Genomic DNA, 89,140 nt, shown 5'->3' with positions numbered 1-89,140 from the left:
GCGGCCCGGTAGGCGGCCACGACGGGTTCCAGTTCGTCGGGTGTGGCGCCGTGCAGGATCACCGCGTCGGCGCCGTAGTCGAACTCGCGGCGAACCCGCTCGGCACACTGCTGCGCCGACCCGGTGGCCGACGGTTCCAGCCACTCCTCAGGAATCAGCGTCGCGATGTGCTCGATCTGCTCGGGCGTGGCTTTGTGGTCGATCCCGCCCGCGATCGACGTCACCACCGGGTCTTCGCGGAACCGTTGCAGCACAGCGGGATCCCACTTGTTGGTGTTCACCAGCAGGTCGCCGTAACCCTGCAGGTAGGTGGCAAGGCGGGCAACAGTCTTCTTCAGGCGCAGCTGCTCGGGCAGGTGGTCGCCGACCGTGGCGAAGCACGACCACACCCGCACACTGTCGGGGTCGCGGCCGGCCTTTTCCGCGGCCGTCTTCACCGTGGTGACGCAGCGCTGCAACGTTTCCGGGGTGAAGTAGGTGTGCAGGATGACGTCGTCGAACACCCGACCGCCCAGCGCCAGCGTGTTGGGACCGAACGCCACCAACGCCAACCGGATGTCCTCGTCGAAGTCCGGGTCGAGAAACAGAATGGGGTACTTGCCCATCGGGCCGTCGTGATTGAAGATCAGCTCGCCGTGCCACAGCCGGCGCATGACGTTCGCCCAGTCCTCCATCTGGGCGGTGGTCACCGCCGGGATGCCGAACGCCCCGTAGATCGCGGCGATGCCCCGGCCGATGCCCAGCGTGAAACGGCCGCCCGACAACCGGTGCATGGTCGTCGCCCACGAACCGGTGATCAGCGGATGACGGGTGTTGTGATTGGTTGCGGCGGTGGCGATCTGCATGCGGCTGGTCACTGCGCACGCCGCTCCCACCAGAGACGAGGCTTCCTTGACGTTCCATCGTTCGGAGATGAACGCGGTGCCGAAGCCGAGTTCCTCGCCCCGGCGGGCCTCGTCCATCAGGGTCGCGGGACCCTCTCCCCCCGCTCCGGCCAGCAGGTAGTAGCCCAACTCGTCGAGAACGCGATCACTCATCCGAACCCCTGACTTCGCGCAGGAACCGCTCCGAGACGGTCTGAACCCGGCGGGAGAACACGTGACTGACGTGTCCGCCGGCATACCAGTACAGTTGCCCGCCCCATCTCTCCTGTAACACCAGCGCCGGTTCCAGCATCGCCATCCGGTCATGCCGGGCGGCGACGATCAGCCGCCGGTGCGGCGGCGGGGCCGGGTCGGCCCGCAGCGGGTCGATCACCGACGTCAGCTGCGACACCACGTCGGATTGCAGCAACGTGCAGTAATCCCGGCGCGACGAACCCGACCTGCTCAGGTGCCGGGCGATCATCGAGTTCAACCCCAGGATCGGGGTGTACAACGCGACCGCGTCGATGTCGCGCTCGAGATGCGACACCAGTGCGGCCACCGGGCTGCCCATCGACACTCCGGCCACCACAACGGTGGTGGCTTGTTTGCGCACCCAGCGCAGCACCGCGCGGATTTCCGACACCGACCGCATCATGCCTGCGACATTGCCCAGCGGATCGGTGTCGGGATATGCCGGCCAATACCCGCGCCGGCAGCCGTGCCCGGGTTGAACGGGCATCGCCACGTTGTAGCCCAGGCCGCGGTGCACGCGGTCGATGCGCGACATCAACATGTCCTCCGCACCACCCTGACCGGCGCCATGGATCCAGATCAGCCATGGCCGCGGACCGTCACGGTGCCGGCACAGGTGCACCGCCGCCCGCGCGGCGCCCCCGAAGCCCTCGTCCACCAGCGTCTGCGGCAGTGCGGGGTCGTGCTCGAAGGTCATGCGCTCGTACGCCAGCCCTGCGATGCGGCGGCGTCGGACGGCGCGCACGTGCAGTGGCGCGGGCTCGGCGTGGGCTCCGTCGATGCCGAGCGCTGACAGCTCCTCGGCTGCCGCGGCGCACTCCTGCGCCGTCCGCACCGTCGTGGGCCTGCCGTCATTGAGCACCGAAAAGCCGGTCAGCACAAGCTCATCCAGGAACACCTCGCCGAAGGGGCGCACCCCGAACGGCTGCCCCCTGACCCCGGACACGGTGCGCGGCAGCAGCATGCCCAGTTCCCGGCTGATGCCCAGCCCGCGGGTTGCCAACGACACGACCAATCACCTACCTCAGCTTGAATCCGGCGTACCCGGTGGTCGCGACTTCGTCGCACCGCCGGCGGTATTCGGGGATGCCACCGGTGTAGCCCATGTACATCCGTTTCTTGCCGGGAACGTTGCCCCCGTTGTACCAGGAGCTGCAGGACGGGTGTACCAGCACCGTCGGAGCGACGAGCGCGGTGGCGTGCTCGATCCACTCTTGCTGGGCGGTGTCCAGCGCCTCGATGGTACGGATCCCGTTGCCCCGCAGATACGCGATGCAGTCCCCGATCCATTCGACGTGTTGTTCGAGCGCAGCCACGAAGTTGGTCGCTGCGCTGGGGCTGCCCGGGCCCTGGACGGTGAACAGATTGGGAAATCCGGCGACCGCCAACCCGAGGTAGGACAGCGGGCCTGCCTCGGCCCAGAATTCACCCAGCGACATGCCGTCGCGGCCGCGGACGTCGATGCGGCTCAACGCCCCGGTCATCGCGTCGAACCCGGTGGCATAGACGATCACGTCCAATTCGTGCTCTGCGCGGGCGGTGCGGATGCCGGTGGGGGTCACCTGCTGGATCGGGTCGTTGCGCAGGTCGACGAGGGTGACGTTGTCCCGGTTGAACGTCTCGTAATAGCCCTGGTCGATGATCGGCCGCTTGCAGGCGAACGGGTGTCGCGGCACCAGGGCGGCCGCGGTCTCGGGGTTTCGCACAATTCGGGCAACGGCTTCACCGTACAGTTGCGCGGCCATCTGGTTGGCCTCGATATCGAAAAAGACGTCGCTCCAGTTCAGCGCGCCCAGCACGCCGTTCTCCTCGATCGCGCGCAGCTGCTGCTCGCGGGTCGCTGACTTCAGCGGCGGGCTGGCCAGCATCTCCAGCAGCACCGAGAACGCGCTCAGCCGTGCCGCCCCGATCGGATGTTCGCGCTGCGCGGCTCGGATCTCGGCGTAGCGCGCCTTCATCTCGTCCAACTCCCCGGGTTCGAACCGGTGCACCTGCCACGGCAGCGTGTACGGTGCCGAACGCTGAAACACGGTGAGCTGCTTGGCTTCCTGCGCAACGACGGGAATGAGCTGCACTCCGGTGGAGCCGGTGCCGATCACACCGACCCGCTTACCACGCAGATCGAAGCCCTCGCGCGGCCAGCGGCTGGTGTACAGCGACGTCCCGGCGAAGGACGCCATCCCGGGGATATCGGGTTCCACAGGGACCGAGAGGATTCCGGACGCAGCGACCACGAACGGGACGGTGAGCGTTTCACCCGCCTTCGTGCGCACCTCCCACGCCGCGGCGTCCTCGTCGAAACGCATCGCGACCACCTCGGTGTTGAACGCGATGTCACGGCGCAGGTCGAGCTTGTCGGCGACGAAGTTCAGGTAGGCCTCGATCTCGGGCTGGGCCGGCATGGACTCCGTCCATACCCATTCCTGCTGAATCTCCTCGGAGAAGCTGTAGGAGTATTCGATGCTCTCGATGTCGCAGCGTGCCCCGGGATACCGGTTGAGCAGCCAGGTGCCGCCGACGTTCTCGGCCATCTCCAGCACCCGTGCCCGCACACCGAGCTGGCGCAGCCGGTGCAGCATGTACAGGCCGGAGAACCCGGCGCCGATCACCAGAACGTCAAGATCCACCCGTCACCTCCGGTCTGGCACAAGTCTTGAGCTGCCGAATCACCGGCTCCCCCGCAGGTCGTGACCAGACATAGAGCTCCTTGCCCGCGCCGGACGAATGGTGTCAAGTTGCTGAAATCTATACTGTAATAGATTAAGTATCAGCCCATAGTCGAAAGGCGCCGCCGTGCAGGTCCCTTTCACCTGGAAAGTCACCGGGTGGTTCATGGTCGGGTGGTCCCCGGAATTCCCGGTCGGCGAGGCTCGGCCGTTGCAGTACTTCGGTGAGGACCTGGTCGCCTACCGCGACGACTCCGGCGAACTGCACATCCTGGAAGCGCACTGCAAACATCTCGGCGCCCACCTCGGCCATGGCGGCAAGGTGGTCGGCGACTGCCTCCAGTGCCCGTTCCACGGGTGGCGCTGGGGCCCGGACGGCACCAACCGGTACATCCCCTACCAGCCGGAGCGGCCCAACCGCGCGCTGCGGCTGCAGGTCTACCCGGTGCGGGAGCAGTACGACTGCGTGTTCATCTGGCACCACCCGGACGGCAAAGAACCCCAGTGGGAAATGCCCGATATCTTCAAAAAGTTCCCGCAGTTCGAGACCGACCCGGCGGCCTACTACCGGGCGTACCCGGAGTTCTCCCGGCGCGCCGAACGCGAACCGGTGCATCCCCAGATCGTGGCCGAAAACGCCCCGGACAGCGCGCATTTCGAGTACGTGCACCACGCCACCGTCACGCCCCGGGTGTTGGACTGGAAGATCGTCGAGCACGAATGGCAGTTCACCGCGGGATGGCCGGACGCGAGCAGCGATGACCCGGACGCCCTGGCCCTGATCTTTCACAGCCACCTGTTCGGCCTCGGCGGGGCGATCAGCGTTTTCGAGGGCGCCCAGAACCATCGGCTGATCTTCACCTGCACGCCGGTCGACGACGAGCGTTCCGACCTGTTCTACTCGATCTGGTGGCCGCGCGTCCCCGGTGACGACGCCCCGGTGCCTGCGGGCAAGCTGCGCGAGCTGATCGAAAGGCAGTTCCTGTCCACCGTCTTCGACGACCTGGAAATCTGGCGGTACCAGAAATATGTGGAACGCCCGGCGCTGTCCAAGACCGACGCGAAAGGCTATATGGCACTGCGAAAATGGGCGACACAATTCTATGACGCGGCACCGGCAGTGGGCGCCCGGGGATGACGGACAAACTTGCCGGTCTCGTCGGACCCGGGCACACCGCAATCGTCACCCAGGAGTGCCAGGGTGCGGTCATCGGCCCGCACGCCGGACTGGCGATGCTCGCCGAGGAGGCCCGTCGCGTCGCACTGCCCAATATCGCGCGCCTGCTGCCCGCGGCCCGGGCGGCCGGCGTGCACGTCGTGCACTGCTTGGTGCACAAGCGTCCGGACGGGCTGGGCTCCAACCGCAACGCCAAGATCTTCACCCTCGGGCAGGGCCGGGTCGACATCACCCCGGGCACCCCGGGTGCGGCGCTGCTCCCCGAATTAGGGCCCGCGCCAACCGATCTGGTTCTTTGCCGCTGGCACGGGGTGGGCCCGATGGGTGGTACCGACCTGGACGCGGTGCTGCGCAACCTGGGGGTCAGCACGGTCGTGGTGGTCGGCGTCTCGCTCAACATCGCGATCCCCAACTTCGTCATGGACGCCGTCAACGCCGCATACCGGGTGGTGGTGCCCCGCGACGCAGTGGCCGGCATCCCGACCGAGTACGGCGAGGCCGTCATCGCCAATACGCTCTCGCTGCTGGCCACCGTCACCACCACCGAGGACCTGGTGCAGACCTGGACGGCGCAATGACCGAGACCGCATCCCCGGCCCGCGGGGGATTCCCCGATGTCAGACCCGTCGAAGACGCACCTGAGGAACTGGGTCCTTTCGCGGCCGCCCTGCGGCGGTTGCAGGATCTGACCGTCTCCACCCGCCCGGACAGCGCACTGTGGGCTGCCGCCGCCGGTCATATCGAGCAGGCGTGCGCGCTCCTGGACGGCCACCAGGTTCCCGAAGTCGACGCGGTGGCCGGTCGGGTGCTGAGCCTGCCCGGCCTGGGCCATCCCCTGCTGCCGCCCTGGAGCGTCACCGAATCCGGCCCGGACGGGGTGGTGATGCACGGACATTTCACCCAAGCCCACGTCGGCGGTAACAACGCGGTGCACGGCGGGATGATCCCGCTGCTGTACGACTGGTTGTTCGGCATGGTGGTCACCGCCGCCGAGATCCGGCCCACCCGCACCGCCTATCTGCACGTCGACTACCGCAAGATCACGCCGATCGGCGAGCCATTGACCGCTGCGGGGCGCATCAGCGAAGTCGACGGCCGCAAGGTTTTCATTGCCGCTACCATGACGGCGACCGACGGCACGGTGCTGACCGAAGCCAACGGGCTGATGGTCCGCCTGCTACCCCACCAGCCTTGAGGCGCGAGCAGACGCAGAATCGCACTGCGGCAAGCTCATCCGTGCGATTCTGCGTCTGCTCGGCAGAAAGGACACTCGTGCCCGAGACCGAATTCACCGTCCCCGCGGTCGTGGCGGCCGTCGCGGCCGCGATCCCGGACCGCGACCTGATAATTCAGGGCGACCGGCGGTTCAGCTACGCCCAGATCTCCGATCGCGCCAACCGCCTGGCCAACTATCTGCATTCGCGCGGACTGGGTTGCCACACCGAGCGCGCAGAGTTGGCCGGCCACGAAGCCGGGCAGGATCTGCTGGGCATCTACGCCTACAACGGCAACGAGTTCGTCGAATCGCTGCTCGGATCGTTCGCCGCCCGCGTCGCGCCGTTCAACGTGAACTTCCGCTATGTCCGGCAAGAACTGCAATACCTGTTGGCCGACGCCGGCGCCACCGCCCTGATCTACCACGCCGAGTTCGCGCCGCGGGTGGCAGAGATACTGCCCGATCTGCCCGGGCTGCGAGTGCTGATCCAGATCGCCGACGACTCGGGCAACGAATTGCTGGATGGCGCAGTCGATTACGAAGAGGCGCTGGCATCTGCCAGCCCCGAAGCCCCGCCCGTACAGCACTCGCCCGACGACCTCTATGTGCTCTACACCGGTGGCACGACGGGGATGCCCAAGGGTGTGCTGTGGCGTCAGGCCGACATCTTCATGACCTCCTTCGGTGGGCGCGACCTGGTCACCGGTCAACCGGTCGGCTCCGTCGAGGACGTTGTGGCGCGGGTGACGGCCGGCCCGGGTACCAGGCTGATGGTGTTGCCGCCGCTGATGCACGGCGCCGCGCAGTGGAGTGTGATGACGGCGCTGACCACCGGGCAGTCGGTGGTGTTTCCCGCAACCGTGCACCGACTGGATGCCGACGAGGTGGTCCGCACCATCGCACGCGAAGGGGTCCTGGCGGTCACGGTGGTCGGCGACGCGATCGCCAGACCGCTGGTCGCGGCGATCGAGAATGCGAACGTCGACCTGTCGTCGCTCGCCGTCGTTGCCAACGGCGGGGCGCTGCTGACGCCGTACGTCAAGCAACGGCTGATCGAGGTGCTGCCGAACGCCATCATCATCGACGGCGTCGGATCCTCGGAGACCGGCGCGCAGATGCACCACATGTCCATGTCGGGGGCGGTGTCGACCGGTACCTTCAATGCCGGGCCGGACACCTTCGTGGCCGCTGAGGATCTCGGCTCGATCCTGCCCCCGGGCCACGACGGGCTGGGCTGGCTGGCCCAACGCGGGTACGTTCCGCTGGGGTACAAAGGCGATGCGGTCAAGACCGCCGCGACCTTCCCGGTCATCGACAACGTGCGCTACGCGATTCCCGGTGACCGTGCCCGTCACCGCGACGACGGCCACATCGAGTTGCTGGGTCGCGACTCGGTGACCATCAACTCCGGCGGGGAGAAGATCTTCGCCGAAGAGGTCGAGACCGCGGTCGCCTCCCATCCCGCCGTGGCCGACGTGGTGGTCGCCGGACGTCCCAGCGAGCGGTGGGGCCAAGAGGTGGTGGCCGTAGTGGCGCTGGCTGACGGGGCCCGCGCCGATGCCGCCGAGTTGATCGCACATGCCGCAACGTCGTTGGCGCGCTACAAGCTTCCGAAATCGGTCGTGTTTCGCGATGTCATCCAGCGCAGCCCGTCGGGCAAGGCCGACTACCGGTGGGCGCGAGCCCAGGCCGAAGCGGGTTAGGCGGGCGCCGCCCGCCTTGGCTCTGCGTCCAGGGTGCAAGAGTGCGAGTGCGCCACACCCTCACCGCAGAATCAACGTGTTCGAGCGGTGGCTAGGCGTCCACTACACCGACCGCCGCCTCGGCCCGTCGCTCGTAGCAGGCCCGCGCCGCGTGATCGATGTCGTCGAGAAACAGGGTGTCCGCGCCGACTCGCTTGTTGAACCAGCGCCGGCCGCGCGCCCCGAGCATCGCCACCACCGGTCCGACGAACCGGGTCGGTTGCGGCAGCGCCACATGAGTGCGCGGCCTGTCCAGCGCGCCGACGATCGCCGCGGCCACCACCTCGGGCCGCACCGGTTTGCCGATACCGGCGGCGTTCGTCCCGGCGATCAGCTCGGTTTGGGTGAACGGCGGCAGCACCACTGTGACATCGACACCGCGGGAGGCGAATTCGTCGGCCATCGCGACGCTGAGTCCGACCACACCGAACTTGGTCGCCGCGTAGACCACCTGTCCGGGGATCGCCATCACGCCCGCCATCGAGGCGATGTTCACGATGTGCCCGCGCCGGCGTGCCACCATCTCGGGCAACACCAGCTGACAACCGTTGAGCACCCCGCAGAGGTTCACTTCGATGGCGGACCGCAACGCCTGCTGCGATTGCCCGATGAACGAACCTACCGGCATTACGCCGGCGTTGTTGACGAGCACGTCGATGCGGCCGCCGCTGTCGCCTCGTGCCCGGTCCAGGAACGCGGCGAACGACGCCCGATCGGAGACGTCGAGCAGGTGAGCGGAAAGCTGGCCCGCAGCACCAAGTTCCGTGACCGCGGCCGCCAGCGCCGCACCGTCGCGGTCGCCGATAACCACCCGCGCGCCGCGGGCCAATAGTGCTCTCGCGGTGGCGAATCCGATGCCGCGGGCGCCACCGGTGACGACGACCGTGCGGCCCCTGACCCTGTCTGTGCCCCTGTCCAACATGGCCGTACCTTTCTAGCGCAACTGCTCGAGGATCGACACGACCGTTGCCCGCGGCAGGACCGCCGGGAACGCCGGAAGCACCCGATCGACCGCGCCCTGGCAGCGCACGCGCAGCGCGGCGGCCAGTTCGCCGACGGGTGCAACCACGGCGAAAGCAGCCAGCATGTCGTCATCGATCAGCGTGCCCATCGCGTCCCATTCGCCCTGCCGCGACAGCCGGTGCAGTTCGGTGTGCAGATCGGCCCAGCCGTGCAGATCGAGCACGTTGCGGTAGGCCGGTGTGGAACCGTAGAACGCGAGCTGCTTTCTGACTCCCGCAGCGGCGTCGGATATTTCGGCCTCGGTGCGGCCGGTCACGACGAACACCGGACAGGACACGGCGACGTCACTCCGGTCGCGCCCGGCCCGGAGGAGCCCGTTGTTCAACGCCGGCAAGGTCACCTCGTCCAGATAGCGACGGGTGGTGAATGCATGGGCGATCACCCCGTCGGCGACCTCCCCGCACATCTCCGTCATCGCGGCACCGACAGCAGCCACGAACACCTGTGGCAGCGCACAGGTCAACGGTTCGGGGGTGAACATCGGCGTCATGATCTTGTGCGTGTAGAAGTCGCCCTCGAAACGCAGCCGGCCGCCACCCTGCCAACAGTTCCAAATGGCGCGCAACGCCATGACGAACTCGCGCATCCTGGCCACCGGCCGGCTCCACGGCATACTGAACCGCTTCTCGATGTGTGGCCGGACCTGGGTGCCGAGGCCAAGGACGAACCGGCCCGCCGAGAAGGACTGCAGGTCCCACGCGACGTTGGCGACCGTCATCGGGCTGCGCGCGAACGCCACCGCAATGCTGGTGCCCAGTTGAATTGTCGAGGTGTGTTCGGCGGCCAACAGCATGGGCAGGAACGGGTCGTGATTGATCTCCCCGGTCCAACCGCCGTCGTAGCCGCGGCTTTCCAATTCGGTCGCAGCCGAGGGTACGCGCGTCAGCTCCATGGGAATGCCCCCATCGATCTTGATCGCGCCACCGGCCGCGGCGATCATCGCCGCAGACGCCTACAGCCCATGAACGTGGACGGTACTGTAAATGATTCGGTAGGGTCAACCGGGTGGGCGAGCTGCATGCGGCATTGTTGGGTGGGTGGCGACTGGAATCGTTCGTCTCCCGCGACGAAGAAACCGGCGAACTGCGGCATCCGTTCGGCGAGCACCCGTGCGGGCTCATCCTCTACACCACCGACGGGCACATGTCCGCACAGCTGACGCCGGGTCCGGGTGCCGAATTCGTCTCTTACGGTGGACGATTCCACGTCGACGAGCAGGCGTCGACGGTGACCCACGAGGTCGTCATCGCGACCATGCCAGAGTTGTTGGAACAGCCTCAACTTCGGCACGCCCGCATCGACGGCGACCGGTTGACGCTGTCGGTGAGCCAGCGCTCGGCCCGGGGCAGGGCCATCCACAGCACCCTGGTCTGGCGTCGCGATCCCGGACCTTAGTCCAGCACCCGCACCGGCACATTGCTCCAGCCGGCGACGTTCTGCATGTTGACCCGTCGGCACCCCGACCAGTCGACTTCGTAGCGCGGCATGAAGTCCAGCATCCGGTCCAGCGCGATCACGCTTTCCAGCCGGGCCAGGGCCGCACCCAGGCAGCTGTGAATTCCGTAGCCGAGACCCAGATTCTGCGCCTGAGTGCGGTCACGGTCCAGGTCGAAGGTGTCCGCGTCGGTCCAGGCCGCCGGATCCCGGTTGGCCGACGCCCCGACCAGAAACACCGGTTTGCCGGCGGGAATCGTCACCCCGTGCAACGTCACATCGCGCATCGAGTGGCGCACGTTGTACTGCGATGGCGCCTCGTAACGCAGCAGTTCCTCGACCGCCAGCGGAATCTTGCTGCGGTCGTCCAACAGCTTCTGCCACTGATCCGGGTTGCGCGCGAACACCACTGCGGCGTTACCCAGCAACTTGGTCACCGTCTCTGCGCCGGCACCACCCAATAACGTTGCGAATTCGGTGATCTCGAGGTTGCTCAGCGGGGTCACCGCACCGTCGTCACGCTCGATCTGCGACTGGATCAGCTTACTCAACAGGTCGTCGGCCAGGTTCTCGCGGCGCGCTTTGATCATCCGGTAGTAGTAGATGGACATGTCGATGGCCGATTTGATGCCGGCCTCGCTCGCTTCGACCTGGCCTGGTTCGCGGTGCAGCAGGTCGTCGATCCAGAGCCGGATCTGTTGCCGGTCCGGTTCGGGCACACCTTGCAACGTCGTCATCACGTCCACCGGGAACAGTGCCGAGAAGTCCTGGACGAAGTCGAAACCGTTCCGGTTCACCGCGGCGAGATGCTTATCGATGGACTGGGTCACCAACGGACGGAATGCCTGGATGGCGCGTGGGGTGAAGACTTTGTTCAGCAGGCCGCGCATCCGGCGATGGGCCGGCGGATCCATCGCGATGATCGATCCGTGCTCGGCCACCTGACCGGTGCGCACCTGCGCCAGGTCGACCCCGTAGGCCGACGAATACGTCTGGTAGTCCTTGAACGCCGCCGCCACATCCGCGTGGCGGGTCAACGCGTAGAAGTCGTACTCGGCGCTGTAATAGACGGGCGCTTCCGCCCGCATCCGTCGGTAGATGTCGTAGGGATTGGTGAAGAAGTCTTCGGAGAACGGGTCGAACACCACCGTCGCCGTCGTCATGAACCCGCCCCCTGCCTGGACTGCGCCCTTTTGATACGGCGGCGAGTCCTGTTGCGCGCCAACCACAACTGCCCGTCGACATACCTCTTCATCGACCTGCGGAACGGTAGCGCCGAGCTGCTGGTGATGCTGAACGGCAGATCCGAACCGACCGCCGTGCGGTAGTGGGTGAAGGTGTCGAAACCGGCTGTGCCGTGGTAGGCCCCCATGCCGCTGCGGCCGACTCCCCCGAACGGTGCCGCCGAGGGAATCATCTGGGATCGGGTTCCGAAGTCGGCACTCATCGCCCCGACGAACGCGTCGGTGTTGTCCAGGACCAACGCCGTCAAGCGGTCGATGCGGTGCTTGCCCACGGGCGACCCCTTCTTGGTTGGCTACGCTTTCGGAACGATCAACGGTAACGGTTACAGTAGTATAGACAAGTCTGTCGTCATAGCGTTCCCTCCGATCGCGGCAGGAAGGGTGTTTGGGTAGTGCACGAGGTAGCCATCATCGGGGTTGGCCTGCACCCGTTCGGCCGGTTCGAGGGCAAGTCCGCGATGCAGATGGGTGTCGACGCCATCTTCGCCGCAATGGCCGACGCCGGTGTGCAGTGGGCCGATATTCAAGCCGCCACCGGTGGCAGCTGGACGGTGGCCAATCCGGACGCGATCGTCGGAATGGTCGGGCTGTCCGGGATACCGTTCACCAACGTTTTCAACGCGTGCGCCACCGCGGCCAGCGCCGCGAAGGCCTGTGCGGACGGAATTCGGTTAGGCGACTACGAGATTGGCCTCGCGGTCGGACTGGACAAGCACCCCAGGGGTGCGTTCACTGAGGATCCCGCGCTGGTCGGGATGCCGCGCTGGTACGCCGAGAACGGCCAGTACCTCACCACCCAGTTCTTCGGCATGAAAGCCAACCGCTACCTGCACGACCACGCCATCTCCCAGCGCACCCTGGCCAGGGTGGCCGCCAAGAACTTCCGCAACGGTGCGCTGAATCCGAATGCGTTCCGGCGCAAGCCGATCCTTGAGGACGACATCCTCAACTCGGCGATGCTGAACTATCCGTTGACCCAGTACATGTTCTGCGCGCCGGACGAGGGCGCCGCCGCGGTGGTGATGTGCCGCGCGGACATCGCCCACCGCTACACCGACAAGCCGGTGTACCTCAAGGCGGTCGAGGTTCGCACCCGCAAGTACGGTGCCTATGAGGTGAACACCACCTGCGCGCCGGTGCAGGAGGATGTTTCGCCGACGGTCTACGCGGCGCGCGCCGCGTTCGAGAAGGCGGGCGTGAGCCCGGCTGACGTGGACGTGATTCAGCTGCAGGACACCGACGCCGGTGCGGAGATCATCCATCTGGCCGAGTGCGGTTTCTGCGCTGACGGAGAGCAGGAGAAGCTGCTGGCCGACGGAGCCACCGAGATCGGCGGGCCGATGCCGGTCAACACCGACGGCGGCCTGATCGCCAACGGCGAACCGATCGGGGCCTCGGGGCTGCGCCAGATCCACGAGATCGTTCGCCAGTTACGCGGACAGGCGGGCGATCGTCAGGTTCCCGGCGATCCCAAGGTGGGCTTCGCCCAGTTGTACGGAGCGCCGGGCACCGCCGCCGCGAGCGTGCTCACCACGTAAGCCGTCCGCGCGGGCCGTCCGCGAGCCGCAAAGGTCAGGCGGGCACCAACACCGCCCGGCGCTCCCGGCCCTGCACCATGTTGGCCGCGGCGACCGCCACACAGATCGAGGCGGGGACGAGCAGCGCACACCCGCCGAGTTGAGCACCGATCAGGATCCCGGCGATACCACCGGACAGGAACAGCAACAGCGTCACGGTGAGGGTCACGATCTTCCACGTGTCGATGCCGTCCTGACGGCTGCGACCCAGCATCAGCCCGAGATCGGTGACGGTGCCGGTGAAGTGAGTGGTGCGGATGGCCATGCCGCGGAAGCTGGAGGTCAGCCCGTTCTGCAGGCCGAGGGCCGCTGCGGCCAGCAACGCTTGCACGGCAGTTTTCTCAAAACCCAGTCCGACCAGGTGCACCTTCACCGCATTGATTTGCAGTGCGTCCGAGCCAGGGGTGTCGGACGGAAACGCCGCCGCGGCGAGTAGCAGCAACACCGCCTGCGCCGACAGGATCAGGGCATGCCGGCTGGCCAGCGGGGCCCGAACCGATGCCAACAGCGCACCGGCGACGGCCGCCCCCACCAGGAAGCCCAGCAGGATGGCGGTCAGCACGTGGCTCTCGTATCGCCACGGGTGGGCGGTGTCCATGCCGAGCTGGGTGGTGACCCCGGTGAGGTTGCCGACCGGCACCGCCAGCACCAGCAGCGCCACCGCATTCACCGAACCCGCGTTGAACGCCAGCAATCCGCTGTAGGCGAGTACCCGGCCCCGAGGGTGCATCCAATCGAATCGACGCGGCCGAACTTCGGGGAAGCCGTTGAGGGTCATTCGTGATTTCTCCAGGTCTGCTCGGCCGAGATGCTGTGTGCGTTGACCCCATGTTGGTCGGGCGGCTTTGGAGGATTCTCAACGAATTCTTGGCATCGACGGGGGCCGCCGCGGGGTGTGAATCAGTGCGCCGGCGGGAACCGGAAGATATGGCCCGATCCGACACCGACGATGCGCCGAGCGCCGAACGCAAACGGGCGCTCGATCCCGACGATCCGAGCAAGCCGCAATCGCCGGACGACCTGACCAAGGCCTCGTGGCTGTTCGTGCTGCGTAAGACCGGGTACGAGTTCCGCAAAGACCAATGCCTGGATCTGGCGGCCGCACTCACCTACTACGCCGTGTTGTCGGTTTTTCCGGCGTTACTGGTGATGGTCTCGCTGCTCGGCGTCTTCGGTGAGGGACGCCGCACCACCGACGCGCTGCTCGAGGTGGTCGCGGGCCTGGCCCCCGCGTCGGCGGTCGACATGTTGCGTCAACCCATCGCGCAGGTGGTCGACAACCCGTCCGCCGGTTTCGCGCTGATCATCAGCGCACTCGCGGCGCTGTGGTCGGCGTCGGGATATGTCGGTGCGTTCGGTCGGGCGATGAACCGCGTGTACGAGATCGCCGAGGGGCGCCCGGTGTGGAAGTTGCGGCCGCTGCAGTTGGTACTGACGTTGGCGGGCCTGGTGCTGGCCGCGGCGGTGGCCGTCATGCTCGTGGTCAGCGGGCCGGTCACCGAGGCGGTGGGCAACGCGACCGGGTTGGGAAGTGCCGCGCAGACCGCCTGGGCCGTCCTGAAATGGCCGGCGATGCTGGCGATCGTGACGCTGGTAGTCGCGATCCTCTACTACGCGACACCCAATGTGCAGCAACCGAAGTTTCGCTGGCTCAGCATCGGCGCGGGGGTCGCGATCGTGGTGTGGTCCGCCGCTTCCGTCGGATTCGGTTGCTACGTAAGCCGTTTCGGCAGCTACGACCGGACCTATGGCGCGCTGGGCGGCGTCATCGTGTTCCTGCTCTGGCTGTGGATCACCAACCTGGCGCTGTTGTTCGGCGCCGAACTCGACGCCGAACTGGAGCGGGGCCGGCAACTGCAGGCCGGCATCGCCGCCGAGCGCGAACTGCAGTTGCCACCGCGCGACACCCGCGTCGTCGAAAAGAACGAGGCCGCCGAGGAAAAGGACATCAAACGCGGCCGGTGGTTACGCCGTACCCGGGGCAGACGCGACTGAGCCCTACTCAGTCGGCATCCGACCCATCGACTAGCGTCGGGAACATGGCTGAAATCTCCGGAAACGACCGAATCGATGACGTCTCCCCCGGCGATCTCATTGCGCTCGTGCGCGCTACGGGTGAGCAGACGTGCAAAGTGGTGTTCAAGGACGCCACCGATGAGGGATACGTCGTCACGCTCGAGGGCGACAGCGGTGAAACCTTCCAGCTCGAACTGGCGGCGGGCACCACGGTCAAGAGATCGCTGGCCGCGAAGTGGGAGTCTCCGCAGAGTCCGACCTCGCACGCCTGAGGGACCTCAGGACACCTTGGTGGCCGGCGGCGAATAGTTCGGCTTGCCGAGTCCCAGCACGTGCTGGGCGATCATGTTGCGGAACACCTCCAACGTGCCGCCGTAGATCCCGGCCAGCGGGGCGAATCGGTAGAGATATTCGGACGTCCCGTTGTCGGCGGCGCCGTCGGTCTCGATCGGCAGTACCGAGGCGGGACCGGCGATGTCCATCAGATCGGTTCCGATGTCACGCATGGTCTGCGCCTGCGCGACCCGGCCGAAGATACCCGGTGTCGACAGCGCCGCTTCCAGCCGGGCGGCGCTACGCCCGAGCCGGAAGGCCACCGATCCGTCGTCCACCCGGCGGGACCCGTCCGGTCCCGGTTGGCCTACCCGGGCCGCGACAGCGTCGACCGCGGCGGACATGAACCCGCTCTGGTGCGCCATGATCGCGACGTCCTGCAGCCCGTCCGGCGCCGCCGACACCGCTCCGTGCTCGGCATCCAACGGTCCGCGCAACACGGTCCAGCCGCCGTTGACCTCACCGAGCAGGTATTTGTCGTCGACCCGGACATCGCTGTAGTACACGATGTTGGTCCGGTCTCCGTCGACGGTGCGGATGCCCTGGATTTCAATGCCCGGCAGGTCGAGCGGCACCAGAAACATGGTCAGGCTCTTGTGTTTCCGCGCGTCCGGGTCGGTATTGGTGATCAGGAACACGTACTGGCAGTTGTGCGCGCCGGTGGTGAACATCTTGGACCCGTTAATGACCCATTGATCGCCGTCCCGCACCGCGCGCGTCTTGCACGTGGCGACGTCGGATCCGCCTTCGGGTTCGGTGTAGCCCAGGCACATCCGCACTTCTCCGCTGAAGACCTTGGGCATCACCTCTTCGACGAGTTCGGGTTTTCCGAACGCCGCGACTGCCCGCGCCACCATCGCGGTGGTCCCCCACGTCACCCACGGCGTATGCACCCGGCGCTTCTCCAGCTCCCAGATGCGTCGCCGCACCCGGCTGAAGCCACCCTGGGTAGACGGCGTCCACTCCTTTTCCAGGTAACCGGCGGCTCCGATCGCCAGGTGGACGCCTTCGTCGAAGTTGTCACCGGTGTCGCGGTCGCGGCGGCGAACCTCGTCGGTGACATGCTCGGCGAGAAAGTTACGCACCTCGGCCAGGAATGCTTTGTCGTCGTCGTCCAGTTCAACCAATGCGAAATCCATTGTTCTAGGCGCTCTCTCGCTCAGCGACGAGCACACCGACATGCTTGGCCGCCAAGCCGGGATCGCCACCGGCCAGCGCCCAGCCCCTTGCCCGGACCAGATACGCTGTTGCCGCGGCCTCGACGGAGACCCCGAGCCCGCCCTGGATGTGTACCGCCATGGTCGCCGCCTTGGGCGCCTCCTCAGCCATGAACACGAACGCGCACCCGGGCAGTTCCGGACGCACCTCGGGCTCGTTGTCCAGGTACCAGGCGGCACGCCGGGCCAGGTTGCGGCCACCCTGCACGACGATCGCCATGTTGGCCAGTGAATGGGAGATGGCCTGCAGCGTCGAGATCGGCACGCCGAGCGTGTAGCGCGACTTGGCAAATTCCGCGGCGATCGTCATGGTCTGCTCGATCAGGCCGGTCAGGGCCGCGGCGGTCAACACCCGCCACTCGTCGACCGCGCGCCGGTAGGCTGCGACCGCCTCCGGGCCCGAACCCAGTACCGTGCGCGAATCGGCCGCACCGGGGTCCACCCAGCCCATCGGCAACTGTCCCAGGTTGGGCACCCGCGCGGGCCGGGTGGCGAATTCGAGTAGCACCACCTCGTCCCCGTCGGCGACTACCAGCGCGTCGGCGATAGCCGCAGAGGCGATAAGTCGTTGCTCTGCAACGGTTTCCGACGTCACGTCCAGCCCGATGATCCGGCTGCCCTCGACTGCATCACCCTCGACCGCGCCGAGGCGTTCGGCCAGCCGCACGGCACAGACGTGGTCGATCCAGGGCACCGGCGCCAGCGCCCGGCCCAGTTCCTCGGCGACCAGCGCGAGGTCCACCAGCGTCGCACCGTCCCCACCGGCGTCCTCCCCCACCGCCATCGACGTGGCACCCATGGCGCACAACCGCTCCCATAGGCTTTTTTCGAACCCGGTTTCCTGTGCGGCCCAGACTGTTTCGATCGGGCAGTGGGTGTCCAGCAACTGCCGGTAGGCGGCCTGTAGCGCCTTATGGTCGTCGGTCAGGCTGTAGTCAACCCGGCGCAGTTCATAGCGGTCCATCGGCACTCCTGAAAAAGAACTCGTTGGCGTTGTTGTAGAGGTAGTTGTCCAGCACATCCGCGGGAAGGTCGAGGGCGTTGGCCTCCGGCACCACCCGGTGCTGACGCAGCACCGGCCAGTCGGAGGCGAAGATGACCTTGTCCCGTCCCCGGGTGCGCATGAAGTGGATAAGGCTGTCCGGCAACCGCTTCGGGGACCAGGCCGACGTCATCAGCCGCAAGTTGCGATACTTGATCAACATCCGGATCGCCACGTCCCACCAGGGATCGGCACCGTGGATCATGCACAGCTTCAATTCCGGGAACCGCACGCACACCCGGTCCAGGTGGATCGGGTTCTGCACCTCGCCGGGGATCGGCGGGCCCGGTAGGCCCGTGTTGACGCACAACGGCAACTCGATCTCGGCGCATTTGGCGTACAGCGGATAGTAGACCGCGTCGCTGGGCGGGTACTGGCCGTCGGCCCAGAAGCTCGGTCCCACAACGGTGTAGGCGACCGGAAGGTCCGCCACCATCGCGGTCAGCTCCCGCAATGACGCCACCGGGCGCAGCAGGTTGACCCCGCCCAAGGCCAGTGCGAACCGGTCCGGGCGGTCTGCGGCGAACTTGCGGGCGGTGATCGAGGGCTTGGCGAGGTTGTCCATCAGGATCGCCTTGCGCACCCCGTGCTCGTCCATCTCGTCGAGTAGTTCGGCGAGATCCACCGGGTCGAACATCGACGCGGGTCCCTTGAAGTAGTCGTCGCGGACCCGCTTCATGAATTCCGGCTGCTTCTCGGTCTCACCGAAGTGCACGTTGACCAGGCAGTCGATGACTCGGCGGGCGTTTGATGACGTCACTGGCCGGTCCTCGCGGTCTGTGCGGCTTCGCTCTTGGCCCACCGGTAGTCGGCTTTGCCATTGCCCAGCCGGCGCACCCTGTCCACCGCGACGAACGCCTTGGGCACCTTGAACCTGGCCAGCTCCGCCGCGCAGTGCGCACGCAACGCATCGCTGTCTGGCTGGGCATCCGCCCGCAACTCGACCAGGGCCACCACTTCCTGGCCCCACCGTTCGCTGTCCCGCCCCACCACCAGTGCATCGGCGACAGCAGCGTGCGCGCGCAGCACCTCCTCGACCTCTTCGACGAACACCTTCTCGCCACCGGTGTTGACCACCAACGAATCCCGGCCGAACAGGCGCAGCGTGCCGTCAGCGTCCACCGATGCACGGTCCCCCGAGATGACCACCCGCTGCCCGTTCACCACCGGGAATGTCTTGGTGGTCGCGGCCTCGTCGTCGAAGTAGCCCAACGGAATACGACCGCTGCGGGCCACCCAGCCGATCTGCGAGTCGCCCGGGTCCAGGAATCGGCGGTAGTCCTCCGAGAGCACCAGACCACCGGGGCGGATGGCGAAGGTGTCGGCCTGGGTGCCCGACCGGCTGTGCCCGTAACCCATGTTGCCCGTCTCCGAAGAACCGTAGCCGTTGATAATCGTGATGTGCGGCAAGTACTTCAGCAGCGCCTGCTGATGTTTGACATTGGTGGCCGCCCCGCCGGTGCCGATGGCGAACAGAGCGGACAGGTCGTAGTCGCGGCGGCCCAGTTCGTCGACCAGGGGTGCGGCGTAGGCATCGCCCACCATCGTCATCAGGCCGACCTTCTCCCGCTCGGCGGTCTCGAGCACCGTTGCCGGGTCGAACTTCTGGCGGGTGTCATACAGCACGACGGTCTGCCCGTTCAGCACCGCCGAGAACGCCGTCCACAATCCGGCGGCGTGCATCAGCGGCGACACCGCGAACCACGGCGCGCCGGCGTTCTGTACCCGCTGGCGGATCTCGGTGACGTCCGCGTGGTCGGCGCCGTTCATCGAGGCCACGTACATGTCGGCCTGTCGCCACAACACACCCTTGGGTCGCCCCGTGGTGCCGCCGGTGCAGATCATCAGCAGGTCGTCCGGTGACGGCGTATTGGAATGATCGCAATCGCCTTGTGCCACGGCATCTTCCAGCGTGACGGCAGCGGCCAGCTCGGAGCCGTCGCTACCGTCGTCGACCGAGATCAACAGATCGATCCCTGCCAGCACATCGGCGAACTTCGCACCCAGCGCGCGGTGGTAGATCACACCCCGCGGCTTGACGTAGTCAAGCAGGTCGGCGACTTCGCGCGGGGTGTAGTAGTGATTGACGTTGACCGGCACCACCCGCGCCTTCAGACAGGCGATCACCATGTCGGGGTACAGGTCGTTGTGCATGATCAATGCCACCCGGTCCTGTCCGCACTCCCAGTTGCCCAGCGCGTCACGCTCGGCATGAGCGCCGAAACCGTTGTCCGCCAGATAGTTAGCGAGACGACGGGTGCGCTCCGCGGATTGCGCGAAGGTGCTGCGGCGGGAGCCACAGATCGTCATCAACCGGTCCGGCACGGCCTCGGCGACCGCATCGAGCACCGCTCCGATCGTCCATTCGCTCATCAGGCGTGTTACACCGACGCCGGGACGTTCGCGTTCAGCAAGTCAAGTGCGTTGTCGCGCATGACTTTGCGGGTGTCCTCTGCACTGAACTCCGGGAACTGCGGGATGTCGGCGGTGAAGGCCATCGGGTCGGCCAGCCCCTCCCCGTGCGGCCAGTCCGAGCCGAACAGGATCTTGTCCACACCGATCGTCTCGGCGAGCAGTTTGACGTCGTCCTCGTAGTACGGTGCGATCCAGACGTTGTTGCGCAGTTGCTCCACCGGGTCTTCCTTGAAGTGGTACGGCGCGGTGTTGGCAGCCTTCTTCAGGCGCTTGATCAGCCGGTAGACGAAGTACGAACCGTTCTCGATGCTGGCGACCTTCAACTTGGGATGACGGGTGAAGACCTGGTGCACGATCATCGACGCCATCGTGTCGTGGATCGCCCGATCGTCGAGCAGCACCTGATCCAACGGGTCCTTCTTGCCGAAACCCTCGAAAGTGGCCTTGCCGCCCCACAGCGCATTGATCGCCAGGTAGCCGCTGTCGCTGAGGTGGAACCCGACCGGGACGCCCGCTTCGGCGAGCCGCGCCCACACCGGATCGTGCAGCGGATCCCCCAGTGAGCGGGGCTTGACCAGGCCGGGCACCGGAGCGGGCCGGACCAGCACCATCCTGGCGCCCTTACCGAGTACGAAATCGACTTCCTCGACCGCCTTTTCGGGATCGGCCAGCGAGATGATCGGCGCCGAGATGATCCGGTGATCGGGCCGGTCGAAACCCCAGTCGTCGTCCAGCCACAGGTTGAAGGCCCGCACCGATGCCATCGTTGCCGGGATGTCGTGTTTGAGGGCCTCCTCCACCCCACACGCGAAAGTCGGCAGCATGAACACGGTTTCGAGGTTCTGGTTGTCCATCACCTTGATCCGGGCGTCCCGGTTCTGGTACTCGGGATGGTTGGCCATCCGATCCACCTTCATCAACGAGGCGGGGTCGACGCCCTCGGGGATTTCGCCACGGAACAACAGATCCAGGCAGCCCGGTTCGATGATCGGATCGAAGGTCGGGTTCGGGATGAACTGGTTGATCCGCTCGCCGATCACCGCCCAGGTGCGCTTGCCGTCGCTGAGCATCTGCACACCGCGGCGCTTGAATTCCTTGGGCAGGTAGCGGGTGAACGAGTCGATCGGCTCGTAGTAGTGATTGTCGACGTCAATCGCCTGGTAGTCCAACGTGCTCATCGTCGACGTCCTCCCTTGTCCTCGAAGTCATTGGTTCCCCTCATGTGTCGCCACCTTCGGGGACCTCCTGGGGCGACGGCAGCGACGGGAAGTTCGGTGCGCGCTTTTCGAAGAACGCGGTGATGCCCTCGATGAAATCGGGGCGTGTCATGGACTCGTGCATCAGCTGCTCGGCTCTGTTGCTGGTCTCGACGATGGGCAGGCCCGCGTCGGCGTAGAGCTGCTGTTTCATCGCGGCCAGCGAACTGGGCGCGCAATTGCGGGCCATGTCTTCGGCGTAGGCCAGCGCGCGGTCCAGCAACTGCTCGCGGGCCACCACCTCCTTGACCAGTCCGAGCTCGGCCGCTTCCTCGGCGAGGAAGGTCCGGCCGGACAGCAGCAGGTCGGTGGCCGCACCCCAGCCGACCAGTCGCGGCAGAATCCAGGAGATGCCGTACTCGGCGACCAGCCCGCGGCGGGCGAACGCCGTGGTGAACTTCGCACCCGCGGCGGCGAAACGGACGTCGGCCATCAGGGCCAGCGACAGTCCGATGCCGGCAACCGACCCGTTGATCGCCGCGATCACCGGCTTGCGCAGCTGGGTGAGGAAATACGGGTGTTTCTCGGCGACCAACGCACTGATATCGGTCTTACTCGCGGAGCCGACCGTCGTCGACGAGATCGAATCGAGGCCACCCATGTCCGCCCCGGCGCAGAACGCCCGCCCGTTGCCGGTCAGCACGATGACCCGAACGGCCGGGTCGGCTTCCGCGGCTTCGAAATAGCGGTAGAACATCGACATCATCGGCTGGCCCCAGGCGTTCATCCGCTTCGGCTGGTTGAGCGTGATGACGGCTACGCCGGCAGCGGAGATCCGGTAGAGCACCGCCTCGCTCGACGCGGTCGGCCGCTCCGCGACCACGCTGCCGTCGGTGCTCATTCGGAGCCATCCCTTCATCGTCTGCCGGCCGCCCCAGGATGACCGATTAGTACATACTGTATACCTATCGGTACATCTTTCTGCAACGTGGCTCCCGGGCGGCATCCGGCCGTCAAATGCCTGATCAGCGGCCCGCTCACCCGACCTCGGCGGACCTCGCAGCGACCGGTCCCAGCACCCTGGTCAAGAAGCCGATCTGGTCTCTCGAGGCCTGCTCGAACCACGGGTGGCCCGGCCACACGTCGAAGTGGTCGCACGGGTAGTGATGCACCTGCGCCCGACCGTGCACGGCGGTGCGCGCGACCGAGGCAGCGGGCACGAAGCGGTCGAAGTCGGCGATCTGGATCAGCAGCTCGGACCGCAGCCGCTTGGCTGCGGCCTTGGTCCTGATCTTGGCCAGCTCGAATCCGACGGCGGAATCCACCTCGTTGCGCCAGGACGGTCCGGCGATCGACAGGTAGTTCTCGTACGCCCCGTCCAGGGACAGCGCACCATGCTCGCCCGGGCGCGACGTCAGTTTCATCCACACGGGTGGCCGTCCGCGCGCCACGGCCCAACGGCTGCGGGCACCATCGACGGTCGCCCGCAGGGCCGTTGTGAGGGTGTATTGCTTGAGCACCGCACGGCTGGTGGCCAGCGGATCGGTCAGCGGCGTCATCGCGATCACGGCGGCGATGTCGTCGCGACCGGCAGCGACCCGCAGCACCTGCCCGCCTGACATCGATACCCCCCACAGCACCACCTTTTCAGGGTTCACGTCGGGCAGCGTCTTGGCGAACTCGACGGCCGCTGCGTAGTCCTGCTCCTGCCGTTCGATCGAAATAGACTGCCGCGGCTGCCCTTCGGATCCGCCGAAGCCCCGGTAGTCGAAGGCCAGCACGTCGAAGCCGGCGCCGCTGAGCTTTTCCGCAAAGGGTTGCAGACCCGAGTCCTTGGTTCCGCCGAACCCGTGTGCCATCACCACCACCGGGCGCCCGGCGGCGGCATCGCCGGTGAAATGCCATGCGCTGCAGGCTGATCCGTGTGACTGGAAGGCCAGTTCCTGATAGCTCATGTCGTGCTCCTCAGTGGTCGGTTTTCGCAACAATTCCGTAGACGGCGCCCAGCCAGATCGCGGCTGCGCCGTCCAGCAGTTCGGTCCGGGACAGCGGGCAACCCAGGGTCATCCGTTCCAGCAGTCTGTCGTTGACCTCGAGCAGCACGGTCGCCAACACCGTCGCATCGATCCCGTCCGGTGCGGTACCGGCCGCGCGTTCACTGCCGATCATGCCGGCCACCGACGCCACGAACGACGCACGGGCTTGGTCCCACATCTCCCGTCCCGCGGCGCTGCGACCCCGGGCCTGCAGCGCCGCTTTGAACATGAACCGATGGCGTTCCCAGGTGTCGAACAACCCCTCGAGCATGCCGCGCACCCGGTCCTGCGGAGAGCGGTCGCTGCTGGTGAATACGTCGTTGACGAACATGGTGTCGTCGACCATGCGCTCCATCAACGCGGCGACGGCTATGGCCTTGTTCTCGAAGTAGAAATAGAAGGCCGACCGGGTGACGCCCGCACGCGCCGCCACCTCGGCGATGTTCACATCGTCGAAATCACGTTGCTGCAAGGTGATTTCGAGCGCGTCCAGGATGGCCTCGCGCCGCTGATCGCCGCGCTGCACGGACCGGCGGTCGGTGCGTGCCCTGGTCACAGCGCAGCGCCGACAGCCCGCTTGAGTCCGGCCGGGATCTCGCGGGCCCGCAGATCGTGTTCGTAGTAGAAGTAATCCACTTGTTGGGTGTGGCGGGGACGGTCGACGCAGTGACCGGTGTACAGCCGCTGATCGGCGTCGATCACCCGTTCCATCTCGGCCACCGACGGCAGCGCGTAGCGTCCGACGGCGTAGGCGGCCAGCAGTCGCGACTGGCATTCGACGAACGGGAACAGCGTCGGAATCGCTTGAGCGAAGCCGATGAAGACCAGGTTCGGCACGCCCGGCTTGAACATCCGCTTGTAGAGCCGGATGTCGTTGCCCGGCGCGCTGATGAAGTCGGCGTCGAAGAACGGGAAGGTGATGTTGTAACCCGTCGCGTAGACGATCACGTCGAAAACCCCGCTGGTGCCGTCGTCGAAATGCACTGTGTCACCGTCGAGTCGAGCCACATTGGATTTGGGCGTGATGTCGCCGGAGCCGAGCCGCAGCGGCAGTTCCACCGACTGGGTGGGGTGCGCCTCGAACAGTTTGTGGTTCGCCGGCGGAAGTCCGTAGAGGGTCGGATCGATGCCCAGCATCGGGGCCATCAGCTGCGCCACCTTGCGCTGCCAGGACAACGGCAGGTAGGGCGTGGTCCGGAAGAACTTGTCACCGGGTTGGCCGGCGAGGTACTTGGGCACGATCCACGCGCTGGATCGCGTCGACAAGGTCACCGTGTTTTGCAGTGTCCGCGAGGACAACTCGACGGCGATGTCGGCGGCGCTGTTTCCGATGCCCACTACCAGGATGCGTTTGCCGGTCAACTCCAGCGGCGTATGCGGGTCGATGTAATGGTGCGAGTGGATCGTCTCGCCGCTGAAAGTTCCCGGGAAATCCGCCGTTCGCGGATCCCAGTGGTGTCCGTTGCCGACGACGAGCAGGTCGAACTCACGGGTCGCGCCGGACTGATCGCGGATCTCCCACCCGTCCCCGACCGGACGGGCGTGTTCGACACCGTTGTTGAACTCGATGTGCTCGAGCAGCCCGAACGCCTGCGCATAGGAGTCCAGATAGGTCTTGATGTCGGAGTGGTGCGGAAAGGCCGGGAAATTCTCCGGCACCGGAAAGTCCTTGAACGACAACCGGTGTTTGGAGGTATCGATGTGCAGCGACCGGTAGGCGCTGCTGTGGCCGTTGGGGTTGCCGAACGCCCAGTTGCCGCCGATCCGGTCCGACAACTCGAAGGTCGTGTAGGGCACCCCGTAGTCCTTGAGCATCTTGCCGGCTGTCAGGCCGCTGATGCCGGCGCCGATGACCGCGGTGCGGGGACGGGTCGTCATCCCGGGAGGTTAACACCGGTTTTTGACGTGAGTCAATGAATTCTGACAACTGTCAATACGGTGTCACCCGGCGCGAACCGCGGTGATACTGTTGCTCCAACAGTACAGCGCACGGCGGATGTGCAGTACGCTTTTGAGGTGCCCTGCCACGTCGACGACCTCAGCCCGGTTGCCGACGTCAGCGACCCGCGCTACCGATGGCGTTCGTCGCTACAGAGTCAACATCGAGGTTGCCAATGATCAAGGTAATGCAGGGCTTTAGGGTCCTGGAGGTCGCGCAGTTCACGTTCGTCCCCGCCGCGGGAGCCATCCTCGCGGACTGGGGCGCCGACGTCATCAAAGTCGAACATCCGCTCCGCGGTGACACCCAACGCGGCTTCGTCAACATGGGCGGCATCCAGGTCGACCCGGAGCGGCACCCGTTGATGGAGCACCCGAATCGGGGCAAGCGCAGCGTCGGGATCGACGTGTCCACGCCGGGCGGCCAGGAAGTGATATACGAACTGGCCAAGGCATCGGACGTGTTCCTCACCAACTACATGCCCCGGGTGCGGCAGAAGAACAAGTTCGACGTGGAACACATCCGCGCGGTGAATCCGAACATCGTCTACGCGCGCGGCACGGCATACGGCGACAAGGGCGCTGAACGTGACGTCGGCGGATTTGACGGAACGGTGTTCTGGACACGCAGCGGCGTGGGTCACGCATTGACACCGGCAGAGCTGGGCGCTCCACTGTCGCAGGGGATTCCGGCCTTCGGCGACTCCATCGGTGGCATGTTCATCGCCGGCGGCATCTCCGCCGCCCTACTGCATCGCGAACGCACCGGCGAGGCCCTGGAACTGGATGTGTCGTTGCTGAGCACCGCCTGGTGGGCGGCGGGCGCCAGCGTGACCCAGGGCATGGAAGCCGGCGAGGTGATGCGCACGCCGATGCCGGGGACCGAAGCGCTGCTGGTGAATCCGTTCATGGGCAATTACCAGACTTCCGACGGCGGCACCATCAACCTCTGCATCATCAGTCCGACCGGTTTGATCGAGGACACCTTCACCCACCTCGGTATCCCGGACGCCGCCCAGGATCCGCGCTTCGCCGAGGTGCTGCCGCTGATCCAGAATGCCAATGCGGCAGCGGAATTGATCGCCGAAGCGTTCGCCGCCAAACCTTTCGACTACTGGCGGCAACACCTGAAGACGATGAAGGGTCAGTGGGCGCCCTTCCAGAGCCTCATCGATCTGGCCGAGGACGAGCAAGCCCTGGCCAACGACATGATCGCCGAAGTCGAACTCGCCAGCGGCGGCGCGCCTTTCCGAGTCGTCCGCGGACCGGTGCAGTTCAACCACGAACCGCTGGTCACCACCCGAGCCCCGCAGGCCGCCGAGCACACCGAGCTCGTGCTGATGGAACTCGGCATGGACTGGGACCGCATCGCCGAACTCAAGGACGCAGGCGCCATCGCCTGAGTACTGCCGCGTCCGGAGGCGCTACCGCGACACGCGTCCCCGGGTGATCAGCTTGCCGATGGCCAGCAGGATCACCGCGCCCAGCAGGCAGGTACCGAACGAGAACAGCAGTCCGCCGCCCTGCACGTCGACTCCGAATCCGCGCAGCAGGAAGCCGCCCAGCAGTCCCCCGACGATCCCGACCACGATGTTGAGGACCACCCCCATCTGGGCGTCGGTGCCCATGATCTTGCTGCCGATCCACCCGGCCAACCCGCCGATGATGATCCAGCCGATGATGCCCAAAGTAAGCATTTCCATCCCTTCCGTTACCGGCCCGGGTCGCGCCGCACCCGATGTGAGGGGTATGCCCGCTTCTCGGGCCGATAATCGCAGTCTGCGTTCGGCTCATGCGTCGACGAGGCCGAGCCGGCGGTAGGCGGCCTGCATCTGGACCTTGGCCTCGGGCGGCAATTCCACCTGTGGCGGACGCGAATGCGGATACGCACCGATTGGCAGGCCCAGCAGGCCGGCGGCGTATTTGAATCCGCCGCCCCAGTGCGTGAAGTAGTCGGGTCGTCCCGGGTAGCAGGTGAACCACGAGGCCATATCGAGTTCGAATTGGTCCAGTCCGGATTCTCGCGCATAGTCCATGGCCGCCACGAGTCGGCCGCTCTGGATCAGATCCCAGTACTCGGAAAAGATTCGCCGCGAAGGAGTTTCGTACAGATAGCCCGCGGTGCCCAGCTGCGCCGGGCAGACGATCCCGTCGCGTAGCCAGCCCGCGCGGTATACCGTCTTGTCGCATTCCCACAACACCAGTTCGGGGGCCAGTTCGTGCAGCCGCCGACTGGCCGCCGGCCGGAACGCGCCCTCCTTGGTGGCGCAGACCGCCGGTATCTCGTCGAAAATCCGCGCGCCTTCGGCCGGGGTCAGCACATAGCCCGACGACGGCGAGTTGAACATGCCCAGCGCGATGTCGGTCCGCGCGGCGATGTACTTGAAGTATCGAAGCACCCCGGCGCCGCCGTGCACTTCCATCATCGGCGTTTGCAGATAGGCGATGTCGGCGCCCGCCTGCTGTGCGTGCAGAGTCAGCTCCAGACTGTCCTTGGCGGTGATCGCCGCCGTGCACGCCTGGACGACGACGTCCGGGTTGATGCTGCGAGCCTCCTCGATGGCCACCTCGAGCAAACGCTTGCGCTCGTCGATGGTCAGTGCCCAGAACTCGGCGATCCCACTGGTACACCACAACATCGGGTGCCCGAGGTCACCGACGCAGTACCGCACCAACGTGCGGTAGGCATCCCAGTCGATGTCGTCGCCGTCGGTGCCGCAGAACGGCGTGTACAGCGAGTTGCCGATCCCGCGCAGAGCTTCGCGCGCCCACGCGCGCGCTTCAGCAGCCGTCGCCACCGCGCACTCCTCTGGTCCGAACCCTCGTGGCCGGCCTTGGTTCCCGTGCCGAGCGCAACCTCAGAACGGCTTCCGGAAACGTGTTACCACAATGCCTACGATAGGGATTACAGTAGCAGACGAACAGAGGCAGGAATCGAGCATTACCGATGGTCACCGGTAAGGTTGTCGGTCGCAGGTCAGAGCTGATCTGCCGGTAGGTCAGGCAGCACAGATCGTCAGAGAGGTGCCGGTAGTGGCAAAGCAGGCAACCGCTGAAAAGCGGCAGCGGCGCGAACGCGGTTCCATCAATCCCGACGACATCATCAGCGGCGCGTTCGAACTCGCCGAGCAGGTGTCGATCGACAATCTGAGCATGCCGTTGCTCGGCAAACACCTCGGTGTCGGGGTTACCAGCATTTACTGGTACTTCCGCAAGAAGGACGATCTGCTCAACGCGATGACCGATCGCGCCCTGGGCAAGTACGTGTTCTCCACGCCGTACGTGGAAGCCAGTGACTGGCGGGAGACCCTGCGCAATCACGCCCGCTCGATGCGAAAGACCTTCATGGGCAACCCGATTCTGTGCGACCTGATCCTGATCCGCGCGGCGCTGAGTCCGAAGGCGGCCCGCATGGGGGCGCAAGAGATGGAGCGCGCCATCTCCAATCTGGTGGAAGCGGGTTTGTCAGCCGAGGACGCCTTCGACACCTACTCCGCCGTCTCGCTGCACGTGCGCGGATCGGTGGTGCTGCAACGGCTTTTCGAGAAGAACCAGTCCGCCGAGAGCGGGTCCCGCTCCATCGAGGACGCGGTGGGCATCGACCCGCAGACCACCCCGTTGATCGCACAGGTCACCGGCAAGGGTCACCGGATCGGGGCACCGGACGAGACCAATTTCGAATACGGCCTGGACTGCATTCTCGACCATGCCGGCCGGCTGATCGAGGAGGGCCGTAAGGCGCCCCGGCCCCGCAAGGCGGCCAAGTCGACCGCGCGTCGGGCCAGGCCCACTTCGGGTTAGGCGCCACCGGGGTCGGGCACGTGAAAGTGCTCGTCGCGCAACCGGAATGCCTCTTTCGTGCCGTGCTCTGCGCGGGTCTTGACGAAGTTGAACTCGCCGGGGCCGAACTGCAGATTGGTGCCGTAGGCGTGGAACAGATAGCTCGCGACTTCCTCGCCGTTGTAGGCCTGGGTCTGCTCGACCAACCGGAACGCCTCCTTGGCGATCACCACTCCGTCGGCGGGCATCTTCGCGACCTTCTCCGCCCAGTAGCGTGCCCGCGCGGTAACCGACTCCGAATCGCAGGTGTCGGTGAAGATTCCGAGGTGCTCCAGCTGTCCCGCGTCGATGATGTCCCCGGTCAGCAGCAACCGTCGGGCGAGCACCGGGCCGAGCCGGTGGAAGAACATATGCAGGCTGCCCAGCGCGGGTCCGAGGAACCGCGTCGCCGGCATCCCGATCTTCGTGTCGCGGGCGATCACCGAGATGTCGGTCATCAAGGCCATCTCGAACCCGCCACCGAGGGCGTAGCCGGCGATCTCACCCACCGTCACCTTCGGAAAGCCCATCAGGTTGTGGTAGAAGCCGAATGACTTGCGGTCCACCGTGAGTCGCCGGCGCTGACTCGGCCGGCGCTGCTTGCCCTGCGGGGCTGACCCGCCGGATTCGCCGTACCAGCCGTAGGCGTTGTTCATGTCGGCGCCGGTACTGAACACCCCACCCGCCCCCCGCAACAGGACCACCGTGATGTCGTCGTCGTCGGCGACCTGATCCAGGCAGCGGGACACCGCGTTTCGCATGGCGGCGTCATAGGAGTTGCGTTGCGTGGGATTGTTCAGCGTGATCGTGGCGATCCGCCGGTCGGGATCGAGCTCGAAAAGTACCCGATCATCGGTTGTGCCCGTATCGGTCATGCGCCGGCCTCCGTTCTGCGCCTGCCGAATCGGGTAGTGGAGAGCTCGTCCGGTCGAGAGGCCAACGTGTTCACCTCACCGATGCAGAGCACCTCTCCGTCGAGCAGCAGGCGCGCCGTCGACGTGATCCCGCGCGCCGCTGCCGCGCGCTCGATTTCGAAGTCCAGCTCGACCTGCAGCGGCGTCGGACGGCGGAACGTCACACCCAGCGAACGGGTCTTGCCGGACAGACCGGTGCAGCAATTGTGATGCTGAATAACACAATCGAAGAACACACCGAGGAACCCGCCGTGCACCAGACCGGGCGGTCCCTCGTAGAGCAGCGGAAAAGTGACCCTACCCGCGGCGGCGTCGGACTCCAGTAACTCGAAGCGGTACTCGGGAAAACAGGGATTGTAGGCACCGATGTCGGTCGCATGGTTCAGATAGACGCGCCTGGGATCGTTCTCGGCGTCACCGATCCGCGGCGCGCTGTCGGTGGGCGCGGCGGCAGCGAGCTCGGTTTCCCATGCGGCGAACTTCGTCAGCATCTCGTCCACCGTCGGGTGGGGGCTCTCCAGTGACAGCAGCAACGAGCTGAGCCGGCGCATGGCACCGGCGGCGGCGATTGTCTGGGCGAGCGGCGCCTCACCGAAGCGGGCGCTACCGGTACCTGCAGCAGGGCTGGTGCCCTCAGCCATGTCGCCCCTCTGGTTGCCGATTCCACCGGCCCCGTTTCCGCCGGTAGGGTTTGTTGCTAACTTATACACGGTAGCAATCGTATTGCATACTGTATGGGTAACCGTATGGATGGGAAGGGTCGGATTCCAGCGTGAGCCACGATGCCGAGACGGCCGATGCCCAGGGCTCGGTGGCAGTCACCCGCACCGGTGCGGTACTGCAACTCACCCTGGATCGACCGGCTCGGCGTAATTCGTTGACACCGTTGATGATCGAAACTCTGGTCGACACGCTGACCGACGCCGCCGCCGATGATTCGTTGCGCGCAATCCACCTCCGCGGCGCCGGTGCCGACTTCTGCGCCGGAGCCGACTGGGTCGCCACCAACCGGGGCGGCGGGCAACGCCCCAGGACCGGAAACCTGGTACGACGGGTGCCGCACGCCACCCACCGGGTGATCGAACTGCTGCACACCATCCAGTTGCCGGTGGTCTGCAGTGTGCGCGGTTGGGCGGTGGGAATGGGCGCCAATCTGGCGCTGGCCGCCGACTTCACCGTCGCCGCGACCGACGCCACGTTCTGGGAACCGTTCGTGGACCGCGGGTTCAGCCCCGATTCAGGGGCCAGCTGGCTGCTGCCCCGTCTGGTGGGCCTGGCGCGGGCCCGGCGGATGTTGCTGCTCGGCGAGAAGGTCAGTGGCGCCGACGCCGCCGACTGGGGACTGATCCACCAGGCGGTGAACCTGCCCGATCTCGACGACACCGCCGAACGACTGTCGGCCCGGCTGGCGGCCGGCCCGACGGTGGCACTGGGTCTGGCCAAACAGGCATTGCACCACGGTCAGCAGGCGTCCCTGTCCGAGTCCATGACGCAGGAGCTCTACAATCTGGAACTCGCTTGCCGCACAGCGGATTTCAAAGAGGGTCTGCAGGCATTCCGGGACCGGCGCACACCGGGCTTCGACGGCCGCTGACCACCACCACGAAGGGAACATCGATGCCCGCGTTCGACACCATCGGCTACGACGTCGACGGGCATACCGCGACCATCACGCTGAACCGACCCGACGCTCTCAACGCGCTGAGCCCGCATATGATCACCGAACTGCGGGCTGCCTACCAGGAGGCCGAAAACGACGACAAGGTGTGGCTGACGATCGTCACCGGCACCGGGCGGGCGTTCTGCACCGGGGCCGACGTCAAAGCCATTCCCGAAGACGGCAAGGTGATCTACGAACGGCCTTACCTGTCCACCTACGACCAGTGGGAGGCACCGCAGGAAGGCACCCCGCCGTTTCGCACCGCAGCGAAACCGGTGCTGACCGCGGTCAACGGATTGTGTTGCGGGGCGGGCATGGATTGGGTCACCACCTCCGACATCGTCATCGCATCCGAGCGGGCCACCTTCTTCGACCCGCACGTCAGCATCGGACTGGTGGCCGGTCGTGAGATGGTCCGCGTGTCAAGGGCATTGCCCCGCTCGATTGCGCTGCGCATGGCCCTGATGGGCAAGCACGAACGGATGAGCGCGCAACGCGCGTACGAACTCGGACTCGTCAGCGAAGTCGTCGAACACGAGTGCTTGCTGGAACGGGCCCGGGAGATCGCCGACATCGTCAATTCCAATGCGCCCCTTGCCGTCCGCGGTACCCGACTGGCCATCCTCAAAGGACTCAACGTACCGCTGCACGAGGCGGAGATCATGGCTGAGACGTTCCGCGAGCGGGTGTTGCGGACCGAAGATGCCCAGGAAGGCCCGAAGGCGTTCGTGGAGAAGCGGAAACCGGATTGGCAGTGCAAATGAGTGGGTCGACGGACTTCGAAACCATCCTGCTCGACGTCGACACCGCCGACCACGTTGCCACCATCACGCTGAACCGCCCACAGCACCTCAACGCCTTCAACCGCACCATGTGCACGGAGATGGCTGAAGCCTGGCGCCGCATCAAGTTCGACGACGCGGTGCACGCAGTGGTGCTGCGCGCGGCCGGGGAGCGCGCCTTCAGCGCCGGACTGGACATCAAGTCACCCTACGGACAACCCGACAACGTCTGGAACCACGAAGATCCCGGCGAACTGCTCAGCCCCAAATGGCAAAAGATGTGGAAGCCGGTGGTGTGCGCGGTGCAGGGCATGTGCACCGCGGGGGCGTACTACTTCCTCAACGAATCCGATGTGGTGATCTGTTCGGCGGACGCGACGTTCTTCGACTCGCACGTATCGGCGGGTCTGGTCTGCGCATTGGAACCGATCGGCCTGATGCGCCGCATCGGGCTGGGCGAGACACTGCGGATCGCGCTGTTGGGCAACGACGAACGGGTCAGCGCGGACACCGCGCTGCGCATCGGGCTGGTATCGGAAGTGGTTGACTCGCAACAATTATGGGCTCGGGCGCACGAGATAGCGTCGGCAATAGCGACCAAGCCGCCGTCGGCGACGCAAGGCACCGTCAAGGCGATCTGGGAGTCGCTGGACAAACCGTACCGGGCCGCGATGGAGCAGGGACTGATCTACACCCGGCTGGGTAATCCGCTGGGCACTGCTGAGCTCGGCGCACAACCGAAGCCGACCGGCGTACCCAGGGTCCGGTGATGCACGCTCTGAGCCGGCGTATCGATCACGTCCTGCAACTCGAGCCCGGTGCGCGCGCCGTCGAATACGCCGGGCACTGGTTGTCCTGGGCGCGGATCGGTGACGCCGCCCGGCGCATCGCGCCGTTGACCGCCCAGCACCCGGAAATCGGTGTGTTGCTGCGTAACCGGCCGGGGCACGTGGCGGCGTTGCTCGGCGTGCTGCTGGGCGGCGGCACCATCGTGACCCTCAACCCGGCACGCGGTGACGACCGCACCAGGGCCGACCTCGCCGCACTCGGACTTCCGCTGGTCATCGGCGAGTCCGCCGATCTCGCCAAATTCGTGGCGTCCGGATCCGCCACCCTGGCCATCTCCGGAACCCTGGACGACGGTGCCCAACCGGGCCCGCCGTCGCCGGAGGCGCCGGCATCCGACATCGCGGTCCGGATGCTGACCAGCGGAACCACCGGCCCGCCCAAACGCATCGACCTCAGCTACCGCATGCTGGCGCACAGTGTGTTGGGCGCCGGGTACCAGCACGCACCGGAGCCCAGCGCCCTGCGCCGCGGGGTGGCCATCGTGAATTCGCCGCTGGTGCATATCGGGGGCGTGTTCCGGGTGCTGCAATGCGTCGCCGAGGGTCGACCCTTCGTCCTGCTGGAGCGGTTCGAGTTGAACGCGTGGGCCGACGCGGTACGTGAACACCGACCGCGTGCGGTGTCGCTGGTGCCCGCCGCGCTGCGCACGGTACTGCATTCCGACCTCACGCGAGCAGACCTGGCCGGCATCCGCGCTGTCACCTGCGGCACCGCGCCGCTGTCCGCCGAGGATGCCGACGCGTTTACCGAAAAGTACGGTATCCCGGTGCTGACTTCTTATGCCGCAACCGAATTCGGCGGCGGGGTGGCCGGCTGGACGCTGGCCGACCACCAACAGTACTGGCGCACCAAGCGGGGCAGCGTCGGGCGGGCCAACCCCGGCGCGCGGCTGCGGGTGGTCGACGACGACGGCACACCGCTGCAACCCGATCGAGTGGGCCGACTCCAGGTCAAGCCCGCCCAGTTGGGGCCGACGGCCGACTGGATGCAGACCAACGACCTGGCGCGTCTCGACGGTGACGGGTTCCTGTGGATCCTGGGGCGCGCAGACCAGGCGATCATCCGCGGCGGATTCAAGATCATGCCCGACGAGGTGCGCACCGCACTGGAGGCCCACCCCGCGGTGGCGGGTGCTGTGGTGGTCGGCGTCTTCGACGAACGCCTCGGCGAGACACCGGTGGCCATGGTGGAACTGCGTGCACCTGCCACGGCCGACGAGTTGCTGGATCACTTGCGAACACGGCTGGCGCGCTACGAGATTCCCACCGAGATCGCGACGGTCGAGGCCATCCCGCGGACATCCTCCGGTAAGGCCGATCTGGGCGCCGTCAAGGCTTTCTTCAGTGCCACACCTGACCATGCCCGGTGACGGCAACACCATCGCCGCGACCCTGCGTCAGCAGGCCGCCCGGCGCGGGGCCCACCCCCTACTGGTTTGCGATGACGACCGGCTCAGCTACGCGCAGGCAGACCGCCGCTCGGCCGAACTTGCCCGCGGCCTGATCGGTGTGGGTGCCGGTAAGGGCACCCACGTCGGCCTGCTGTACCCCAACGGCACCGAGTTCGTCGTCGCGATGTTGGCCGCCGCGCGCATCGGCGCGGTGGTGATACCTTTTTCGACCTTCGCCACCGCCCGTGAACTGGCCGAGCAGCTGGTACACAGCGACACCGCAATCATGTTGAGCGCCAGATCATTCCGATCGCACGACTACACCGAACGGCTGGCCGGCGCCGGCGATGCCGCACCCCTGTTGCGGCACTGCGTCTTCGACTGGGACTGGTTACGGCGATGCGGTGACGATATCGATCCCCGGCTACTCACCGCGCTGGAAGACGATGTCGACGGCTCTGCGGTATTGACCATCGTCTACACGTCGGGCTCCACGAGCGTCGCCAAAGGCGTGGTGCACACGCACGCCGCGCTGCTGGACCACCAGCGGAACCTCAACACGATCCGCGGCCTCACCGCTACCGACAGGTTGTTCTGCAACTCGCCGTTCTTCTGGATCGGCGGGTTCGCGTTCGCCCTGCTGGCCACCCTGGTGGCCGGATCTACCCTGGTGTGCTCCAACGCCACCGATCCCGGCCGGACGCTGGATCTGATTGAGACCGAAAAGCCGACCGTGACAAACGGTTTCGTGGCCGCCGTCACCCATCTGGCCCAGCACCCCAGCTACCCCGGCCGGGACCTGAGCTCGGCGCGGCGCGGCAACCTCTACCCGATCATGGCACCCGAAGTCCGACCGGCCGATCCGGAGCTACGGCACAACATGCTGGGGATGACCGAGGCCGGCAGCGTGTTGCTGATCAGCGGGGACGAATCCGACCAACCCGAACACCGGCGCGGTTCCTACGGCCGCCCGGCACCGGGCTTCGAGACCTCGATCCTCGACCCGGACAACGGAATCGGCGAGCTGTGCATCCGCGGACCGTACGTGATGCAGGGCTACTACAAACGCAGCCGCGAGGAATGCTTCGACGCCGACGGCTGGTTTCACACCGGCGACCTGGTGCGCGCCGACGACGAGGGCTACCTGTACTACCTCGGCCGGCTGGCCGGGATGATCAAGACCGCCGGCGCCAATGTCTCCGGGGCGGAGGTGGAGCAGGCCATCGCCCGAGCAGGTTTCACCGCACATGTGGTCGGCGTTCCCGATGCCGCGCGCGGCCAGCTGGTGGGCGCGGTGATCGTGCTGCCCGACGGTGTCCCGCACTTCGACGAGGCAGCACTGCGCGCACGGCTCACGGGCGAATTGTCGTCCTACAAGATCCCGAAGCGGTTCATCGCCCTGGCCCGCACCGAGCTTCCGCTGTTGTCCAGCGGCAAAGTCGACCTGCGACGACTGCAGGAGCTCTTCGATGGATGACACCATCGACCGGCTGGTGCGACTGCGCGCCACCCGCGACGCCGCCAAGGCTGCGGTAATCGACCCCGCGGGGCGCATCAGCTACACCGAATTGGACACGACCACCGGCGATCTGGCCGCTGCCCTGATTCAGGCCGGGGTGGCCAAGGGCACCCGGGTCGGTTTGATCATGCCCAACAGCGTCCGCTGGGTGCAGATCGCCGTCGCGGTGACCCGCATCGGTGCGGTGCTGGTTCCGTTGAGCACACTGCTGCGGCCCGCGGAACTCGTCGCGCAGCTGCGGACGGCCTCGGTGCAGGTTCTGGTGAGTGTGGCGGAATTTCGCGGGCACCGTTACCTCGAAGACCTCGCGGCGGTGCCCCGGATGGAATTGCCTGCACTGCAACAGGTCTGGTCCATCGATCGACTGGACGGCAGCGCGGCGGCGGACCGCCGGAGCGTCGATACGATGGCCGCCACCGTCACCGCGGCGGACCCGCTGGTGATCATCTTCACCTCGGGCAGCAGCGGGTCGCCCAAGGGGGTCATCCACTCACACGGCAGCGCGTTGGGCGCGGTGCGGTCCGGACTGACGGCCCGTTGCATCACCGCCGATACCCGGCTCTACCTGCCGATGCCGTTCTTCTGGGTGGGCGGCTTCGGCAGCGGGATCCTGTCGGCACTGCTGGCCGGCGCCACCCTGGTGACCGAAGAAGTGCCGCAACCGGACACCACCCTGCGCCTGCTGGAGCGCGAACGGGTCACGCTGTTCCGCGGCTGGCCCGACCAGGCACAGACACTGGCCCGACACCCGCGCCGCGCCGAGGTCGACCTGTCTGCGCTGCGGCCGGGCAGCCTGGATGCGTTGCTGCCGCCCGCACAGCGTGCACCATCGGGTGCCCGCGCCACCCTGTTCGGTATGACCGAGTCATTCGGGCCCTACTGCGGCTATCCCGCCGATACCGATCTGCCCGCGGCGGCGCGGGGCAGTTGCGGAAAACCGTTCCCCGGCATGGAAGTTCGCATCGTCGATCCGGATACCGGCGCGCCGCTGCCGGCGGGCACCACCGGCATGATCCAGTTCCGCGGACCGCATACGCTGCGCGGAATCTGCCGTCGCAGCAGGGAAGACGTGTTCACCCCGGACGGCTTCTACCCCACCGGCGACCTCGGCCGCCTCGACGCCGAGGGCTTCCTGTTCTATCACGGTCGCTGCGACGACATGTTCAAGGTGAGCGGCGCCACCGTCTATCCCAGTGAGGTGGAACGCGCGTTGCGGGGCATCGAGGGTGTCGAAAGTGCCGTTGTCACAGATGTTCCCGGCCCGGCTGGTAAGCGGGTGGGTGCGGCGGTGGTGTGCCGGCGGCTCGACACCGCGGCGTTGCGCGACGCCGCCCGCCGGGTGCTGAGCGCGTTCAAAGTGCCGACGGTGTGGCTGGTGTTGGACTCCGACGAGCAATTGCCGCGGGGTGGTACCGGCAAAATAGATGTGCGCCGGCTACGGGAGATGTTGACCGAGTCGGGGCGTTAGGGAACTCGCGTCCAGGGTTGGCAGTTCTGCGACTCGAAAGCCTTGACCGATGTGTTGATATTGGCGAACATCGGGCCGACGGAGATATTGGTCTGCAGGACATGCTCTTTGTTCGCGTCCGGCGTGCTGTAGGTGAACCAGGCGCACATGGAGTCCTGAGTCGGCACATTGTTGATCCAGACGCCGATGGTCGACGCCGATCCGCTGGTGCGGTAGAGGCCGGGGACGATGTCGGGCCCGACGACGAAGACGCCGTTACCCGGGATCGGGTCCAATGGGTCGGCGCCGGCCGGCGGCGCGAGCGCAATGACGGACAGGCCGGCGACCAGTGCGGCAGTTGCGCGTAGCGCACGTGTACGGGGCATTGCACTTCCTCTCGTGCCACCCCCGACACACAGTATGCGTCACTGCCCGCCCGGCTGTGTCCGGTCACCCGATCTTGGGTAGCGGAACACGGTCACCGACCTCACCGTTGTCGTCGCGCAACGCCGAGGACGCCAATCCCTCGCGCAGCAACCAGCGGGCGAGCTCCAACGTTTCGGCGATCTCGGTCTCCGACAACCGCAATCCTGCCGGCTGCAGTCGCAGCGAGATCACCCCGTTCCAGGCGCCCCAAAGGAATTGGGTGAGGCGCGTCGAATCGACCGGTCGTGCCTCGCCCGCCGCAATCGCGTCGTCGATCACACCGGCGAAGCGGTGCAGCAACTCGCCGACGCGGTCACGGATCTTGGCCTCGGGCCCGTCCGGGGCCGACAGCGGCGCCGTGCCCGGGTTGCGATTGGCCAGGAAGTGGAAAGCGCCGGGATGCTCCAAGTGGAACCGAAGATAGGCATCGCCGCCGGCCAGCACGCGCTGCAGCGGCGTCAGCGTCGGGTCCTCGCCGCGCTTCATGTATTCGGCGAACAGCTCCAGAGATCTGTCGACCAGATGCAGGTAGACGCCGCGTTTGCCGTCGAAATGCGTGTATATCGACCCGACCGAGATGTCGGCGGAATCGGCGATCTCCTCGATCCGGGCGCCGTCGTAACCTTCGCGGCTGAACACCTCTTCGGCCGCATCCAGGATGGCCGCGCGCGTGCGGGCGCGCCGGCGTTCGCCGCGCGCCGCCGCGCGCTCGGCTGTGCTGGGAGCGCTGCCAACTGACACGCGCCCATGATAAACAGTAGAGATATTTATAAGTCAATTCATTTTTTGAACCCTCTTGAAAAGAGCACACTGACCTGGCATTCTCTCTGTCATGCGGGAGAACACGGACGTCGTCATTGTCGGAAGCCGGTGCGCGGGCACCGCGGCCGCGATCGCGCTGACGCGACGCGGACGCAACGTGATCGCGCTGGACAGCGCGTCATTTCCCTCGGACACACTGTCGACACACCTCTTCTTCCCCCATCACTGGGCCGAATTGGAACTGCTGGGCGCGCGCGACCGGGTGCTCAAACTGGGCCCGCCGCTGCACACCCGAGCCGGACTGGCCGGGCCGGGCGTGGAAGTGGTCGGCGAATTCGGCGCTGCCCAGGGATTCACCGCCGGCGCCTGCGTCCGACGGCCGGGCCTCGACCTCGCGCTGGTACAGACGGCACGGGCCGCCGGCGCCGAGATCCGCGAACGGACGCGGGTCACCGATCTCCTGCGCAACGACGACGGTCGCGTCACCGGAGTCCACTACCGCGGCCGCGACGGCGCCGAGGGCACCATCACCGCCCAGCTCGTAATCGGGGCGGACGGACGCCGTTCCACGGTCGCCCGACTGGTCGGCGCCACCGAGCACCACCACTGGGACAACCAGCGCATGATGGCCTTCGCTTATTACGACGACGCCTACCACGAAGATGCCCACGAGTCCTTGCGCCACGTCGCCATGCAATGGCGGTACGACGATGATCTGGTCACCGTATTCCCTTGTGACGGCGGCCAATTGGTGGCGCTGTTGATGCCGCCGGTGCGCCGCGCCGACGAGTTCCGCGCCGACGCCGAGCAGGCGTTCGCCGACACCGTGCAGCGTATCCCGCCGTTCGCCGCGCGGCTGACCGGCTGCACCCGGGTCGGCAAGATCCGGGTCTCCTACCAGCACCCGTCCTACTTCCGTCACTCACACGGTCCAGGGTGGGCGCTGGCCGGAGACTCCGGCCACTTCAAGGATCCCGTGACCGCTCAGGGTATCCGGGACGCACTGCGATTCGGCCGACTGCTGGGCGAGACGACGGCGGCGCACCTCGACGATCCGCAGGCTCTGGACGCGGCGCTGGCCGCCTGGGAGCTGGACCGCGATGAGCAGTGCCTGCCGATGTACCAGTGGGCGAATCTGCTCGGCCGCGGCGACGCGGTGTCCCCGATCGAGGACGCGGCCTACCACTGGCTGGCGCGCCAACCCGACGGAGCGATGCAACTCCTGGATGTCTTCTCCCGAAACCGATTGCCCGCAGAGGTTTTCACCCCACGCCGGCTGATCGGCTGGATAGCGGCGGCCGCGCACAACCCGGAGGTCGACCGCAGCCAACTGTGGCGCACGGTGCGCAGGGACGTGCGACGAGAAGTCGAGCGCATGATCGAGCAGCGCATGTTCAACCGCCGACGCAAGGCATCTGCTGCGGCTACTGTCGCGGCGCCGACGAACCAGCCGGCGTCGCCGGGGCAACTACTCCCCGCTCGATGAGGTGCTCGATCAGCGGAATCGCGCTGGCGGCAAGATGTTCCGACATCGCCGCGCGGGCCGCCTCCTCGTCGTGCGCACCCAGCGCGGCCAGCACCCGCCGATGATCGCGGATGGCCTGGTCTGGCCAGTGCTCGATCATCGGGAACACCGATTCGGGCGCATAGCGGGTGATCTGCGACATGACCTGCGCGAGCTTCGGTGAATCCGCCGCGATGTTGATGGCGCGGTGGAACTCGTGGTTCAGCCAGACGGTCCGCTCGCCGTCGTCGGCGGCGTAGGCCTGCTCCAGCTGCAGCTGAATGTCCTGGAGTTCGCGCAACTGGTCCTCGGTGATGCTGTGGGCGGCGCGCGCGGCCAGCTGACCACCCACGTGGGCCTGCACATTGGCGACATCGGCGAGATCGCGCTGGGTCAGCGGCAGCACCACGAAACCGCGCCGGGGTTGTTGGGCCACCAGGCCCTCGGCGCGCAGCGCGAACAACGCCTCCCGCACCGGTGTGACACTGATACCCAGCTCCGCGGCCAGCTGGTCCAACCGGACGTACTGGCCGGCGGCGTAGCTGCCTTCGAAGATCCTCTTTCGGACGAAGGCCGCGATCTCCTCGGAAAGCTGTGGCCGCGAACCGAAATCCGGAACCGTCATGGCGTCACATCCGATACTCGTCGAGCAGGCGCTTGCTGATGATCTGCTTCTGGATTTCGCTGGTGCCCTCGCCGATGAGCAGGAACGGCGAATCGCGCATCAGCCGCTCGATCTCGTACTCCTTGGAGTAGCCGTAACCGCCATGGATCCGGAAGCTCTGTTGGGTCACCTCCGAACAGAATTCACTGGCCAGATACTTCGCCATCCCGGCCGCGACGTCATTACGTTCCCCAGAGTCCTTCAGCCGGGCCGCGTTGACCATCATCAGATGTGCGGCTTCGACTTTGGTGGCCATCTCGGCCAGCTGAAAGGCGATCACCTGGTGTTCGGCGATCGGCTTGCCGAATGTCTGCCGCTGCTGGGCGTACCGCACCGCCAGCTCGAAGGCCCGGATTCCGACCCCACAGGCCCGTGCCGACACGTTGACCCGGCCGACTTCGATACCGTCCATCATCTGGAAGAAGCCCTGCCCCGGCGTGCCACCGAGGATGTCTTCGGCACTCGCCCCGTAACCGTCGAAGATGAGTTCGGTGGTGTCGATGCCCTTGTAACCCAGCTTGTCCAGCTTGCCGGGAATGATCAGGCCGGGCAGCACTTCGCCGAAGCCGGTGGGCTTTTCGACCAGGAACGCGGTCAGGTTGCGGTGCGGCTTGTCGGCGCCTTCGTCGGTCCGCACCAGCACCGCGACCAGTGTCGAGCTGCCGCCGTTGGTCAGCCACATCTTCTGGCCGTCGATGGTGTACGTGCCGTCCTCGTTGCGGGTCGCGCGGGTGCGGATGGCGGCGACGTCGGACCCCAGCTCCGGTTCGGACATGGAGAACGCGCCACGGGTCTCACCGGTGGCCATCCGCGGCAGGAATCGTTGCTTCTGTTCGGCGGTTCCGTGCTGGCGCAACATGTACGCGACGATGAAGTGGGTGTTGAGCACACCGGAGACGCTCATCCAGCCGCGCGCCAGCTCCTCCACGCACAACGCGTAGGTCAGCAGTGATTCGCCCAGGCCGCCGTACTCCTCGGGGATCATCAGACCGAACAGGCCCATGTCGCGCAAGCCGTCGACGATGGCCTGCGGGTAGGTGTCGCTGCGTTCGAGTTCGGCTGCGGCGGGAATGATCTCCTTGTCGACGAATTGCCTTACCGTGGCGATGATCTCGGTTTGAATCTCGGTCAGGCCGAGCGTCTGGGCTAGGCGTGTCATGCGCTTTTCGTCCCTATCGTCTTCGCGGTCGCCAGACGCGCGATGTCCTCGTCCGTCAATCCCAGGTACTCGATCAGCACGTCGGCGGTGTCGGCGCCCAGCGCCGGCGCGGCCGCGCTGGCGGGGTGCACACCGTCGAACGCCGTCGGCATGGCCGGGGCCAGGTAGTCGCCGACTCCGGGTTGATGAAGTCGGGAGAACAACGGGTTGGCAGTGACTTTCGGATCCACGGCGACTTCGGTGAAGGTCCGGTAGCGCTCGAACAGCACGGTGGTGCCGGACAACGCCGCATCGATCTCGTCGGCGGTGTGCTCGGCAAACCAGGTGCCGAACAGCCCGGACAGCACGTCGCGGTAGCGGTAGCGGTCACCCTCGGCCGCGAAGTCCGCTCCCAGCGCCTCGGCCAACGCGGTCAGCGCCGCCCCGGTCCCCGTCACTTCCACCAGGTCACGAAAATGCCTGCGCGTCAACAGCACCACCATGAATCTGGCATTGTCGCGGCTGACGAAATCCTGACCGTACTGGCCGAAGATGGAGTTGCCCACCCGCGGCCGCTGGGTTCCGAGCACCTGCGGTTCGGTCAGCAGCCCGAGATTGCCCGCAGTGGCCAAGGCGACGTCCTCGAGAGCCAGGCTGATCCGGGCGCCCAACCCGGACCGGGCGCGACGGTGCACGGCGGAGACGACGGCAAGCGCGGCGTACAGCCCGCAGCTGACGTCCCAGGCGGGCAGCACGTGGTTGATCGGGCCCGCGTGTTCGGCCGGGCCGGTGACGAGCGGGAAGCCGATGGCCGCGTTGACGGTGTAATCCACCCCGGTGGATCCGTCGCCCCGGCCCAGCAACTGGACATGGATGACGTCGGATCGTTTGGCCGCCAACGCCTCATGGCTCAGCCAGGGCAGCCCCGCCGAATTGGTGACGACGATGCCGTCACCCGCGACGATCAACCGCTGGACCAGATCCTGGCCTTCGGGTGCCCGAAGGTCGATGGTGGCCGAACGCTTCCCCTTGTTCAGCCCGGTCCAGTAGATGGACGTGCCGTCCTCGGTCAACGGCCAGCGCTGCACATCCGAGGCGCCGCCGATCGGGTCGATGCGGATCACCTCCGCGCCAAGCTGATTGAGCGTCAACCCACACAGCGGCGCGGCGACGAAGCTGGACACCTCGATGATGCGCAGGCCGCTGAGCGGCAGGGCCGGGCCGGTCACGTGACCCGCTCGAAGACGGCGGCCAATCCCTGCCCGCCGCCGATGCACATGGTTTCCAGGCCGAATCGGGCCTGGCGCCGGTCGAGTTCACGTGCCAGCGTGGCCAGCATCCGCCCGCCCGTCGCTCCGACCGGATGCCCGAGCGAGATGCCCGAGCCGAGCACATTGGTCCGATCATGGTCGGCGGCACCGAAATTCCACTCCCGCATCACTGCGAGGGCCTGGGCGGCAAAGGCCTCGTTGAGTTCGATCAGGTCCACATCGCTGAGCTGCAGGCCGGCCTTGGCCAGCGCGACTTCGGTGGCCGGCACCGGTCCGATTCCCATGATGTTGGGCGCGACGCCGGCCTGACCCCACGACACCAGCCGCACCAACGGACGCAGGCCGAGTTCGGCCGCCTTCGCCGGCGTGGTCACCACGCACATCGCCGCCGCGTCATTCTGTCCGCTGGCGTTGCCCGCCGTCACCGTCGACTCCGGATCATCGTTGAGCAGCACGGGTTTGAGCTTGCCCAGGGATTCCACCGTGGTGTCGGCGCGGGGATGCTCGTCGGTGTCGACCAGTTCCGCACCGGCCCGCGTGCGTACGGCGACCGGGACGATCTCGTCGTTCAGCAGGCCGTCCCGCTGGGCGGCCACCGCCCGCTGGTGTGACCGCACCGCGAGCTCGTCCTGCTCCTGCCGGGAGATGCCGTACTGGCGGCGCAGGTTCTCGGCGGTCTCCAGCATGCCGCCGGGGACCGGGTAGTTACGGCCACCAGCAGTGCTGCGGCCGCGGGCCAGCGCGTCATGCACGCGGACTCCGGAACGTGCTCCGCCCCATCGCATATCGGTGGAATAGAACGTCACATTGCTCATGCTCTCGCAGCCGCCGGCGACCACCAGGTCGTTGTTGCCGGTGCTCACCTGCAGGCACGCCTGAAGCACCGCCTGCAACCCAGATCCGCAGCGGCGGTCGACCTGCATGCCGGGAACAGTGACCGGCAGACCGGCGTCGAGGGCCACCACCCGGCCGATCGCAGGTGCCTCGGCGCTGGGATAGCAGTGTCCGAGGATGACGTCCTGCACCGTCTCAGGGGCGATGCCGGTGCGGTCCAGCAGACCGCGCAGAGCGGCGACGCCGAGATCAACCGCGCTGAGCGACTTGAACATTCCGCCGTACCGGCCGATCGGCGTGCGGATCGGCTCGCAGATGACGGCCTCGGTCACAGGTGCCGACCGCCGGTGATCTCCATGACCGTGCCGGTCATGTACGAGGACAGGTCGGAAGCCAAGAACAGGGCGACGCTGGCGACTTCGCTGGGCTCCCCGGCCCGTCCCATCGGCACCTCGGCCACCTTGGAGTCCCAGATCCGTTGCGGCATGGCCTCGGTCATCGCCGAGCGGATCAGGCCGGGCTGGATCGCATTCACTCGGATACCAAGGTAGGCAAGCTCTTTGGAAGCGGCCTTCGTCATTCCGACGATGCCGGCCTTGGCCGCCGAGTAGTTGGTCTGGCCGATCATGCCGACCTTGCCTGAGATCGACGACATGTTGATGATCACCCCGTGCTTGGCCTCGCGCATGACCGCCGCCGCCAGGCGGGTCCCGTTCCAGGTGCCCTTCAGGTGTACGTCGATCACCTGGTCGAACTGTTCTTCGGTCATTTTGCGCATGGTCGCATCGCGGGTGATGCCGGCGTTGTTGACCATGATGTCCAAGGCGCCGAAACGGTCGATGGCGGTGTCGATCAGGTTCTGCACCTCGTTGGCCTGGGTGACATCGCAGCGGACCGCGACGGCCACCTGATCACCGCCCAACTTCTCGGCCGCGACCTGCGTCGCCTCCAGATTGACATCGCCGAGGACTACCCGCGCACCCTCGGCGATGAACCGCTCGGCAATGGCGAAACCGAGACCCTGCGCACCGCCGGTGACCACCGCGGTCTGACCCTCCAGCAACGACATCACTCATCCCTTTCCGGCCCGGAGTCGGGCGCCACAAACGTCCCGGATCATATTGCATATATGATATTGCGTATCCTATCAGCCGTCCGAAGGAGCACCGAACAATGTCCGCTGCCGAGGTCTCCGACGAGGACTTCCGCGAGATCCTGGCGCAGACGCGCCACTTTGTCCGTACCGCAGTGGTGCCACGGGAGCAGGAGTTCCTCGACGACGACCGGGTGCCCGACGATCTGCGTGACCAGGCCACGAAGATGGGCCTGTTCGGCTACGCGATCCCGCAGGAATGGGGTGGTCTCGGGTTGAACCTGGTGCAGGACGTCGAAATGGCGATGGAGTTCGGCTACACCTCGCTGGCGCTGCGGTCGATGTTCGGCACCAACAACGGCATCGCCGGGCAGGTTCTCGTCGGGTTCGGCACCGACGAGCAGAAGTCGCGCTGGCTGGAAGCGATCGCCTCCGGTGACGTCGTAGCCTCCTTCGCGCTCACCGAGCCCGGCGCAGGCTCGAACCCGGCCGGACTGAAAACCAAAGCTGTTCGGGACGAGCAGGATTGGGTGATCGACGGACAGAAGCGCTTCATCACCAACGCCCCCACCGCCGATCTGTTCGTGGTGTTCGCCCGCACCCGGCCAGCCGACGACAAAGGTCCCGGCATCGCCGTCTTCTTGGTCCCCGCCGATGCGCCGGGGGTCGAGGTGGGCGCCAAGGACGCCAAGATGGGTCAGGAAGGCGCCTGGACCGCCGACGTCAGCTTCACCGACGTCCGCGTCGACGACAGCGCCCTGGTCGGCGGTAGCGAGGACATCGGTTACCGGGCGGCGATGACGTCGCTGGCGCGCGGCCGGGTCCATATCGCGGCCCTCGCAGTAGGTGCCGCGCAACGCGCCCTGGACGAGTCGGTGGCCTACGCCGCGACCGCGACCCAGGGTGGCGCGCCGATCGGCAGCTTCCAGTTGGTGCAGGCGATGTTGGCTGATATGCAGACCGGGGTGCTGGCCGGGCGCGCGCTGGTCCGCGACACCGCGCGGGCCTGGGTCGCCGAGGAAGACCGGCGCATCGCACCGTCGGCGGCCAAGCTGTTCTGCACCGAAATGGCCGGCAGAGTGGCCGATCTCGCGGTGCAGGTGCACGGTGGCAGTGGCTACATGCGGGGGGTACCGGTGGAGCGCATCTATCGGGACGTCCGGCTGCTGCGACTCTACGAGGGCACCAGCGAGATTCAACAGTTGATCATCGGTTCGAATCTGGTGAAGGCGGCGCAGCGGGCACGTTGACGCTGCGCCGGCGGCGACCGATTGCGAGTCACCCGCGCCCTGAGCGCAGCGTCAGATCAGCTGCAACGTCCCCAGATCGCGGATCGCCCGGCAACCCCGGGACAGCATGGTCAGCACCATGTCGTCGCCGCGCTCGGTGGAACTGGCGAAGGCAAAACCCAGCGCCGCGATCAGCGGCGCCTGCACGACCCCGAGCCGGTAGTCGCGCCAACATGTTTCGCGGTCGTAGTCGGTGACTCCGTAACCCTGCAGCGCCCGGTGGTAATCGGCGACCAGATCTTCCTCCAGGCTCGCGCGCAGTGCCGAGTCCAAACTGGTCGCGGTGAAGTAGGCCAAATCCCGCGCCGGAAGACCCACGCCGAGAGTCTGCCAGTCGACGATGCTGATCCGCGTGTGCCCGGGATCGAACAACATGTTGTCCAGCCGGTAGTCACCGTGCAGCAGCGCGAATCGGTCATGCTCGGCCATCAACCAGGGGGCCACTGAATTCATTGTCGCAGTGAATGTTTCGCGATCCTCAGCACTCATCCGATCACCGAGCTTGGCTAGCGTGATCTCGGCACTCATCTTGGCCACCTCGCCCATACCCTGGGCCCCGGCCTGGTCCGGCCGGGCGAACGCGACGCCGGGGAATCCCAGCCAGAACGGATCACACCAGCTCGGTCCGTGCAGGCCGGCCAGCGCTGTCACCGCCAGTCGTGCCTCTTGCTCAGCGCAGCCCCGGAGCTGATCGCCCTGCACCGCCGGCGCCTGATCAGCCAACAGCAGCGCGTAATCCAGCGCGTCGGCACTGATCTCGCAGTAATAGCACCGCGGCGTCGGCACCTGCACCCGATCGACGGCCGACGCGTAGAAAGCACATTCGCTGCGGTACCCGATGACGACCCGGTCGCGCACGGCGTCGTCCTGGGCCGGCAGCTTGATCACGAAAGTCGGCGGCAGCCCCGCCGGCTCCGAGCCGTACCGCACGCTCACTCGGTAGGTGGCGCCCGTCTGGCCGGTGCCGATCGCCGTGACGTCGGCGTCGGTCACTTCGACGGCTGCACCACTGCGGCTCAGCACCGCCGACAGCCACTCGGCAGTGACATCGGTGGGGTACCGCGGGATCGACATCAGGACACTCATTACAGGCCTCCACCAGCAGTCGACAGCACCAGCCCATCGACTGTAAGTCATACCGCATGTCTTTCGGTACCCAGTCCGGGCCGGCGTCCTACTCAGCCAGAATCCGCCACTCCGCGGCTTCGTGCTGCTGACGCCAGAACTCGCTGAATCGCCCGCCGGCGGAGAGCAACTCATCGACGGCGCCGTCCTCGACCACGCGCCCGTTCTCCACAAACAACACCCGGTCCGCGTGGCGGATGCTGGCCAGCCGGTGCGCCACGATCACCCGGGTGTGCGACTCCGGCTCATCGGTCAGCGCGTCGACGACGGCGACCTCGTTCTCGTTGTCCAAGGCACTCGTCGCCTCGTCGACCAACCGGATCGGAGCGCCTTTGAGCAGTGCGCGCGCGATGCTCACCCGTTGCCGCTCGCCACCGGACAGCGCCGAGCCTGCCTCGCCCACCACCGTCGCTGCTCCATCGGGAAGCCGGCCGATCAACTCGTCGACCCGGGCCAGCCGGAGGGCGCGGTCAAGGCGGTCCTCGTCGGCGCCGGGAGCACCGGCCAGCACGTTCTCGCGGATGGTCCCGTGGAAGAGATAGGGATGCTGGAAGACGACGCTGCTCGCGCCACGGCGCGCCGCGGCATCCAGGGTGACCGCGTCGACCCCGTCGATCAGCACCCGGCCGCGGGTGGGGTGATGCAGTCCGGCGATCAGCGCCAGCACCGTGCTCTTGCCGGAACCCGACGGCCCGACGATGGCGGTCGCGGTTCCCGGTTCCAGCGCGAAGCTGACGTTGTCCAACGCCGGATGGCTACTTTCGTCGTAACTGAAAGTGACACGGTCGAATTCGATGCGCGGCGCGGCCGGCGAGCCCAGCTCCCCGGTGCCCGCCCGGAGTTGCGGGGCGGTCAGCACCGAACGGATGCGGTCGAGGGTGGCGCGGGTGCTCTCCAAGGCCGGTGTCAATTCGCTGACGGAGGTGAAGGGCTCCAGGTAGCGGGCCATCACCACGATCAGCGCGATGGCCTCGGGCACGGTGAGGGTGCCACCCACGGTCAAAGCCGTGGTGACACCGGCGAGCAGGATCAACGCTGCCTGGCTGGCGAAGCTGAACAGCAGCTGACCCGGAATCTGCATGCCCAGCAATCGCATCGTGGCGCTGTGTTGCGCGTTGAGTGCGTCGCCGACCATGCTGCGGGCCGGTTCCACCCGTCGCGCGGCACGCAAAGCCTGTTGGGTGCGGGCGAATTCGATGATGCGTTCGGTGAGCACGCTGTTGGCCGCCCCGGCGGCGGCATCGGCCTTGCGCGACAACCGCACCGAAGCCCACAGCGCGCCCAGCATGAGCGGCACACCCGCCAGCGCGGCAGCCCCGAGTTGCCAGGAGATCGGCAACAGCACCAGGGCGATGACCGCGGGCAGCAGCACCGCGCTGATCAGCGGCGTCAGCAGGTTGACCACCAGACCGACGAGTTCAGGTCCGGTCGAGGCGATGGCTTGCCGTGCAGCCGCGGTGTTTTCGGCGGTGAACCAGTCCAGCCGGACATCGGATAGCCGGTCGGCCACGTCGTGCTGGGTGTGGTCCAGCACTGCGAAACCCAGGTCGAACCCGATTCGCGCGGTCGTGGTGTCGATCACCCAGCCGAGCACGGTCGCCGCGGTCAGCCAGCCCAGCCACCCCAGGGCGCGTTGCGGGGTGTCGCCGAACAACGCCCCCACCAGCGGTACCAGCAACACCGTAGCCACCGCCCGGATCACCACCGAGACGAAAGTCAGTGTGGCATAGGCGATCACTCTGCCACGATGAGCGGCCGGTACCAGACTGAGCCAGGTGCGGATCATCGTGTCACCTCCTGCCCGACGCTGACGGCGGGCCGCCCGGTATCCCAGAGCCGACGGTAGCGTCCGTCGGCGGCCAGCAGTTGGTCGTGGGTGCCGCGTTCGACGATGCGGCCGTGGTCAAGCACGACGATCTGATCCGCCCCGGTGATGGTGTGCAACCGGTGCGCGATCACCAACACGGTGCGGTCCTTGGTCAACCGGTTGAGTGCCTGTTGCACAAGGTATTCCGATTCCGGGTCCGCATAGGCGGTGGCTTCGTCCAGGATCAGGACCGGCGTGTCGGCCAGGATGGCGCGGGCGATGGTCAGCCGTTGCCGTTCCCCGCCGGACAGCGCGCTGCCGGCGCCCAGCACCGTGTGGTAGCCCTGCGGCAGGCGCAGGATGCGGTCGTGGATCTGCGCCTCGCGCGCCGCGCCCTGGATCTGCTCGAGGGTGGCGTCCGGCACGGCGAGCGCGATGTTTTCGGCGACCGTTCCGTGCACCAGTTGCGTCTCCTGCAGCACAAACCCGACCCGGGTGTAGAGCTCGTCTGCGGTCAGCGACCTGATGTCGTTGCCGCCCACCCTTATCGAGCCGTCCTGCACGTCATGGAACCTCGCCAGTAGTGCGGCGAGCGTGGACTTTCCGGATCCGGAGGGCCCGACCAGCGCGGTGACCGTACCCGGGTGCAATTCCAGTGATACGTCGCGGATCACCGGCACATCCGGCCGGTAGCCGAAGCTGATCGCATCGAACACCACGCTCGCGTCGGAGGCCTGGGGCGGCGACGCTGCGACGGTGAGTTCTGGTTCGGCAAGGGCGATCTGCAGCCGCCGCGCGGCCAGCATCCCACCCCGGATACCACCGAGGCCGTAACCGATGCCGAGCAGTCGGGCGCCGAACGTGGTGCCCAACAACAAGAACGGCAACAAATCCACCGGATTCATCTGATTGGTGACCACCAGCAGCGTGCCGGTGGTCGCGATCAGCCACAGGAACGTCGCGGGTCGGGTGGCCAGATCCATCAGCGTCTTCTTGCCGGTGAACGGGCGCTGCCAGGCGACGAGGAAACCAACGTACTGGTCCAGCAGACGCCGAAAGCTGGATGCCGCAGCGCCACCGAAAACCCGGATGACCGGCTGGCCCTCCAGGTACGCGCCCGCTTCGGTGTTCATCCGCTCCGCCCACCGCTGGGCCTGGGCGATCCGCGGCCCGGATTGGACCAGCATCACCGACATGGTCACCAGGTAGACCAGAACGGGAATGAACAGCACCAGCGCCACGCGCCAGTCGACCACGAACAGATAGATCAGCACCGCCACCGGCGCCACGACTGCGTTGACCGCATCAGGGATCGCGTGGGTGACCAGGTAGTGCAGCGACAGGGTGTCGTCCTGGACCAGTTGCTTGATCGACCCCGACCCACGCGCGGTGAACCAGCCCAGCGGCAGCCGGGACAGCTTGGCCAGCAACCGCGACCGCAGCTCGGTGGCGAACCGTGCGTCGACGACGTGCAGCCACAACGTCAGCGCGGCACCGAGCAGGACACCCAAGCCCAGCAGGGAGACCGCCCACAGGCCGAGGTTCCACAGCCGGGATTCGTCGGCGCCGGCGACCAGCAGCCGGGCCAGCTCGACCAGCAGCACGAAGGGCGCCAGCTGCACCAGCGTGACAATGCCCTGCAATACCCCGGAGGCGATCAGCGCCGAGCGCAGCGGAGCCAGCAGCTCACCGGCGGCCTGCGCACGCCAGCGACCTCGCCGCGGCGTTTCCGGCTGTGTCACAACATCTTCGGATTCAGTGCGGGTCGCAAGCTCCGGTGTGTCGACGACGTCCTGCTGGTCGCCGCGGCGTTTGCCCATCTCCTTGCCCGCGCTCCAGTACGCCTGTGCGTGGATCTCGGACTTGGGGAAGCCGAAATCGTCGCGCAACCGTTTGCGGACGTTCTTGAGCGCGTTGGCTTCCGGCGTGGCCCAGCAGTACCAGTTCGACCAGTCCCGGCTTTCGATCGCGTTGGCCAGCGACCTCTCGTCGCGTCGGGGCACCCAGTGCACCCGCAGCCGGGGGTGCGGCGCGATCGGGATGAGCCGATCGTTGTCGTCGTGCTGCTCGAGGTACATCTCGATCGGCACCTCGTCCGGAACGGTCCCGATGATCCCGTTCATCCCGGGAATGGACGCCGAGTCGCCGACCAGCAGATAGCCGGCCGGCTGTTCCTCAGGGCGGTCGAAACGCGTGGAGCCCATCAGCACCATGACGGCGATGCTCGCGCCGGGCTGCACATCGCGGGCCCAACTCGAGGCGGGGCCGGCCGGTTCGTGCAGCACCATATCGACGGCGAACCGACCGGTGGACGGGTCGGCCTCGGAAAGTGTGTAGGCGCGCTGGAATTCGGTCTTGGAGCCCTTCGGGTCGGGAAACCAGAATCGCAGCCAGGCGGCCGGCTCGGGCTCGACCTCGTCGAACAAGGTCTCTGATTCCATCCGCACTCGGACGAAATGCGGTGCGATCATCACGGTCTCGCGAACCGTTGCCGAATGATCGCGCGCCCCATAGCTTTTCATTACGACGCCGGAAAAACCGCGTGCCATCAACGGTCCTCTCCCGCGACGGCGTGATCCGCCGCGACTTCCACTATTGGCCGGCCGGGCGGAATTTCGGCCACCAGACCCCGAATCGACGCGGCCAGCAACAGCCGCACGTACTGCGTACTCGACAGCTCCGGCAACCCGCGGTATGCCGAACCCAACCGCGGGTGACCTGTCAACCGTTCGGCAACGGCGTCGCGTTCCTGCGCGAACCGCATGGCCTGTTCGCCGCCGGTGCTGCTGGTGTTGCTCACCTCGCGGGCCGCCAGACTGAGCGCCAGCGTCGCCACGGCGCTGCCCAGCACCATGGCCGCATCCGTGGTGTACCCGCGCCGCTGCAACGAGTTGACTTCGGCGACCAGCAGCTCGACCCCGGCGTCACCGCGGGGGAACAGGACCTGCAGGTAAGACGCCAGCCCGGGATGGTCCACAGTGAAGTGCCACAGCTGCAGCCCGAATGCGAGCAGGTGCTGCTCGATGCCGTGACTCGGATCGTCGATCAGCTCGAGTTCGGCGAGCAGACTCTCACCCACCAGGCGCTCGAGCGCCCAACGGCTTTCCACATGCCGATACAAGGCGGTGGCCGACACGTTCAACTGCGCGGCGACGGCGTTGATGCTCAGCCGTTGCATCCCCAGCTCGCGTCCGACACGAATCACGTCGTTCACCGTGATGAGTGGTGGACGGCCACCCACCCGCGCTGTCGCGGTCTTCATCAGCTGCCACCCCGAGCTAGTAAGTTACCCCCACAAACTAAGGGTTACCTTACCGATGGTCAAACTCAGGCGCGCTACAGCCCCTTGGGCGCGTCCCGGACAGCCGCAACCGCCGCCTCGTCACCGTCGAAGTCGACGCGAGCCTGCCGACCGACCGCGAACAACAGCAGTTCTGCAGGGTCGCCGGTCACTGTGACAGCGGGACCGTGACCCGCGATCAGCACCGTCTTGCCGTCGTCGGTGCGCAGCGCGACCCGACCGGGCACCTTGGCCAACGTCAGCCGGCCCATCAACGGCAGGGTCCGGCGCAGGCCGGCGACCAGCTTCGGTTCCAGATCGCGGGGCTCCCAGTCCGCGCCGGCACGCCGCACATCCTCGTGGTGAATAAAATATTCGGCGACGTTGGCCAACGCGTCGATGAGCTTGAACGGCGAGTACTTGGGTGGACCGGCTGCGATCTTGTCCACCAGGTCTTCCCAGTCCGTCTCCTGCGCGACCTTGTTCTGCAACCGCTCGGTGTGACCGGCGAAGAACGGGATCAGGATGCCGGGTGCGGCATCTGCCCGGTATTCGCGGATCACCAGGTGGGCCGCCAGATCCCGGGTGGCCCACCCCTCGCACAGCGTCGGCGCATCGGGCCCGGTGCTTCGAATGGTCTCGACCAGAGCAGCGCGCTCTCGCTGGGCAACCGACATGTGTGCCTCCGTTCTGGTGCGGGCGGAGGGACTCGAACCCACACGCTCTTCCGAGCACCGGCACCTAAAGCCGGCATGTCTGCCAATTTCATCACGCCCGCGACGACGCCGATCGTACCGCTCCCCCTACCGACGAACCGGCCGACAGGGTGCCGCGCGGTACCGTCATGGGGTGTCCATCCAGGCTCCTCGTCGACGGCGCCACCGTCCCGCGTTGATCGCGCTGGTGATCCTTGCGGCGTGCGGCTGCCTGGCATTGGGGTGGTGGCAGTGGACCAGATTCCAGTCGGTGTCCGGTAGCTACCAGAACCTCGGCTACGCCCTGCAGTGGCCGCTTTTCGCCTGGTTCTGGGTCTATGCGTATCGCAACTTCGTCCGCTACGAAGATGCGCCGCCCGAGCCGCGCACCGCGGCCACCGAGATCCCGCCCGGCCTGCTGCCCGAGCGTCCCAGACCCGAACCGCAGCAGCCCGATGATCCCGCCTTACGCGAGTACAACGCATACCTGGCCGAGTTGGCCGAGCACGACGCTGACAAGCAGAACAGGACCACCGCATGAGCACACCCGAGACTCCGCCGGCCGAACGCAGCGCGTCGATCTTCCCCGTCGCGAAGATCCGCACCGCGTTGACGGCGTACCGGATCATGGCGTGGATCACCGGTATTTGGCTGATCGCATTGTGCGGCGAGATCGTCTCGCACCTGGCGTTCAAACACGAGATCCGCTGGATCGAGGTCGTGCACGGCTGGATGTACTTCGTCTACATGCTGGCGGCGTTCAATCTCGCCATCAAGGTTCGCTGGCCGATCGGCAAGACGATCGGTGTGCTGCTGGCCGGCACCGTCCCGATCCTGGGAATCATCGTCGAGCGTCGTCAGAGCCGCGAAGTCAAGGCGCAGTTCAACATCTGACCGCGACTAAGCCAACCGCTGCAACGCGGGCAACAACTGAGCCAGCGCACGTCCGCGGTGCGAGGATGCGTCTTTCTCGGCCGGGGTCAGTTGTGCGGCGGTGCGCCCGTCCGAGCCATCGGGGACGAAGACCGGGTCGTAGCCGAACCCGCCGTCCCCCCGCGGCTCCCGGGCGATGACGCCGGGCCACTCGCCGCGCACCACCACTTCATCGGATTCCGAGACCAGGGCGCACGCGGAGACGAACGCCGCACCGCGCCGCTCGTCGGGCACGTCGCCGAGTTGCGCGAGCAGCAACGCGGTGTTGGCGGCGTCGTCGCCGTGGGTTCCGGACCACCGGGCCGACAGCACGCCGGGCATCCCATTCAGCGCGGCGACCTCCAGCCCGGAGTCGTCGGCGACGCTGGGCAAGCCGGTCGCGGTGAATGCGTCGCGGGCCTTGGCCAGTGCGTTGTCCTCGAAGGTCGCGCCGGTCTCGGGGGCCTCGTCGAACGGCGCCACCTCGTCCAGCGACACCAGCGTCACCCCGGACAGCCCGGCGCCGTCCAGCACCCGTTGCAACTCGGCCAGCTTCTTGCGGTTGCGGCTGGCCACCAGTAACCGTGATGTGCGCAAGCGCGGCGAAGCCGGGCGCAGCGGCTCATCACCGTCCGGCACGCTCAGCTGCCGAACGCCTTCGGCTGCTGCGCGCCCCCGGGCAGTTCCTTGGGATACGGCAGCGCCAACGCCTCGCGCTGAGCGTTGAACAACTCGTCACAGGCGCTGAGCGCCAGGTCGAGCAGCTTGTCCAGGGTCGACCGGGGGAATGTCGCACCTTCGCCGGTGCCCTGCACTTCGACCAGTGTCCCGGTGTCGGTAGCGACGACGTTCATGTCCACCTCGGCGCGTGAGTCTTCCTCATAGGGCAGGTCGACGCGCACCCGGCCATCGACCACCCCGACGCTCACTGCCGCGATCGCGCACGACAGCGGCCGGGGATCGGAGAGCTTGCCGGCGGCGGACAGGTAGGTGACCGCGTCGGCCAGCGCCACGTAGGCGCCGGTGATCGCAGCCGTGCGGGTGCCGCCGTCGGCCTGCAGCACGTCGCAGTCGACGGCGATGGTGTTCTCCCCGAGCGCGGCCAGGTCGATACACGCACGCAGTGATCGGCCGACCAGGCGACTGATCTCCTGGGTGCGCCCGCCGATGCGCCCCTTCACCGACTCGCGGTCGGAGCGGGTGTGGGTGGCCGAGGGCAACATCGCGTATTCGGCGGTGAGCCAGCCCAGCCCCGATCCCTTACGCCAGCGCGGCACGCCTTCGGTCACGCTGGCGGTGCACAACACCTTGGTGTGGCCGAATTCAATGAGCACCGAACCCGCTGGATTCTCGGTGAATCCCCTGGTGATGACCACCGGACGAAGCTCGTCGTCAAGGCGGCCGTCTTCTCGTTTGGACACGATGCCCAGACTAGCCGTCAGCGTTGGCGGTCAGAGACGGGCCGCGGGTGCCGGAATCGCTAGCCAGCCTGCCGGATCTCGAACGTCTCTCCGGGTACCACCGCGTGCACCGGACCGTCGAACTCGGCCTTGGCCTCGCTGATCACGTCCTCCCGCGACGTCCACGGCGGGATGTGCGTCAGCAGCAACTCGCGGACCCCGGCGCGGGCTGCGGCCCGGCCGGCCTCGGTGCCGGACAGATGCAGTGCCGGCGGGTGTTTGGGCGAGTGCGTCCAGGACGCCTCGCACAGAAAGACGTCGGCGCCGCGCGCCAGTTCGACGAGTTGGTCGCATTCCCCGGTGTCACCGCTGTACACCAGCGACGCCCCGGACGGGTCAGTGAAACGCAGACCGAACGACTCCGTCGGATGCGCCACCAGCCGCGGCGTCACGGTGAGCGCGCCGATCGACGCCGGTTCCCGGTCCACCCAGTGGCGTACCTCGAAGATGTCCGAGCAGTCGTCGATCTCGCCGCCGTAGGGCGACGACGCCGCTCCCAGCCGCGACCAGGTGTCGCTGGGCCCGTACAGCAACGCCTTGCCGGCGGGCCGCGATGTCGGGTGATAGCGGCGCCATACGAACAGGCCGGGCAGGTCCAGGCAGTGGTCCGCGTGCAGATGCGAGAGCAGGACGTGCACCGATCCGGGATCAGCGTGGCGCTGCAGCGCGCCGAGAACACCTCCGCCGAAGTCGATGACAAGCGGCGGGGTGTCCGGTGCCCGAAGTAGATAACCCGACGCGGGCGAATCCGGACCCACGACGCTACCGGAGCATCCGAGCACGGTTAATCGCACGGACACCACTGTGCCATGCCCGATACCACGATGGGGAAAACATCGCCGCATTGTTCGACCAGAATCATCGGCATACCGCCTAGTGAACGCGTGTGGGACGGGCCGGGTCGACGCCCGTGACGGCGGGACCCAGGAAGCGGGCCGCCAGCGCAACGAACGCCTCGGGATCACCGGTGGCTTCGAACATCCGCGATGGCCCGGGGACGCCCGGACCGTCCGGGTGCTCGCGCAACAGGTCCAACTCGGTCAGCACGCGCAGCACCTGCTTGGCGGTCTCCTCGGCGCTGGAGACCAGGGTGACGTTGTCCCCCATCACCAGCTGGATCAGTCCCGACAGCAACGGATAGTGGGTGCAGCCCAGCACCAGCGTGTCGACCTCGGCGCGCTGCAGCGGCTCCAGATAGCCCTCGGCCAGGCCCAGCACCTGACGACCGCTGGTGACGCCGCGCTCGACGAAGTCGACGAACCGCGGGCAGGCCACCGCGGTGATCTCGGTGTCGCGGGCCGCGGCGAACGCGTCCTGGTAGGCGTGCGAGGTGATCGTCGCACGGGTGCCGATCACCCCGATGCGGCCGTTGCGCGTGGTGGCCACCGCGCGGCGCACCGCCGGCAGGATCACTTCTACGACGGGCACGTCGTAGCGTTCCCGCGCGTCCCGCAGACAGGCCGCCGAAGCCGAGTTGCAGGCGATCACCAACACCTTGACGCCGCGGCTGACCAGATCGTCTCCGATGGCCAGTGCGTGCGCGCGGATCTCCGGAATGGGCAGCGGACCGTACGGGCCGTTGCCGGTGTCCCCCACGTAGATGATGTCCTCGTCGGGCAACTGGTCGATGATCGCGCGCGCGACCGTCAGCCCGCCCACGCCGGAGTCGAAGATTCCGACCGGCGACAGCGGCGAACTCATGACTTCATATGCGGCGCCCGCTGGGATCGCTTGCGCTCGCGGGCCTTGCGCTCCGGGGCCGACAACAGATACGCCGCGATGACGCCGGCGACCGCGCCACACAGGTGCGCCTGCCACGACACGCCACCGCACATGTGCAGCCGCGGCAGGGCGCCGAGCAGCACGCCGCCGTAGACGAACAACACCGCCACCCCGATCAGAATGTCCCGCATCCGACGCACGAAGAACCCGAACACCAGCAGGAAGGACAGCCAGCCGAAGATCAGGCCGGAAGCCCCGATGTGGTCGGTCGGCCCGCAGCTGCTCCCGACGTTGCCGATCAGCCAGGTGCCGAAGCCACCCAGGATCCACACGATCGCGGTGGCCCAGACGAACCGCGACAGCCCGGCCAGCGTCATCAGGAAACCCAACACCAGCATCGGCACCGTGTTGGCGATGAGGTGCTGCCAGTTCGCGTGCAGCAGCGGCGCGAACAGGATGCCCCACAGACCGTCGGTGGTCTGCGGCCTGATGCCGTTATGGTCCAGCCGACCTCCGCTGAGCTGGTCGATCAACTCGACCACGTACAACAGGGCGACGAACGTGATGATTGTGGTCGCACCGACCACCCAGCCGGGCTTCTGCTGTCTGGCCGGAACCTTCGAACTCATGCCCATAGCTGCCCTTTCAGAGCGTTTTCGGCATCACCAGGCTACCGGCGCCGGCCATCTGTCGCGTCATGCGTGGCGCTCAGCCCCCGGCGACGGCGGGCAGGATGGTGATCGAGTCGCCATCGGCGATTGGGGTGTCCAGTCCTCCGGAGAACCGCACGTCCTCGTCGTTGACGTAGATGTTGACGAACCGGTGCAGCTTGTCCCCGTCGATCAGGCGATCGGAGATGCCCGAATAGTTGGCTTCCAGATCCCGAATGACCGCGCCGAGCGTGTCACCGGTCGCCGAGACGCGCTTCTGGCCGCCGGTGTGCGGACGCAGGATGGTCGGGATGGACACGTGGACGGTCATGCGGGCCTTTCGTGACGTGGACGGGATCAGTATTGCGCAACGATGTCGACGGGTTCTTCGGTGACGACGCCGTCCACAATCCGGTAGCTGCGCAGCTCGTGACAGTCCGGATCGCGGGTGGACACCAGCACGTAGTGCGCGTCGGGTTCGGCGGCCAGGTCGATGTCGGTCCGGCTGGGATACGCCTCGGTCGCGGTGTGCGAGTGATAGATGACGATCGGCGCCTCGTTGCACGCTTCGAGTTCGCGCCACACCCGGAGCTGCTCGCCGGAGTCGAATCGGTAGAAGGTCGGCGAGTGCTCGGCGTTGGCCATCGGGATGTGCCGCTCGGGACGGTCGCGGGATTCCGGGCCGGCCAGCAGGCCACAGGCTTCGTCGGGATGGTCCCGGCGGGCGTGCGCGACCATGGCGTCGACGAGATCGGCCCTGATCACTAGCACGCTGTCATCTCCGGAACGCTCCGGGCAGCACGTCGCGGTAGGCCGGGACGCCGGCGACCGATTCGGCCGCGATCACCCCGTCAAGCACTGCGCGCGCCAGACAGTCCGCGGCCGCCGCCCCCACCGCGGTGAGCAGGCCGGTTTCCGGCGACATGGCGGCCGGGGTGTTCGCCGAGGGCGGCACCTCGACCGCACCGGTGGCCAACGCGAAAACCGTGTCGCCGTCCAGCGGGGTGTGCGCCGGGCGCAGCGTACGTGCCAGGCCGTCGTGCGCGGCGATCGCGACCCGCCGGCACGCGGCGGGGCTCAGCGCGGCGTCGGTCGCGACCACCGCGATCGTCGTATTCAACTCGCTCAACGGCGACGGCAACTGCGCCAGCGCATCGACCTGCTCGCGCGGTGGCGGGCACAGCGCGAACTCGCTGATCAGTTCGCTCGGCCACGGCAGACCGGTGGCCGGGTCGACGGCTTCGCCCGCAGCGTTCACCACCACCAGCGCGCCCACCGTCACCCCCGACGGCAGGCTCACCGACGCCGTCCCCACGCCGCCTTTGAGCACACCGACCCGGGCCCCGACTCCGGCGCCGACAATCCCGACCGGCGGCGACGCGTCGTCGGCCGCCTGGCAGGCCTGGTAACCGAACTCGGCCGTCGGCCGGCAATCCCAGCCGCCCACCGGCAGATCGAAGATCACCGCTGCCGGCACGATCGGTACCACTCCCCCGTCCATCGCCACGCCGCGGTGCTGTTCCTCCAGCCAGCGCATCACGCCGTCGGCGGCGGCCAGACCGTAGGCGCTGCCACCGGACAGCAACACCGCATCCACGTAGCGCACGCTGTTGACCGGGTCCAACAGATCGGTCTCGCGGGTACCGGGCGCACCACCGCGACAGTCGACCGCGCCGACGGTGCCCGGCGGCGTCAACACCACGGTGCAACCGCAGGCCCACCCGGAGCCCAGCGATGCGTCGGGGTCCAGCCGGTGGTGATGTCCGACGCGGATACCGCCCACGTCGGTGATGGAGCTCATCGCGGCCCCATCAACACCAGCACCAGGTATTCCTGCAACACCGTCAGCCACTGGTAGACGTCGTAGTGCGCGGCCAGCGGGTGGTCGGCCGGTAGGCGTTCGGGACCCTGCGGGCCGATTTCGAGCATCACGCCCAGGGTCAGCCGCAGATCGTTGACGGCCGCGATCCAGGCGTTGGCGCCCTCCTCGGTCAGCTCGAACCGGCCGCCGTTGCCCGGCAGAGTGTCCAACAACTGTTGGGCGGCAACACGTTTGGCATCGATGATCTCCGGCTCGTGCACACTTCGCAACGCCGCGTTCAGCGTCTCGGAGGCTTCGAGAGTCAGCGGGTCGGCCCCGTCGCGCCGATAGAAGTCCGGCAGCAACCGCCCGAGCGTCGGATCGCCCGGGCGCTCGGAATGCCCGGTCTTGATGCCGGTGATCTCCTCGAGCTCGTCGGACGGCGAGGTGGATTGGCGCTCGTCGAGCAACCCGATCATCGCGCCCACCAGATTCTTCAACAGCGCCGCCTCGTGCGGGGCGAGCGACGACCGAAAACGGGGACCGCTGCGCGTCTCGACGCGCTTCCATTTGCGCACGATGTGTTCCGGCCGCCCCGGGTCTCAGCGGTCCTGCTGCATCGTCGCCCACAATCCGGCGGCATGCAGCTTGGATACGTCGACTTCCATGGACTCCCGGCTACCCGACGACACCACGGCCTTGCCCTCGTTGTGCACCTGCAGCATCAACTTGGTGGCATGGGGCTCGCTGTAGCCGAACAGCTTCTGGAACACATACGTCACGTAGGTCATCAGATTGACGGGATCGTCCCAGACGATGGTGACCCACGGGCTCGTCGTAGCCTCGACCGGCGCGGATTCGCGCTGCCCGGTGCTACCCGGCTTGGCCGGCGCTATCGCAACCACCATGGGGCAAGGATACCGAGAGCACACCGGGGCAGTCAGCCGATACCGTTGGCGACGTGAATGACTCGGCATTAGCTGGGCTGCTGACCGACAAATACGAATTGACCATGCTGGCGGCGGCGCTGCGCGACGGCACCGCCCACCGCCGGACCAGTTGGGATCTGTTCGCCCGCCGGTTGCCGGCGGGCCGCCGCTACGGCGTGGTAGCCGGAACCGGCCGCCTGCTGGAAGTCTTGCCGCAGTTCAGATTCGATGACGACGCCTGCGATCTGCTGGCCGGGTTCCTCGATCCCGACACGGTGGACTATCTGCGGGACTTCCGCTTCGGGGGCGACATCGACGGTTACGCCGAGGGCGAGCTGTATTTCCCGCACTCTCCGGTGTTGTCGGTGCACGGCAGCTTCGCCGAATGCGTGCTGCTGGAGACCCTGGCGCTATCCATCTTCAATCACGACACGGCGATCGCGTCGGCCGCAGCGCGCATGGTCTGCGCGGCGGGCAACCGGCCGGTGATCGAGATGGGCACCCGGCGTACCCACGAACGCGCCGCGGTCGCGGCGGCCCGTGCCGCCTACCTGGCCGGCTTCGCCGGCAGCTCCAATCTGGAGGCCCACCGACGGTACGGCGTGCCCGCGGTGGGGACCGCCGCGCACGCGTTCACCATGGTTCATACCGGGCGGGACGGGCCCCAAGAGTTGGGCGCTTTCCGGGCGCAGGTCGATGCGCTGGGGCCCGGCACCACGCTGCTGGTCGACACCTATGACGTGACGACGGGGGTGGCCAACGCGGTAGCAGCCGCGGGACCGGAGTTGGGTGCGGTCCGTATCGATTCGGGCGATCTCGCGGTGCTGGCCCACCAGGTGCGCGCTCAACTCGACGATCTCGGCGCCCCGCGGACCCGCATCGTGTTGACCGGCGACCTCGACGAATTCTCCATCGCCGGCCTGCTCGCCGCACCGGTCGACAGCTACGGCGTGGGCACCTCGCTGGTTACCGGTTCGGGGGCGCCGACGGCCAGCATGGTCTACAAACTCGTTGAGGTGGACGGCATTCCGGTGCAGAAGCGCAGCAGCCAGAAGCAGTCGCACGGCGGTCGCAAGGCGGCGCTGCGGTTGGCGCGGCCGACCGGCACCATCACCGAGGAAATCGTGCATCCGGCGGGACGCGCACCCGCCATCGACGAGCCGCACCGGGTGTTGACCACCCCGCTGGTCCGCGCGGGTCGGGTGGTCGCCGCCGAGGACCTCGCCGCGGTCCGTGAGCGGGTGGCCGCGGGGTTGCGTAGCCTGCCCTGGGAGGGCCTGAGTTTGTCGCCCGGCGAACCGGCGATACCGACCCAGATCATCCCGGCCTGACGGTGTCTGAGGCCGAAGCGGTCGGGGCGCTGCTGGCCACCGCCGTGGCGGCGCTCGGCGGCAGTGAGCGCCGCGGCCAGCAGGAGATGGCGGCTGCGGTCGCGCAGGCCTTCGCCACGGGTGAGCACCTGGTGGTGCAGGCCGGCACCGGCACCGGCAAGTCGCTGGCATATCTGGTCCCGTCGATCCTGCGGGCGGTGAGCGACGACGAACCCGTGGTGGTGTCGACGGCGACGATCGCGCTACAGCGCCAGCTCGTCGACCGCGACCTGCCCCGGCTGGCCGACGCGCTGGCCGACGCGCTGCCGCGCCGGCCGACGTTCGCCCTACTCAAGGGACGACGAAATTACCTGTGTCTGAACAAGATCCATGGTTCTCTGCATACCGAGGATGCCGATGCACCGCAGGAGGAACTGTTCAATCCGATGGCGGTCAGCGCGCTGGGCCGCGACGTGCAACGCCTCACCGAATGGGCGGAGACAACCGAGTCCGGTGACCGCGACGACCTCAAACCCGGTGTACCGGACCGGTCCTGGGCACAGGTCAGCGTTTCGGCGCGGGAATGCATCGGCGTGGCCCGGTGCCCGTTCGGCACCGAATGCTTCTCGGAACGGGCCCGGGGGCGCGCCGGCGCGGCCGATGTCGTCGTCACCAATCACGCACTGCTGGCCATCGACGCGGTGTCCGACTCGGCCGTACTGCCCGAACATCAGTTGCTGGTCGTCGACGAGGCGCACGAGCTGGCCGATCGCGTGACCTCGGTGGCGACCGCGGAACTGACGTCGGCGACGCTGGGAGTGGCCACCCGACGCATCGCCCGCCTGGTGGCTCCCGAGCTGGTCCAGCGCCTGGAAGCGGCTTCGACGACTTTCGCGTCGGCGATCCACGAGGCCCGGCCCGGTCGTATCGACCACCTCGACGACGAGTTGGCGACCTACCTGACCGCGCTGCGCGACGCCGCTGCCGCGGCCCGCTCGGCGATCGAAGGCACCAGCGATGCAAGGGCGGCCGCGGCGCGCGCGGAGGCCGCGGCAGCGTTGCTCGAGATCTCCGACACCGCCGCTCGAGTCCTCGCCTCGTTCGGCCCGGCCCTGGTCGACCGCACCGACATTGTCTGGCTCGACCACGAGGACAACCGCGGTGCACCGCGCGCAGTGCTGCGGGTGGCTCCCCTGTCGGTGGCCGGGTTGCTGGCCAGCCACGTGTTCACCCGGTCGACGACGGTGTTGACGTCGGCGACGCTGACGGTCGGCGGGACATTCGATGCGATGGCCGCGGCCTGGGGACTGAGCGGCGAGTCGTCCTGGCGCGGCCTTGACGTCGGATCGCCGTTCCAGCATGCGAAATCCGGCATCCTCTATATCGCCGCGCATCTCCCGCCGCCGGGCCGGGACGGCACCGGATCGGCTGAGCAGCTGGCCGAGATCGCCGATCTGATCACCGCCGCCGGTGGCCGCACGCTGGGGTTGTTCTCCTCGATGCGCGCGGCCCGGGCCACCGCCGAGGTGATGCGCGACCGGTTGTCCACCCCGGTGCTGTGCCAGGGTGACGACAGCACCTCAGCGTTGGTGGAGCAGTTCAGCGCCGATCCGGCCACGTCGCTGTTCGGCACCTTGTCGTTGTGGCAGGGCGTCGATGTGCCGGGGCCGTCGCTGTCGTTGGTGCTGATCGACCGCATCCCGTTTCCGCGGCCGGACGATCCGCTGCTGAGCGCACGTCAGCGCGCGGTCGCCGCCCGCGGCGGCAACGGCTTCATGGCCGTCGCGGCCAGCCATGCGGCGCTGCTGCTGGCGCAGGGGTCGGGCCGGCTGCTGCGCCGGGTCAGCGACCGCGGCGTGGTGGCGGTGCTGGACTCGCGCATGGCCACCGCACGCTACGGCGAGTACCTGCGTGCCTCGCTGCCGCCGTTCTGGCAGACCACCAACGCCGGGCAGGTCCGCGCGGCGCTCACCCGCCTGGCGCGAGCAGACGCAAAAGCACCCTAAAACGCCGTTTTTCCGGGGCCTTTGCGTCTGCTCGCCGACGGCTACGCGAGCGTGACCAGCCCTAGTTCGCTGCTATCGGCCAGCATCGGATGCCGCGGCAGCACCCGCACGGTGTAGCCCAGCGCACCGGCCATCGGCAGCGGCGTCGTGGTGGAGAACACCTGGTTGCCCCCGTCGGCGCTGCCGGCGTAGGTCATTCCCAGCACGATCGGATCCTGCAGCACGTCGCCGGCATCGACCCGGCCCAGCAGCGCCTGCACCGCTACCTCGTCGGGCGACAGTCCGGCCAGTTGCACAGTCGCGGTCAGCGTCAGCTTCGACCCGAGCAGCGGGCTGTCGGGCAATCCGGTGCTGTCCACGTCGGTGATGTGGATTTTCGGCCAAGCCGCTTCGGCGCGGCGCCGGTACGCGGCGAGCTCGCGCGCCGCGTCGAACTCGTGGCCGCCGTCGGGAGCGGCGACCGTGCGGCGCAGCGACTGGGCCGCCGGGGTGTAGTACTGCTCGACGTAGTCGGTGACCATCCGCGATGCCAGCACCTTGGGTCCGAGGGTCTGCAACGTGTGCCGCACCATCTCGATCCAGCGCGGCGGCGTGCCGTGCTCGTCACGTTCGTAGAATTTCGGTGCCACCGCCTGCTCGAGCAGGTTGTACAGCGCGGTCGCCTCCAGGTCGTCGCGCCGGTGTTCATCGGCCACGCCGTCGGCAGACGGTATCTCCCAACCGTTTTCGCCGTCGTACCACTCGTCCCACCAACCGTCGCGGATGGACAGATTCAGGCCGCCGTTGAGGGCGCTTTTCATGCCGGAGGTGCCACAGGCCTCCAGCGGCCGCAGCGGATTGTTCAGCCAGACATCGCAGCCCCAATAGAGCAGCCGGGCCATCGACATGTCGTAGTTCGGCAGGAAAGCGATGCGGTGGCGCACCTCCGGTCGATCGGCGAACCGCACCACCTGCTGGATCAGCGCCTTGCCGCCGTCGTCCGCCGGGTGCGACTTGCCGGCGACGATCAGCTGGATCGGCCGGTGCTCGTCAAGCAGCAGCCGCTCCAGCCGAGCCGGATCGCGCAGCATCAGGGTCAACCGCTTGTAGGTCGGAACCCGTCGGGCGAAGCCCATGGTAAGCACATCCGGATCGAATGCGGTTGCGATCCAACTCAATTCGGCTTCTGATGCGCCGCGCTCCAGCCACGACCTGCGCAGCCGAGCCCGGACGTCCTCGACCAGCAGCGCCCGCAGTTCGCATCGGATCCACCACAGGTGCCCCGGGTCGACCTGCTGTAGCCGCAACCAGACGGCCGGTCCGCTGAACGAATCCGATCCGGCCAGCTCGCGGCCCAGCTGTAACCACTGCGGCGCCGCCCAGGTGCGGGCGTGCACCCCGTTGGTGATCGACCCGATCGGCACCTCACCGGCGTCGAATCCGGGCCACAGTTCGTTGAACATGGCGCGACTGACCTGACCGTGCAGCAGCGATACGCCGTTGGCGCGCTGCGCCAGCCGCAGGCCCATATGCGCCATGTTGAACTTGGTCGGGTCGTCCTCGGCGCCCAGCGCCAGGACCCGGGCGGTGGGCACCCCGGGCAGCAGTTTCGGGACGCCGTCGCCCTGGTCGTCGAAGTAGCGCCGCACCAGGTCCACCGGGAACCGGTCGATGCCCGCCGGGACCGGGGTGTGGGTGGTGAACACCGTGCTCGACCGCACCACCGTCAGCGCGGTGTCGTAGTCCAGGCCCGATTCGGTGACCAGCTCGCGGATACGCTCGACCCCGAGGAAGCCGGCGTGACCCTCGTTCATGTGGAAGACCTCCGGGGCCGGCAGCCCCTCGACGGCGGTGAAGGCGCGAATCGCGCGGACCCCGCCGATCCCGGCCAGGAGCTCCTGGACCATGCGGTGTTCCTGGTCGCCGCCGTACAGCCGGTCTGTCACGCCGCGCAACTCGTGCTCGTTCTCCGGGACGTCGGAGTCCAGCAGCAACAGCGGCACCCGGCCGACCTGCGCGACCCAGACCCGCGCCCGCAGCTGTGCGGAATCCGGTAAGGCCAGCTCGACCAGCACCGGACTGCCGGCGGCGTCGGTGAGCAACCGCAGCGGCAGTCCCTGCGGGTCCAGCGACGGGTAGGTCTCCTGCTGCCAACCGTCCGCGGTCAACGACTGGCGGAAGTACCCGGAGCGGTAGTACAACCCGACCGCGATCAGGGGCAGGCCCAGATCGGATGCGGATTTCAGGTGGTCGCCGGCCAGAATTCCGAGACCGCCGGAGTAATTGGGCAGCACTTCGGCGACACCGAACTCCATCGAGAAATACGCGATTCCGGTGGGCAGGGCTGCCTCGTCTCCCTGTTGCTGATACCACAGCGGCCTGGTCAGATAGTCGTTCAAGTCGGCGGCGAGTGCGTCCAGTCGACGCAGGAAATCCTCATCGAGCGCCAATTCGTCTAGACGCGCGGGCTTGACGGCGCCGAGCACCGCCACCGGATCGTTGCCGCACCTGGACCACAGCTCAGCGTCGATGGACGCGAACAGATCCTGGGTGGATTTCTCCCACGACCAGCGCAGGTTCGTCGACAGCTGGTCCAGCGCGGCGAGTCGGTCGGGAAGGTGAGCACGGACGGTAAAGCGGCGGAGGGCTTTCACGCATTTCCACCTTACTGAGGTTTTCCCAGCCCGCAGCCTTCTGTCGGGATCGGACCGGCAGTCGGCTTCGACACCTTCGGTGTAGTCCGACACTAGGGTGGGTATGGGCGCAAAGAGGCCAACAGACCGACCCAGAACGACACCCCGATGACCGACCGACGCGCCGACCGGGGTGAACAGCTCAGGAATATTCCGGCCACGATGCGGCCCAGGGCCGGGCCGCCACGCAGCCGGGCAGCCGGACCCTCCAGCGACAATGCAGCGCAGCAGGGGCCGCACATCGGATGGGAGTGATTGGTGCCCGGTCGTGTCGAGATCGACGACGTCCAGCCCGTGGTCTCGTGTGGTACGTACCCCGCTAAAGCGGTGGTCGGCGAGGTGATCCCGGTCAGTGCCGCGGTGTGGCGAGAGGGCCATGACGCGGTGGCAGCCACGCTGGTGGTGCGCTATCTGGGGACGCGCTATCCGCAGGTGACCGAAGGGCGCGGGGTCAAGTCCGCCCCGGATAGCGAGGGGTCCGAGCGCGATAGCCCGCTGCGCCTGCCGATGGCGCTCGGCCTGGAACCATATGTCTTCCACGGCCAGTTTGCGCCCGACCGGGTTGGCTTGTGGGCGTTCCGGGTCGAGGGCTGGGGTGATCCGATCCACACCTGGCGGCACGGGTTGACGGCGAAACTCGATGCAGGCCAAGGCGAGAGCGAACTGTCCAACGACTTACTGGTCGGCGCCGCGCTGTTCGACCGCGCGGCCGCGGGGGTGCCCCGCCAGCAACGGGAACCGCTGTTGGCCGCGGCGGCGGCGCTGCGGACGCCGGGTGACCCGATCACCCGCACCGCGTTGGCGCTCGCTCCTGAGATCGAAGACCTGCTCGACGCGTTCCCGTTGCGGGAGTTGGTCACTCGCGGAGAGCAGTTCGGCGTCTGGGTGGACCGGCCGCTGGCCCGTTTCGGTTCGTGGTACGAGATGTTCCCGCGCTCGACCGGCGGCTGGGACGCTGAGGGCAACCCGGTGCACGGCACCTTCGCCACCGCGGCGGCCGCGCTGCCCCGGATCGCCGCGATGGGTTTCGACATCGTCTACCTGCCGCCGATCCATCCGATCGGCAAGGTGCACCGCAAGGGCCGCAACAACAATCCCACCGCCGCGCCCGGAGACGTCGGGTCGCCGTGGGCGATCGGCAGCGACGAAGGCGGCCACGACGCAGTGCATCCAGAGCTCGGGACCATCGACGATTTCGATGACTTCGTCGCCGCCGCCCGCGACCTGGGCCTGGAAGTTGCCCTGGACCTGGCGCTGCAGTGCGCGCCGGACCATCCGTGGGCCCGCGACCACCGCAACTGGTTCACCGAGCTGCCCGACGGCACCATCGCATACGCGGAGAACCCGCCCAAGAAGTACCAGGACATCTATCCGATCAACTTCGACAATGACCCGGCCGGCCTCTACGACGAGGTGCTGCGCGTGGTGCGGTACTGGATCGACCACGGCGTCAAGTTCTTTCGGGTCGACAACCCGCACACCAAGCCGCCGAACTTCTGGGCCTGGTTGATCGGCCAGGTCAAGTCGGTCGACCCCGACGTGTTGTTCCTGTCCGAGGCGTTCACTCCGCCGGCTCGCCAGTACGGCCTGGCCAAGCTGGGCTTCACCCAGTCCTACAGCTATTTCACCTGGCGCACGGCCAAGTGGGAACTCACCGAGTTCGGCAACGACATCGCCAGACTCGCCGACTTCCGCACCCCCAACCTGTTCGTCAACACGCCGGACATCCTGCATGCGATCCTGCAACACAACGGGCCGGGCATGTTCGCCATCCGTGCGGTGCTGGCCGCGACGATGAGCCCGGCGTGGGGGGTGTACTCGGGATACGAGCTGTTCGAGCACCGCGCGGTGCGCGAAGGCAGCGAGGAGTACCTGGATTCGGAGAAGTACGAGTTGCGCCCCCGGGACTTCGCGGGCGCACTGGCCGAAGGGAATTCGCTGGAGCCGTTCATCACCCGGCTCAACGAGATCCGCCGCCTGCATCCCGCGCTGCAGCAGCTGCGCACCATCCATTTCCACCACTTGGACAACGACGCCCTGCTGGCCTTCAGCAAGTTCGACGCGGCTACCGGTGACTGCGTGCTGGTGGTGGTGACGCTCAACGCGTTCGGACCCGAGGAGTCGACGCTGTGGTTGGACATGGAGGCGTTGGGTATGGAGCCCTACGAACGGTTCTGGGTGCGCGACGAGATCACCGGTGAGGAATATCAATGGGGGCAAGCCAATTACGTCCGCCTCGATCCGGGCCGGGCCGTGGCGCACATCGTGAACATGCCGGTCATACCCGACGAGGCCCGACGCACCCTGCTGCGCAGGAGGTGACAGGAAATGAATCGAACTGATCTCGCCACGGCACACCTGGCGCCCGACCCCGCCGAGTTGGACCGGTTGACGGCAGGCGTGCATCACAATCCGCACAGTGTCCTGGGCGCCCACGAATACGGCGATCACACGGTGGTCCGGACCTTCCGCCCGCACGCGACCAGCGTGGTCGCGTTGGTCGGCGACCAGCGATTCCCGTTGCAGCACATCGGTTCCGGATTGTTCGCGGTCGCGCTGCCCTTCGTCGACCTGGTCGACTACCGGTTGGAAGTGACCTACGGAGATCCTCGAGGCGCCGCCCCACATGTTGTTGCCGACGCCTACCGGTTCCTGCCCACCCTCGGCGAAGTGGACCTGCACCTGTTCGCCGAGGGCCGCCACGAACGGCTCTGGGAAGTGCTCGGCGCTCATCCCCGATCTTTCACCACGCCCGACGGGGTGGTCGACGGGGTGTCCTTCGCAGTGTGGGCGCCGAATGCAAACGGAGTCAGTCTGATTGGTGAGTTCAACGGATGGACGGGCAACGACGCCCCGATGCGCACGCTGGGCTCCTCGGGCGTATGGGAATTGTTCTGGCCGGACTTCCCCGTTGACGGCCTGTATAAGTTCCGCGTGCACGGCGCCGACGGAGTGGTGTCCGATCGCGCTGACCCGTTCGCCTTCGGTACCGAGGTGCCGCCGCAGACCGCGTCGCGGGTGACGGTGAGCCGCTACACCTGGACCGACGACGAGTGGATCGCCCGCCGCGCGCAACGCAACCCGGTGTTCGAGCCGATGAGCACCCTGGAAGTGCATCTGGGCTCGTGGCGGCCCGGCCTGACCTATCGGCAGCTCGCCCATGAGCTGACCGAATACGTTGTCGAACAGGGTTTCACCCACGTGGAGCTGTTGCCCGTGGCCGAGCATCCGTTCGGCGGGTCGTGGGGGTACCAGGTCACCTCGTACTATGCGCCATCCTCCCGGTTCGGCACACCCGACGAGTTCCGAGCGGTGGTGGACGCCCTGCACCGAGCGGGTGTCGGCGTCATCGTGGACTGGGTGCCGGCCCACTTCCCCAAGGACTCGTGGGCGCTGGGCCGGTTCGACGGAACGCCCCTCTACGAGCACTCTGACCCCAAGCGCGGCGAGCAACTGGATTGGGGCACCTACGTTTTCGACTTCGGCCGACCAGAGGTACGAAACTTCCTGGTGGCCAACGCGTTGTACTGGCTCGACCAGTTCCACATCGACGGGCTGCGGGTGGATGCGGTGGCTTCGATGCTCTACCTGGATTATTCGCGTCCGGCCGACGGTTGGACGCCGAACATCTACGGCGGGCGGGAGAATCTGGAGGCGGTGCAGTTCCTGCAGGAGATGAACGCCACCGCACACAAGGCCGCGCCGGGCATCGTCACCATTGCCGAGGAGTCGACGTCGTGGCCGGGTGTCACCCGCCCGACGAACCTTGGCGGCCTTGGCTTTTCGATGAAGTGGAATATGGGCTGGATGCACGACACGCTCGACTACCTCAGCCGTGATCCCATCTATCGCAACTATCACCACCACGAGATGACGTTCTCGCTGTTGTATGCCTTCAGCGAGAACTACGTGCTGCCACTGAGTCACGACGAGGTGGTGCACGGCAAGGGCACGCTGTGGGGCCGGATGCCGGGCGACAACCACGCCAAAGCGGCCGGGTTGCGCAGCCTGCTCGCCTACCAGTGGGCCCACCCGGGCAAGCAACTGCTGTTCATGGGTCAGGAGTTCGGGCAACGTGCCGAGTGGTCCGAGGAACGCGGCCTGGACTGGTGGCAGCTCGACGAGCAGGGATTCTCCAACGGGACACTGCGATTGGTGCGCGACCTGAACGGCATCTACACCAGCCACCCGGCGCTGTGGAGTCAGGACACCACCCCGGAGGGCTACTCCTGGATCGATGCCAATGACTCGGCCAACAACGTGTTGAGTTTCCTGCGTTACGGCAGCGACGGTTCGGTGCTGGCGTGTGTGTTCAACTTCGCCGGTGCCGAGCACGCCAACTACCGGATGGGCCTGCCCGCCGCCGGCCGCTGGCGCGAGGTGCTCAACACCGATGCGACGGTCTACAACGGCTCGGGGATCGGCAATCTCGGTGGCGTGGATGCCACCGAGGACCCCTGGCACGGGCGCCCCGCGTCGGCGGTGATGGTGCTGCCGCCGATGTCGGCGTTGTGGCTGGAACCCGAGTAACCGGCGCAGGTCTCAGTACAGCGCGTTGGCGAGGTTGCGCCGCCCGGCCACGACCTCGGGGTCGGCCGGGTCGAACAGCTCGAACAACTCGATCAGCCGCGTGCGCACCTTGCCGCGCTCGTCTCCGGAAGTACGCCGCACCAGGGCGGTCAGTCGCTGGAACGCCCCGGCGACGTCCTGGTTCAGGATCTGCACGTCGGCCGCGGCGAACGCGGCCTCGATGTCCTCGGGCGCGGCGTCGGCAACCAGGACGGCGTCCGGTCGCTGCGCGGTGGCGCGGGTGAGGAAGTCGATCTGGCGGATGGCGCCCTTGGCTTCGACGCTGCCCGGGTTGGCATCCAGGATCGCCTGGTAGGACGCTTTGGCCGCGGCGAAATCGCCGGCTTCCAATTCCGCCCGGGCCTGGGCCAGCGCCGGGTCGACCTGCGCCGGCTCTCCCACAGTTCCCGGCCCCCGCAACTTACCCGCGGTCGCGTCCAGCAGCTTGTCGATCCAGCTGCGCAACTGATCCGCCGGCTGCGGACCCTGGAAACTCGAAATCGGTTGCGCCGCGGCCAGAGCCACCACCGTCGGGACCGCTTGCACCCCGAACACCCGGGCCATCCCGGGCGCGGCGTCGACGTTGGCCGCAGCCAGCGCCCACTTGCCGTTGTCCGCGGCGGCCAGACCCGCCAGCGTCTCGAGCAACTCGACGCAGACCTCGCTGCGCGGTGACCACAGCAGCACCACGACGGGGACTTCGTCGGACCGGTTGATCACCTCGTCTTCAAAGTTGGCCTCGGTGACCTGAATGACCGCTACGTCACCGGGGTCGCTTCGGTCGCCGGACTGCGGAGCGGCCGCGGGGGCCGCCGCCTTCTGTTGCGCGCGTTGCTTGAGACCGGACAGGTCGACCGCACCGGCCAACGCTGGCCCGATCGAGGGCCGTGGACGTGTCACGCCGTCAAGTCTGTCACGCCGCTTCGCACCACCGACGGCGCCCTCCGGGGCTTTCGGGAGCTCATATGACAAATCTCACAGAAACTGTAAAGGTGTCGGATCGGTGGTCCGCCAGCAAACTCGTCGGCGCGCTAGCCGGCCCGCAGGATCAGCGCGTCGCCCTGGCCGCCGGCACCACACAGTGCTGCCACCCCGTAGCCCGATCCGCGGCGGGCCAGCTCCAGCGCCACGTGCAGCGTGATGCGTGCCCCGGACATCCCGATCGGGTGTCCGACGGCGATCGCACCGCCGTTGACGTTGACCTTCTCCGGGTCGATCCCCAGCTCCTGCGTGGAGGCCAGGGCCACCGCGGCGAAGGCCTCGTTGATCTCCACGACGTCGAGATCCTCGACCGAGATACCCTCGCGGTCCAGCGCCTTCTTGATGGCGTTGGCGGGCTGGGACTGCAGGGTCGAGTCCGGTCCGGCGACCACGCCGTGCGCACCGATCTCGACCAGCCAGGACAACCCGAGTTCCTGGGCTTTTGCCTTGTTCATCACCACGACCGCGGCCGCGCCGTCGGAGATCTGCGACGCGGATCCCGCGGTGATCGTGCCGTCCTTGCGGAACGCCGGTTTGAGGCCGGCGAGCGAGTCGGCGGTGGTGTTCGCGCGGATGCCCTCATCCTCGGCGAACTGCAGCGGATCACCCTTGCGCTGCGGGATTTCCACCGGTACGACCTCGTCGGCGAACACACCGTCCTTCCAGGCCGCGGCCGCTTTCTGGTGGGACTGCGCCGCGTATTCGTCCTGCTGCTGACGGGTGAACTTGTCGGTGTCATTTCGCTGCTCGGTCAGCGCACCCATCGGCTGATCGGTGAACACGTCGTGCAGCCCGTCGTAGGCCATGTGGTCGCGCACCGTGACGTCGCCGTACTTGTAGCCCGATCGGCTGTCCATCAGCAGGTGCGGCGCCCTGGTCATGGACTCCTGACCACCGGCGACCACGACATCGAACTCACCGGCACGAATGAGCTGGTCGGCCAGGGCGATCGCGTCGATCCCGGACAAACACATCTTGTTGATCGTCAGCGACGGCACGTCCCAGCCGATACCGGCGGCCACCGCAGCCTGGCGGGCGGGCATCTGCCCGGCCCCAGCGGTCAAGACCTGGCCCATGATCACGTACTGGACCGCGGAAGCCGGCACGTTCGCCTTCTCCAGGGCACCTTTGATCGCGATGGCACCCAGATCGCTGCCGCTGAAATCCTTCAGCGACCCCATCAACTTGCCGATAGGTGTCCGCGCTCCAGCAACGATCACCGACGTCGTCATGAATCCTCCTCAGCGCACACCGAAGGGCTGGCCGCGCCAACCCGGAAGTGTGGTTTTGTCTCTATGAGGTTACCTTTAGGAGATGACGACCGATCAAGTTGACGCCCGTCAGAGTCTGGCTACCTCACTGGTTACCGGCCTCGATCACGTCGGCATCGCAGTCGCCGACCTCGACGCTGCCATCGAGTGGTACAACGACCACCTGGGCATGATCCTGGTGCACGAGGAAATCAACGACGACCAGGGCATTCGTGAGGCGATGCTGGCCGTGCCCGGCACCAGCGCACAGATCCAGCTGATGGCCCCGCTCGACGAGACCTCGGTGATCGCGAAGTTCATCGACAAGCGCGGCCCCGGCATCCAGCAGCTGGCCTGCCGGATCAGGGACCTCGACGCGATGTGCGAGCAGCTGCGGTCCCAGGGCGTGCGCCTGGTCTACGACGCGCCGCGGCGCGGCACCGCAAACTCCCGGATCAACTTCATCCACCCCAAGGACGCCGGTGGGGTGTTGATCGAGTTGGTGGAGCCGGCCGAGCGCTAGGACCACTTGCGGGTCGGCCCGCGGTTGGCCCGATTGGTCCAGCACGGCGTGTGCCAATGCCTCCGGTCCGCCACCGCGGCCGCCGTTTCAGCTGGCCATGCCACCACATGAGCTGTGCCGGAACGGATTTCGTGATCGCAGCCGGGACAGCGATAGGTCTTGACGGCCCGCGCCGCGGCGATCGGGCGCACCTCGTACTCGTAGCCATCCGGCCCTGTCTCCAGCCGGCGCGGCGCCAGCGACGGCGCCCTAAGTGGCGGTTTGCGGCGCCGCGTCATCAGAACAGCCGATACTCGTCGCTGTCCATACCCCGCATCTTGTCGTAATCCAATGTCAGACAACGGATCCCACGATCAATGGCCAGGGTGCGGGCCTGCGGCTTGATCTGCTGGGCGGCGAACACCCCCTGCACGGGAGCCAGCACGCTGTCGCGGTTCAGCAGTTCCAGATAACGGGTGAGCTGCTCCACACCGTCGATCTCGCCGCGGCGCTTGATCTCCACCGCGACCGAGCCGCCCTTCTCGTCCCGGCACAGCAGGTCCACCGGGCCGATCGCGGTCATGTACTCGCGACGCACCAACGTATAGCCCTCGCCGAGTAGCTGGACGTGCTCGGCGAGCAGCGCCTGCAGGTGAGCTTCGACGCCGTCCTTGACCAGTCCCGGGTCGATGCCCAGCTCGTGGCTGGAGTCGTGTTCGATCGCCTCGACGGTAATGCGCAACTGCTCACCGGACTTGTTCGTCACCACCCACACCGGCCCCGGCTCCTCGCTCAGCCAGCACGGCGGGCTCATCCAGTTGAGCGGCTTGTAGGCACGATCGTCGGCGTGCACGCTGACCGAGCCGTCCGCCTTGAACAGCAGCAGCCGCCGAGCGGACGGCAGGTGCGCGGTGAGCCGGCCGATGTAGTCCACGGTGCACTGGGCGATGACGAGACGCACCCGACCACCTTAGAGCCTGCCCGCGAAACCCGAGCGAGCCTGCAACGTCTCGACAAACTAGGCTGGCGCCACGATGCCGTCCAAGCCGACCTTTGCCCAGCGGTTGGGCCGCTTGCTGGAGAAGCTGACCCGGCAGAGCGGACGACCGGATACCCCCGCGTACGGCTCCTGGCTGCTCGGACGTGTCGCAGAAGACCCGCACCGCCGACGGGTCCGCATCCAGGTGATCATGACCGTCCTCATTCTGGGGGCGAATCTGATCGGCATCGCCGTCGCCGTGTTGCTGGTGACCGTCGCCGTGCCGGTGCCGAGCATTTTCGACGACGCACCGATCTGGCTCACGTTCATCGTCAACCCGAGCTACGTCGTCGTCGCACTGGCGGTAGGCACTTACGGGATCACCCGCGGCACCGTGGAGTCGTTGCGCTGGGCGATCGAGGACCGCGCACCCACCGAGAAGGATGAACGCAACACCTTCATGGCCCCGTGGCGTGTCGCGGTCGGCCATCTGATCTTGTGGGGCATCGGCACCGCACTGCTGACCATCCTCTACGGGATCGCCAACACCATGTTCGTCCCGAGATTCCTGGTGGCGGTTGGCTTTTGCGGGCTGTTGGTGACCACCAGCAGCTATCTGCTCACCGAGTTCGCCCTGCGGCCGGTCGCCGCAAAAGCACTCGAGGCCGGACCCCCGCCCCGGCGACTGTCCTCGGGCATCATGGGGCGCACCATCCTGGTGTGGCTGCTCGGTTCGGGTGTGCCCGTCGTCGGCATCGGCCTGATGGCGGTCTTCGAGATGGTGCTGCGCAACCTGACTCAGACCCAGTTCGCGGTCGGAGTGCTGATCATCTCGACGGTCACGCTGATCTTCGGTTTCACGTTGATGTGGATCCTGGCGTGGCTGACGGCCACCCCGGTGCGGGTGGTGCGATCAGCGCTCAGGCGCGTCGAGCAGGGCGACCTGCGCGGCGACCTGGTTGTGTTCGACGGCACCGAGCTCGGTGAGCTGCAGCGGGGATTCAACACGATGGTCGACGGGCTGCGCGAGCGCGAGCGGGTGCGCGATCTGTTCGGTCGCCACGTCGGGCGTGAAGTGGCGTTGGCCGCCGAACGCGAAAAACCCAAGCTCGGCGGCGAGGAACGCCACGTCGCCGTCGTCTTCATCGACATCGTCGGCTCGACGCAGTTGGTGAGCAAACGCCCGCCCGCTGAGGTCGTGCAGATGCTGAACGGGTTCTTCACGATCGTCGTCGAGGAGGTCGACGCACACTGCGGCCTGGTCAACAAATTCGAGGGCGACGCCTCGCTGGCGATCTTCGGAGCCCCGAATCATCTCGATTCCCCCGAGGACTCGGCGCTGGCCGCGGCCCGGTCGATCGCCGACCGGCTGGCCAAGGAAATGCCCGAATGCAAAGCGGGTATCGGCGTGGCGGCCGGGCAGGTGGTCGCCGGCAATGTCGGCGCCAAGGAGCGCTTCGAGTACACGGTGATCGGCGAGCCGGTCAACGAGGCCGCACGGCTGTGCGAGTTGGCGAAATCCAAACCGGGACGGTTGCTGGCGTCGGCGCAGACGGTGGAAGACGCCAGCGAGGAAGAGCAGGCGCGGTGGACGCTGGGCAGACACGTCAAACTGCGTGGCCACGATCACCGCACCCGGCTGGCCTCGCCCGCTGAGCCGGCTGAACCCGCAAAGCAGGCTGAACAGAAGAAGTAGCGCGGCCGCTGTACGGCGCAGGCGGTTGCGGCGCCGACGGTTGCGGTAGTGGGCGCAAGCGCCAGGTATACGCCCTTGCAGTGTTTGCTGATGCGAGTAGCCTGTGCCCATGGACAGCGCCGGCTGGATAATCTGCGGGGTGCTGGCATCCCTCGTTCTGCTGGGCGCGAGGGCCGCGATCAGCGCCCTGCGAGATCCACGCGGCGACGACTGGGACGCCGGGCGCCGCTCCCGGCGTAACGACGGCGACGGAGGTTGCGGCGGTGGCGGCGACGGTTGCAGCGGCGACAGCGGTTGCGGGGGCGGGTGCGGCGGCGGGGACTGATCCGCTGCACCCTGATGTCGTTTTTCCGCCAGTCATGTCGGCCCGACGGTGTAACTGTTGAAGGGTGCACGACGATTTCGAACGCTGCTATCGGGCGGTCCAGGCCAAGGACGCCCGGTTCGACGGCTGGTTCGTCATCGCGGTGCTGACCACCCGGATCTACTGCCGGCCCAGCTGCCCGGTGCCGCCGCCACTGGCCCGCAACGTGCGGTTCCTCCCGACGGCGGCGGCCGCCCAGCGCGAAGGCTTCCGAGCCTGTAAGCGGTGTCGTCCGGACGCCTCCCCGGGTTCGCCGGAGTGGAACGTGCGCGGCGACGTCGTGGCGCGGGCGATGCGACTCATCGCCGACGGCACGGTGGACCGCGAAGGCGTCACCGGACTGGCCGTCCGCCTCGGTTACACCACCCGGCAGCTGGAGCGGCTGCTGCAGGCGGAGGTGGGCGCCGGCCCGCTCGCCCTGGCCCGCGCCCAACGGATGCAGGCCGCCCGGGTGCTCATCGAGACCACGGACCTGCGCTTCGGCGACGTCGCGTTCGCTGCCGGCTTTTCCAGCATCCGGCAGTTCAATGACACGGTGCGACTGACGTGCGGTAGCACGCCGACGGCGCTGCGCACCCGGGCGGCGGGACGTTACCCCGCGCTCCCCGCCGCCGGGGCGCTCTCATTGCGTCTTGCGGTCCGCACCCCGTTCGCCTACGAGGGCGTGTTCGGCCACCTGGCGGCCACCGCGGTGCCGGGGTGCGAGGAGGTCCGCGCCGGCTCGCTGCGCCGGACGTTGCGACTCGCCCACGGCAACGGCGTGGTGACCCTGACACCTGCCCCCGACCACGTCCGCTGCCTGCTGGTGTTGGATGACTTTCGCGACCTGGCCAGCGCCACGGCCAGGTGCCGACGGCTGCTGGACCTCGACGCCGATCCGGAGGCGGTGGTCGAAGCGCTGAGCAGCGACCCGGAGTTGGCCGCAGCGGTTGCCAAGGCGCCGGGACAACGCATCCCGCGCACGGTCGACGAGTCCGAACTGGCAATTCGGACGGTGCTCGGACAGCAGGTATCAACCAAAGCCGCCCGCACCCACGCCGCACGCCTGGTGGCGGCCTACGGCGACCCGGTGCCGGATCCCGCCGGCGGTTTGACCCACACCTTCCCCGCCGTCGAGCAACTCGCCGACATCGACCCGGTCCATCTGGCCGTGCCAAAGACGCGGCGCCGGACGGTGACCGGACTGATCGACGCGTTGGCGGAGGGCCGTGTCATCCTCGACCCCGGCTGCGACTGGGCCCGCGCGCGACAACGACTGCTCGATCTGCCCGGTATCGGTCCATGGACTGCCGAGGTGATCGCCATGCGCGGCCTGGGTGATCCCGACGCCTTTCCGGCCAGCGACCTCGGCTTGCGGACGGCAGCCAGAGCACTCGGACTGCCGGAACAGGAGCGGGCCCTGGTGGCGCACAGCGCACGCTGGCGGCCGTGGCGCTCCTATGCGACCCAGCATTTGTGGACCACGCTGCAACATCCGGTCAATGTGTGGCCGCCCCAAGATTCGTCGTCCCAGAATTCGCCGCCCCAGAATCCATCGGCCCCGAACACCCTGCAAGAAAGGTAAGGATCGCATGATCGTCTATCGCACTATCGAGAGCCCGATCGGACCGTTAACGCTGGCCGGCCGGGACGGGGTGCTGACCAATCTGCGCATGGTGGACCAGACATATGAGCCCAGTCGCGCCGATTGGCAACTGGACGACAGCGCGTTCGATGACGCGGTCAAACAGCTCGATGCATATTTCGCCGGCAACCTCAGCGATTTCGATATTGAGATGGAATTGTGCGGCACGGAATTCCAGCGCCGGGTCTGGACGGCATTGACCACGATTCCTTATGGCGAAACCCGGTCCTACGGGGAAATCGCTCGGCAGATCGACGCTCCCGGCGCCGCGCGTGCGGTCGGGCTGGCCAACGGCCACAATCCGATTGCCGTCATCGTGCCGTGCCATCGGGTCATCGGAGCCGGCGGGAAGTTGACCGGGTACGGCGGCGGACTCGACCGCAAGCAGACGCTGCTCGAATTGGAACGCCGACGGGTGCCGGCCGAGCCGACACTGTTCGACTGAGCCGCCCGAGTGGGCGGCCGAGAGTCCCGGCCGCACCGCGGAAATCGACAGCCGTTGCGCGCGCTGTCGATAGGGCTCCCAGATATCAATCGTGCGCCATTCCTGAAATACAAAAACACCCCCAAATGAATGGGGGTGTTTTTGTGTATGTTCGGCGGTGTCCTACTTTTCCACCCGAAAAGGGCAGTATCATCGGCGCTGACAGGCTTAGCTTCCGGGTTCGGGATGGGACCGGGCGTTTCCCTGTCGCTGTGGCCGCCGTAACTCTATTTAATTCGCACATGCAAGTTGTGTTGATGGGGGGTGTGGTGTCCACGGCAATTAAGCCGGGGAACAGATAGTGGTTGCGATTGGTTGTGTTGGTAAGTTTTCGGCCGGTTAGTGCCAGTTCCCTGCACTCATTACTGAGCTTCCAGGTCTGGCCTATCAATCCAGTGGTCTGCTGGGGGCCTTATCCCTCCTAGAGGGTGAGAAACCTGATCTTGGAGAAGGTTTCCCGCTTAGATGCTTTCAGCGGTTATCCTGTCCGAACGTAGCTATCCAGCAGTGCTCCTGGTGGAACAACTGGTGCACTAGAGGTTCGTCCGTCCCGGTCCTCTCGTACTAGGGACAGGTTTCCTCAAGTTTCTGACGCGCGCGGCGGATAGAGACCGAACTGTCTCACGACGTTCTAAACCCAGCTCGCGTGCCGCTTTAATGGGCGAACAGCCCAACCCTTGGGACCTGCTCCAGCCCCAGGATGCGACGAGCCGACATCGAGGTGCCAAACCATCCCGTCGATATGGACTCTTGGGGAAGATCAGCCTGTTATCCCCGGGGTACCTTTTATCCGTTGAGCGACACCCCTTCCACTCAGAGGTGCCGGATCACTAATCCCGACTTTCGTCCCTGCTTGACTTGTAAGTCTCGCAGTCAAGCTCCCTTGTGCATTTACACTCAACACCTGATTGCCGTCCAGGTTGAGGGAACCTTTGGGCGCCTCCGTTACATTTTAGGAGGCAACCGCCCCAGTTAAACTACCCACCAGGCACTGTCCGTGAACCGGATATACGGTTCGACGTTAGGTGTCCAATACGATCAGAGTGGTATTTCAACAACGACTCCGCCCTAACTAGCGTTAGAGTTTCACAGTCTCCCACCTATCCTACACAAACCGTACCGAACAACAATACCAAGCTATAGTGAAGGTCCCGGGGTCTTTTCGTCCTGCCGCGCGTAACGAGCATCTTTACTCGTAGTGCAATTTCGCCGAGTCTATGGTTGAGACAGTTGAGAAGTCGTTACGCCATTCGTGCAGGTCGGAACTTACCCGACAAGGAATTTCGCTACCTTAGGATGGTTATAGTTACCACCGCCGTTTACTGGGGCTTAAATTCTCCGCTTCACCCTTACGAGTTAACGGGTCCTCTTAACCTTCCAGCACCGGGCAGGCGTCAGTCCGTATACATCGTCTTGCGACTTCGCACGGACCTGTGTTTTTAGTAAACAGTCGCTTCTCACTGGTTTCTGCGACCGGTTTCCGCTCCCACCGCAAGGGTGTTCACGGCATGCCGGTCCCCCTTCTCCCGAAGTTACGGGGGTATTTTGCCGAGTTCCTTAACCATAGTTATCTCGTACGCCTTGGTATTCTCTACCTGACCACCTGTGTTGGTTTGGGGTACGGGCCGTGTGTGAACTCGCTAGAGGCTTTTCTTGGCAGCAGAGGATCACCGAATTCGCCTCAATCGGCTATGCGTCACCTCTCAGGATTAATGAGCGACGGATTTGCCTATCGCTCTCCCTACGGGCTTGCCCCAGTATTACCACTGACTGGTACGGCTACCTTCCTGCGTCACCCCTTCGCTTGACTACTACCAACCGGGGTCCCACGCAGCCGGTCACCGTCGCACCCCGAAGGGATTGATCAGCGACCATTTGGGTGGTTAGCACAATTGATTCATCACGGGCGCGCACACACGGGTACGGGAATATCAACCCGTTGTCCATCGACTACGCCTGTCGGCCTCGCCTTAGGTCCCGACTCACCCTGGGCGGACTGGCCTGGCCCAGGAACCCTTGGTCTTTCGGCGGGCAAGGTTCTCACTTGCCTATTCGCTACTCATGCCTGCATTCTCACTCCCCCACCCTCCACCACCCGTTACCAGATGGCTTCGCTGAATGAGGGACGCTCCCCTACCCACACCTACAAAAGTAGATGTGCCGCGGCTTCGGCGGTGTGCTTGAGCCCCGCTACATTATCGGCGCACAATCACTTGACCAGTGAGCTATTACGCACTCTTTCAAGGGTGGCTGCTTCTAAGCCAACCTCCTGGTTGTCTCTGCGACTGCACATCCTTTTCCACTTAGCACACGCTTTGGGGCCTTAGCCGGCGATCTGGGCTGTTTCCCTTTCGACGTACGGAGCTTATCCCCCGCCGTCTCACTGCCACGCTTGACACCACGGCATTCGGAGTTTGGCTGACGTCAGTAACCTAGTAGGGCCCATCGGCCATCCAGTAGCTCTACCTCCGTGGTGAACCACGCAACGCTGCACCTAAATGCATTTCGGGGAGAACCAGCTATCACGGAGTTTGATTGGCCTTTCACCCCTACCCACAGCTCATCCCCTCAGTCTTCAACCTAAGTGGGTTCGGGCCTCCACGCGGTCTTACCCGCGCTTCACCCTGGCCATGGGTAGATCACTCCGCTTCGGGTCCAGAACATGCCACTACACCCCTTACGGGGATGCGCCCTATTCAGACTCGCTTTCGCTGCGGCTACCCCACACGGGTTAACCTTGCGACATGTCCCTGACTCGCAGGCTCATTCTTCAAAAGGCACGCCATCACCCCACAAGGAGGCTCTGACGGATTGTAGGCGCACGGTTTCAGGTACTCTTTCACTCCCCTCCCGGGGTACTTTTCACCATTCCCTCACGGTACTAATCCGCTATCGGTCATCGAGAAGTATTTAGGCTTACCGGGTGGTCCCGGCAGATTCACAGCAAATTCCACGGGCTCGCTGCTACTCGGGAGATTGATCAAGGCAGGTGCCAAGTTTTCGCGTACCGGGCTCTCACCGTCTATGGCAGACCATCCCAGGCCACTTCCGCTAACTACGACACTTTCTGACTGCCTCCTGGTCAGGTAGAACCAAGAAGATCATTCCCACAACCCCGCACACACAACCCCTACCCGGTATCACATGCATACGGTTTAGCCATTTTCCGCGTTCGCTCGCCACTACTAGCGGAATCACAATTGTTTTCTTTTCCTACGGGTACTGAGATGTTTCACTTCCCCGCGTTCCCCCCCGTACCCTATATATTCAGGTACGGGTAACACGACATCACTCGTGCTGGGTTTCCCCATTCGGAAATCCTCGGATCAAAGCTCGGTTGACAGCTCCCCGAGGCATATCGCAGCCTCCCACGTCCTTCATCGGCTCTCGATGCCAAGGCATCCACCATGCGCCCTTAGACACTTACAAACACTACAAAAACCAAAGAATAAAATTGCACAAAAGAACACGCCACCGTGAACGGCGACGTCTTCGTTTGATGCTCGCAACCACTATCCAATTCTCAAACACCACACCCCACCACCAAGATGGTGGGACAACAGCCGGGTGATACCCCGAGTGTTGCCTCAGGACCCAATAGTGTGTCTGGCTTGCTTGTTGTTGTGCACCCGAGTCCCGTCCACTACAGACGAGAACCCCTCACGGCTCGCACCCCACCAATTGGAGTGCTTTTCGTGGTGCTCCTTAGAAAGGAGGTGATCCAGCCGCACCTTCCGGTACGGCTACCTTGTTACGACTTCGTCCCAATCGCCGATCCCACCTTCGACAGCTCCCTCCCAAAGGGTTAGGCCACTGGCTTCGGGTGTTACCGACTTTCATGACGTGACGGGCGGTGTGTACAAGGCCCGGGAACGTATTCACCGCAGCGTTGCTGATCTGCGATTACTAGCGACTCCGACTTCACGGGGTCGAGTTGCAGACCCCGATCCGAACTGAGACCGGCTTTAAAAGGATTCGCTTAACCTCGCGGCATCGCAGCCCTTTGTACCGGCCATTGTAGCATGTGTGAAGCCCTGGACATAAGGGGCATGATGACTTGACGTCATCCCCACCTTCCTCCGAGTTGACCCCGGCAGTCTCTCACGAGTCCCCGGCATTACCCGCTGGCAACATGAGACAAGGGTTGCGCTCGTTGCGGGACTTAACCCAACATCTCACGACACGAGCTGACGACAGCCATGCACCACCTGCACACAGGCCACAAGGGAACCGACATCTCTGCCGGCGTCCTGTGCATGTCAAACCCAGGTAAGGTTCTTCGCGTTGCATCGAATTAATCCACATGCTCCGCCGCTTGTGCGGGCCCCCGTCAATTCCTTTGAGTTTTAGCCTTGCGGCCGTACTCCCCAGGCGGGGTACTTAATGCGTTAGCTACGGCACGGATCCCAAGGAAGGAAACCCACACCTAGTACCCACCGTTTACGGCGTGGACTACCAGGGTATCTAATCCTGTTCGCTCCCCACGCTTTCGCTCCTCAGCGTCAGTTACTGCCCAGAGACCCGCCTTCGCCACCGGTGTTCCTCCTGATATCTGCGCATTCCACCGCTACACCAGGAATTCCAGTCTCCCCTGCAGTACTCAAGTCTGCCCGTATCGCTCGCACGCTCACAGTTAAGCCGTGAGATTTCACGAACAACGCGACAAACCACCTACGAGCTCTTTACGCCCAGTAATTCCGGACAACGCTCGCACCCTACGTATTACCGCGGCTGCTGGCACGTAGTTGGCCGGTGCTTCTTCTCCACCTACCGTCAATCCGGGAAACCCCGAACCTTCGTCGATGGTGAAAGAGGTTTACAACCCGAAGGCCGTCATCCCCCACGCGGCGTCGCTGCATCAGGCTTGCGCCCATTGTGCAATATTCCCCACTGCTGCCTCCCGTAGGAGTCTGGGCCGTATCTCAGTCCCAGTGTGGCCGGACACCCTCTCAGGCCGGCTACCCGTCGTCGCCTTGGTAGGCCGTCACCCCACCAACAAGCTGATAGGCCGCGGGCCCATCCCACACCGCAAAAGCTTTCCACCACAGGACATGCATCCCGTGGTCCTATCCGGTATTAGACCCAGTTTCCCAGGCTTATCCCGATGTGCAGGGCAGATCACCCACGTGTTACTCACCCGTTCGCCACTCGAGTACCCCGAAGGGCCTTTCCGTTCGACTTGCATGTGTTAAGCACGCCGCCAGCGTTCGTCCTGAGCCAGGATCAAACTCTCCAAACAAAAACTCCTCGGAAACCGAGGTGAATTCACAATCAGAGAAAATCTGACCTAACAAAAAGACACCATGAACTGGCATCTGAAGAAACGACTACACCCACACACGGGGGGTGCGGAATGTAGTCAAAAAACAACAACAAACAAAAACACCAAACACACTATTGAGTTCTCAAACAACACTTTTTACTGCATGTTCTGCCCGATTCGGGGCAACCCTGCCAGCTTAATACACATCCGGCTGGAGAGTCAAGCCCTGGTTTCGATCATCTTTTGGGAGGTGATCTCGCCGTTGGGCGTGAACGTTGGCTACTGTACCCGCTCGATCTCTGCTCCCAAAATCGCCAGGTTCTCGACGAATAACGGGTAGCCGCGATCGATGTGAAACACGTCGTGGACCTCGGTATCCCCGTCTGCCACAAGGCCGGCCAGCACCAGGCCCGCGCCGGCCCGGATGTCCGAGCACCACACCGGAGCACTGGATAGTTGGGGCAGCCCGCGCACCACGGCGTGGTGCCCGTCGGTGCGGGCGTCCGCCCCGAGTCGGATCATCTCTTCGACGAACCGGAACCGCGCCTCGAAGACGTTCTCCGTGATCATCGAGGTGCCGTCGGCGATCGAGGCCAGCGCGATCGCCATCGGCTGCAGGTCGGTCGGGAAGCCGGGAAAGGGCAACGTCGCGACGTTGACCGCCTTCGGCCTCTCGTACTGCGCGATACGGAAACTGCTGTCGGTCTGGGTGACCGTCGCGCCCGCATCATGCAACTTGTGCAGCACCAACTGCAGATGGGACGGATCTATTCCCGTCACCGTGATGTCGCCGCGGGTCATCGCGGCGGCGATCCCCCAGGTGGCCGCCACGATCCGGTCACCGATGACTCGGTGCTCGGTCGGATGCAGCCGGGGCACCCCGGTGATGGTCATGGTCGGCGAACCGGCGCCTTCGACTTGCGCGCCCATCTGGTTCAACATCGTGCACAGGTCCACCACGTCGGGTTCGCGTGCCGCGTTGTGGATGGTGGTGACGCCTTCGGCCACCACAGCGGCCATCAGGATGTTCTCGGTCGCCCCGACCGAGGGAAATTCGAGCTGAATCTCCGCGCCCCGCAGCGTATCTGCTTGTGCGACAACACATCCGTGCTCGATGTTGCACTGCGCGCCGAGTTGGCGCAGGCCCGCCTGGTGCATGTCCAGGGGGCGCGACCCGATCGCGTCTCCGCCCGGCAGCGCGACTCTGGCCTTTTTGCATCGGCCCACCAGCGGTCCCAGCACGCAGACCGAGGCCCGGAACTGACGGACCGCCGCGAAGTCCGCGTCGTACTTCGGTTCGTCCGGTGAGGTGATCCGCGCGACGTCGCCGTCGAGTTCGACGGTGGCACCCAGGCCCCGCAACACCTCGGCCATCAGCGGCACGTCCAGGATGTCCGGGCAGTTGGTGATGGTGCTGGTGCCTTCGGCCAGCAGGGCGGCGGCCATCAGCTTGAGCACGCTGTTCTTGGCGCCTCCGACGGCGACTTCACCCGACAACCGGTTGCCGCCGGTCACCACGAATCGCTCCGCCACCGGGTCAGTCTAGTGAAGGGGTATGCCCCTTGTCAGTCGGCCGACCCGGCCAGCCCGGTACGGTTTGGCCCATGGCAGTCCATCTGACCCGCATATATACCCGCACCGGCGACGACGGCACGACGGGATTGAGCGATTTCTCACGGGTCGCCAAGACCGATGCGCGGCTGGTCGCCTACGCCGACTGTGACGAAGCCAACGCCGCGATCGGTGTCGCGGTGGCGGTGGGTGCGCCCGACCAGCAGCTGGGCGATGTGCTGCGGCAGATCCAGAACGACCTGTTCGACGCCGGCGCCGACCTGTCGACTCCGGTGGTGGACAACCCGAAGTATCCGCCGCTGCGCATCACCCAGGCCTACATCGACCGGCTCGAAAGTTGGTGCGACAGCTACAACGAGGGCCTGCCGGCCCTGAATTCCTTTGTGCTGCCGGGCGGTTCACCGCTGTCGGCGTTACTGCACGTCGCCCGGACGGTCGCCCGGCGCGCCGAGCGGTCGGCGTGGGCAGCGGTGAATGCTCATCCCGACGATGTCAGCGTCCTACCGGCGAAGTACCTGAACCGGCTCTCGGATCTGCTGTTCATCCTGTCGCGGGTGGCCAACCCGGGCGGCGACGTCCTATGGCGTCCGGGCGGCGGCCAGGGTGGCGAACAGCAGTAACGGCGTCGGCCAGGGTCAGGCGTCGCGGCGACGCGCACGCGGCGACGGCCGGGACTCCAGCCACGACTGAAATGCCGTCAAAGCACCTCTGTCCAAGGCGATTTCGTAACCCAGCCGACGCTCCTGGGTAGTGTCGCGCAGCTCCAGCACCACGATCTCGTCGGACATGATGTCGAATTCGTCGCCGCGTGGGGCTCGTCGGGCAACCACTTCCACACCGCGTCTGCTCAACCGACGGTCCGGCCACAGCCGCAAACTGGACAACCGGTAGAACGCGGCTTCGCCACCGCGGTAACGGATCACCCCGTGGCGCCAACCGTGCCCGCCCGCTGCCGGGATGTCCCGCATGATGGCCGCGGTGCCGCCCTGACGCAGTTTCCACAGTCGGAAACTCAAAGCCAGGACGGCCGTCCCCAGCAAGACGACGAGCACGACCATGCCGACCATGGGCGCGCTCATCGTGTGGGTCAGTCGATCGCGCCGATGGCGCGCAATCTGGCGCGCCCCCTGGCGGCCGTTTGGGGATCGTCTGATTCCGAATCCTGTCTGGCGGCGCTCTCGTCGATGTCTTTCTCGAACTCCGCCGATTCGGCCAGGACGCTGACGCCGTCCTCGGTCACGGTCAGGAAGCCACCGTCCACCGCAATCCGCAGGTCGTCTTCGCCTTCCCGTTCCACCCGGACCATGGCGTCGTCGACCAGTTGCGCCACCAACGGAATGTGGTGCGGCAGGATGCCGATCTCGCCGACGGTGGTGCGGGTGAACAGGAACGTCGCCTCGCCCGACCAGATCTCTCGGTCGACAGCGACGATCTGAACGTTCAGATCCGCCATGTCACACCACCTTTCGAGTTGGCCGTTGCACGATCACAGCTTGACGTCGAACTTCTCGGCCTTCTTGGCCAGGTCCTCGAGTCCGCCGATCAGGAAGAAGGCCTGCTCGGGCACGTGGTCGAAATCGCCCTTGGTCAGCTTGTCGAAGGCCTCGATGGTCTCCTTCACCGGCACCGTCGAACCCGGCTGTCCGGTGAACTGCTCGGCAGCCATCATGTTCTGCGAGAGGAACCGCTCGATACGCCGGGCCCGGTTAACCAGCTGCTTGTCTTCCTCGGAGAGCTCGTCGACACCAAGGATGGCGATGATGTCCTGAAGGTCCTTGTAACGCTGCAGGATTCGGATCACTTCTTGGGCCACGCGGTAGTGCTCGTCGCCCACCACGCTGGGGTCCAGGATGGTCGAGCTGGAGGCCAGCGGGTCCACCGCCGGGAAGATGCCCTTGGAGAAGACCGAACGCGACAACTCCGTGGTGGCGTCCAGGTGGGCGAAGGTGGTCGCCGGCGCCGGGTCGGTGTAGTCGTCGGCGGGCACGTACACCGCCTGCATGGACGTGATGGACTTGCCTCGGGTCGAGGTGATGCGCTCCTGCAGCTCGCCCATTTCGTCAGCCAGGGTGGGCTGGTATCCCACCGCGGACGGCATCCGACCGAGCAGCGTGGACACCTCCGAACCGGCCTGGGTGAACCGGAAGATGTTGTCGATGAACAGCAGCACGTCCTGACCGGCCTCGTCACGGAACCACTCGGCCATGGTGAGAGCGGACAGCGCCACCCGCATACGGGTGCCGGGCGGCTCGTCCATCTGACCGAACACCAGCGCGGTGTCCTTGAGGACGTCGGCTTCCTGGAGCTCGACCCACAGGTCGTTACCCTCGCGGGTCCGCTCCCCCACCCCGGCGAAAACCGAAGTGCCACCGAAGTTTCGGGCAATACGGTTGATCATCTCCTGGATCAGAACCGTTTTGCCCACGCCGGCACCGCCGAACAGTGCGATCTTGCCGCCGCGCACGTACGGGGTGAGCAGGTCGACCACTTTCAGGCCGGTCTCGAGCATCTCGGTGCGCGGTTCGAGGTCCTCGAAGGACGGTGGCTTGCGGTGAATCGACCAGTGGTCGAAGTCTTCTCCGTACCCCTCCTCGTCCAGGCAGACGCCGAGGGCGTTGAAGACGTGACCCTTGACTTCCTCACCGACCGGCACCGAGATCGACTTGCCGGTGTCGGTGACGTCGACGCCGCGCACCAGGCCGTCGGTGGGTTGCATCGAAATGGTGCGCACCAGGT

General features: G+C 66.4%; 81 protein-coding genes, 1 tRNA gene, 3 rRNA genes and 1 pseudogene (1 of these 86 only partly in view). 30 read left to right on the top strand and 56 right to left on the bottom strand.

Features of this window, described 5'->3' with window-relative positions; all coding sequences use genetic code 11:
* The 3 genes from AC5Y5Z_RS18280 to AC5Y5Z_RS18270 all read right to left on the bottom strand — a co-directional run.
* Positions 1 to 1,037 (bottom strand): TIGR03857 family LLM class F420-dependent oxidoreductase (locus AC5Y5Z_RS18280; protein WP_499926731.1); only part of this gene is annotated, 1,037 nt, incomplete at its 3' end.
* Positions 1,030 to 2,127 (bottom strand): alpha/beta hydrolase, encoded by a 1,098-nt coding sequence (locus AC5Y5Z_RS18275; protein ID WP_463826538.1) that lies wholly within the window; start codon positions 2,125 to 2,127, stop codon positions 1,030 to 1,032. The genes AC5Y5Z_RS18280 and AC5Y5Z_RS18275, both read right to left, overlap by 8 nt.
* A gap of 10 nt (positions 2,128 to 2,137) precedes the next feature.
* Positions 2,138 to 3,745 (bottom strand): flavin-containing monooxygenase, encoded by a 1,608-nt coding sequence (locus AC5Y5Z_RS18270; protein ID WP_499926729.1) that lies wholly within the window; start codon positions 3,743 to 3,745, stop codon positions 2,138 to 2,140.
* 166 nt (positions 3,746 to 3,911) lie between these two features.
* Between AC5Y5Z_RS18270 and AC5Y5Z_RS18265 the strand changes: the two genes are divergently transcribed.
* From AC5Y5Z_RS18265 to AC5Y5Z_RS18250, 4 genes are all read left to right on the top strand, one after another.
* On the top strand, positions 3,912 to 4,922 hold the full coding sequence (locus AC5Y5Z_RS18265; RefSeq protein ID WP_499926727.1) for a Rieske 2Fe-2S domain-containing protein: 1,011 nt from the start codon (positions 3,912 to 3,914) through the stop codon (positions 4,920 to 4,922).
* Positions 4,919 to 5,539 (top strand): isochorismatase family protein, encoded by a 621-nt coding sequence (locus AC5Y5Z_RS18260; RefSeq protein ID WP_499926725.1) that lies wholly within the window; start codon positions 4,919 to 4,921, stop codon positions 5,537 to 5,539. The genes AC5Y5Z_RS18265 and AC5Y5Z_RS18260 overlap by 4 nt, the downstream gene beginning before the upstream one ends.
* Entirely contained in the window at positions 5,536 to 6,156 is a 621-nt protein-coding gene (locus AC5Y5Z_RS18255; protein ID WP_499926723.1) for a PaaI family thioesterase, read from the top strand. The genes AC5Y5Z_RS18260 and AC5Y5Z_RS18255 overlap by 4 nt, the downstream gene beginning before the upstream one ends.
* Positions 6,157 to 6,233: 77 nt before the next feature.
* Positions 6,234 to 7,880 (top strand): acyl-CoA synthetase, encoded by a 1,647-nt coding sequence (locus AC5Y5Z_RS18250; RefSeq protein ID WP_499926721.1) that lies wholly within the window; start codon positions 6,234 to 6,236, stop codon positions 7,878 to 7,880.
* Between the two features lie 91 nt (positions 7,881 to 7,971).
* On the opposite strand, the gene AC5Y5Z_RS18245 is transcribed toward AC5Y5Z_RS18250, so the two are convergent.
* Complete coding sequence (locus tag AC5Y5Z_RS18245) at positions 7,972 to 8,841, bottom strand: SDR family oxidoreductase (protein WP_499926719.1); 870 nt, start codon at positions 8,839 to 8,841, stop codon at positions 7,972 to 7,974.
* Positions 8,842 to 8,853: 12 nt separating this feature from the next.
* Complete coding sequence (locus AC5Y5Z_RS18240) at positions 8,854 to 9,882, bottom strand: LLM class F420-dependent oxidoreductase (protein WP_499926717.1); 1,029 nt, start codon at positions 9,880 to 9,882, stop codon at positions 8,854 to 8,856.
* Positions 9,883 to 9,947: 65 nt separating this feature from the next.
* Between AC5Y5Z_RS18240 and AC5Y5Z_RS18235 the strand changes: the two genes are divergently transcribed.
* Entirely contained in the window at positions 9,948 to 10,337 is a 390-nt protein-coding gene (locus AC5Y5Z_RS18235; RefSeq protein WP_463826546.1) for a lipocalin-like domain-containing protein, read from the top strand.
* Here AC5Y5Z_RS18235 and AC5Y5Z_RS18230 read toward each other — a convergent pair.
* Positions 10,334 to 11,539 (bottom strand): cytochrome P450, encoded by a 1,206-nt coding sequence (locus AC5Y5Z_RS18230; protein ID WP_499926715.1) that lies wholly within the window; start codon positions 11,537 to 11,539, stop codon positions 10,334 to 10,336. The two genes, AC5Y5Z_RS18235 and AC5Y5Z_RS18230, sit on opposite strands and share 4 nt — an antisense overlap.
* Positions 11,536 to 11,829 (bottom strand): annotated as a pseudogene (locus AC5Y5Z_RS18225) (coniferyl aldehyde dehydrogenase); the annotation flags it as partial. The gene AC5Y5Z_RS18230 and the pseudogene AC5Y5Z_RS18225, both read right to left, overlap by 4 nt.
* A 183-nt stretch (positions 11,830 to 12,012) precedes the next feature.
* On the opposite strand from AC5Y5Z_RS18225, the gene AC5Y5Z_RS18220 reads away from it, so the two are divergent.
* The gene (locus AC5Y5Z_RS18220) at positions 12,013 to 13,158 is read left to right on the top strand and encodes a thiolase family protein (protein WP_463826548.1); all 1,146 of its coding nucleotides are present in this window, start codon (positions 12,013 to 12,015) and stop codon (positions 13,156 to 13,158) included.
* Between the two features lie 34 nt (positions 13,159 to 13,192).
* Here AC5Y5Z_RS18220 and AC5Y5Z_RS18215 read toward each other — a convergent pair whose 3' ends face one another.
* Positions 13,193 to 13,975 carry a DUF1275 family protein gene (locus tag AC5Y5Z_RS18215; protein ID WP_499926713.1) on the bottom strand — a complete coding sequence of 261 codons (783 nt, stop codon included), beginning with the start codon at positions 13,973 to 13,975 and terminating at the stop codon, positions 13,193 to 13,195.
* A gap of 149 nt (positions 13,976 to 14,124) precedes the next feature.
* Between AC5Y5Z_RS18215 and AC5Y5Z_RS18210 the strand changes: the two genes are divergently transcribed.
* Positions 14,125 to 15,192 carry a YihY/virulence factor BrkB family protein gene (locus tag AC5Y5Z_RS18210; protein ID WP_499926711.1) on the top strand — a complete coding sequence of 356 codons (1,068 nt, stop codon included), beginning with the start codon at positions 14,125 to 14,127 and terminating at the stop codon, positions 15,190 to 15,192.
* A gap of 44 nt (positions 15,193 to 15,236) precedes the next feature.
* On the top strand, positions 15,237 to 15,485 hold the full coding sequence (locus tag AC5Y5Z_RS18205) for a hypothetical protein (RefSeq protein WP_463826551.1): 249 nt from the start codon (positions 15,237 to 15,239) through the stop codon (positions 15,483 to 15,485).
* A 6-nt stretch (positions 15,486 to 15,491) separates the two neighbouring features.
* Here the strand turns inward: AC5Y5Z_RS18205 and AC5Y5Z_RS18200 are convergent, their stop codons facing one another.
* The 9 genes from AC5Y5Z_RS18200 to AC5Y5Z_RS18160 all read right to left on the bottom strand — a co-directional run bounded on the left by AC5Y5Z_RS18200 (position 15,492) and on the right by AC5Y5Z_RS18160 (position 25,330).
* Positions 15,492 to 16,685, bottom strand: coding sequence for an acyl-CoA dehydrogenase family protein (locus AC5Y5Z_RS18200; protein WP_463826552.1), 1,194 nt, complete (start codon positions 16,683 to 16,685; stop codon positions 15,492 to 15,494).
* Positions 16,686 to 16,689: 4 nt separating this feature from the next.
* Entirely contained in the window at positions 16,690 to 17,727 is a 1,038-nt protein-coding gene (locus AC5Y5Z_RS18195; protein WP_499926708.1) for an acyl-CoA dehydrogenase family protein, read from the bottom strand.
* On the bottom strand, positions 17,714 to 18,484 hold the full coding sequence (locus AC5Y5Z_RS18190; protein WP_463826800.1) for an amidohydrolase family protein: 771 nt from the start codon (positions 18,482 to 18,484) through the stop codon (positions 17,714 to 17,716). Before AC5Y5Z_RS18190 ends, AC5Y5Z_RS18195 begins: the two co-directional genes overlap by 14 nt.
* Before the next feature lie 77 nt (positions 18,485 to 18,561).
* On the bottom strand, positions 18,562 to 20,178 hold the full coding sequence (locus tag AC5Y5Z_RS18185; protein ID WP_499926707.1) for an acyl-CoA synthetase: 1,617 nt from the start codon (positions 20,176 to 20,178) through the stop codon (positions 18,562 to 18,564).
* An 8-nt stretch (positions 20,179 to 20,186) separates the two neighbouring features.
* Positions 20,187 to 21,398, bottom strand: a complete 1,212-nt coding sequence (locus AC5Y5Z_RS18180; RefSeq protein WP_463826555.1) for an amidohydrolase family protein — start codon at positions 21,396 to 21,398, stop codon at positions 20,187 to 20,189.
* Between the two features lie 40 nt (positions 21,399 to 21,438).
* Positions 21,439 to 22,317, bottom strand: a complete 879-nt coding sequence (locus AC5Y5Z_RS18175) for an enoyl-CoA hydratase (RefSeq protein ID WP_463826556.1) — start codon at positions 22,315 to 22,317, stop codon at positions 21,439 to 21,441.
* 136 nt (positions 22,318 to 22,453) lie between these two features.
* The gene (locus AC5Y5Z_RS18170; protein ID WP_499926704.1) at positions 22,454 to 23,371 is read right to left on the bottom strand and encodes an alpha/beta hydrolase; all 918 of its coding nucleotides are present in this window, start codon (positions 23,369 to 23,371) and stop codon (positions 22,454 to 22,456) included.
* Between the two features lie 10 nt (positions 23,372 to 23,381).
* Positions 23,382 to 24,008 carry a TetR/AcrR family transcriptional regulator gene (locus AC5Y5Z_RS18165; RefSeq protein ID WP_499926702.1) on the bottom strand — a complete coding sequence of 209 codons (627 nt, stop codon included), beginning with the start codon at positions 24,006 to 24,008 and terminating at the stop codon, positions 23,382 to 23,384.
* Positions 24,005 to 25,330 carry a flavin-containing monooxygenase gene (locus tag AC5Y5Z_RS18160; protein ID WP_499926700.1) on the bottom strand — a complete coding sequence of 442 codons (1,326 nt, stop codon included), beginning with the start codon at positions 25,328 to 25,330 and terminating at the stop codon, positions 24,005 to 24,007. The genes AC5Y5Z_RS18165 and AC5Y5Z_RS18160 overlap by 4 nt, the downstream gene beginning before the upstream one ends.
* Positions 25,331 to 25,578: 248 nt before the next feature.
* On the opposite strand from AC5Y5Z_RS18160, the gene AC5Y5Z_RS18155 reads away from it, so the two are divergent.
* Complete coding sequence (locus AC5Y5Z_RS18155; RefSeq protein ID WP_499926743.1) at positions 25,579 to 26,793, top strand: CaiB/BaiF CoA transferase family protein; 1,215 nt, start codon at positions 25,579 to 25,581, stop codon at positions 26,791 to 26,793.
* Positions 26,794 to 26,814: 21 nt separating this feature from the next.
* Here AC5Y5Z_RS18155 and AC5Y5Z_RS18150 read toward each other — a convergent pair whose 3' ends face one another.
* Both AC5Y5Z_RS18150 and AC5Y5Z_RS18145 read right to left on the bottom strand, forming a co-directional pair.
* Positions 26,815 to 27,087, bottom strand: a complete 273-nt coding sequence (locus AC5Y5Z_RS18150; protein ID WP_463826561.1) for a GlsB/YeaQ/YmgE family stress response membrane protein — start codon at positions 27,085 to 27,087, stop codon at positions 26,815 to 26,817.
* A gap of 93 nt (positions 27,088 to 27,180) precedes the next feature.
* Positions 27,181 to 28,188: a dihydrodipicolinate synthase family protein gene (locus tag AC5Y5Z_RS18145; RefSeq protein ID WP_499926698.1), complete on the bottom strand. Its 1,008-nt coding sequence runs from the start codon at positions 28,186 to 28,188 to the stop codon at positions 27,181 to 27,183.
* 235 nt (positions 28,189 to 28,423) lie between these two features.
* On the opposite strand from AC5Y5Z_RS18145, the gene AC5Y5Z_RS18140 reads away from it, so the two are divergent.
* Complete coding sequence (locus AC5Y5Z_RS18140) at positions 28,424 to 29,191, top strand: TetR/AcrR family transcriptional regulator (protein ID WP_463826563.1); 768 nt, start codon at positions 28,424 to 28,426, stop codon at positions 29,189 to 29,191.
* On the opposite strand, the gene AC5Y5Z_RS18135 is transcribed toward AC5Y5Z_RS18140, so the two are convergent.
* Together AC5Y5Z_RS18135 and AC5Y5Z_RS18130 are read right to left on the bottom strand one after the other, a co-directional pair.
* Positions 29,188 to 30,084, bottom strand: coding sequence for an enoyl-CoA hydratase/isomerase family protein (locus AC5Y5Z_RS18135; protein WP_463826564.1), 897 nt, complete (start codon positions 30,082 to 30,084; stop codon positions 29,188 to 29,190). The two genes, AC5Y5Z_RS18140 and AC5Y5Z_RS18135, sit on opposite strands and share 4 nt — an antisense overlap.
* Complete coding sequence (locus tag AC5Y5Z_RS18130) at positions 30,081 to 30,764, bottom strand: hypothetical protein (RefSeq protein WP_499926696.1); 684 nt, start codon at positions 30,762 to 30,764, stop codon at positions 30,081 to 30,083. The genes AC5Y5Z_RS18135 and AC5Y5Z_RS18130 overlap by 4 nt, the downstream gene beginning before the upstream one ends.
* 131 nt (positions 30,765 to 30,895) lie before the next feature.
* On the opposite strand from AC5Y5Z_RS18130, the gene AC5Y5Z_RS18125 reads away from it, so the two are divergent.
* The 6 genes from AC5Y5Z_RS18125 to AC5Y5Z_RS18100 are packed head-to-tail and all read left to right on the top strand — an operon-like array spanning position 30,896 to position 37,791.
* Positions 30,896 to 31,717, top strand: a complete 822-nt coding sequence (locus AC5Y5Z_RS18125) for an enoyl-CoA hydratase/isomerase family protein (RefSeq protein WP_499926694.1) — start codon at positions 30,896 to 30,898, stop codon at positions 31,715 to 31,717.
* Positions 31,718 to 31,740: 23 nt separating this feature from the next.
* Positions 31,741 to 32,547, top strand: coding sequence for an enoyl-CoA hydratase/isomerase family protein (locus AC5Y5Z_RS18120; RefSeq protein WP_463826567.1), 807 nt, complete (start codon positions 31,741 to 31,743; stop codon positions 32,545 to 32,547).
* Positions 32,544 to 33,335 carry an enoyl-CoA hydratase/isomerase family protein gene (locus AC5Y5Z_RS18115; RefSeq protein ID WP_463826568.1) on the top strand — a complete coding sequence of 264 codons (792 nt, stop codon included), beginning with the start codon at positions 32,544 to 32,546 and terminating at the stop codon, positions 33,333 to 33,335. The genes AC5Y5Z_RS18120 and AC5Y5Z_RS18115 overlap by 4 nt, the downstream gene beginning before the upstream one ends.
* A complete protein-coding gene (locus tag AC5Y5Z_RS18110; protein WP_499926692.1) occupies positions 33,335 to 34,783 on the top strand; it encodes an AMP-binding protein in 1,449 nt (482 codons plus the stop codon). The genes AC5Y5Z_RS18115 and AC5Y5Z_RS18110 overlap by 1 nt, the downstream gene beginning before the upstream one ends.
* Positions 34,773 to 36,281: a class I adenylate-forming enzyme family protein gene (locus AC5Y5Z_RS18105; protein WP_499926741.1), complete on the top strand. Its 1,509-nt coding sequence runs from the start codon at positions 34,773 to 34,775 to the stop codon at positions 36,279 to 36,281. Before AC5Y5Z_RS18110 ends, AC5Y5Z_RS18105 begins: the two co-directional genes overlap by 11 nt.
* Positions 36,274 to 37,791 (top strand): class I adenylate-forming enzyme family protein, encoded by a 1,518-nt coding sequence (locus tag AC5Y5Z_RS18100; protein WP_463826570.1) that lies wholly within the window; start codon positions 36,274 to 36,276, stop codon positions 37,789 to 37,791. Before AC5Y5Z_RS18105 ends, AC5Y5Z_RS18100 begins: the two co-directional genes overlap by 8 nt.
* Here AC5Y5Z_RS18100 and AC5Y5Z_RS18095 read toward each other — a convergent pair.
* The gene (locus AC5Y5Z_RS18095) at positions 37,788 to 38,156 is read right to left on the bottom strand and encodes an Rv1352/Rv1906c domain-containing protein (RefSeq protein ID WP_463826571.1); all 369 of its coding nucleotides are present in this window, start codon (positions 38,154 to 38,156) and stop codon (positions 37,788 to 37,790) included. The genes AC5Y5Z_RS18100 and AC5Y5Z_RS18095 overlap by 4 nt on opposite strands.
* A gap of 64 nt (positions 38,157 to 38,220) precedes the next feature.
* Entirely contained in the window at positions 38,221 to 38,937 is a 717-nt protein-coding gene (locus AC5Y5Z_RS18090; RefSeq protein ID WP_463826572.1) for a TetR/AcrR family transcriptional regulator, read from the bottom strand.
* A 91-nt stretch (positions 38,938 to 39,028) separates the two neighbouring features.
* Between AC5Y5Z_RS18090 and AC5Y5Z_RS18085 the strand changes: the two genes are divergently transcribed.
* A complete protein-coding gene (locus AC5Y5Z_RS18085) occupies positions 39,029 to 40,444 on the top strand; it encodes an NAD(P)/FAD-dependent oxidoreductase (protein WP_499926689.1) in 1,416 nt (471 codons plus the stop codon).
* Here AC5Y5Z_RS18085 and AC5Y5Z_RS18080 read toward each other — a convergent pair.
* Genes AC5Y5Z_RS18080 through fabG form a run of 5 tightly spaced genes read right to left on the bottom strand, consistent with a single transcriptional unit; the run spans position 40,383 to position 45,441 of the window.
* Positions 40,383 to 41,087: a GntR family transcriptional regulator gene (locus AC5Y5Z_RS18080; protein ID WP_499926687.1), complete on the bottom strand. Its 705-nt coding sequence runs from the start codon at positions 41,085 to 41,087 to the stop codon at positions 40,383 to 40,385. The genes AC5Y5Z_RS18085 and AC5Y5Z_RS18080 overlap by 62 nt on opposite strands.
* Positions 41,088 to 41,091: 4 nt before the next feature.
* A complete protein-coding gene (locus AC5Y5Z_RS18075) occupies positions 41,092 to 42,285 on the bottom strand; it encodes an acyl-CoA dehydrogenase family protein (protein WP_499926685.1) in 1,194 nt (397 codons plus the stop codon).
* Positions 42,282 to 43,493, bottom strand: a complete 1,212-nt coding sequence (locus tag AC5Y5Z_RS18070) for a CoA transferase (protein ID WP_463826576.1) — start codon at positions 43,491 to 43,493, stop codon at positions 42,282 to 42,284. Before AC5Y5Z_RS18070 ends, AC5Y5Z_RS18075 begins: the two co-directional genes overlap by 4 nt.
* The gene (locus AC5Y5Z_RS18065) at positions 43,490 to 44,701 is read right to left on the bottom strand and encodes an acetyl-CoA C-acetyltransferase (protein ID WP_499926683.1); all 1,212 of its coding nucleotides are present in this window, start codon (positions 44,699 to 44,701) and stop codon (positions 43,490 to 43,492) included. Before AC5Y5Z_RS18065 ends, AC5Y5Z_RS18070 begins: the two co-directional genes overlap by 4 nt.
* Positions 44,698 to 45,441, bottom strand: a complete 744-nt coding sequence (gene fabG / locus AC5Y5Z_RS18060) for a 3-oxoacyl-ACP reductase FabG (protein ID WP_499926681.1) — start codon at positions 45,439 to 45,441, stop codon at positions 44,698 to 44,700. The genes AC5Y5Z_RS18065 and fabG overlap by 4 nt, the downstream gene beginning before the upstream one ends.
* A 101-nt stretch (positions 45,442 to 45,542) precedes the next feature.
* On the opposite strand from fabG, the gene AC5Y5Z_RS18055 reads away from it, so the two are divergent.
* Positions 45,543 to 46,712 (top strand): acyl-CoA dehydrogenase family protein, encoded by a 1,170-nt coding sequence (locus tag AC5Y5Z_RS18055; protein ID WP_499926679.1) that lies wholly within the window; start codon positions 45,543 to 45,545, stop codon positions 46,710 to 46,712.
* Positions 46,713 to 46,763: 51 nt separating this feature from the next.
* Here the strand turns inward: AC5Y5Z_RS18055 and AC5Y5Z_RS18050 are convergent, their stop codons facing one another.
* The 6 genes from AC5Y5Z_RS18050 to AC5Y5Z_RS18025 all read right to left on the bottom strand — a co-directional run bounded on the left by AC5Y5Z_RS18050 (position 46,764) and on the right by AC5Y5Z_RS18025 (position 53,741).
* Positions 46,764 to 47,837, bottom strand: coding sequence for a phosphotransferase family protein (locus AC5Y5Z_RS18050; protein WP_463826580.1), 1,074 nt, complete (start codon positions 47,835 to 47,837; stop codon positions 46,764 to 46,766).
* Positions 47,838 to 47,925: 88 nt separating this feature from the next.
* Complete coding sequence (locus AC5Y5Z_RS18045; protein ID WP_499926677.1) at positions 47,926 to 49,662, bottom strand: ABC transporter ATP-binding protein; 1,737 nt, start codon at positions 49,660 to 49,662, stop codon at positions 47,926 to 47,928.
* A complete protein-coding gene (locus tag AC5Y5Z_RS18040) occupies positions 49,659 to 52,232 on the bottom strand; it encodes an ABC transporter ATP-binding protein/permease (protein ID WP_499926675.1) in 2,574 nt (857 codons plus the stop codon). The genes AC5Y5Z_RS18045 and AC5Y5Z_RS18040 overlap by 4 nt, the downstream gene beginning before the upstream one ends.
* A complete protein-coding gene (locus AC5Y5Z_RS18035; RefSeq protein WP_463826583.1) occupies positions 52,232 to 52,945 on the bottom strand; it encodes a TetR/AcrR family transcriptional regulator in 714 nt (237 codons plus the stop codon). Before AC5Y5Z_RS18035 ends, AC5Y5Z_RS18040 begins: the two co-directional genes overlap by 1 nt.
* Before the next feature lie 74 nt (positions 52,946 to 53,019).
* The gene (locus AC5Y5Z_RS18030; protein ID WP_499926673.1) at positions 53,020 to 53,640 is read right to left on the bottom strand and encodes a TIGR03085 family metal-binding protein; all 621 of its coding nucleotides are present in this window, start codon (positions 53,638 to 53,640) and stop codon (positions 53,020 to 53,022) included.
* A gap of 14 nt (positions 53,641 to 53,654) precedes the next feature.
* Positions 53,655 to 53,741 (bottom strand) — tRNA-Leu (locus AC5Y5Z_RS18025).
* 71 nt (positions 53,742 to 53,812) lie between these two features.
* Between AC5Y5Z_RS18025 and AC5Y5Z_RS18020 the strand changes: the two genes are divergently transcribed.
* Both AC5Y5Z_RS18020 and AC5Y5Z_RS18015 read left to right on the top strand, forming a co-directional pair.
* Entirely contained in the window at positions 53,813 to 54,199 is a 387-nt protein-coding gene (locus AC5Y5Z_RS18020; RefSeq protein WP_499926671.1) for a hypothetical protein, read from the top strand.
* A complete protein-coding gene (locus AC5Y5Z_RS18015; RefSeq protein WP_499926669.1) occupies positions 54,196 to 54,552 on the top strand; it encodes a DUF3817 domain-containing protein in 357 nt (118 codons plus the stop codon). The genes AC5Y5Z_RS18020 and AC5Y5Z_RS18015 overlap by 4 nt, the downstream gene beginning before the upstream one ends.
* 6 nt (positions 54,553 to 54,558) lie before the next feature.
* On the opposite strand, the gene rdgB is transcribed toward AC5Y5Z_RS18015, so the two are convergent.
* The 10 genes from rdgB to clpS form a co-directional block, all read right to left on the bottom strand.
* The gene (gene rdgB / locus AC5Y5Z_RS18010; RefSeq protein ID WP_499926739.1) at positions 54,559 to 55,167 is read right to left on the bottom strand and encodes an RdgB/HAM1 family non-canonical purine NTP pyrophosphatase; all 609 of its coding nucleotides are present in this window, start codon (positions 55,165 to 55,167) and stop codon (positions 54,559 to 54,561) included.
* A gap of 44 nt (positions 55,168 to 55,211) precedes the next feature.
* Positions 55,212 to 55,991: a ribonuclease PH gene (gene rph, locus AC5Y5Z_RS18005; RefSeq protein ID WP_463826587.1), complete on the bottom strand. Its 780-nt coding sequence runs from the start codon at positions 55,989 to 55,991 to the stop codon at positions 55,212 to 55,214.
* Between the two features lie 59 nt (positions 55,992 to 56,050).
* Complete coding sequence (locus tag AC5Y5Z_RS18000) at positions 56,051 to 56,830, bottom strand: cyclic nucleotide-degrading phosphodiesterase (protein ID WP_499926667.1); 780 nt, start codon at positions 56,828 to 56,830, stop codon at positions 56,051 to 56,053.
* A gap of 73 nt (positions 56,831 to 56,903) precedes the next feature.
* A complete protein-coding gene (gene murI, locus AC5Y5Z_RS17995) occupies positions 56,904 to 57,731 on the bottom strand; it encodes a glutamate racemase (RefSeq protein WP_463826589.1) in 828 nt (275 codons plus the stop codon).
* A complete protein-coding gene (locus AC5Y5Z_RS17990) occupies positions 57,728 to 58,381 on the bottom strand; it encodes a rhomboid family intramembrane serine protease (protein WP_499926665.1) in 654 nt (217 codons plus the stop codon). The genes murI and AC5Y5Z_RS17990 overlap by 4 nt, the downstream gene beginning before the upstream one ends.
* A gap of 79 nt (positions 58,382 to 58,460) precedes the next feature.
* On the bottom strand, positions 58,461 to 58,733 hold the full coding sequence (locus tag AC5Y5Z_RS17985) for a MoaD/ThiS family protein (protein ID WP_463826591.1): 273 nt from the start codon (positions 58,731 to 58,733) through the stop codon (positions 58,461 to 58,463).
* Between the two features lie 26 nt (positions 58,734 to 58,759).
* Positions 58,760 to 59,173: a M67 family metallopeptidase gene (locus AC5Y5Z_RS17980; protein WP_463826592.1), complete on the bottom strand. Its 414-nt coding sequence runs from the start codon at positions 59,171 to 59,173 to the stop codon at positions 58,760 to 58,762.
* Positions 59,174 to 59,177: 4 nt separating this feature from the next.
* Positions 59,178 to 60,203: a P1 family peptidase gene (locus AC5Y5Z_RS17975; protein WP_499926663.1), complete on the bottom strand. Its 1,026-nt coding sequence runs from the start codon at positions 60,201 to 60,203 to the stop codon at positions 59,178 to 59,180.
* Positions 60,200 to 60,781, bottom strand: coding sequence for an oxidative stress transcriptional regulator AosR (gene aosR, locus AC5Y5Z_RS17970; protein ID WP_463826594.1), 582 nt, complete (start codon positions 60,779 to 60,781; stop codon positions 60,200 to 60,202). Before aosR ends, AC5Y5Z_RS17975 begins: the two co-directional genes overlap by 4 nt.
* A gap of 24 nt (positions 60,782 to 60,805) precedes the next feature.
* Positions 60,806 to 61,111, bottom strand: a complete 306-nt coding sequence (gene clpS / locus AC5Y5Z_RS17965; RefSeq protein WP_055579620.1) for an ATP-dependent Clp protease adapter ClpS — start codon at positions 61,109 to 61,111, stop codon at positions 60,806 to 60,808.
* A gap of 53 nt (positions 61,112 to 61,164) precedes the next feature.
* Here clpS and AC5Y5Z_RS17960 point away from each other — a divergent pair, with 53 nt between their 5' ends.
* Positions 61,165 to 62,463 (top strand): nicotinate phosphoribosyltransferase, encoded by a 1,299-nt coding sequence (locus AC5Y5Z_RS17960; RefSeq protein ID WP_499926660.1) that lies wholly within the window; start codon positions 61,165 to 61,167, stop codon positions 62,461 to 62,463.
* A gap of 2 nt (positions 62,464 to 62,465) precedes the next feature.
* A complete protein-coding gene (locus AC5Y5Z_RS17955) occupies positions 62,466 to 64,448 on the top strand; it encodes an ATP-dependent DNA helicase (protein ID WP_499926658.1) in 1,983 nt (660 codons plus the stop codon).
* A gap of 41 nt (positions 64,449 to 64,489) precedes the next feature.
* On the opposite strand, the gene glgP is transcribed toward AC5Y5Z_RS17955, so the two are convergent.
* Positions 64,490 to 67,081, bottom strand: a complete 2,592-nt coding sequence (gene glgP, locus AC5Y5Z_RS17950; protein WP_463826597.1) for an alpha-glucan family phosphorylase — start codon at positions 67,079 to 67,081, stop codon at positions 64,490 to 64,492.
* Between the two features lie 297 nt (positions 67,082 to 67,378).
* Here glgP and AC5Y5Z_RS17945 point away from each other — a divergent pair, with 297 nt between their 5' ends.
* Positions 67,379 to 69,442, top strand: coding sequence for an alpha-1,4-glucan--maltose-1-phosphate maltosyltransferase (locus AC5Y5Z_RS17945; RefSeq protein ID WP_499926655.1), 2,064 nt, complete (start codon positions 67,379 to 67,381; stop codon positions 69,440 to 69,442).
* Between the two features lie 6 nt (positions 69,443 to 69,448).
* Positions 69,449 to 71,650 (top strand): 1,4-alpha-glucan branching protein GlgB, encoded by a 2,202-nt coding sequence (glgB, locus tag AC5Y5Z_RS17940; protein ID WP_499926653.1) that lies wholly within the window; start codon positions 69,449 to 69,451, stop codon positions 71,648 to 71,650.
* A gap of 12 nt (positions 71,651 to 71,662) precedes the next feature.
* Here the strand turns inward: glgB and AC5Y5Z_RS17935 are convergent, their stop codons facing one another.
* Both AC5Y5Z_RS17935 and AC5Y5Z_RS17930 read right to left on the bottom strand, forming a co-directional pair.
* The gene (locus tag AC5Y5Z_RS17935; RefSeq protein ID WP_499926651.1) at positions 71,663 to 72,589 is read right to left on the bottom strand and encodes a tetratricopeptide repeat protein; all 927 of its coding nucleotides are present in this window, start codon (positions 72,587 to 72,589) and stop codon (positions 71,663 to 71,665) included.
* Positions 72,590 to 72,720: 131 nt separating this feature from the next.
* Complete coding sequence (locus AC5Y5Z_RS17930; protein WP_499926649.1) at positions 72,721 to 73,902, bottom strand: acetyl-CoA C-acetyltransferase; 1,182 nt, start codon at positions 73,900 to 73,902, stop codon at positions 72,721 to 72,723.
* 82 nt (positions 73,903 to 73,984) lie between these two features.
* On the opposite strand from AC5Y5Z_RS17930, the gene mce reads away from it, so the two are divergent.
* Complete coding sequence (gene mce, locus AC5Y5Z_RS17925) at positions 73,985 to 74,443, top strand: methylmalonyl-CoA epimerase (protein WP_499926647.1); 459 nt, start codon at positions 73,985 to 73,987, stop codon at positions 74,441 to 74,443.
* Here the strand turns inward: mce and AC5Y5Z_RS17920 are convergent.
* Positions 74,440 to 74,721: an Rv1322 family protein gene (locus AC5Y5Z_RS17920; RefSeq protein WP_499926645.1), complete on the bottom strand. Its 282-nt coding sequence runs from the start codon at positions 74,719 to 74,721 to the stop codon at positions 74,440 to 74,442. The genes mce and AC5Y5Z_RS17920 overlap by 4 nt on opposite strands.
* Positions 74,721 to 75,383, bottom strand: a complete 663-nt coding sequence (gene nucS / locus AC5Y5Z_RS17915) for an endonuclease NucS (RefSeq protein WP_463826604.1) — start codon at positions 75,381 to 75,383, stop codon at positions 74,721 to 74,723. The genes AC5Y5Z_RS17920 and nucS overlap by 1 nt, the downstream gene beginning before the upstream one ends.
* A 73-nt stretch (positions 75,384 to 75,456) precedes the next feature.
* Here nucS and AC5Y5Z_RS17910 point away from each other — a divergent pair, with 73 nt between their 5' ends.
* The 4 genes from AC5Y5Z_RS17910 (at position 75,457) to AC5Y5Z_RS17895 (ending at position 79,530) form a co-directional block, all read left to right on the top strand.
* Positions 75,457 to 77,097: an adenylate/guanylate cyclase domain-containing protein gene (locus AC5Y5Z_RS17910; protein ID WP_499926642.1), complete on the top strand. Its 1,641-nt coding sequence runs from the start codon at positions 75,457 to 75,459 to the stop codon at positions 77,095 to 77,097.
* 109 nt (positions 77,098 to 77,206) lie between these two features.
* Entirely contained in the window at positions 77,207 to 77,422 is a 216-nt protein-coding gene (locus AC5Y5Z_RS17905) for a hypothetical protein (RefSeq protein WP_499926640.1), read from the top strand.
* A 64-nt stretch (positions 77,423 to 77,486) separates the two neighbouring features.
* Positions 77,487 to 79,025, top strand: coding sequence for an AlkA N-terminal domain-containing protein (locus AC5Y5Z_RS17900; protein WP_499926638.1), 1,539 nt, complete (start codon positions 77,487 to 77,489; stop codon positions 79,023 to 79,025).
* A gap of 7 nt (positions 79,026 to 79,032) precedes the next feature.
* Entirely contained in the window at positions 79,033 to 79,530 is a 498-nt protein-coding gene (locus tag AC5Y5Z_RS17895) for a methylated-DNA--[protein]-cysteine S-methyltransferase (protein ID WP_499926636.1), read from the top strand.
* Positions 79,531 to 79,679: 149 nt separating this feature from the next.
* On the opposite strand, the gene rrf is transcribed toward AC5Y5Z_RS17895, so the two are convergent.
* From rrf to murA, 4 genes are all read right to left on the bottom strand, one after another.
* Positions 79,680 to 79,793, bottom strand: a 5S ribosomal RNA gene (rrf, locus tag AC5Y5Z_RS17890).
* A 95-nt stretch (positions 79,794 to 79,888) separates the two neighbouring features.
* Positions 79,889 to 82,998, bottom strand: a 23S ribosomal RNA gene (locus tag AC5Y5Z_RS17885).
* A gap of 280 nt (positions 82,999 to 83,278) precedes the next feature.
* A 16S ribosomal RNA gene (locus AC5Y5Z_RS17880) occupies positions 83,279 to 84,808 on the bottom strand.
* The 16S, 23S and 5S rRNA genes sit together here, the layout of an rRNA operon.
* Before the next feature lie 303 nt (positions 84,809 to 85,111).
* Complete coding sequence (gene murA / locus AC5Y5Z_RS17875) at positions 85,112 to 86,365, bottom strand: UDP-N-acetylglucosamine 1-carboxyvinyltransferase (protein ID WP_463826609.1); 1,254 nt, start codon at positions 86,363 to 86,365, stop codon at positions 85,112 to 85,114.
* A 71-nt stretch (positions 86,366 to 86,436) separates the two neighbouring features.
* On the opposite strand from murA, the gene AC5Y5Z_RS17870 reads away from it, so the two are divergent.
* The gene (locus AC5Y5Z_RS17870; protein ID WP_463826610.1) at positions 86,437 to 87,024 is read left to right on the top strand and encodes a cob(I)yrinic acid a,c-diamide adenosyltransferase; all 588 of its coding nucleotides are present in this window, start codon (positions 86,437 to 86,439) and stop codon (positions 87,022 to 87,024) included.
* A gap of 15 nt (positions 87,025 to 87,039) precedes the next feature.
* Here the strand turns inward: AC5Y5Z_RS17870 and AC5Y5Z_RS17865 are convergent, their stop codons facing one another.
* The 3 genes in view from AC5Y5Z_RS17865 to atpD are tightly spaced (at most 33 nt apart) and all read right to left on the bottom strand, a layout consistent with a single transcriptional unit that may run on beyond the window.
* A complete protein-coding gene (locus tag AC5Y5Z_RS17865) occupies positions 87,040 to 87,483 on the bottom strand; it encodes a DUF2550 domain-containing protein (protein ID WP_463826611.1) in 444 nt (147 codons plus the stop codon).
* An 8-nt stretch (positions 87,484 to 87,491) separates the two neighbouring features.
* Entirely contained in the window at positions 87,492 to 87,857 is a 366-nt protein-coding gene (locus AC5Y5Z_RS17860; protein ID WP_463826612.1) for a F0F1 ATP synthase subunit epsilon, read from the bottom strand.
* A gap of 33 nt (positions 87,858 to 87,890) precedes the next feature.
* Positions 87,891 to 89,140 carry the 3' portion of a F0F1 ATP synthase subunit beta gene (atpD, locus tag AC5Y5Z_RS17855; RefSeq protein WP_463826613.1) on the bottom strand. The gene runs 205 nt beyond the window's last position, so only the last 1,250 of its 1,455 coding nucleotides appear in the window; its start codon lies off the right edge, out of view — the gene reads right to left on this strand; it ends in the stop codon at positions 87,891 to 87,893.

Source organism: Mycobacterium sp. NGS29, assembly GCF_059812965.1.
Note: the sequence above shows the minus strand (reverse complement) of the source record. Positions and strands in the feature narration are given on the sequence as shown.

Excerpts from the sequence above, each read along its gene's own strand:
- AC5Y5Z_RS18200 (WP_463826552.1), bottom strand. The coding sequence starts at position 16,685 with ATGGATTTCGCATTGGTTGAACTGGACGACGACGACAAAGCATTCCTG.
- AC5Y5Z_RS18035 (WP_463826583.1), bottom strand. The coding sequence starts at position 52,945 with ATGAAGACCGCGACAGCGCGGGTGGGTGGCCGTCCACCACTCATCACG.
- AC5Y5Z_RS18210 (WP_499926711.1), top strand. The coding sequence starts at position 14,125 with ATGGCCCGATCCGACACCGACGATGCGCCGAGCGCCGAACGCAAACGG.
- AC5Y5Z_RS17905 (WP_499926640.1), top strand. The coding sequence starts at position 77,207 with ATGGACAGCGCCGGCTGGATAATCTGCGGGGTGCTGGCATCCCTCGTT.
- AC5Y5Z_RS18050 (WP_463826580.1), bottom strand. The coding sequence starts at position 47,837 with ATGAGTGTCCTGATGTCGATCCCGCGGTACCCCACCGATGTCACTGCC.
- AC5Y5Z_RS18130 (WP_499926696.1), bottom strand. The coding sequence starts at position 30,764 with ATGGCTGAGGGCACCAGCCCTGCTGCAGGTACCGGTAGCGCCCGCTTC.
- AC5Y5Z_RS18255 (WP_499926723.1), top strand. The coding sequence starts at position 5,536 with ATGACCGAGACCGCATCCCCGGCCCGCGGGGGATTCCCCGATGTCAGA.
- AC5Y5Z_RS18170 (WP_499926704.1), bottom strand. The coding sequence starts at position 23,371 with ATGAGCTATCAGGAACTGGCCTTCCAGTCACACGGATCAGCCTGCAGC.
- murI (WP_463826589.1), bottom strand. The coding sequence starts at position 57,731 with ATGAGTTCGCCGCTGTCGCCGGTCGGAATCTTCGACTCCGGCGTGGGC.
- AC5Y5Z_RS17870 (WP_463826610.1), top strand. The coding sequence starts at position 86,437 with ATGGCAGTCCATCTGACCCGCATATATACCCGCACCGGCGACGACGGC.
- AC5Y5Z_RS18230 (WP_499926715.1), bottom strand. The coding sequence starts at position 11,539 with ATGACGACGGCGACGGTGGTGTTCGACCCGTTCTCCGAAGACTTCTTC.
- AC5Y5Z_RS18180 (WP_463826555.1), bottom strand. The coding sequence starts at position 21,398 with ATGAGCACGTTGGACTACCAGGCGATTGACGTCGACAATCACTACTAC.
- AC5Y5Z_RS17895 (WP_499926636.1), top strand. The coding sequence starts at position 79,033 with ATGATCGTCTATCGCACTATCGAGAGCCCGATCGGACCGTTAACGCTG.
- AC5Y5Z_RS18185 (WP_499926707.1), bottom strand. The coding sequence starts at position 20,178 with ATGAGCGAATGGACGATCGGAGCGGTGCTCGATGCGGTCGCCGAGGCC.
- AC5Y5Z_RS18120 (WP_463826567.1), top strand. The coding sequence starts at position 31,741 with ATGCCCGCGTTCGACACCATCGGCTACGACGTCGACGGGCATACCGCG.
- AC5Y5Z_RS17920 (WP_499926645.1), bottom strand. The coding sequence starts at position 74,721 with ATGACGCGGCGCCGCAAACCGCCACTTAGGGCGCCGTCGCTGGCGCCG.
- AC5Y5Z_RS17910 (WP_499926642.1), top strand. The coding sequence starts at position 75,457 with ATGCCGTCCAAGCCGACCTTTGCCCAGCGGTTGGGCCGCTTGCTGGAG.
- AC5Y5Z_RS18260 (WP_499926725.1), top strand. The coding sequence starts at position 4,919 with ATGACGGACAAACTTGCCGGTCTCGTCGGACCCGGGCACACCGCAATC.
- AC5Y5Z_RS18080 (WP_499926687.1), bottom strand. The coding sequence starts at position 41,087 with ATGACGGTTCCGGATTTCGGTTCGCGGCCACAGCTTTCCGAGGAGATC.
- AC5Y5Z_RS18155 (WP_499926743.1), top strand. The coding sequence starts at position 25,579 with ATGCAGGGCTTTAGGGTCCTGGAGGTCGCGCAGTTCACGTTCGTCCCC.
- AC5Y5Z_RS18205 (WP_463826551.1), top strand. The coding sequence starts at position 15,237 with ATGGCTGAAATCTCCGGAAACGACCGAATCGATGACGTCTCCCCCGGC.
- AC5Y5Z_RS18150 (WP_463826561.1), bottom strand. The coding sequence starts at position 27,087 with ATGCTTACTTTGGGCATCATCGGCTGGATCATCATCGGCGGGTTGGCC.
- AC5Y5Z_RS18040 (WP_499926675.1), bottom strand. The coding sequence starts at position 52,232 with ATGGCACGCGGTTTTTCCGGCGTCGTAATGAAAAGCTATGGGGCGCGC.
- mce (WP_499926647.1), top strand. The coding sequence starts at position 73,985 with ATGACGACCGATCAAGTTGACGCCCGTCAGAGTCTGGCTACCTCACTG.
- AC5Y5Z_RS18135 (WP_463826564.1), bottom strand. The coding sequence starts at position 30,084 with ATGACCGATACGGGCACAACCGATGATCGGGTACTTTTCGAGCTCGAT.
- AC5Y5Z_RS18095 (WP_463826571.1), bottom strand. The coding sequence starts at position 38,156 with ATGCCCCGTACACGTGCGCTACGCGCAACTGCCGCACTGGTCGCCGGC.
- AC5Y5Z_RS18030 (WP_499926673.1), bottom strand. The coding sequence starts at position 53,640 with ATGTCGGTTGCCCAGCGAGAGCGCGCTGCTCTGGTCGAGACCATTCGA.
- AC5Y5Z_RS18045 (WP_499926677.1), bottom strand. The coding sequence starts at position 49,662 with ATGATCCGCACCTGGCTCAGTCTGGTACCGGCCGCTCATCGTGGCAGA.
- clpS (WP_055579620.1), bottom strand. The coding sequence starts at position 61,111 with ATGGTGGTTGCGATAGCGCCGGCCAAGCCGGGTAGCACCGGGCAGCGC.
- AC5Y5Z_RS18215 (WP_499926713.1), bottom strand. The coding sequence starts at position 13,975 with ATGACCCTCAACGGCTTCCCCGAAGTTCGGCCGCGTCGATTCGATTGG.
- AC5Y5Z_RS17975 (WP_499926663.1), bottom strand. The coding sequence starts at position 60,203 with ATGAGCTCCATCACCGACGTGGGCGGTATCCGCGTCGGACATCACCAC.
- glgB (WP_499926653.1), top strand. The coding sequence starts at position 69,449 with ATGAATCGAACTGATCTCGCCACGGCACACCTGGCGCCCGACCCCGCC.
- AC5Y5Z_RS17985 (WP_463826591.1), bottom strand. The coding sequence starts at position 58,733 with ATGACCGTCCACGTGTCCATCCCGACCATCCTGCGTCCGCACACCGGC.
- AC5Y5Z_RS17865 (WP_463826611.1), bottom strand. The coding sequence starts at position 87,483 with ATGAGCGCGCCCATGGTCGGCATGGTCGTGCTCGTCGTCTTGCTGGGG.
- AC5Y5Z_RS18240 (WP_499926717.1), bottom strand. The coding sequence starts at position 9,882 with ATGATCGCCGCGGCCGGTGGCGCGATCAAGATCGATGGGGGCATTCCC.
- AC5Y5Z_RS18190 (WP_463826800.1), bottom strand. The coding sequence starts at position 18,484 with ATGAAGCGGGTCCGCGACGACTACTTCAAGGGACCCGCGTCGATGTTC.
- AC5Y5Z_RS18085 (WP_499926689.1), top strand. The coding sequence starts at position 39,029 with ATGCGGGAGAACACGGACGTCGTCATTGTCGGAAGCCGGTGCGCGGGC.
- AC5Y5Z_RS18015 (WP_499926669.1), top strand. The coding sequence starts at position 54,196 with ATGAGCACACCCGAGACTCCGCCGGCCGAACGCAGCGCGTCGATCTTC.
- AC5Y5Z_RS18105 (WP_499926741.1), top strand. The coding sequence starts at position 34,773 with ATGCCCGGTGACGGCAACACCATCGCCGCGACCCTGCGTCAGCAGGCC.
- AC5Y5Z_RS18110 (WP_499926692.1), top strand. The coding sequence starts at position 33,335 with ATGCACGCTCTGAGCCGGCGTATCGATCACGTCCTGCAACTCGAGCCC.
- AC5Y5Z_RS18100 (WP_463826570.1), top strand. The coding sequence starts at position 36,274 with ATGGATGACACCATCGACCGGCTGGTGCGACTGCGCGCCACCCGCGAC.
- AC5Y5Z_RS17990 (WP_499926665.1), bottom strand. The coding sequence starts at position 58,381 with ATGAGTTCGAAGGTTCCGGCCAGACAGCAGAAGCCCGGCTGGGTGGTC.
- AC5Y5Z_RS18075 (WP_499926685.1), bottom strand. The coding sequence starts at position 42,285 with ATGACACGCCTAGCCCAGACGCTCGGCCTGACCGAGATTCAAACCGAG.
- AC5Y5Z_RS18175 (WP_463826556.1), bottom strand. The coding sequence starts at position 22,317 with ATGAGCACCGACGGCAGCGTGGTCGCGGAGCGGCCGACCGCGTCGAGC.
- AC5Y5Z_RS18245 (WP_499926719.1), bottom strand. The coding sequence starts at position 8,841 with ATGTTGGACAGGGGCACAGACAGGGTCAGGGGCCGCACGGTCGTCGTC.
- AC5Y5Z_RS17930 (WP_499926649.1), bottom strand. The coding sequence starts at position 73,902 with ATGACGACGTCGGTGATCGTTGCTGGAGCGCGGACACCTATCGGCAAG.
- AC5Y5Z_RS18160 (WP_499926700.1), bottom strand. The coding sequence starts at position 25,330 with ATGACGACCCGTCCCCGCACCGCGGTCATCGGCGCCGGCATCAGCGGC.
- AC5Y5Z_RS18115 (WP_463826568.1), top strand. The coding sequence starts at position 32,544 with ATGAGTGGGTCGACGGACTTCGAAACCATCCTGCTCGACGTCGACACC.
- AC5Y5Z_RS18055 (WP_499926679.1), top strand. The coding sequence starts at position 45,543 with ATGTCCGCTGCCGAGGTCTCCGACGAGGACTTCCGCGAGATCCTGGCG.
- AC5Y5Z_RS17860 (WP_463826612.1), bottom strand. The coding sequence starts at position 87,857 with ATGGCGGATCTGAACGTTCAGATCGTCGCTGTCGACCGAGAGATCTGG.
- AC5Y5Z_RS18195 (WP_499926708.1), bottom strand. The coding sequence starts at position 17,727 with ATGGACCGCTATGAACTGCGCCGGGTTGACTACAGCCTGACCGACGAC.